The organism is Mycolicibacterium canariasense (assembly GCF_002101555.1).
Lineage (GTDB): Bacteria > Actinomycetota > Actinomycetes > Mycobacteriales > Mycobacteriaceae > Mycobacterium > Mycobacterium canariasense.
In genome coordinates this window covers 1-112753 of the sequence record NZ_LQOL01000050.1, presented here as the reverse complement: position 1 = coordinate 112753, position 112753 = coordinate 1, and the positions used below count along the sequence as shown (strand labels likewise).

At 67.7% G+C, this 112753-nt stretch carries 115 protein-coding genes, 5 tRNA genes, 1 other RNA gene and 1 pseudogene (1 of these 122 cut by a window edge); 72 read left to right on the top strand and 50 right to left on the bottom strand.

What is annotated here, in order from left to right:
* The 6 genes in view from glnT to AWB94_RS15435 are tightly spaced (at most 19 nt apart) and all read left to right on the top strand, a layout consistent with a single transcriptional unit that may run on beyond the window.
* Positions 1 to 1284, top strand: partial view of a type III glutamate--ammonia ligase gene (gene glnT, locus AWB94_RS15460; RefSeq protein WP_062660180.1) — the 3' portion only. It extends 21 nt beyond the left edge of the window; the window shows 1284 of its 1305 coding nt (coding positions 22-1305); its start codon lies off the left edge, out of view; its stop codon occupies positions 1282 to 1284.
* A 19-nt stretch (positions 1285 to 1303) separates the two neighbouring features.
* Positions 1304 to 2173, top strand: a complete 870-nt coding sequence (locus AWB94_RS15455) for a class II glutamine amidotransferase domain-containing protein (protein ID WP_062660179.1) — start codon at positions 1304 to 1306, stop codon at positions 2171 to 2173.
* On the top strand, positions 2161 to 2850 hold the full coding sequence (locus AWB94_RS15450; protein WP_062660178.1) for a GltB/FmdC/FwdC-like GXGXG domain-containing protein: 690 nt from the start codon (positions 2161 to 2163) through the stop codon (positions 2848 to 2850). Before AWB94_RS15455 ends, AWB94_RS15450 begins: the two co-directional genes overlap by 13 nt.
* Positions 2850 to 4160, top strand: coding sequence for an FMN-binding glutamate synthase family protein (locus AWB94_RS15445; protein ID WP_062660177.1), 1311 nt, complete (start codon positions 2850 to 2852; stop codon positions 4158 to 4160). Before AWB94_RS15450 ends, AWB94_RS15445 begins: the two co-directional genes overlap by 1 nt.
* Positions 4150 to 5337 carry an NAD(P)/FAD-dependent oxidoreductase gene (locus AWB94_RS15440; protein ID WP_062660176.1) on the top strand — a complete coding sequence of 396 codons (1188 nt, stop codon included), beginning with the start codon at positions 4150 to 4152 and terminating at the stop codon, positions 5335 to 5337. Before AWB94_RS15445 ends, AWB94_RS15440 begins: the two co-directional genes overlap by 11 nt.
* 18 nt (positions 5338 to 5355) lie before the next feature.
* A complete protein-coding gene (locus AWB94_RS15435; protein ID WP_062660175.1) occupies positions 5356 to 6000 on the top strand; it encodes a type II toxin-antitoxin system RelB family anti-toxin in 645 nt (214 codons plus the stop codon).
* Positions 6001 to 6039: 39 nt separating this feature from the next.
* On the opposite strand, the gene AWB94_RS15430 is transcribed toward AWB94_RS15435, so the two are convergent.
* Entirely contained in the window at positions 6040 to 6960 is a 921-nt protein-coding gene (locus tag AWB94_RS15430) for a hypothetical protein (RefSeq protein WP_131805457.1), read from the bottom strand.
* A 203-nt stretch (positions 6961 to 7163) separates the two neighbouring features.
* On the opposite strand from AWB94_RS15430, the gene leuA reads away from it, so the two are divergent.
* Complete coding sequence (leuA, locus tag AWB94_RS15425; RefSeq protein ID WP_062660173.1) at positions 7164 to 8960, top strand: 2-isopropylmalate synthase; 1797 nt, start codon at positions 7164 to 7166, stop codon at positions 8958 to 8960.
* Between the two features lie 13 nt (positions 8961 to 8973).
* Here the strand turns inward: leuA and AWB94_RS15420 are convergent, their stop codons facing one another.
* Positions 8974 to 9663, bottom strand: coding sequence for a TetR/AcrR family transcriptional regulator (locus AWB94_RS15420; RefSeq protein ID WP_062660172.1), 690 nt, complete (start codon positions 9661 to 9663; stop codon positions 8974 to 8976).
* 94 nt (positions 9664 to 9757) lie between these two features.
* Between AWB94_RS15420 and AWB94_RS15415 the strand changes: the two genes are divergently transcribed.
* From AWB94_RS15415 to AWB94_RS15405, 3 genes are all read left to right on the top strand, one after another.
* The gene (locus tag AWB94_RS15415; protein ID WP_062660171.1) at positions 9758 to 11782 is read left to right on the top strand and encodes an amidase; all 2025 of its coding nucleotides are present in this window, start codon (positions 9758 to 9760) and stop codon (positions 11780 to 11782) included.
* A 277-nt stretch (positions 11783 to 12059) separates the two neighbouring features.
* Positions 12060 to 13364 (top strand): AurF N-oxygenase family protein, encoded by a 1305-nt coding sequence (locus tag AWB94_RS15410; RefSeq protein WP_062660170.1) that lies wholly within the window; start codon positions 12060 to 12062, stop codon positions 13362 to 13364.
* A gap of 25 nt (positions 13365 to 13389) precedes the next feature.
* Positions 13390 to 14295, top strand: coding sequence for a class I SAM-dependent methyltransferase (locus AWB94_RS15405; protein ID WP_234811748.1), 906 nt, complete (start codon positions 13390 to 13392; stop codon positions 14293 to 14295).
* On the opposite strand, the gene AWB94_RS15400 is transcribed toward AWB94_RS15405, so the two are convergent.
* Positions 14292 to 15281: a DEDDh family exonuclease gene (locus tag AWB94_RS15400; RefSeq protein ID WP_062660169.1), complete on the bottom strand. Its 990-nt coding sequence runs from the start codon at positions 15279 to 15281 to the stop codon at positions 14292 to 14294. The two genes, AWB94_RS15405 and AWB94_RS15400, sit on opposite strands and share 4 nt — an antisense overlap.
* Positions 15282 to 15355: 74 nt before the next feature.
* On the opposite strand from AWB94_RS15400, the gene AWB94_RS15395 reads away from it, so the two are divergent.
* Together AWB94_RS15395 and AWB94_RS15390 are read left to right on the top strand one after the other, a co-directional pair.
* The gene (locus AWB94_RS15395; protein ID WP_062660168.1) at positions 15356 to 16582 is read left to right on the top strand and encodes a Mur ligase family protein; all 1227 of its coding nucleotides are present in this window, start codon (positions 15356 to 15358) and stop codon (positions 16580 to 16582) included.
* 19 nt (positions 16583 to 16601) lie between these two features.
* Entirely contained in the window at positions 16602 to 17318 is a 717-nt protein-coding gene (locus AWB94_RS15390; protein WP_264020994.1) for a type 1 glutamine amidotransferase, read from the top strand.
* Here AWB94_RS15390 and AWB94_RS15385 read toward each other — a convergent pair.
* Positions 17266 to 17943, bottom strand: coding sequence for a nitroreductase/quinone reductase family protein (locus tag AWB94_RS15385; RefSeq protein WP_084395545.1), 678 nt, complete (start codon positions 17941 to 17943; stop codon positions 17266 to 17268). The two genes, AWB94_RS15390 and AWB94_RS15385, sit on opposite strands and share 53 nt — an antisense overlap.
* Before the next feature lie 117 nt (positions 17944 to 18060).
* Here AWB94_RS15385 and AWB94_RS36285 point away from each other — a divergent pair, with 117 nt between their 5' ends.
* Positions 18061 to 18378, top strand: a complete 318-nt coding sequence (locus AWB94_RS36285) for a helix-turn-helix domain-containing protein (protein ID WP_409366002.1) — start codon at positions 18061 to 18063, stop codon at positions 18376 to 18378.
* Between the two features lie 5 nt (positions 18379 to 18383).
* Positions 18384 to 18944 (top strand): MmyB family transcriptional regulator, encoded by a 561-nt coding sequence (locus AWB94_RS35535; RefSeq protein ID WP_062660167.1) that lies wholly within the window; start codon positions 18384 to 18386, stop codon positions 18942 to 18944.
* Here AWB94_RS35535 and AWB94_RS15375 read toward each other — a convergent pair.
* From AWB94_RS15375 to AWB94_RS15360, 4 genes are read right to left on the bottom strand one after another with little or no spacing between them, the layout of a single operon-like run.
* Entirely contained in the window at positions 18941 to 19597 is a 657-nt protein-coding gene (locus tag AWB94_RS15375) for a GntR family transcriptional regulator (protein WP_234709544.1), read from the bottom strand. The two genes, AWB94_RS35535 and AWB94_RS15375, sit on opposite strands and share 4 nt — an antisense overlap.
* A gap of 9 nt (positions 19598 to 19606) precedes the next feature.
* On the bottom strand, positions 19607 to 20092 hold the full coding sequence (locus AWB94_RS15370; RefSeq protein WP_234811747.1) for a flavin reductase family protein: 486 nt from the start codon (positions 20090 to 20092) through the stop codon (positions 19607 to 19609).
* Positions 20089 to 20517 (bottom strand): ester cyclase, encoded by a 429-nt coding sequence (locus tag AWB94_RS15365; protein WP_062660166.1) that lies wholly within the window; start codon positions 20515 to 20517, stop codon positions 20089 to 20091. Before AWB94_RS15365 ends, AWB94_RS15370 begins: the two co-directional genes overlap by 4 nt.
* Before the next feature lie 8 nt (positions 20518 to 20525).
* Complete coding sequence (locus tag AWB94_RS15360) at positions 20526 to 22103, bottom strand: BCCT family transporter (protein WP_062660165.1); 1578 nt, start codon at positions 22101 to 22103, stop codon at positions 20526 to 20528.
* Between the two features lie 181 nt (positions 22104 to 22284).
* Here AWB94_RS15360 and AWB94_RS15355 point away from each other — a divergent pair, with 181 nt between their 5' ends.
* The 7 genes from AWB94_RS15355 to AWB94_RS15325 are packed head-to-tail and all read left to right on the top strand — an operon-like array spanning position 22285 to position 27207.
* Positions 22285 to 22887: an amino acid synthesis family protein gene (locus tag AWB94_RS15355; protein WP_062660164.1), complete on the top strand. Its 603-nt coding sequence runs from the start codon at positions 22285 to 22287 to the stop codon at positions 22885 to 22887.
* Complete coding sequence (locus tag AWB94_RS15350; RefSeq protein ID WP_062660163.1) at positions 22884 to 23435, top strand: amino acid synthesis family protein; 552 nt, start codon at positions 22884 to 22886, stop codon at positions 23433 to 23435. Before AWB94_RS15355 ends, AWB94_RS15350 begins: the two co-directional genes overlap by 4 nt.
* Positions 23432 to 24169 (top strand): alpha/beta fold hydrolase, encoded by a 738-nt coding sequence (locus AWB94_RS15345; RefSeq protein WP_062660162.1) that lies wholly within the window; start codon positions 23432 to 23434, stop codon positions 24167 to 24169. The genes AWB94_RS15350 and AWB94_RS15345 overlap by 4 nt, the downstream gene beginning before the upstream one ends.
* Positions 24162 to 25643, top strand: coding sequence for an aldehyde dehydrogenase (locus tag AWB94_RS15340; protein ID WP_062660161.1), 1482 nt, complete (start codon positions 24162 to 24164; stop codon positions 25641 to 25643). Before AWB94_RS15345 ends, AWB94_RS15340 begins: the two co-directional genes overlap by 8 nt.
* 1 nt (position 25644) lies before the next feature.
* Positions 25645 to 25848, top strand: coding sequence for a tautomerase family protein (locus AWB94_RS15335; RefSeq protein ID WP_062660160.1), 204 nt, complete (start codon positions 25645 to 25647; stop codon positions 25846 to 25848).
* Entirely contained in the window at positions 25845 to 26888 is a 1044-nt protein-coding gene (locus tag AWB94_RS15330) for an LLM class flavin-dependent oxidoreductase (protein WP_062660159.1), read from the top strand. Before AWB94_RS15335 ends, AWB94_RS15330 begins: the two co-directional genes overlap by 4 nt.
* A 10-nt stretch (positions 26889 to 26898) precedes the next feature.
* Complete coding sequence (locus tag AWB94_RS15325; RefSeq protein WP_062660158.1) at positions 26899 to 27207, top strand: hypothetical protein; 309 nt, start codon at positions 26899 to 26901, stop codon at positions 27205 to 27207.
* A gap of 7 nt (positions 27208 to 27214) precedes the next feature.
* Here the strand turns inward: AWB94_RS15325 and recR are convergent, their stop codons facing one another.
* Positions 27215 to 27826 carry a recombination mediator RecR gene (gene recR, locus AWB94_RS15320; RefSeq protein WP_024452227.1) on the bottom strand — a complete coding sequence of 204 codons (612 nt, stop codon included), beginning with the start codon at positions 27824 to 27826 and terminating at the stop codon, positions 27215 to 27217.
* 10 nt (positions 27827 to 27836) lie between these two features.
* Positions 27837 to 28169: a YbaB/EbfC family nucleoid-associated protein gene (locus tag AWB94_RS15315; RefSeq protein ID WP_024452228.1), complete on the bottom strand. Its 333-nt coding sequence runs from the start codon at positions 28167 to 28169 to the stop codon at positions 27837 to 27839.
* Between the two features lie 176 nt (positions 28170 to 28345).
* On the opposite strand from AWB94_RS15315, the gene AWB94_RS15310 reads away from it, so the two are divergent.
* Complete coding sequence (locus AWB94_RS15310; protein ID WP_062660247.1) at positions 28346 to 29041, top strand: Rv3717 family N-acetylmuramoyl-L-alanine amidase; 696 nt, start codon at positions 28346 to 28348, stop codon at positions 29039 to 29041.
* Positions 29042 to 29065: 24 nt separating this feature from the next.
* Here AWB94_RS15310 and AWB94_RS15305 read toward each other — a convergent pair whose 3' ends face one another.
* Positions 29066 to 29503 (bottom strand): SRPBCC family protein, encoded by a 438-nt coding sequence (locus tag AWB94_RS15305; RefSeq protein WP_062660157.1) that lies wholly within the window; start codon positions 29501 to 29503, stop codon positions 29066 to 29068.
* 72 nt (positions 29504 to 29575) lie between these two features.
* On the opposite strand from AWB94_RS15305, the gene AWB94_RS15300 reads away from it, so the two are divergent.
* Together AWB94_RS15300 and AWB94_RS15295 are read left to right on the top strand one after the other, a co-directional pair.
* Positions 29576 to 30955: an FAD-binding oxidoreductase gene (locus tag AWB94_RS15300; protein WP_062660156.1), complete on the top strand. Its 1380-nt coding sequence runs from the start codon at positions 29576 to 29578 to the stop codon at positions 30953 to 30955.
* Positions 30952 to 32262: a class I SAM-dependent methyltransferase gene (locus AWB94_RS15295; protein WP_062660155.1), complete on the top strand. Its 1311-nt coding sequence runs from the start codon at positions 30952 to 30954 to the stop codon at positions 32260 to 32262. Before AWB94_RS15300 ends, AWB94_RS15295 begins: the two co-directional genes overlap by 4 nt.
* Positions 32263 to 32265: 3 nt before the next feature.
* Here AWB94_RS15295 and AWB94_RS15290 read toward each other — a convergent pair whose 3' ends face one another.
* From AWB94_RS15290 to ffs, 3 genes are all read right to left on the bottom strand, one after another.
* Complete coding sequence (locus AWB94_RS15290) at positions 32266 to 34203, bottom strand: DNA polymerase III subunits gamma/tau (protein ID WP_062660154.1); 1938 nt, start codon at positions 34201 to 34203, stop codon at positions 32266 to 32268.
* A 27-nt stretch (positions 34204 to 34230) separates the two neighbouring features.
* The gene (locus AWB94_RS15285; protein ID WP_062660153.1) at positions 34231 to 35517 is read right to left on the bottom strand and encodes an aspartate aminotransferase type Ic; all 1287 of its coding nucleotides are present in this window, start codon (positions 35515 to 35517) and stop codon (positions 34231 to 34233) included.
* Positions 35518 to 35552: 35 nt separating this feature from the next.
* Positions 35553 to 35647, bottom strand: an RNA gene (ffs, locus tag AWB94_RS15280) — signal recognition particle sRNA small type.
* 103 nt (positions 35648 to 35750) lie between these two features.
* Between ffs and AWB94_RS15275 the strand changes: the two genes are divergently transcribed.
* From AWB94_RS15275 to AWB94_RS15260, 4 genes are all read left to right on the top strand, one after another.
* Positions 35751 to 35836: transfer RNA gene (locus AWB94_RS15275), tRNA-Ser, on the top strand.
* Positions 35837 to 35918: 82 nt separating this feature from the next.
* Positions 35919 to 36647 carry a lipid uptake coordinator LucA gene (gene lucA / locus AWB94_RS15270; protein ID WP_062660152.1) on the top strand — a complete coding sequence of 243 codons (729 nt, stop codon included), beginning with the start codon at positions 35919 to 35921 and terminating at the stop codon, positions 36645 to 36647.
* Between the two features lie 83 nt (positions 36648 to 36730).
* A complete protein-coding gene (locus AWB94_RS15265; protein WP_062660151.1) occupies positions 36731 to 37756 on the top strand; it encodes a S1C family serine protease in 1026 nt (341 codons plus the stop codon).
* A 924-nt stretch (positions 37757 to 38680) separates the two neighbouring features.
* Positions 38681 to 38953, top strand: a complete 273-nt coding sequence (locus tag AWB94_RS15260; protein WP_131805456.1) for a hypothetical protein — start codon at positions 38681 to 38683, stop codon at positions 38951 to 38953.
* A gap of 6 nt (positions 38954 to 38959) precedes the next feature.
* On the opposite strand, the gene ligD is transcribed toward AWB94_RS15260, so the two are convergent.
* The 7 genes from ligD to AWB94_RS15225 form a co-directional block, all read right to left on the bottom strand.
* A complete protein-coding gene (gene ligD / locus AWB94_RS15255) occupies positions 38960 to 40000 on the bottom strand; it encodes a non-homologous end-joining DNA ligase (RefSeq protein WP_062660149.1) in 1041 nt (346 codons plus the stop codon).
* A gap of 2 nt (positions 40001 to 40002) precedes the next feature.
* Entirely contained in the window at positions 40003 to 41079 is a 1077-nt protein-coding gene (locus AWB94_RS15250; RefSeq protein ID WP_062660148.1) for an ATP-dependent DNA ligase, read from the bottom strand.
* A gap of 117 nt (positions 41080 to 41196) precedes the next feature.
* On the bottom strand, positions 41197 to 42072 hold the full coding sequence (locus AWB94_RS15245) for a shikimate dehydrogenase (RefSeq protein ID WP_201029641.1): 876 nt from the start codon (positions 42070 to 42072) through the stop codon (positions 41197 to 41199).
* A complete protein-coding gene (locus AWB94_RS15240) occupies positions 42069 to 43448 on the bottom strand; it encodes an MFS transporter (RefSeq protein WP_062660147.1) in 1380 nt (459 codons plus the stop codon). The genes AWB94_RS15245 and AWB94_RS15240 overlap by 4 nt, the downstream gene beginning before the upstream one ends.
* A gap of 23 nt (positions 43449 to 43471) precedes the next feature.
* Complete coding sequence (aroQ, locus tag AWB94_RS15235; RefSeq protein ID WP_234811746.1) at positions 43472 to 43897, bottom strand: type II 3-dehydroquinate dehydratase; 426 nt, start codon at positions 43895 to 43897, stop codon at positions 43472 to 43474.
* A 48-nt stretch (positions 43898 to 43945) separates the two neighbouring features.
* Entirely contained in the window at positions 43946 to 45031 is a 1086-nt protein-coding gene (locus tag AWB94_RS15230) for a Gfo/Idh/MocA family protein (RefSeq protein ID WP_062660145.1), read from the bottom strand.
* Positions 45032 to 45218: 187 nt separating this feature from the next.
* Positions 45219 to 45986: an IclR family transcriptional regulator gene (locus AWB94_RS15225; protein ID WP_109762690.1), complete on the bottom strand. Its 768-nt coding sequence runs from the start codon at positions 45984 to 45986 to the stop codon at positions 45219 to 45221.
* A gap of 124 nt (positions 45987 to 46110) precedes the next feature.
* Here AWB94_RS15225 and AWB94_RS15220 point away from each other — a divergent pair, with 124 nt between their 5' ends.
* The 7 genes from AWB94_RS15220 to AWB94_RS15190 are packed head-to-tail and all read left to right on the top strand — an operon-like array spanning position 46111 to position 51841.
* Positions 46111 to 46908: a 2-keto-4-pentenoate hydratase gene (locus tag AWB94_RS15220; RefSeq protein ID WP_062660143.1), complete on the top strand. Its 798-nt coding sequence runs from the start codon at positions 46111 to 46113 to the stop codon at positions 46906 to 46908.
* Positions 46905 to 47807: an acetaldehyde dehydrogenase (acetylating) gene (locus AWB94_RS15215; protein ID WP_062660142.1), complete on the top strand. Its 903-nt coding sequence runs from the start codon at positions 46905 to 46907 to the stop codon at positions 47805 to 47807. Before AWB94_RS15220 ends, AWB94_RS15215 begins: the two co-directional genes overlap by 4 nt.
* The gene (dmpG, locus tag AWB94_RS15210; RefSeq protein WP_062660141.1) at positions 47807 to 48844 is read left to right on the top strand and encodes a 4-hydroxy-2-oxovalerate aldolase; all 1038 of its coding nucleotides are present in this window, start codon (positions 47807 to 47809) and stop codon (positions 48842 to 48844) included. Before AWB94_RS15215 ends, dmpG begins: the two co-directional genes overlap by 1 nt.
* Positions 48841 to 49644, top strand: coding sequence for a 2-keto-4-pentenoate hydratase (locus AWB94_RS15205; protein WP_062660140.1), 804 nt, complete (start codon positions 48841 to 48843; stop codon positions 49642 to 49644). Before dmpG ends, AWB94_RS15205 begins: the two co-directional genes overlap by 4 nt.
* A 5-nt stretch (positions 49645 to 49649) precedes the next feature.
* Positions 49650 to 50066: a carboxymuconolactone decarboxylase family protein gene (locus AWB94_RS15200; protein ID WP_062660139.1), complete on the top strand. Its 417-nt coding sequence runs from the start codon at positions 49650 to 49652 to the stop codon at positions 50064 to 50066.
* Positions 50067 to 50075: 9 nt separating this feature from the next.
* The gene (locus AWB94_RS15195) at positions 50076 to 51029 is read left to right on the top strand and encodes a catechol 2,3-dioxygenase (RefSeq protein ID WP_062660138.1); all 954 of its coding nucleotides are present in this window, start codon (positions 50076 to 50078) and stop codon (positions 51027 to 51029) included.
* Entirely contained in the window at positions 51026 to 51841 is an 816-nt protein-coding gene (locus tag AWB94_RS15190; RefSeq protein ID WP_062660137.1) for a sugar phosphate isomerase/epimerase family protein, read from the top strand. Before AWB94_RS15195 ends, AWB94_RS15190 begins: the two co-directional genes overlap by 4 nt.
* Here the strand turns inward: AWB94_RS15190 and AWB94_RS15185 are convergent.
* A complete protein-coding gene (locus AWB94_RS15185) occupies positions 51838 to 54750 on the bottom strand; it encodes an MMPL/RND family transporter (RefSeq protein ID WP_062660136.1) in 2913 nt (970 codons plus the stop codon). The two genes, AWB94_RS15190 and AWB94_RS15185, sit on opposite strands and share 4 nt — an antisense overlap.
* Positions 54747 to 55169, bottom strand: a complete 423-nt coding sequence (locus AWB94_RS15180; RefSeq protein ID WP_062660135.1) for an MmpS family transport accessory protein — start codon at positions 55167 to 55169, stop codon at positions 54747 to 54749. The genes AWB94_RS15185 and AWB94_RS15180 overlap by 4 nt, the downstream gene beginning before the upstream one ends.
* Positions 55170 to 55304: 135 nt before the next feature.
* On the opposite strand from AWB94_RS15180, the gene AWB94_RS15175 reads away from it, so the two are divergent.
* Positions 55305 to 55964, top strand: a complete 660-nt coding sequence (locus AWB94_RS15175) for a TetR/AcrR family transcriptional regulator (RefSeq protein WP_062660134.1) — start codon at positions 55305 to 55307, stop codon at positions 55962 to 55964.
* Here the strand turns inward: AWB94_RS15175 and AWB94_RS15170 are convergent.
* The gene (locus AWB94_RS15170) at positions 55961 to 57067 is read right to left on the bottom strand and encodes an ATP-dependent DNA ligase (protein WP_062660133.1); all 1107 of its coding nucleotides are present in this window, start codon (positions 57065 to 57067) and stop codon (positions 55961 to 55963) included. The two genes, AWB94_RS15175 and AWB94_RS15170, sit on opposite strands and share 4 nt — an antisense overlap.
* A 128-nt stretch (positions 57068 to 57195) precedes the next feature.
* Between AWB94_RS15170 and AWB94_RS15165 the strand changes: the two genes are divergently transcribed.
* From AWB94_RS15165 to AWB94_RS15140, 6 genes are all read left to right on the top strand, one after another.
* Complete coding sequence (locus AWB94_RS15165; protein ID WP_062660132.1) at positions 57196 to 57840, top strand: MBL fold metallo-hydrolase; 645 nt, start codon at positions 57196 to 57198, stop codon at positions 57838 to 57840.
* Between the two features lie 24 nt (positions 57841 to 57864).
* Positions 57865 to 58725, top strand: coding sequence for a tRNA glutamyl-Q(34) synthetase GluQRS (gene gluQRS, locus AWB94_RS15160; RefSeq protein WP_062660131.1), 861 nt, complete (start codon positions 57865 to 57867; stop codon positions 58723 to 58725).
* Between the two features lie 44 nt (positions 58726 to 58769).
* A complete protein-coding gene (locus AWB94_RS15155) occupies positions 58770 to 60260 on the top strand; it encodes an ABC transporter permease subunit (protein WP_234811745.1) in 1491 nt (496 codons plus the stop codon).
* 8 nt (positions 60261 to 60268) lie between these two features.
* Positions 60269 to 61024, top strand: a complete 756-nt coding sequence (locus AWB94_RS15150) for an amino acid ABC transporter ATP-binding protein (protein ID WP_062660244.1) — start codon at positions 60269 to 60271, stop codon at positions 61022 to 61024.
* 157 nt (positions 61025 to 61181) lie between these two features.
* Entirely contained in the window at positions 61182 to 61478 is a 297-nt protein-coding gene (locus AWB94_RS15145; protein ID WP_062660130.1) for a WhiB family transcriptional regulator, read from the top strand.
* 188 nt (positions 61479 to 61666) lie between these two features.
* Complete coding sequence (locus AWB94_RS15140) at positions 61667 to 61903, top strand: hypothetical protein (RefSeq protein WP_062660129.1); 237 nt, start codon at positions 61667 to 61669, stop codon at positions 61901 to 61903.
* Here AWB94_RS15140 and AWB94_RS15135 read toward each other — a convergent pair.
* Both AWB94_RS15135 and tgt read right to left on the bottom strand, forming a co-directional pair.
* The gene (locus AWB94_RS15135; RefSeq protein ID WP_062660128.1) at positions 61900 to 63138 is read right to left on the bottom strand and encodes a cytochrome P450; all 1239 of its coding nucleotides are present in this window, start codon (positions 63136 to 63138) and stop codon (positions 61900 to 61902) included. The two genes, AWB94_RS15140 and AWB94_RS15135, sit on opposite strands and share 4 nt — an antisense overlap.
* Positions 63139 to 63157: 19 nt before the next feature.
* Positions 63158 to 64396: a tRNA guanosine(34) transglycosylase Tgt gene (tgt, locus tag AWB94_RS15130; protein ID WP_062660127.1), complete on the bottom strand. Its 1239-nt coding sequence runs from the start codon at positions 64394 to 64396 to the stop codon at positions 63158 to 63160.
* 63 nt (positions 64397 to 64459) lie between these two features.
* Between tgt and AWB94_RS15125 the strand changes: the two genes are divergently transcribed.
* Positions 64460 to 64909 (top strand): lipoprotein LpqH, encoded by a 450-nt coding sequence (locus AWB94_RS15125; protein WP_062660126.1) that lies wholly within the window; start codon positions 64460 to 64462, stop codon positions 64907 to 64909.
* Positions 64910 to 65044: 135 nt separating this feature from the next.
* Positions 65045 to 65551: a lipoprotein LpqH gene (locus AWB94_RS15120; RefSeq protein WP_062660243.1), complete on the top strand. Its 507-nt coding sequence runs from the start codon at positions 65045 to 65047 to the stop codon at positions 65549 to 65551.
* A 66-nt stretch (positions 65552 to 65617) separates the two neighbouring features.
* Here the strand turns inward: AWB94_RS15120 and AWB94_RS15115 are convergent, their stop codons facing one another.
* The gene (locus AWB94_RS15115) at positions 65618 to 65977 is read right to left on the bottom strand and encodes a DUF732 domain-containing protein (RefSeq protein ID WP_062660125.1); all 360 of its coding nucleotides are present in this window, start codon (positions 65975 to 65977) and stop codon (positions 65618 to 65620) included.
* 393 nt (positions 65978 to 66370) lie between these two features.
* Here AWB94_RS15115 and AWB94_RS15110 point away from each other — a divergent pair, with 393 nt between their 5' ends.
* From AWB94_RS15110 to AWB94_RS15100, 3 genes and pseudogenes are all read left to right on the top strand, one after another.
* Positions 66371 to 67627, top strand: a complete 1257-nt coding sequence (locus AWB94_RS15110; protein ID WP_062660124.1) for a PE-PPE domain-containing protein — start codon at positions 66371 to 66373, stop codon at positions 67625 to 67627.
* Positions 67628 to 67696: 69 nt separating this feature from the next.
* Positions 67697 to 69241 (top strand): alpha/beta hydrolase family protein, encoded by a 1545-nt coding sequence (locus AWB94_RS15105; RefSeq protein ID WP_062660123.1) that lies wholly within the window; start codon positions 67697 to 67699, stop codon positions 69239 to 69241.
* Between the two features lie 75 nt (positions 69242 to 69316).
* Positions 69317 to 69781, top strand: a pseudogene (locus AWB94_RS15100) (RDD family protein); the annotation flags it as partial.
* Between the two features lie 47 nt (positions 69782 to 69828).
* Here AWB94_RS15100 and AWB94_RS15095 read toward each other — a convergent pair.
* The 3 genes from AWB94_RS15095 to AWB94_RS15085 form a co-directional block, all read right to left on the bottom strand.
* A tRNA-Ser gene (locus AWB94_RS15095) sits at positions 69829 to 69919 on the bottom strand.
* A 50-nt stretch (positions 69920 to 69969) separates the two neighbouring features.
* On the bottom strand, positions 69970 to 70470 hold the full coding sequence (locus AWB94_RS15090) for a nucleoside deaminase (RefSeq protein ID WP_062660121.1): 501 nt from the start codon (positions 70468 to 70470) through the stop codon (positions 69970 to 69972).
* A complete protein-coding gene (locus tag AWB94_RS15085) occupies positions 70467 to 70985 on the bottom strand; it encodes a tRNA adenosine deaminase-associated protein (RefSeq protein WP_062660120.1) in 519 nt (172 codons plus the stop codon). Before AWB94_RS15085 ends, AWB94_RS15090 begins: the two co-directional genes overlap by 4 nt.
* Positions 70986 to 71078: 93 nt before the next feature.
* Here AWB94_RS15085 and AWB94_RS15080 point away from each other — a divergent pair, with 93 nt between their 5' ends.
* On the top strand, positions 71079 to 72023 hold the full coding sequence (locus AWB94_RS15080) for a prephenate dehydrogenase (protein ID WP_062660242.1): 945 nt from the start codon (positions 71079 to 71081) through the stop codon (positions 72021 to 72023).
* Here AWB94_RS15080 and AWB94_RS15075 read toward each other — a convergent pair.
* Genes AWB94_RS15075 through AWB94_RS15055 form a run of 5 tightly spaced genes read right to left on the bottom strand, consistent with a single transcriptional unit; the run spans position 71986 to position 76090 of the window.
* Positions 71986 to 72597 (bottom strand): putative glycolipid-binding domain-containing protein, encoded by a 612-nt coding sequence (locus AWB94_RS15075; RefSeq protein ID WP_062660119.1) that lies wholly within the window; start codon positions 72595 to 72597, stop codon positions 71986 to 71988. The two genes, AWB94_RS15080 and AWB94_RS15075, sit on opposite strands and share 38 nt — an antisense overlap.
* Positions 72594 to 73379 (bottom strand): ABC transporter permease, encoded by a 786-nt coding sequence (locus AWB94_RS15070; RefSeq protein ID WP_062660118.1) that lies wholly within the window; start codon positions 73377 to 73379, stop codon positions 72594 to 72596. The genes AWB94_RS15075 and AWB94_RS15070 overlap by 4 nt, the downstream gene beginning before the upstream one ends.
* Positions 73376 to 74023, bottom strand: coding sequence for an ABC transporter permease (locus AWB94_RS15065; RefSeq protein ID WP_062660117.1), 648 nt, complete (start codon positions 74021 to 74023; stop codon positions 73376 to 73378). The genes AWB94_RS15070 and AWB94_RS15065 overlap by 4 nt, the downstream gene beginning before the upstream one ends.
* On the bottom strand, positions 74023 to 75132 hold the full coding sequence (locus tag AWB94_RS15060) for an ABC transporter ATP-binding protein (protein ID WP_062660116.1): 1110 nt from the start codon (positions 75130 to 75132) through the stop codon (positions 74023 to 74025). Before AWB94_RS15060 ends, AWB94_RS15065 begins: the two co-directional genes overlap by 1 nt.
* A 7-nt stretch (positions 75133 to 75139) precedes the next feature.
* Positions 75140 to 76090 carry an ABC transporter substrate-binding protein gene (locus AWB94_RS15055; RefSeq protein ID WP_062660115.1) on the bottom strand — a complete coding sequence of 317 codons (951 nt, stop codon included), beginning with the start codon at positions 76088 to 76090 and terminating at the stop codon, positions 75140 to 75142.
* A gap of 133 nt (positions 76091 to 76223) precedes the next feature.
* Between AWB94_RS15055 and AWB94_RS15050 the strand changes: the two genes are divergently transcribed.
* Positions 76224 to 76568 carry a LapA family protein gene (locus AWB94_RS15050; protein WP_062660114.1) on the top strand — a complete coding sequence of 115 codons (345 nt, stop codon included), beginning with the start codon at positions 76224 to 76226 and terminating at the stop codon, positions 76566 to 76568.
* Here the strand turns inward: AWB94_RS15050 and AWB94_RS15045 are convergent.
* The 6 genes from AWB94_RS15045 to AWB94_RS15020 all read right to left on the bottom strand — a co-directional run bounded on the left by AWB94_RS15045 (position 76565) and on the right by AWB94_RS15020 (position 80917).
* Positions 76565 to 77575 (bottom strand): phosphotransferase family protein, encoded by a 1011-nt coding sequence (locus AWB94_RS15045; RefSeq protein WP_062660113.1) that lies wholly within the window; start codon positions 77573 to 77575, stop codon positions 76565 to 76567. The two genes, AWB94_RS15050 and AWB94_RS15045, sit on opposite strands and share 4 nt — an antisense overlap.
* Positions 77576 to 77584: 9 nt before the next feature.
* Positions 77585 to 78193 (bottom strand): histidine phosphatase family protein, encoded by a 609-nt coding sequence (locus AWB94_RS15040; protein WP_062660112.1) that lies wholly within the window; start codon positions 78191 to 78193, stop codon positions 77585 to 77587.
* 51 nt (positions 78194 to 78244) lie between these two features.
* Positions 78245 to 80152 (bottom strand): alkyl/aryl-sulfatase, encoded by a 1908-nt coding sequence (locus tag AWB94_RS15035; RefSeq protein ID WP_062660111.1) that lies wholly within the window; start codon positions 80150 to 80152, stop codon positions 78245 to 78247.
* 40 nt (positions 80153 to 80192) lie between these two features.
* Entirely contained in the window at positions 80193 to 80684 is a 492-nt protein-coding gene (locus tag AWB94_RS15030; protein WP_062660110.1) for a metallophosphoesterase family protein, read from the bottom strand.
* 37 nt (positions 80685 to 80721) lie between these two features.
* Positions 80722 to 80794: transfer RNA gene (locus tag AWB94_RS15025), tRNA-Arg, on the bottom strand.
* Positions 80795 to 80828: 34 nt separating this feature from the next.
* Positions 80829 to 80917, bottom strand: a tRNA-Ser gene (locus AWB94_RS15020).
* 118 nt (positions 80918 to 81035) lie between these two features.
* Between AWB94_RS15020 and hisC the strand changes: the two genes are divergently transcribed.
* From hisC to AWB94_RS14995, 5 genes are all read left to right on the top strand, one after another.
* Positions 81036 to 82103 carry a histidinol-phosphate transaminase gene (gene hisC, locus AWB94_RS15015; protein WP_062660109.1) on the top strand — a complete coding sequence of 356 codons (1068 nt, stop codon included), beginning with the start codon at positions 81036 to 81038 and terminating at the stop codon, positions 82101 to 82103.
* Positions 82100 to 82558 (top strand): DUF4334 domain-containing protein, encoded by a 459-nt coding sequence (locus tag AWB94_RS15010; protein ID WP_062660108.1) that lies wholly within the window; start codon positions 82100 to 82102, stop codon positions 82556 to 82558. Before hisC ends, AWB94_RS15010 begins: the two co-directional genes overlap by 4 nt.
* Positions 82559 to 82561: 3 nt before the next feature.
* A complete protein-coding gene (locus AWB94_RS15005) occupies positions 82562 to 82975 on the top strand; it encodes a hypothetical protein (RefSeq protein ID WP_062660107.1) in 414 nt (137 codons plus the stop codon).
* 18 nt (positions 82976 to 82993) lie between these two features.
* Positions 82994 to 83803 carry a crotonase/enoyl-CoA hydratase family protein gene (locus AWB94_RS15000; RefSeq protein ID WP_062660106.1) on the top strand — a complete coding sequence of 270 codons (810 nt, stop codon included), beginning with the start codon at positions 82994 to 82996 and terminating at the stop codon, positions 83801 to 83803.
* 152 nt (positions 83804 to 83955) lie between these two features.
* On the top strand, positions 83956 to 85341 hold the full coding sequence (locus AWB94_RS14995; RefSeq protein WP_062660105.1) for a glycoside hydrolase family 183 protein: 1386 nt from the start codon (positions 83956 to 83958) through the stop codon (positions 85339 to 85341).
* A gap of 7 nt (positions 85342 to 85348) precedes the next feature.
* Here AWB94_RS14995 and AWB94_RS14990 read toward each other — a convergent pair whose 3' ends face one another.
* Positions 85349 to 87307, bottom strand: coding sequence for a potassium transporter Kup (locus tag AWB94_RS14990; RefSeq protein WP_084395543.1), 1959 nt, complete (start codon positions 87305 to 87307; stop codon positions 85349 to 85351).
* Positions 87308 to 87701: 394 nt separating this feature from the next.
* Positions 87702 to 88154: a MarR family winged helix-turn-helix transcriptional regulator gene (locus AWB94_RS14985; RefSeq protein WP_062660104.1), complete on the bottom strand. Its 453-nt coding sequence runs from the start codon at positions 88152 to 88154 to the stop codon at positions 87702 to 87704.
* 59 nt (positions 88155 to 88213) lie between these two features.
* Here AWB94_RS14985 and AWB94_RS14980 point away from each other — a divergent pair, with 59 nt between their 5' ends.
* Both AWB94_RS14980 and AWB94_RS14975 read left to right on the top strand, forming a co-directional pair.
* Entirely contained in the window at positions 88214 to 88582 is a 369-nt protein-coding gene (locus AWB94_RS14980) for a VOC family protein (RefSeq protein ID WP_062660103.1), read from the top strand.
* A gap of 389 nt (positions 88583 to 88971) precedes the next feature.
* Positions 88972 to 89187 carry a hypothetical protein gene (locus AWB94_RS14975; protein ID WP_131805454.1) on the top strand — a complete coding sequence of 72 codons (216 nt, stop codon included), beginning with the start codon at positions 88972 to 88974 and terminating at the stop codon, positions 89185 to 89187.
* 250 nt (positions 89188 to 89437) lie between these two features.
* Here the strand turns inward: AWB94_RS14975 and AWB94_RS14970 are convergent.
* Together AWB94_RS14970 and AWB94_RS14965 are read right to left on the bottom strand one after the other, a co-directional pair.
* Positions 89438 to 89527, bottom strand: a tRNA-Ser gene (locus tag AWB94_RS14970).
* 19 nt (positions 89528 to 89546) lie between these two features.
* On the bottom strand, positions 89547 to 90059 hold the full coding sequence (locus AWB94_RS14965; protein WP_024454039.1) for a MarR family winged helix-turn-helix transcriptional regulator: 513 nt from the start codon (positions 90057 to 90059) through the stop codon (positions 89547 to 89549).
* 41 nt (positions 90060 to 90100) lie between these two features.
* On the opposite strand from AWB94_RS14965, the gene AWB94_RS14960 reads away from it, so the two are divergent.
* A complete protein-coding gene (locus AWB94_RS14960; protein ID WP_062660101.1) occupies positions 90101 to 91072 on the top strand; it encodes an NAD(P)H-quinone oxidoreductase in 972 nt (323 codons plus the stop codon).
* A gap of 3 nt (positions 91073 to 91075) precedes the next feature.
* Here the strand turns inward: AWB94_RS14960 and AWB94_RS14955 are convergent, their stop codons facing one another.
* On the bottom strand, positions 91076 to 92272 hold the full coding sequence (locus AWB94_RS14955) for a cysteine desulfurase-like protein (protein WP_024454037.1): 1197 nt from the start codon (positions 92270 to 92272) through the stop codon (positions 91076 to 91078).
* Positions 92273 to 92383: 111 nt separating this feature from the next.
* On the opposite strand from AWB94_RS14955, the gene AWB94_RS14950 reads away from it, so the two are divergent.
* From AWB94_RS14950 to AWB94_RS14925, 6 genes are all read left to right on the top strand, one after another.
* Positions 92384 to 94351: a DUF6541 family protein gene (locus tag AWB94_RS14950; RefSeq protein WP_062660100.1), complete on the top strand. Its 1968-nt coding sequence runs from the start codon at positions 92384 to 92386 to the stop codon at positions 94349 to 94351.
* A gap of 21 nt (positions 94352 to 94372) precedes the next feature.
* Complete coding sequence (locus tag AWB94_RS14945; RefSeq protein WP_024454035.1) at positions 94373 to 94867, top strand: bacterial proteasome activator family protein; 495 nt, start codon at positions 94373 to 94375, stop codon at positions 94865 to 94867.
* A 9-nt stretch (positions 94868 to 94876) separates the two neighbouring features.
* On the top strand, positions 94877 to 95677 hold the full coding sequence (gene wzt, locus AWB94_RS14940; RefSeq protein ID WP_024454034.1) for a galactan export ABC transporter ATP-binding subunit Wzt/RfbE: 801 nt from the start codon (positions 94877 to 94879) through the stop codon (positions 95675 to 95677).
* Complete coding sequence (gene glfT1 / locus AWB94_RS14935; protein ID WP_062660099.1) at positions 95658 to 96602, top strand: galactofuranosyltransferase GlfT1; 945 nt, start codon at positions 95658 to 95660, stop codon at positions 96600 to 96602. Before wzt ends, glfT1 begins: the two co-directional genes overlap by 20 nt.
* A complete protein-coding gene (gene wzm / locus AWB94_RS14930) occupies positions 96599 to 97429 on the top strand; it encodes a galactan export ABC transporter permease subunit Wzm/RfbD (RefSeq protein ID WP_062660098.1) in 831 nt (276 codons plus the stop codon). The genes glfT1 and wzm overlap by 4 nt, the downstream gene beginning before the upstream one ends.
* Positions 97430 to 97524: 95 nt before the next feature.
* A complete protein-coding gene (locus tag AWB94_RS14925; protein ID WP_062660097.1) occupies positions 97525 to 98130 on the top strand; it encodes a hypothetical protein in 606 nt (201 codons plus the stop codon).
* Between the two features lie 42 nt (positions 98131 to 98172).
* Here the strand turns inward: AWB94_RS14925 and AWB94_RS14920 are convergent, their stop codons facing one another.
* Positions 98173 to 99000, bottom strand: a complete 828-nt coding sequence (locus tag AWB94_RS14920) for an oxidoreductase (protein WP_062660096.1) — start codon at positions 98998 to 99000, stop codon at positions 98173 to 98175.
* 143 nt (positions 99001 to 99143) lie between these two features.
* Between AWB94_RS14920 and AWB94_RS14915 the strand changes: the two genes are divergently transcribed.
* Together AWB94_RS14915 and AWB94_RS14910 are read left to right on the top strand one after the other, a co-directional pair.
* Positions 99144 to 99989 carry a helix-turn-helix transcriptional regulator gene (locus tag AWB94_RS14915; protein WP_062660240.1) on the top strand — a complete coding sequence of 282 codons (846 nt, stop codon included), beginning with the start codon at positions 99144 to 99146 and terminating at the stop codon, positions 99987 to 99989.
* Between the two features lie 84 nt (positions 99990 to 100073).
* A complete protein-coding gene (locus tag AWB94_RS14910) occupies positions 100074 to 100391 on the top strand; it encodes a TFIIB-type zinc ribbon-containing protein (RefSeq protein ID WP_062660095.1) in 318 nt (105 codons plus the stop codon).
* On the opposite strand, the gene AWB94_RS14905 is transcribed toward AWB94_RS14910, so the two are convergent.
* Together AWB94_RS14905 and AWB94_RS14900 are read right to left on the bottom strand one after the other, a co-directional pair.
* Positions 100388 to 101071 (bottom strand): phosphotransferase, encoded by a 684-nt coding sequence (locus AWB94_RS14905; RefSeq protein WP_234811744.1) that lies wholly within the window; start codon positions 101069 to 101071, stop codon positions 100388 to 100390. The genes AWB94_RS14910 and AWB94_RS14905 overlap by 4 nt on opposite strands.
* Positions 101023 to 101493: a carboxymuconolactone decarboxylase family protein gene (locus tag AWB94_RS14900; protein ID WP_062660094.1), complete on the bottom strand. Its 471-nt coding sequence runs from the start codon at positions 101491 to 101493 to the stop codon at positions 101023 to 101025. Before AWB94_RS14900 ends, AWB94_RS14905 begins: the two co-directional genes overlap by 49 nt.
* 49 nt (positions 101494 to 101542) lie before the next feature.
* Here AWB94_RS14900 and pdxR point away from each other — a divergent pair, with 49 nt between their 5' ends.
* The gene (gene pdxR / locus AWB94_RS14895; protein WP_062660093.1) at positions 101543 to 102961 is read left to right on the top strand and encodes a MocR-like pyridoxine biosynthesis transcription factor PdxR; all 1419 of its coding nucleotides are present in this window, start codon (positions 101543 to 101545) and stop codon (positions 102959 to 102961) included.
* On the opposite strand, the gene AWB94_RS14890 is transcribed toward pdxR, so the two are convergent.
* Complete coding sequence (locus AWB94_RS14890) at positions 102951 to 103583, bottom strand: HD domain-containing protein (protein WP_084395551.1); 633 nt, start codon at positions 103581 to 103583, stop codon at positions 102951 to 102953. The genes pdxR and AWB94_RS14890 overlap by 11 nt on opposite strands.
* A gap of 43 nt (positions 103584 to 103626) precedes the next feature.
* Between AWB94_RS14890 and AWB94_RS14885 the strand changes: the two genes are divergently transcribed.
* The 6 genes from AWB94_RS14885 to AWB94_RS35530 all read left to right on the top strand — a co-directional run.
* Positions 103627 to 104028 (top strand): GtrA family protein, encoded by a 402-nt coding sequence (locus AWB94_RS14885; RefSeq protein ID WP_024454025.1) that lies wholly within the window; start codon positions 103627 to 103629, stop codon positions 104026 to 104028.
* 40 nt (positions 104029 to 104068) lie between these two features.
* A complete protein-coding gene (locus AWB94_RS14880) occupies positions 104069 to 105469 on the top strand; it encodes a decaprenylphosphoryl-beta-D-ribose oxidase (protein ID WP_062660091.1) in 1401 nt (466 codons plus the stop codon).
* Positions 105470 to 105488: 19 nt separating this feature from the next.
* Positions 105489 to 106268, top strand: a complete 780-nt coding sequence (locus AWB94_RS14875; RefSeq protein ID WP_062660090.1) for a decaprenylphospho-beta-D-erythro-pentofuranosid-2-ulose 2-reductase — start codon at positions 105489 to 105491, stop codon at positions 106266 to 106268.
* Positions 106269 to 106302: 34 nt separating this feature from the next.
* Complete coding sequence (locus AWB94_RS14870; RefSeq protein WP_084395540.1) at positions 106303 to 108165, top strand: galactan 5-O-arabinofuranosyltransferase; 1863 nt, start codon at positions 106303 to 106305, stop codon at positions 108163 to 108165.
* A gap of 100 nt (positions 108166 to 108265) precedes the next feature.
* Entirely contained in the window at positions 108266 to 111439 is a 3174-nt protein-coding gene (locus AWB94_RS14865; RefSeq protein ID WP_272937616.1) for an arabinosyltransferase domain-containing protein, read from the top strand.
* 173 nt (positions 111440 to 111612) lie between these two features.
* The coding region (locus AWB94_RS35530; protein WP_085122450.1) for a DUF7159 family protein at positions 111613 to 112753 on the top strand (1141 nt) is incomplete at its 3' end.

The window sequence follows — 112753 nt, the reverse complement described above, 5'->3', positions numbered from 1 at the left end:
CAAGCCCAGCAATCCGGTACCACCTTCATCCTTGCCCTGTTCGTCGACCTGCGCGGAAAGCCGTGCGCCAAACTGGTTCCCGTCGAAGCCGTCGACCAGCTGGCCACCGAGGGGGTCGGCTTCGCCGGGTATGCCGTCGGCGCCATGGGGCAACAGCCCAAGGACCCCGACCTGATGGCCCTGCCCGACCCGGCGTCGTTCACCCCGATCCCGTTCATCAAGGAGGGATTGGCCCTGGTGCATTGCGACCCGCACGTTCAGGGCGAGCCGTGGCCGTACGCGCCGCGGATCATCCTCAAGGGGCTCATCGAGCAGGTGGCCGACGCCGGCTTCGAGCCGTGGGTGGGTGCGGAGGTCGAGTACTTCCTGCTGCGCCGCGCGGCCGACGGCACCCTGGTCACCGCCGACGCCGCCGATACCGCGGCCCAACCCTGTTACGACGCACGGGGCGTCACCCGGATGTATGACCACCTCACCGCGATCTCCACCGCGATGAACACGCTGGGCTGGTCCAACTACGCCAACGACCACGAGGACGGCAACGGACAGTTCGAGCAGAACTTCCAGTTCGCCGACGCCCTCACCACCGCCGACCGGGTGATCACGCTGCGCTACCTGTTGTCGATGATCGCCGCCGAACGCGGCATGGTCGCCACCTTCATGCCCAAACCGTTCGCCGATCGCACCGGCAACGGGCTGCATCTGCACCTGTCGCTGACCAGCGCCGGCACCCCGGTGTTCCCGGCCGAACAGGACGCCCGGGGCCTCGGATTGTCCGACACCGCATACGGATTCATCGGCGGCATCCTGGATCACGCCTGTGCGTTGCAGGCCGTCGTCGCGCCCACCGTCAACTCCTACAAGCGCACCGGCGCCACCAGCACCGCCTCGGGAGCATCCTGGGCGCCGCGCAAACCGAGCTACGGCGGCAACGACCGCACCCACTACATCCGGGTGCCGGACAATCAGCGCGTCGAACTCCGCGGCGGCGACGGCGCGGCCAATCCGTACCTGGCGATCGCGGCCGCGCTCGGGGCCGGTATCGACGGCATCAAGCGCAGCCTGGACCCCGGTGATGTCGGCGCCCAGGGGCCGTCGACGTTGCCGCCCACGTTGCTGCACGCCGTCGACGAGTTGGAGACCGACGCGGTGATCACCGGGGTGCTCGACACCGCGGGTGCGGGCGTCGCGTCGTATTTCGCCGGCATCAAACGCGAAGAGTTCTTCACCTACCACGGCACCGTCGCGCCGTGGGAGGTCGACTCCTATCTGACCGCCTTCTGAAAACAAAGGGAGACAACCTATGTGCGGGATCGTGGGGCTACACCTGCGCACACCGGAGCTCTACCCCCGGCTGGGTGAACTGCTCACCGGGATGTTGTGTGAAATGGCCGACCGCGGCTCGGATTCGGCCGGGGTGGCCGTATACGGCGACCCGGTGTGGTCGCCGCCGGGGAAGGGCTGCGTATCGGTCACCGATATCGAGATGGCCCCCGACCTGGGCCCCGATGTTGCGGTGGTACAGGCCGATTCGACGTATCTCCTGACGGCCGACACCTCCTCCGAGGATCTGCTGGCGCGGGTGCGGGCGGCCTACCCCGAGGCGTTGGTGGCCGGGTTCGGTGCCGACCTGGCGGTGCTCAAGGGCGTCGGCAACCCGCGCGCGCTGACCGACGGGTGGGGCCTGGCCAAGGCCCAGGGCTGGCAAGGTGTCGGGCACACCCGGATGGCCACCGAATCCGCGGTCACCCCGTCGGGCTGCCACCCCTACACCGTGGGGCCGCAACAATGTCTGGTGCACAACGGGTCGTTCGCCAACCACGCCACCATTCGCCGCGAACTCCGCAGGGCCGGAGTTCAATTCGACAGTGAGAACGACACCGAGGTGGGCGCGCGATTCGTGGCCGAACAGCTGGCCGCGGGCCGGGACGTGGAGAGCGCACTCAAGGAGCTGTGCGCCACGTTCGACGGCTTCTACACACTGCTGGTGTCCAACCGCGACTCCTTCGCGGTGGTGCGCGACGCCATCGCATGCAAACCGGCGGTGATCGCCGAGACGCCCAACTGGGTGGCCATGGCCAGCGAGTACCGCGCGCTGGCGGGCCTGCCGGGAGTGGAAGAAGCCAAGATCTGGGAACCCGAGCCGGAAGTGGTGTACGCATGGACCAGGTGACCCTGACGGGATTCGATCTGCACGGCATGCCGCTGCGCGAGGTCAATGCCGCACTACACAAGCCGGGTGTGACCGGTGAGTTCGTCATCACCCATCCCGACGGCGCGCACAACGTTGCCGTCGGACTCGACGCGCCGATCACGGTGACCGTCGAAGGGCATGTCGGCTACTACGCCGCAGGCATGAACCAGCACGCCCACGTCACCATCGACGGCAATGCCGGCACCGGCGTGGCCGAGAACATGATGAGCGGGTCGGTGCGGGTGAAGGGCAACGCCTCACAGTCGGCCGGGGCCACCGCCCACGGTGGGCTGCTGGTCATCGAGGGCGACGCCGCGGCGCGCTGCGGTATCTCGATGAAGGGTGTCGACATCGTGGTCGGTGGCAGCATCGGTCACATGAGTGCGTTCATGGCCCAAGCCGGGCGCCTGGTGGTACGCGGCGATGCCGGTGAAGCCCTTGGCGATTCGATCTACGAAGCACGGCTCTACGTGCGCGGCGAGGTCGCCTCCCTCGGGGCCGATTGCGTGGCCAAACCGATGCGGCCCGAACACCACGCCGAACTGGCCGAACTGCTCGCCGCGGCCGGCTATGCCGATGACACCGCCGAATACACCCGGTACGGATCGGCGCGGACCCTCTACCACTTCCACGTCGACAATGCGAGTGCCTACTGATGCGTGAATCCGCCACCTTCGACCGAAACACGATCGCCGATATCCAGCGGGCGGCCGAGACCGGTATCTACGACATCCGCGGTTGGGGCGCCAAACGCCCACTGCCGCATTTCGACGACCTGCTGTTCCTCGGCGCGTCGATGTCCCGTTATCCGCTGGAAGGGTACCGGGAGCGCTGCGGCACCGACGTGGTGCTCGGCGGACGGCACGCCAAACACCCACTGCACCTGGATATTCCGGTCACCATTGCCGGCATGAGCTTCGGCGCGCTGTCCGGCCCGGCCAAGGAGGCGTTGGGCCGCGGCGCCAGCGAAGCCGGCACGTCGACCACCACCGGTGACGGCGGTATGACCCCCGAGGAGCGCGGGCAGAGCAAGCACCTTGTGTACCAGTATCTTCCGTCGCGGTACGGGATGAATCCCGACGACCTGCGCAAGGCCGATGCCATCGAGGTGGTGCTGGGTCAGGGCGCCAAGCCCGGCGGCGGCGGAATGCTGCTGGGGCAGAAGATCTCCCCGCGGGTGGCCGGGATGCGCACCCTGCCCGAGGGCATCGACCAGCGCTCGGCATGCCGGCACCCGGACTGGACCGGCCCGGACGATCTCACCATCAAGATCAACGAGCTGCGGGAGATCACCGACTGGGAGAAGCCGATCTACGTCAAAGTCGGTGCGACTCGCACCTATTACGACGTCAAACTGGCCGTGCACGCCGGCGCCGACGTGGTGGTGGTCGACGGCATGCAGGGCGGCACCGCGGCCACCCAGGAGGTGTTCATCGAGCACGTCGGGATCCCGACGCTGGCCGCGATCCCGCAGGCCGTGCAGGCGCTGCAGGAACTCGGTGTGCACCGCGGCGGGCCGAGCGGGGTGCAGTTGATCGTCAGTGGCGGCATCCGGTCCGGCGCCGACGTCGCCAAGGCCCTGGCCCTGGGCGCGGACGCGGTGGCCATCGGCACCGCGGCGCTGATCGCGCTCGGGGACAACCACCCGCGCTACGCCGCCGAGTACGAAAAGCTCGGCAGCGCAGCGGGTTTCTACGATGATTTCCAGGACGGTCGTGACCCTGCGGGTATCACCACGCAGGACCCGGAGCTGGCCGCCCGTTTCGATTCGGTCGAAGGCGGCCGCCGGCTGGCCAACTATCTGCGGGTGCTGACCATGGAGGCCCAGACCATCGCCCGGGCGTGCGGCAAGGCGCACGTCACCCACCTGGAGCCCGAGGATCTGGTCGCGATCACCATCGAAGCCGCCGCCATGGCGCGGGTCCCGCTGGCCGGCACGAACTGGATTCCCGGTCATGAGCATTAGCGCGGATGTCGTCATCGTCGGCGGCGGGCTGGAAGGGGCGGCGGCCGCCTGGGCGTTAAGCCAGCGCGGGATCACCGATGTCCTTGTCGCCGAACGCAATACCGTCGGATCGGGGATGACGGGTAAGTCCAGCGGCATCGTGCGCTGCCACTACGGGGTCAGTTCACTGGCGGCGATGGCCACGGTGGGGCTGGAGGTGTTCGAGAAGGCGCAGGAGATCTTCGGGACCGATATCGGTTTCCGACAGACGGGCTACGTCGTCGGCGTCGGTGAGCCCAATGTCGAGAACCTGCGCAAGAGCCTGGCCGCGCAACGCGCCGTCGGGGTGCAGACCGAGGAGATCGACCGCGCCGACGTCGCCGCGCTGTGGCCGTGGGCCGATCTGGAACCGTTCGCGGCGTTCGGCTGGGAGGCCCGCGGCGGCTACGGCGACGCCTACCAGACCGCACAGGCCTTCTCGGTGTCGGCACGGGCGGCCGGCGTCCGGGTCCGGCAGGGCACCACCGTCACCGACCTGCTCATCGACGGCGGTCGCGTCACCGGGGTGCGGCTGGCCGACGGCACCGACGTGGCGGCGGGCACGGTCGTCGTCGCCACCGGAGTGTGGACCCGGCCGTTCCTGGCCCGGTACGGGCTGGACGTGCCGATCGAGGTGGTGCGCGAGCAGATCGTCACCATCGCCCCCGGCCTGGACATCGGCAAGGTGCCGGTGTTCTCCGATCTGGTCTCGCTGCAGTACGTGCGCCCCGAGCTGGGCGGCGAAATCCTGTTCGGCAACAGCGATCTGGCCCACGGCGAGACCGCGGACCCCGACGACTACCTGAACCGGGCCACCGATGCGTTCATCGACGTCACCGTCGACAAGGTCGGCACCCGGTTCCCGGGCTTCACCGACGCCGCGATCACCGGCAGCTACGCCGGGTGCTACGACGTCACCCCGGACTGGAATCCGGTGATCTCGACGACCGGTATCGACGGGCTCATCGTGGCGGCCGGGTTCAGCGGGCACGGCTTCAAGATCGCCCCCGCCGTCGGCCGGTTGATCGCCGATCTGGTGGTGGACGGGCGCAGCGCCGACCCGCGCATCCCGGAATCCGATTTCCGGTTGTCCCGGTTCGCCGAGCAAGATCTTCTCAGGAGCCCGTACCCGTACGTCGGCGCGGGCGAGATGCGCTAGAGGGGAGCGAGTCGACACATGAGCGACGTCCCGCTGCTTCGGAACTCCGGCACCGCCCGCGACCGGGACCCCCAGGTGCCGTCCGACGAGCTGGAGTTCGAGGCGGCGATCGGCCGCAACGTGCGCCAGCTGCGGCTGGCCCAGGGGTTGACCGTGGCGGAGATGGCCACCCGGGTCGGTATCTCCAAGGCGATGCTGTCCAAGATCGAGAACGCCCAGACGTCCTGCAGCCTGTCCACGCTGGCGCTGTTGGCCAAGGGCCTGGACGTGCCGGTGACCAGCCTGTTCCGCGGTGCCGACGTGGAGCGACCCGCGGCGTTCGTGCAGGCCGGCACCGGGGCGCGGATCGTGCGCAACGGCACCAAGGAGGGCCACGAATACCAGCTGCTCAGCTCGTTGCGCGGCGAGCACAAGCGGCTCGAATGCCTGCACGTGACGCTCACCGAGAAGAGCCGGACCTATCCGCTGTTCCAGCATCCGGGTACCGAGTTCATCTTCATGCTCGAGGGCGTCATGGACTACAGCCACAGCCGCTCGGTGTACCGGCTGCACCCGGGCGACTCCCTGCAGATGGACGGCGAAGGCGCGCACGGGCCGATAGATCTGGTGGAGCTGCCGATCCGTTTCCTGTCGGTGATCGCCTTCCCGGATGCGCAGGTGTGAATCAGCGATCCGGGTAGGCGACCCCCGATCAGCGGAGGCTCACCCGAACAGCTTGGCCGCCGCCACCGCGATACCGGTGACGGTGCCGCACCGCGGCGGGGTGCTCTCCACCGTCACGGCGGGCCGGATCACCACGTCGCCGGGCTGGAGATAATCGCCACCGAGCAGCTTGCGGAGCATCGGCGGACCGAGGAATACGCTCGCCGCGCACAGCTGGGTGTCGACGAACGCGACCACCCCGTCGCGGCTCTGCCGCAGCCTGTTGTCGGACTCCGGTTCGAACAATTGCGGTTGCAGGGTGAGCCGGATGGCGGTGCCGTCGGTGAGGGTCAAGGCGCACATGTGTGCCCGCGACGCGCCGATATCCCACCGCGCCGACGACAGCGTCGGCACGATCTCGCAGGGGTCGCGCTCGGCCAGCCGGACCGGATAGACCCCCACACCGTCCCGGATCGGCGGCCGATCCGCCTCCGGCAGCGGACCCGTCGAGCGGCCGACGGTGTCGGCGAAATCGCAGGGCTGGTCGGTGATGGGGGTGATCCGCAGCACCGGCTGCACGGGTCCGGGCAGTGGTGGGGCGCCGGGCAGCCGGGACAGCAGCAGCGGTGCCACGTACTGGCACGCCGCATGGTCGAGGGTGCTCAGTTCCACCGCGACGCTGATGTAGCGCCGGGCGGTGGCACCGGCCATCTTGATATCGACATCACATTCGTCGAACGCGAACATGGTTCCGACAGCGCCGATTTCACCGATCTTGGCCAGTGACTCGCGGGTCAGCAGGCCGCACGGATCGACCCGGCGCAGCGCCCGTAGATACGCCAGCCGGTTGTGCTCGGCGGGGCTCACCGGGTGTCCGTAGGTGGGCACCGAACCGGCGAAGAAGAAGCCGGAATCGGGGCCGGCGGCAAGCGGCACCGGGTCGACGACCCGAACACATCCCGCAAGGCCGAGTGCCGTCACGAGAAACAGGACCAGCACTGACCGCGGGGAGCGGGGTTTTGGCGCCACAGCTATGCGGAGTACAGTAACCCACGTGCAGCGGGTGCTCCTTCTCGGACGCCGCGACGGGGTCTGACCAGACCGGCAACCCGTCGCGGGGGTTTCGCGATGCGCCGGTCTGAAATCCACGGGATCGATTCCCAGAGACTCCGGAGCAAACCACCATGAACAGCCCAGACGCCTACACGTCCGCCCGCACCATCACCACCCCCGCCGGTCCCCGCCGCGACGGCCAGCCCGCCTGGAACACCCAGCGCGCCTCGGCGATGCCCGTCAGCCGGTACCGCTCCTTCGCCGAAGAAGTAGAGCCCATCACGCTGCCCGACCGCACCTGGCCGGACAAGGTCGTCACCCACGCCCCCGGCTGGTGTGCGGTGGACCTGCGCGACGGTAACCAGGCCCTGATCGACCCGATGAGCCCTGCCCGTAAGCGCCGGATGTTCGACCTGCTGGTACGGATGGGCTACAAGGAGATCGAGGTCGGCTTCCCGTCGGCCAGCCAGACCGATTACGACTTCGTCCGCGAGATCATCGAGCAGGGCGCCATCCCCGACGATGTCACCATCCAGGTGCTGACGCAGTGCCGGCCCGAACTGATCGAGAAGACGTTCGAGGCCTGCGCGGGCGCCCCGCGGGCCATCGTGCACTTCTACAACTCGACGTCGATCCTGCAGCGGCGGGTGGTGTTCCGCGCCGACCGGGCCGCGGTCAAGAAGATCGCCACCGACGGTGCCCGGATGTGCGTCGAAGAGGCCAAGAAGTATCCCGAGACGAAGTGGCGTTTCGAGTACTCGCCGGAGTCCTACACCGGCACCGAGCTGGAGTACGCCGTCGAGGTGTGCAACGCGGTGGCCGCGATCGTCGAGCCCACCCCGGACTGGCCGCTGATCGTCAACCTGCCCGCCACCGTGGAGATGGCCACGCCCAACGTGTACGCGGACTCGATCGAGTGGATGAACCGTCACCTGTCGCCACGGGACTCCATCATCTTGAGCCTGCACCCGCACAACGATCGCGGAACCGGTGTCGCCGCAGCCGAACTGGGCTACCAGGCCGGGGCGGACCGGATCGAGGGCTGCCTGTTCGGCAACGGCGAACGCACCGGAAACGTATGCCTGGTGACGCTGGGCCTGAACCTGTTCTCCCGCGGGGTGGACCCGCAGATCGACTTCTCCAATATCGACGAGATCCGCCGCACCGTGGAGTACTGCAACCAGCTGCCGGTGCACGAGCGGCATCCCTACGGCGGTGACCTGGTGTACACCGCGTTCTCGGGCAGCCACCAGGACGCCATCAACAAGGGCTTGGACGCGATGAAGGTATCGGCCGACGAGCAGGACGCCGATGTGGACGACATTCTGTGGCAGGTGCCGTACCTGCCGATCGACCCCAAGGACGTCGGTCGCACCTACGAGGCCGTCATCCGGGTGAACTCGCAGTCCGGCAAGGGCGGGGTGGCCTACATCATGAAGGCCGACCACGGACTGGTGCTGCCGCGACGGTTGCAGATCGAGTTCTCCAAGGCCATCCAGGAGATCACCGACGGTGAAGGCGGCGAGGTGTCGCCGAAGGCCATCTGGGATGTGTTCGCCGACGAATACCTGGCGCCGATCACCCCGCTGGAGCGCATCCGGCAGAAGGTGGAGGCCGCCGAGGTCGACGGTGGCACCGACAAGATCACCGCCACGGTGCTGGTCGACGGCGAGGAACGGGAGATCGTCGGCGCCGGCAACGGGCCACTGGCCGCCTTCTGCGACGCGCTGGGCGCCATCGGGTACCAGGTCAACGTGCTGGACTACTCCGAGCACGCCATGTCCGCGGGTGAGGAAGCACAGGCCGCCGCCTATGTGGAGGCCTCGATCGGCGGCAAGACGGTGTGGGGCGTGGGCATTGCCACCTCGATCACCACGGCCTCACTGCGCGCGGTGGTGTCCGCGGTGAACCGCGCGGCCCGGGCTTAGCCGAGCACGGCCTTCAGCTGGGGCGGGCCGAGGCGACGAGCATCGCCAGCCCCCGCTCGAAAGCCCGGGTGGCGATGGGGTCGTCGGACTCCTGGTGCTGCAGTGTCGCGTAGGCGGCGGTGAAGCGCGGGAACCGCTGCTCCTGCCCCGTCGGGTCGAACATGACGCTCGGCCCGGACATGTCCAGCACGCTGCCGAGGATGAACGACTCGAAGGCCGTCAGCAGTGGCAGCACCTCGGATCTGGCCCAACCGACGGCTTCGGCCGCAACCACGAAGTCCTCGTACCCCGCGAGCAACACCGGCGCGGACGCCCGGGTGGTCATGAGCAGCGGCACCGCCCGGGCATGGTTCGAGAAGGCCAACCGGTACGACCGGGCCCACGCGACCAGCCCTTGCTCCCATGGCAGTTCGCGCAGTGGTGTGGAGTCGATCTTCGCCGACACCAAGGCTCGGACGTCTTCGACCATCGCCGCGCGGTCGGGCACGTGGTTGTAGAGCGAGGCCGGATTGACGTTCAGCTTCTGGGCGACCCGCCGCATGCTGGCACCTTCGGCGCCGTACCGATCCACCAGGGCCAGCGCGGTGCGGGCGATCAGGTCACGGCTGAGGATGGGCCGGGATGGTCGAGCGATGACCGTTCTCCTCTCGAATGCGGACTCAGCGTACAACCGGTATGCCGAGCCTTCGGACCGCGTGCACATCTTAAACAAACGGTGTATGTTTTAGCGCGGTGTCGGACGGAAGCGGGCATGACCGGTGCGCCACTTCCCCCAACGAAGGAAACCGAGGCACGTCATGACCACCCCCTCCTTTTCCGTTGTCGAGGCCGATCTCGCCACGCTGCGTGACGCTCTCGAGGCGGGCACGATCACGAGTGTCGAGTTGGTGGCGCGCTATCTCAACCGGATCGGCCACTACGACCGCTCCGGTATCACGCTGAACGCCGTGCCCGTGCTCAATCCGGCGGCCTTCGACGAGGCCCGCGCCTCGGATCTGCGCCGAGCCCGCGGCCAGTCTTACGGCCCCTTGGACGGCATCCCGTACACGGCGAAGGCCAGTTACATGGTGCGCGGCTTGCCGGTGACGGCCGGTTCACCGGCCTTCGCCGACCTCATCGCCCATGACGACGCGTTCGCCGTGAGCCAGCTGCGCAGGGCAGGGGCCATCTGCCTGGGACTGACCAACATGCCGCCCATGGCGGCCGGCGGTATGCAGCGCGGACTTTACGGCCGCGCCGAAAGCCCTTATAACGCCGACTATCTCACTGCAGCATTCGGATCCGGCTCGTCGAACGGATCGGGCACCGCGACGGCGGCGAGCTTTGCCGCCTTCGGCCTCGCCGAGGAGACGTGGTCCTCCGGGCGCGCCCCCGCGTCCAACAACTCCCTGGTGGCCTACACCCCGTCGCGCGGGGTGATCTCGGTGCGCGGAAACTGGCCCCTGGTACCCACGATGGATGTCGTGGTCCCCCATGCCCGTTCGGTCGACGACCTGCTGCGGCTGCTCGACACCGTCGTCGGCGACGACCCGGTGCCCGACGGCGACCTGTGGCGCCTGCAGGACTGGATCGAGCTGCCCGCGGCCTCGCAGGTGCGCCCCGAGTCATACGTCGACCTGCCGCCGCTTCCACTGCGCGGCTTGCGGTTCGCGGTGCCCCGCCTCTACGTCAACGGAGATCCGGCCAGCGCCTACCCGATCCACATGCGCGACTCCGTGCTCGCCCTGTGGAAGGACATGCACGATGATCTGGTGGCCGCGGGGGCCGAAGTCGTCGAGACGGACTTCCCGGCCGTGGAGAACTACGAAGGGCTGCACCCGGACTCCCGCTCCATGGTCGACCGCGGTTTCGTCCCCGGCGAATTCCTGCACCGCGAGCTCGGGGATCTGTCGATCTGGGCATTCGACGCATTCCTGCGATCCATAGGGCAGCCCGGGCTGTCCGGCGTCGCGGAGGTCGACGGCGGACGCATCTTCCCGCACCCGACCGGGGCGTTACCCGACCGGTACGGCATTTTCCCGTTCGACGTCTCCTACGACCTCGCCGAGTATGTCGACCGGGCACGCGAGGGTGTCACGCCGTGGAACCGGATACCGTCGATCGAGGCGGGGATGCGCGGGTTGGAGCACACGCGGCGCGTCGACTTCGAGGAGTGGCTGGCGCAGAACCGGATCGACGCCGTCATCTTCCCGGCCGCGGCCGATGTCGGACCCGCCGATGCCGACGTCAATCCGGCGGCGGCCGACATCGCCTGGCGTAACGGGGTATGGGTGTCCAACGGCAACTTGGTGCCCCGCCACCTCGGCATCCCCACCGTGACCATCCCGATGGGCACGATGGACGATACCGGGATGCCGGTCGGGCTCACCCTGGCCGGTGCCGCCTATTCCGACACCACGCTGTTGCAGCTTGCCCGTTCGATCGAGGCGTTACGGGCCCGTCGGGTCGCCCCGGGACGCACCCCCCGGCTACCCGATGAGCAGGTGTTCGAGCACCCGCGTCCCGCGGGCGACGGCGATCTGGCCATCGCCATAGCCGACGTGCGTACCAGCGGCGACAACGGCGCCGCTGAGCTCAGCTTCCGCATCAACGTGATCAGGGGTGCGGCACAGGATGTCTCGGCCTTCGTCGACGGAGTGCGGGTACCCCTGACCGTGACCGCGAACTCGGCGACGGGCGCCATCACCCTTGCCGCGGGCGTCCACGAATCCCCGCACAGCGAATGGCGAGCACCGTACGGGCCACTGATCATCGCCGTGGCGCGCGGTGCCGATGGAACCATCGCCGGCGCGGTGGCCACGACCGACGGCGCGCCACTGTGAGCTGAGCTCGGTACCGAGATCCGACACTAGATGTTGGGGCGGGATACGGCCACGGCCACTGCCCATGGTGGACTGCCAGGGATAAGGCTGCACGGCAAGGACTTTCGCTGACCTATACGCGCGCGTAACGGGTCAGCGCGCAATGTGTAACGACTTGGCGCACATGCAGACGCCGCAATCACCAGGGTGCTACCAATTCCAGTAACGACGGCTGGATGGAGATCGGTATGCAATCGGGTTGTCCGCCGGCACAGTGCGTCGAGACCCGCACCGGCACATGACGGCTCCCAGCCATGCCGACGATCCGTCGGTGCCGGCCTACACCGACCGGGTTACCTCCCTCACCGAGGCGATGTCCCGGCTGAGTTTCGATCCCTATGTCGACATCGACTGGGATGCATCCGAAAATGCCTTGGACGGGACCGACCCTCGCTGGCAACTGGCTCCGGATGCGGCCCCGCTCGCGGCGACGGCATGGTACGGCGAGCAGTCGCCGCAGCGGCGAATCGACATGGGCCGCTGGATGACGGCGAACATGCTCAAGGTCACCTTGCAGTTCGAGATGATGCTGATCCGCGGTGTCGTGCACTACGCGGGCACACTGCCCAACGGCGCCCAGGTGTTCCGGTATCTGCTACACGAACTGTCCGACGAGTGCCACCACATCCAGATGTTCCAGGAGTTCGTCAATCGCACCCACGAGGACGTGCCCGGCATGCGTCGCGCATCGCGGATCTTCGGGCCGATCATCGCCTTCATCGGCGGCTACGCCAACGTCTTTCTCTTCATCGGGGTCCTGTGTGGTGAACAGCCACTGCACTTTCAGCAGACGTTGCAGCATCGCGGTGCAACACAGGTGCCACCACTGCTCAACCGGGTCACCTCGATTCACCTCGCCGAGGAGGCCCGCCACATCACGTTCGCCGACATCCACCTGGCGCAGCGAATACAGGGCGCCGGACGGGTCCGGAGAGCGTTGTACGCCATCACCTTTCCCTTCTTCCTGCGTTGGCTGATCGGCGAAATGCTCACGCCGCCACGCTCCTTCGTGCGACAGTTCGGCATCCCGCGCCGCGTGTTCAAGGCGGCCTATTGGCGAAGCGCATACTCGCGCCGACTGCTGGCCGAATCTGCCGGCGACGTGCGCCGGTTGGCCGACGACCTCGGTCTGCGGACGGCGTGGTCACGCTGGATCTGGCGCCTGCTGGGCATTGACGGGCGGCTGCCGCGCTACCGCGGCGAGCCCGATCGCAGCCCCGCGATGGGATTGGTCGACAACCGGCGCGGCGTGATCTGGGCCCGGATGGCCGCGGCCGCTTCGATGGCGAGTGTGGCCTTGTTGGCCACCCCTGATGGTGTGCGCATCATCGGCGTCGCCGCGGCCGGCGCCGGGATCTGGGCGGCGTACCACGAACTGCGCCACCGTCGTGGCGGCGTGGTGGGCAACCAACCGTTCGAGTGGCTGCGGCTTGTGGTCTGGGTGACGGTGTGCGTCAGCATGATTCCCGCCGGCGGGTTGATCGGACTCGCCTTGGTGGTGTTCACCATCCTGGCTGTCGCCGAGTGGATGCCCACCCCATGATCACGGATCAACAGGAGCGACAACGATGAACCCCTCGACCACCACCGAACCGGAGGCCCACAAAATGGAAACCCTGTCAGCCCAACACCTTTCCAAGCCCACATTGCCCTATTTCGACATACTCATGGACGAACGCCAGGGCGGCGGTGAAACGGGGCAGCTCTGGGAGAACCAGGTGCACTGGGGATATTGGGACGACCCCAAGACCGCCACGGGTACCCGGGCGGACTACACCGCCGCCATGGAAGCCATGAACGGCGTGCTGTTCGAGGCCGGACGGCTCGCCGACGGACAGCAACTGCTCGACGTGGGCTGCGGGTTCGGCGGCACGATCCAACAGATCAATGGCAGCTACTCCGGTATGGAGCTCACGGGTTTGAACATCGACCCGCGCCAGCTCGCCGCCGCCGACGCACAGATCGCGCCGACTCACGGCAACACCCTGCGCTGGGTCGAAGCCGACGCGTGCGAGCTGCCGTTCGAGGACAACTCCTTCGACCGCATCCTGGCGGTGGAGTGCATCTTCCATTTCCCGTCGCGGCAGAAGTTCCTCAGCGAGGCCGCACGGGTGCTCAAACCGGGCGGCTGCCTGGCGGTGTCCGACTTCGTCCCCACCATGATGTTCTTCGGCAAGACACCCATCTGGATGGCGATCCGGCCCCGCATCGCGAAGTCCTACGGAACACTCGGTGACGTTCCCCTGCGCGGATACAGGTCGATGGGCAAACAGGCGGGACTACAGCTGGTCGGCAATCGCAATATCCGCAAGAACACCATGCCGACCTACCCGTTCCTGCTGCGGTTCTTCCGCGAGCAGGCGTCCGCGGACGCCCAGGACACCCTTGTTGTCGGCACCCGCTGGATGAAATGGCTGTCCAAGCTCAGCCTGCTGCAGTACCAGGTCTACACGTTCGTCAAACCGGGGGTTTAGAACAGGGCGTACTGGTCGCCGTCACCGCTGGTGTCGACGAACTCCTCGACATCCCGGCCCCCGACGGCGTGGTCGATCAGGCTCAGGAATTCGGCATCGGAGAGCAGCGGGATACCCAGGTCGACGGCTTGGTAGCCCTTGCCCTGCTCGGGCGCCGCGTCGTTGCACACCACCACGGACGTGTGCTGGTCGACGTTCTCGGTATAGGCCAGGCCGGCGTAGAGGATGCGCTCGATCATCTCTTCGTGGGTCCGGGTCATCTCGGCCGACAGCGCCACCCGCATGCCCTGCACCAGCGGGCGCCCGGCCACGAACGCGCCGGGGTTCTGGTACGGGCACGGCAACCGGGCGGCCAGCGTCTTCAGCGGCCGTAATTCGTCGTGGGTGACCTGGCCGTTGGGCCATGTCCGCCGGGTCACCGATCGGATGGGCAGCCAGGCCTTGCGCTCGCGGGCGGCCACCAGCGCGGGTTTGAGGATCTGCGCCAGGACCAGGGCGTCGTCCAGCGCGTCGTGCGGGCGCATCTGGGTGACACCCCAGTGCGCGGCCAGGGTCTCCAGGCGCAGGTTCTCGGTGCCCAGCGCCAGCCGGCGGGCCAGCTCCACGGTGCACATCACCGACTCGACCGGCAGCTGCGCGCCGACCAGTTCGGCTTCGGCGGCCAGGAAGGCGTAGTCGAATGCCACGTTGTGGGCCACCAGCGTGCGTCCGCGCAACACCTCCATCAGCCGGGGCGCGATATCGGCGAAGGTCGGCTGGCCGTCCAGCATCTCGGCGGTCAGGCCGTGCACGTGGGTGGGACCGGGATCCACGCCGGGATTGAGCAGGCTGGCGACACTGTGTTCGACATTGCCGTCGTCGCCGACTGCGAGCGCGGCCACACTGACCACCCGGGCCTGCCCGGGACGGAAACCCGTGGTCTCCACGTCGACGACCGCCCAGCCGGCGCCCGGTTCGACCGCCGGTCGTCCCCAGGTCTGGCTCATGGTTCGAGGATGACACGGTGGTCCGACAACACGCCGATCGCAGCCGTGCGTGTCGGGCCCCTAAAATTCAGCGGATGGTCGTCACCACTCGGGGAAAGCTGGCACTGCGCGCCGGCGCGGCGGCGCGTTGGGCGTCGCGGGTCACCGGCCGCGGGGCCGGTGCGATGATCGGCGGCCTGGTGGCGATGACGCTGGACCGCTCGATCCTGAGGCAGCTCGGGGCCGGTCGTCGCTCGGTGGTGATCACCGGCACCAACGGCAAATCGACCACCACCCGGATGACGGCGGCGGCACTGGCCACGCTGGGACCGGTCTCGAGCAATTCCGAGGGCGCCAACATGGACGCCGGCCTGGTGGCCGCACTGGCCGGCGCCAGGCACGCCGAGCTGGCCGCGCTGGAAGTCGACGAGATGCACGTCCCGCATGTTCTGGATGCCGTCGATGCCGCGGTGGTCGTGTTGTTGAACCTGTCCCGCGATCAGCTCGACCGGGTCGGCGAGATCAATCACATCGAACGCACGCTGCGGGCCGGGCTGGCTCGTCATCCCGGCGCGGTGATCGTCGCCAATTGCGATGACGTGTTGATGACCTCGGCCGCCTACGACAGCCCGAACGTGGTGTGGGTGGCCGCCGGTGGTGGCTGGGCCCAGGACTCGGTGAGCTGCCCGCGGTCCGGCGAGGTCATCGTGCGCGACGGCGTCGACTGGTATTCGACGGGAACCCCTGCCTTCAAACGGCCCAGCCCGCAGTGGTGGTTCGACGAAACGAACATCTATGGACCGGACGGCTTTTCGCATCCGATGCGGCTGGCGTTGCCCGGTGCGGTCAATCGCGGCAACGCCACCCAGGCCGTCGCCGCGGCGGTGGCCCTCGGCGCCGATCCGGCCCGGGCGGTGGCGGCGGTGTCCACCGTCGACGAGGTCGCCGGGCGGTATCGCACGGTCCGGGTGGGGGATCACACCGCGCGGCTGCTGCTGGCCAAGAATCCGGCGGGCTGGCAGGAGGCATTGTCGATGATCGACAAAGATGCCGCCGGAGTGGTGATTTCGGTCAACGGGCAGGTGCCCGACGGGGAAGACCTGTCCTGGTTGTGGGACGTGCGGTTCGAACATTTCGAGTCGACGCAGGTGGTGGCCGCCGGGGAACGCGGCACGGATCTGGCGGTCCGGCTGGGCTACGCCGGTGTCGAGCACACCCTGGTGCATGACACCGTCGCCGCCATCGCATCGTGTCCCCCGGGTCACGTCGAGGTGATCGCCAATTACACCGCGTTCCTGCAGCTGAACCGGCGGCTGTCATGACGCGCACGCGAGGAGCAATGTGACGACGGTCCGGATCGGGTTGGTGCTGCCCGACGTGATGGGCACCTACGGCGACGGCGGCAACGCGGTGGTGCTGCGGCAGCGGCTGCGGTTGCGCGGGATCGACGCGGAGATCGTGGAGATCACGCTGGACGATCCGGTGCCCGAGTCGCTGGATCTGTACACGCTCGGCGGCGCCGAGGATTACGCGCAGCGGCTGGCCACCAAACACCTGATCCGCCATCCGGGCTTGCAGCGTGCGGTATCGCGCGGCGCCCCGGTGCTGGCCATCTGCGCCGCCATCCAGGTGCTCGGGCACTGGTATGAGACCTCGGCCGGTGAGCGGGTCGACGGGGTGGGCGTGCTGGATGTCACCACCTCCCCGCAGCAGGCCCGCACCATCGGCGAGGTGACTTCCGAGCCCCTGGTCGACGGCCTCACCGACCCTCTCACCGGTTTCGAAAACCACCGTGGTGGAACCATTTTGGGGTCGGCTGCACGACCGCTGGCCCGAGTCACCAAGGGGGCGGGCAACCGCCTGGGCGACGGTTTCGACGGTGCGGTGCAGGGCAGCATCGTGGCCACCTATCTGCACGGGCCGTGCCTGGCCCGCAATCCGCAGCTGGCCGATCACCTGCTCAGCCGGGTCGTCGGCGACCTGCCGCCGCTGGACCTACCGGAGGTCACGCGGTTGCGCACCGAACGCCTGGGTGCACCGCGGCGAGCCGCGAATTGAGACACCGCGGCGAGCCGCGAATTAGAACCGGTGGCGAGCCGCGAATCAGAACCGGTGGCGAGGCGCGAATCACTGCCGGAGTCACACCTTTCGCGGGTTCGAACACCGGGATGACCCGTTCGGGTTTGGGGTACGTGCCGATGCGGGGGCAGCGTTCGATCATCTTCGCCCAGATCGCCTCGCGCTCATCGCCGGTGATCTCGTCGGCGACGACGTCGTATGCCTGCGTGCCGACCTCGACGCGTACGGCGGAGTTCACCCGAAGATTGTGAACCCATGCCGGGTGCTGCGGCGCCCCACCTCTGGTGCCGACGATGTACATCCGGCCATCGACAGTGAAGTACTCCAAGGGCGTTCGGCGCCGCCGGCCTGACTTGGCGCCCGTCATCGTCAAGAGCAGGACATGCGAATCCGCAAAGGGGCCACCGACCCTTCCTCCATTCGACTCGAATTCCTCCACGACCGCCGCGTTGAAACGTCGCAGGATCTCCGGATTCGCCCGCGCCTCGGCGTGGGTGGGGATGCGCGGCACCCTGGAATCAGGGACGGAACTGTGGTGCGCCGTTGCTGGGGTGGCGGCTGCAGAGGACGCCGAGCCGCCGGGTATCGCGTGGTCGTTGGTCATCACACCATCGTCAGCGCGACCGCTGGGCGGTTCCAGACCCGGCGGTGCCAGGGGTGTCCCGAACCGGGGTACAACCAGACCTATGGTCACCCGCGCCCCGCGGCGTGATGATGGGGCATGCGCAATGTCGAACTGGGCGCGTTCTTGCAGGCCCGTCGGGCGGCGGTGTCGCCGACAGCGGTCGGGTTGCCGCCCAGCGGTGCGCGCCGGCGTGTTCCCGGGTTACGCAGGGAAGAGGTCGCCGCATTGGTCGGCCTGTCCACCGACTACTACATACGGCTGGAGCAGGGCCGCGCCGGCCGCCATCGGAGACGGTGCTCGAGGCCATCGCGAGGGCGCTGTTACTCGACGAGCCCCAGCGTGAACATCTTCGCGACCTCGCCCGCCCGCGTCACGATCGGCCCCGCGCAACTCGTGAACAACTCAGCGCTCTGACGCGGATGTTCCTCGGCACCCTGACGGTGCCCGCGCTGGTCATGACCGCCAACACGGATGTCATCGGATGGAACGCTCTCGCCGGTATCGTGTTCACCGATTTCACGGCTCGACCGATCCGCGAGCGGAACACCGCTTGGCTGCTGTTCCGTGACGCCGAACTAGCCGCCCGGCACCGCAACTGGGAGGCGTCGGCACGCGATACCGTCGGCATGCTGCGGATGGCGGCAGGCCGGAACCCGGACGATGCCGGACTGACCGCGCTGGTCGGCGAGTTGTCCACGCACAGCCCGGCGTTTCGTCGGTACTGGAGCAACCACCATGTCTACGCCAAGTCGACCGGCGTGATGCAGCTGCGGCATCCCGATATCGGCGACATCGACCTCACCTTCATCGCCTGGAGCACCCCGGCGTCACCGAATCAGACCCTCGTCACCTACACGCCCGAACCGGGATCACCGTCGGCCCGGGCGATCGACCTTCTCGGCTCGAACCGTCCCGGCCGGGGGCAGGCGCGGGCTCAGGGCCCCTGTCCGGCTGGGGGTGACGGTCGAGCGGTCGGTTAGATCGAGTCGCCGAGACCGGCCAGCAGCGCCTGCCGGCTGGCCCGCACATGCTCACGCATCACCCGTTCGGCGCTGTCACCGTCCTTGGCCAGGATGAGATCCAGCACCACATGGTGTTCCCGGTCGGACTGCAGGGGCCGACCCGGCTGGCTCAGGGAGGTGTGCACCAGGCGTGCATAGGCCAGCTGGTTCATCAGCATGCGGTAGTGCGCTTCGAGCTTGCGGTTGTCGGCACCGATGATCAGCAGGTCGTGGAATTCCTCGACGAGTTCGGCATACCGCGCGCGGTCATCATGCGCGACGGCGTCATCGGCCCGTCGGAGGTTGTCCTCCAGCTTGTCCACCTCCGGCACGCGCCCCCGCTGGGCCAGCAGCCTGGCCGCCGCGCCCTCCAGGAGTTCCTTCATCTCGAACAGTTCGGTGATCTCCCGGCGCGACGGGGTGGTGACGAATGTGCCGACCCGGGGCCGGATCTCGATGAGTCCTTCGGTCTGCAGCTGTTTGAACGTCTCGCGTACCGGAGTGCGGGAGACGCCGAACTCCTCGGCGATGGCCAGTTCGGAGATGTTGACGCCGGGCGCGATCTCGCCGGCGATGATCCGGCGCCGGATCTCCTCGATCAACCGGCCTTGGATCGAACCGTTCGAGCTCACCGCCACTCCCTACGACAGTGCGGCCAGGTTGCCGCCGTCGAAGAACTTACCGGCGCTGTACACCATCGGGTGCAGGTCGGCCACCTCGGCGTGGACCACCCGGCACATGAACACGGTGTGCGTGCTGGCCTGCAGTCGTTCCAGGATGCGGACCTCCATCGCGGCGGCACTGCGGCCCAGAAGTGGGCTGCCGTGCGGTCCGGGCCGCCAGTCCAGACCCGCGAATTTGTCATCCGATTTGGTGGCGAACCGGGTGACGACGTCGAGCTGGTCGGTGGACAGGATGTTGATGGCCAGATGTTCTGCGCGAAACAGGCATTCATGCGTCGACGAGGTGTGCTGCACGGCGACCATGACCGTCGGTGGATCAAGCGAGATACTGGCGAACGCGTTGACCGCGAGCCCGCGCGGCAGCTCACCGTCGCGTGCGGTCACGGCGGTCACCCCGGTGACGAATCGACGGTTCACCTGTTTCATCAGGTCGGCATCGGTCACCGGTCTTGTCCCACCGCGATGATGCCGAGTGCGGTCAGCAGGGTCCGCGGGTCCCAGGTGACGTGCTCTTCCACGATGTGCTCGCCGTCGAACCGGGCGAAGGTGGCACCGCTGACCCGCACCGTGCGCTTGGTGGCGGGCACCCCGAGGAAGGAGTGCTCATGGCTGCCGGTGCTGTGCCAGCGCACGGCGGCCCGGTCGCCCTCGACGACGATGTCGTCGATGACGGTGAGCAGGTCGGGGAACGCGGTGCGCGTCGCGGTGATCGACGCCTTGAATTCTTCCCGGCCGAGGCCGGTGCCGTTGGCACCGATGCGCCGGTACCGGTCGGCCAACAGCTCGTCGATGGCGTCCACCTCGCCGCGATCCCACGCGGCCGCCCAGGCGGCCCGGATGCGGTTGCGCCGGGATTCGTTGTCGGGCATGGAGTCTCCTAGTCGTCGATGAGATCAGCGATGGGCGTCTCGGGTGCGGTGTGCTTGCGGTCGGCGATGAGGTCCTTCCAGAACGACACCGCCAGGCACGCGATGATGATCAGGAACGGCAGCGAAGCGACGATCACGGTGTTCTGCAAGGCGTTGAGGCCGCCGGCGAACATCAGCACCACGGCGGTGATCCCGGTCAGCACACCCCACAGGATCAGGACGCCGCGCCGTGGCGTCAGTGTGCCGTCACTGGTCATCATGCCCAGCACGTAGGTGTTGGCGTCCGCGCCGGAGATGAAGAAGATCAGCACCAACAGGATGGCCACCACCGATGTCACCGAGGCGAGCGGGAAGTGGGCCAGCGTCGCGAAGAACGCGCTGTTGATGTCGGCGGCGGTCTGTTTGGCGATATCGCCGCCCTCGAACATGTCGATGTGGATGGCGGCTCCACCGAACACGGTGAACCAGGTGAAGAACACCACGCTCGGGACCACCAGCACACCGACGATGAACCCACGGACGGTGCGGCCCTTGGAAATCCGGGCCAGGAACACCCCGACGAAGGCGCCCCACGACACCCACCACGCCAGCATGAAATAGGTCCACCACTGCATCCATTCCAGATCACCGAAGGCGGTGCCCTGCAGGCTCATCCGGAAGAAGTCGGTGGCCCAGGTGCCCAGTGACTCGATGTACAGGTTGGCGATGAAGACGGTCGGTCCGACGACGAGCATGAACACGAACAGCGCAACCGCCATCACCGTGCTGCCCTGGCTGAGGAACTTGATGCCCTTGCTGACGCCGGTCACCGCGGACATGGTGAACACGGCCGTCACGGCGGCGATGATGATGACCTGGGCGACGTTGTTGACCGGGATACCGAACAGGGTGAACAGACCGTTGTTGACCTGGAGCGCGCCCAGTCCGAGCGAGGTGGTGGTGCCGAACAGCGTTGCGAACACCGCGAGCACGTCGATCACCTTGCCGATGGGCCCGTTCGCCCGGTTGCCGATCAGCGGCACGAACAGCTGGCTGACCAGGGTGCGCCGGCCCATCCGATAGGTGGAGTAGGCGATGGCCAGCCCGAACACCGCGAAGATGGCCCAGGCGTGCAGACCCCAGTCGAAGTAGGAGTACTGCATGGCACGCACCGCGGCCTGTGGGCTGCCGGGTTCGGCCAGACCGTGCGGTGGCGCGGCCAGATGCGAGATCGGCTCGGCGACACCGTAGGACACCAGTCCGATGCCCATCACCGCGCTCAGGATCATCGCCAGCCAGGTGAGGGTGCTGAACTCGGGGCGGTCGCTGTCCTTGCCGAGCCGGACGTCGCCGTACGGGCTGAACGCGAGGAAGACCAGGAACACCAGCAGCCCGAGCGTGACCACCAGGTAGAGCCAGCCGAAGCTGCCGGTCACCCAGTTCAGCGAGGCGGTGGTGACCTTGTTGAGGTTGTCGGTGAACACCACGGCCCACGCCACGAAGACGGCGGAGATGCCGGCGGAGGTCCAGAAGACGGATCCGAGCCGGCCCGTCCGTCGCGGTGCCGGTACTTCCGTGGTCGGCTCGGTGCCGAGGTCAGCTGTCATGAGGAACTCCTGCCGGGGCGACTTGTATGCAACAAAATGTAAGTGGAGTCACAGTGGCTGTCAACGCGAACCATCGCCACGACCCCGCCGATGCCCCGTATCCTTGATCTATATGCGCGTTTTGCAGACTTCGGCCACCACTTCTTGACCGTCGACAACTTGGCCAACTATCGTCTGTGGCATGCAACAGATGGGCTTGCGCAAGGTCGTCTCATACCGGGAGACGATCGTCACCGAAGCCGGGGTGCACCCGGCGCACCCCGCCGTACAGGCCAGCGTCGCGGCCGTCATCACCAACCCGTGGGTGGGTACCGACCCCGGACGTGACCTGTCCCCCGAGGCCACCAGGATCGCTCCCCTGCTCGCGCGGCTGCTCACCGACCGGCTGGCCGAGGCCCTCGGCGGGGCCGAGGCGGTCGAGGCGTTCGGCAAGGCGGCCCTCGTCGGTACCGCAGGCGAGATCGAACACGGTGGCGCGCTCATCCACACCCCCTACTTCGGCAACCTGATGCGCGAGTTCCTCGGTGGCGAATCGATCATCTGCTTCGCCGACGCCCGCGCGGAAGCCGGTGAGCCGCTGGTGATCCCGCTGTGGCACAAGACGCAGGCCGCGACCCGCAGCCACTATCAGACGGTGAGCACCCGGATCCCGGACGGCCCGCGCGCCGACGAACTGGTCATCGTCGCCGCCGGATCCACCGGCCCCCGTCCACATCCCCGGATCGGGGACCGCACCACCGACCCCGCCGTCACCGTCAAGAGTCTGGAGAGTGTCCTGCCATGAAGCTGCGCAAGATCGTCACCGTCGTCGAAGAGATCCGCACCGAGGGCGGCCGTGCGGTCAACCCGCCGGCTCGTGTCGCCGTTGTCGCCGCGGTGATCGAAAACCCCTGGGCTGGACAGGGATTCGTGGAGAACCTGAACCCGGGCATCGACACGACCGCATCCGACCTCGGCGCGCTGCTGGCACCGCTGGTGCTCGAAGCCCTCGACGCCCCCGCCGAGGCCTACGGCAAGGCCGCGATCGTCGGGCTCGACGGCGAGATCGAACACGGCTCCGGGTTGATCCACACGCTGAAGTTCGGCGACCACTTCCGCAAGGCGGCCAACGCCACCACGTTGCTGCCCGCGGTGGAGAAGCGCGGGCCGGCCGGTGTGCTGTTCGACATCCCGCTCAAACACATCACCGACGCCACCATCCGCTCGCACCACCAGACCGTCGAGGTCCGGGTCGCCGACGCCCCGCACGCCGACGAGATCGTCATCGCGCTGGCCGCGTCCGCGCAGGGCCGCCCGCAGCAGCGGCTGGCCCCGTTGAGCTCCGAGCAGTGACCGCCGTCGTCCTGCTGCACGGGGTGGGGCTCGACCACACCGTGTGGGAGCCGGTCACCGCGCTGCTGGACGACCGGTTCACCGTCATCACACCGGACCTGCCCGGCCACGGCGCGCGGCCACCGGCGCCGGCCGGGGTGACCCTGGCCGACCTGGCCGACGGGGTGGCCGCCGACATCCCGCCCGGTGCACACCTGGTCGGGTTCTCGCTCGGCGCGCTGGTGGCCCAACACCTGGCGGTGCACCGGCCCGAACTGGTGGCCTCGCTGGTCTCGGTGGCCTCGGTGTGCCAGCGCACCCCGCAGGAACGGGCCGCGGTGCTGGCCCGGTTGGACGTCGCGGCCGCCGACATGTCGGCCAGTTCGGCTGCATCGGTGCACCGTTGGTACGACGGCACCGATGTCGGTCCCGAACAGGTGGCCGCCACCACCGCGATGCTGGCGGCCAACGACCGCGACAGCTTCCTGCACTGCTACCGGGTGTTCGCCACCGCGGACGCCGAGATCGGCCCGCAGCTGGGCCGGATCCGGGTGCCCGCCTTGGCGGTCACCGGGTCCGACGATCCCGGCTCCACCCCGGAGATGACGCGGCGGCTGGCCGAGGCCATCCCCGGTTGTGCGGCGGTGGTCATCCCCGGCGCGCGACACATGCTGCCCGTCCAGAAGCCGGCCGAACTGGCCGCCTGCCTCACGTCCTTCCACACCCGCGTCCTCGGAGGTCACACCCGTGTCTGAAACCCTGCAGCACTTCATCGGCGGCGCACCGACCCCACCCAACTCCGGCGAGTACTTCGAGAGCACCAACCCGGCCACCCGCGAGGTGCTGTACCGGGCCGCACGCGGCAACGCCGCCGATATCGACGCCGCCGTGGCCGCGGCGACAGAGGCGTTCCACGACCCCCGGTGGCGCGACCTGTCCCAGACCAAACGCGGTCACCTGCTGCGCCGGCTCGGCGACCTCATCGGTGAGCACGCCGAGGAACTGGCCCGCTCGGAGTCGTTGGACAACGGCAAGCTGCTGCGGGAGATGCGCGGCCAGCTGGCCACGCTGCCCGAGTATTACTACTACTACGGGGGTTTGGCCGACAAGGTCCACGGTGAGGTGATCCCCACCTCGGATCGCCAGGTGCTCAACTACACGATGCGCGAGCCGCTGGGGGTGGTCGGGGCGATCACCCCGTGGAATTCCCCGCTGACGCTGACCACAAGCAAGCTGGCGCCCGCGTTGTGCGTCGGCAACACCGTGGTGATCAAACCGTCGGAGTACACGTCGGCGACGGTGCTGAAACTGGCCGAACTCGCGATCGAGGCCGGCTTCCCGCCCGGTGCGGTCAACGTCGTCACCGGCTTCGGCGCCGAAGCCGGCCAGCCGCTGGTGGATCATCGCGGGCTGGCCAAGATCTCGTTCACCGGAAGCACCGCCACCGGTTCGCGCATCGCGGCGGCGGCGGCCGGCCGGTTCATCGGTTCGACGCTGGAGCTGGGCGGCAAGTCCCCGAACATCGTCTTCGACGACGCCGACATCGCCAACGCCGCCACCGGTGTGGTGGCGGGCATCTTCGCCGCGGCCGGGCAGACGTGCATCGCGGGCAGCCGGGTGTTCGCCCACCGCGCGATCTACGACGAACTGCTGGACCGCGTCGCCGAGCGGGCCCGCAGCATCCGGATGGGCAACCCGCTCGACGACGACACCGAACTCGGCCCGCTGGCATTCGAGGATCAACGCGACAAGGTCGCCTCTTACGTCGACCTCGGCCGCAGTGAGGGCGCCCGGGTGCTCACCGGCGGCCGGGCCACCGACGGCGGTCTCGGCGGATTCTTCTACGAGCCAACGGTTCTGGTCGACGTGACCAACGAGATGCGGGTGGTCCGCGAGGAGATCTTCGGGCCGGTCGCGGCGGTCATGCCCTTCGACACCGAAGACGAAGTGATCGCGCTGGCCAATGACACCGACTATGGCCTGGCCGCCGGGATCTGGACGTCGAATCTGGCCCGCGCACACCGGATGGCGGCACGGCTGGACGCCGGCACCATCTGGGTGAACACCTACCGGGCGATGTCACCGATGTCCCCCCGGCAGGGATTCAAGAGCAGCGGTGTCGGCGTCGAGCACGGCACCGAGACCATCAAGGAGTACACCCGGCTCAAGAGCGTGTGGATCAACACCGACGAGGGCCCGGTGCCCGACCCGTTCGTGATGCGGAGCTGACATGCCACTCGTCGAGGTCACCATCGCCGAGGGCCGGTCGGCCGCGCAGATCCGCGCCATGATGCACGAGGTGCACGAGGCGGTGTTGCGCACCGTGGACACCCGTGCCGAGCACATCCGCGTCATCGTCCGGGAGGTTCCCCGGACCCATTGGGCCACAGGCGATCTGACCATCGCCGAGATGAGAGCAAAGGAGCAGTCATGAGATTCTCGCTGTTCGTACACATGGAGCGCTGGGACGAATCGGTCAGCCACCGTGAGCTTTTCGAGAACCTGACCGAGCTGACACTGCTGGCCGAGGCCGGCGGCTTCACCACGTTGTGGATCGGCGAACACCACGCCATGGAGTACACGATCTCGCCGAGCCCGATGCCGCTGCTGGCCTACCTGGCCGGCCAGACCAGCACCATTCGGCTGGGTGCCGGAACCATCATCGCACCGTTCTGGAACCCCATCCGGGTGGCCGGTGAATGCGCCCTGCTCGACGTGATCAGCAACGGCCGTATGGAAGTCGGGCTGGCCCGCGGCGCCTACCAGATCGAGTTCGACCGGATGATGCCGGGGCTGGCCGCCTCCGACGGCGGAAAATACCTGCGCGAACTGGTGCCCGCGGTGCGCAACCTGTGGCAGGGCGATTATGCGCACAACGGACAGATCTGGCAGTTCCCGACGTCGACGAGCGTACCCAAGCCGGTGCAGCAGCCGACCCCGCCGATGTGGATCGCCGCCCGCGACCCCGACTCCCATGATTTCGCGGTGGCCCATGGTTGCAACGTGATGGTCACGCCGCTGATGAAGGGTGACGAGGAGGTGGTGGCGCTGCGGGACAAGTTCGAGGCGGCCGTCGCCAACCATCCCGAGGTGCCGCGCCCGCAGCTGATGGTGTTGCGCCACACCCACATTCACTCACCGGCCGATCCCGAGGGCTGGCGCCCGGCGGCCGCGGCCATCTCGCGGTTCTACCGCACCTTCGACGCCTGGTTCGGGAACTCGACCACACCGGTCAACGGCTTCCTGGACCCCAGCCCGGAATCGAAGTTCGCCGCGCGCCCGGAGTTCGAACTGGAATCGCTGCACCGCACCGCCATGATCGGCACCCCCGACGAGGTCATCGAGCGGTTGCACACCTACCGCGATCTCGGTGTCGACGAGTACAGCTTCTGGATCGACAACAGCATGAGCCACGACGAGAAGCGCACATCCCTGGAACTGTTCATCAAGGAAGTCGTTCCCGCTTTCCAGTAAGGAGCCGGCCATGGACGGTGTGCGTATCGCCGCCACAGATCTGCAGGACGCCCAGCGCCGCGCGGCGAAGGTCCGCGCGGCGGGCAAGCCGGTGCTGCTCGACATCGAGGTACTGATCGACCGTGACAGCCGCGCGGCATTCCGGGCATTGGAGCGGGTGCCCGCCAGTGGCGCGCTGCGCTACGTCGGCACGCCACGCGGCCTGGCCGGGTTGATCGCCGATGTGCAGCGCCTCGGTGTCGCCGACTACGTCGTACTCAAACCGCTTGCGGACAGCCCGGTGGCGGACCTGATGCTGGAGGAACTGCTCGCGGGCTGAGCCCGGGCTAGACCATGGCGCGGCGGCCGGCCAGGGCCCGGCCCAGGGTCAATTCGTCGGCGAACTCCAGGTCCCCGCCCATCGGCAGGCCGGAGGCGATCCGGGTCACCGTCAGACCCGGGATGTCGCGCAACATGCGCATCAGATAGGTGGCGGTCGCTTCACCCTCGGTGTTCGGGTCGGTGGCGATGATCACCTCGGCGACGTCGACACCGTCGACCCGCTCGCCGATCCGGTTGAGCAGTTCGCGGATCCGCAGCTGGTCCGGGCCGACCCCGGACAGCGGGTCCAGCGCACCGCCCAGCACGTGGTAGCGGCCACGGAACTCACGGGTGCGTTCCACCGCCTGGATGTCCTTGGGTTCCTCGACCACACACACCAGCGAGGCATCGCGGCGCGGATCGTTGCAGATCCGGCAGCGCTGTTCGTCGGAGACGTTGCCGCACACCGCGCAGAACGTCACACCGTCACGGATCCGGCCCAGCACCGCGGTCAGCCGGTCGATATCCGGAGGTTCGACGGACAACAGGTGAAAGGCGATGCGCTGCGCGCTTTTCGGTCCGATACCGGGCAGCTTGCCGAGCTCGTCGATCAGATCCTGGACGGGGCCCTCGAACACTCGGGTTCCTCTACAGTCCGGGTAACCCGAGGCCACCCAGCCCGCCGGCCAGCGGGCCCAGCCGCGACTGCGCCAGGATGGTGACCTGCTTGGCGGCGTCGGCCAACGCACCGACGATGAGGTCCTGCAGCGTCTCCGGATCCTGCGGGTCGATCACCTTGGGATCGATGGCCACCGCCACCACCTCACCGCTGCCCTTCATGGTGACCTGCACCAGGCCGCCACCGCCCTGCCCGTGCACCTCCGCGTTGGCCAGCGCCTCCTGCGCCTCCATCAGCTGCTGCTGCACCTGCTGGGCCTGCGCGAGCAGCGCGGACATATCGGGCGGGCTGCCGGGTTGCATGTGGTCCCCTTGCGTCTTGGCTTGGTTGCATACCGGTCTCGACTTGGTTTCACTCGCGAGCCGACGGCGGTTTGTCCTTCAAGACTAGTCGCCGCCGCCGCTACGGTGGCGCCGTGCACGTCTCCACCAGTTTGCGTGTCTTCGCCACGGCCCTGCTCGTCGCCGGCACGGCCACCATGACATCCCCGACCGTGCCGCCCGCCGCTGCCGCCCCGGCGAGCATCGCCGGCATGATCGTGTTCCTCGACCCCGGCCACAACGGCGCCAACGACGCCTCCATCAGCCGTCAGGTGCCCACCGGCCGGGGCGGCACGAAGGACTGTCAGGCCAGCGGCACCAGCACCAACTCGGGTTACCCGGAACACACCTTCAACTGGGACACCACGCTGCGGGTGCGGGCCGCACTCACCCAGCTCGGGGTGCGCACCGCGATGTCGCGGGGTAACGACGACGCCCTCGGCCCGTGCGTCGACGAGCGGGCCGCGATGGCCAACGCCATCCGCCCCAACGCCATCGTGAGCATCCACGCCGACGGCGGCCCGGCCAACGGCCGCGGGTTCCACGTGCTGTACTCGTCGCCGCCGCTGAACACCGCCCAGGCCGGGCCCGCGATCCAGTTCGCCCAGGTGATGCGCGACCAGATGCAAGGCTCGGGCATCCCGCCCGCGAACTACATCGGGTCCGGCGGGCTGGACGCACGCGCCGACATCGCCGGCCTGAACCTGGCGCAGTACCCGTCGATCCTGGTGGAGTGCGGCAACATGAAGAACCCGGCCGACTCGGCGCTGATGGAGTCCGACACGGGCCGCCAGAAGTACGCCGACGCCATCGTCCGCGGCATCGTCACCTATCTGGCGGCCGGGGCGCGCTGACGGGTCCCCACTACACCGCCGCGGCTACCCCTCGAGTTCCTTCTTCAGGTTCGCCAGCACCGCGTCCTGGATCTTGCGCAGGCCCAGGGGTGCGAAGGTCTTCTCGAAGAAGCCCTTGACACCGCCGGCGCCCTGCCACGAGGTCTTGAGCGTCACCGTGGATCCGGTACCCGCCGGCGCCACAGTCCAATTGCTCACCAGGGTGGAGTTGGCGTCCTTCTCGATGACGGTCTTGCCCGCGACGTCCACGGTGGCCTTGATATCGCGCACTCGCGACTCGGTGGCCTGCAGTTTCCAGGACGCCACGGTGCCCGCGCCCTGCCCGCCCTCGAGCACCTGGTAGTTGCTGTAGTGCGAGGACAAGATCTTCGGCCGCACCGTCTGGTAATCGGAGACCGCCGCGAGGACGGCGTCAGGGTCCGCGTTGATCAAGACGGTGTTGGATGCGCTGACCTGTCCCATTACCGCAAAACTCCTGTCGTCTCACCAGCATGTGCGGTCGCATCGTGGGCGACCGAGGACTAGCGTATATGTGTGTCTGTTGCCGCGACCGACGCACAGGGGGCTCACGCCGCAGGGGTGCAGCGGCTGCTGGACAGTTACCGCGCCATCCCTGCGACCGCCACGGTGCGCCTGAACAAGCCCACGTCCAACCTCTTCCGTGCTCGCGCGAAGAGCACCGCCAAGGGTTTGGACACCTCCGGACTGACCGGTGTGATCGGTGTCGACGCCGACGCGCGCACCGCCGACGTGGCCGGGATGTGCACGTACGAGGACCTGGTGGCGGCGACGTTGCCCTACGGGTTGGCGCCACTGGTGGTGCCCCAGCTCAAAACCATCACCCTCGGCGGGGCCGTCACGGGCCTGGGCATCGAGTCGACGTCGTTCCGCAACGGTCTGCCGCATGAGTCGGTGCTCGAGCTCGACATCCTCACCGGCGCCGGAGATATCGTCACGGCGAGCCGAACCGACCATGCAGACCTGTTCCACGCCTTCCCCAATTCTTATGGCACGCTGGGCTACTCGGTGCGGCTCAAGATCGAGTTGGAATCGGTGAAACCGTTCGTGAGCCTGCGCCACCTGCGCTTCCACGCGATCGAGGATCTGGTCGCCGCGATGGACCGGATCATCGAAACCGGTGGTCACGACGGCATGCCGGTCGACTATCTGGACGGCGTCGTCTTCAGCGCGGATGAGAGCTACCTGTGCCTGGGTGTGCAGACGGCCACCCCCGGCCCGGTCAGCGACTACACCGGTCAGCAGATCTACTACCGCTCCATCCAGCATCCCGACGGGGAGAAGCACGACCGGCTGACCATCCACGACTACCTGTGGCGCTGGGATACCGACTGGTTCTGGTGTTCAAGGGCTTTCGGGGCGCAGCACCCCGTCGTGCGCCGGCTGTGGCCGCGCCGGCTCCGGCGCAGCAGTTTCTACTGGAAGCTGGTCGGCTACGACCAGCGGTTCGACATCGCCGACCGCATCGAGAAACGGAACGGCCGGCCACCGCGCGAGCGGGTGGTGCAGGATGTCGAGGTACCCATCGAACGGTGCGCCGAGTATCTGCACTGGTTCCTGACGAACGTTCCCATCGAACCGATCTGGTTGTGCCCGCTGCGGTTACGCGGTGATACCGAATGGCCGTTGTATCCGATCCGGCCGCACCACACCTACGTCAACGTCGGTTTCTGGTCGTCGGTCCCGGCGGGTCCCGAGGAAGGGCACACCAATAAGCTGATCGAACGCAAGGTCAGTGAACTCGACGGACACAAATCGTTGTATTCGGACTCGTTCTACTCCGCCGCGGAGTTCGACGAACTCTACGGCGGCGAGGCTTACCGGACCGTGAAGAAGAACTACGATCCCGATTCCCGGCTGCTCGATCTGTATGCGAAGGCGGTGCAAAGACGATGACCACATTCAAAGAACGCGCGACGGCGCCCACCGGCCGGCTGACGCTCGCCGAAATTCTGGAAATCTTTGCCGGGGGTGATCTTCCACTCAAGTTCACCGCCTATGACGGCAGCACCGCCGGGCCCGCGGACGCGCCCGTCGGCCTGGACCTCAAGAACCCCCGGGGAACCACCTACCTGGCCACCTCCCCCGGCGAACTGGGGCTGGTGCGGGCCTACGTGTCCGGCGACCTGGAGCCCAAGGGGGTGCATCCGGGAGATCCGTACGACGTGATCCGGGCGCTGTCGGACAAGATGGATTTCAAGCGGCCCCCGGCGCGGGTGTTGGCCAACATCATCGCGTCCATCGGGGTCGAACATCTGCTGCCCATCGCGCCGCCGCCGCAGGAGGCGTTGCCGCGGTGGCGGCGGCTGGCAGAGGGCCTGCGGCACAGCAAAACCCGCGACGCCGAGGCCATCCACCACCACTACGACGTGTCGAACACCTTTTACGAGTGGGTGCTCGGCCCGTCGATGACCTACACCTGTGCGTGCTACCCGGACGCGGGCGCCACCCTGGAAGAGGCCCAGGACAACAAGTACCGGTTGGTGTTCGACAAACTGCGGCTACAGCCGGGCGACCGGTTGCTCGACGTCGGTTGCGGCTGGGGCGGCATGGTCCGTTACGCCGCCGCGCGCGGGGTCAAGGCCCTTGGCGTGACGTTGTCGGCGGAGCAGGCCAGCTGGGCCCAGCGCGCCATCCGGGAGCAGGGCCTGTCCGAGTTCGCGGAGGTCCGGCACGGTGATTACCGCGATGTGCACGAAGCGAACTTCGACGCGGTGTCCTCGATCGGGTTGACCGAACACATCGGGGTGGCCAACTACCAGTCGTACTTCCGGTTCCTGCGGTCCAAGATGCGCCCGGGCGCGCTGCTGCTGAACCACTGCATCACCCGGCCGGACAACCGCAGCGGTGCGAATGCGGGAGGTTTCATCGACCGGTACGTCTTCCCCGACGGCGAACTCACCGGCTCCGGGCGCATCATCACCGAGATCCAGGATGTGGGCATGGAGGTGCTGCACGAGGAGAACCTGCGTCAGCACTACGCGATGACACTGCGCGACTGGTGCCGCAACCTTGTCGAGCACTGGGATGAGGCGGTGGCCGAGGTCGGGCTGGCGACCGCCAAGGTGTGGGGTCTGTACATGGCCGGATCGCGGTGGGGCTTCGAGTCCAACGTTGTTCAGCTACACCAGGTTCTGGCGGTCAAACTCGACGAACGCGGCGGCAACGGCGGACTGCCGCTGCGGCCGTGGTGGGCTCCGTAACCGCTAGTTCTTGTCGATTCGGCGCGCGCCGAGTTCGGTCTGCAGCAACTCGATGGCCACTTCCTCGGGGTCACGGCGCACCACCTCGGAGGTGTCGCTGCTGGCCTCGGCGAGCATGCGTTCCTCTTCGGCGGCGGGATCGGGTTGCGCCGCGGCCGGGCCGGTTCCTGCCGTCACCGTCTCACCGGTATCCGGCACACACCGGATCTGCCAGTCCACGCCCAGCGCGTCCTTGAGCGACTCGCGGATGATGTCGGCGTTCTTGGTCTCACCGAGACGTTTCACCAGCGTCGGCGCCGGGTGGCTGAGCACCAGGGTGCCGCCCTCGACGGCCCGCACGATGGCATCGGCGAGCATGGCGTTGAGCGCCTTGCTGCGGCCGTTCACCTTCTCCCGCACGGTATTCCACATGCTCCGGACGGCTGCCGCGTCGGGCTCACCGACCGCGGCCGCAGCGGGCGTGACCGGCGGCGCGGACACCGGTTCGGGCGACGCCGGTGCCGGCGGCGGCGGTGCCGCGCGCTCGGGTTCGGGTTGGGGCCGGGACGCAACGACCGGCTCCGGCTCGCGTGCCGGCGGTGCAACGGGCGCAGGTGCCGGCGGTGCAACGGGCGCGGGGGCAGGCGGCGCTGCGGGCGCGGGTGGAGTCACCGACGCGGGCGCGGGTTCCGGCGTGGGTTCTGAGGCGGGCTCGGGCTCCGGTGCCGGCTCGGCACGGCTGGGCCGGACGAACTGCCGGGTCACCGGTGTGGCCGGGGCCGGGGCCAGCTCATTGGTCGGGACCGAGACCTCCAGCCTGGTCTCGATGCGCTCGATCCGTTGCAGCAGGGCCGATTCGGTATCGCTGGCCGACGGCAGCAGCAACCGGGCGCACACCACCTCCAGCAGCAGCCGCGGCGCGGTGGCCCCGCGCATCTCGCCGAGCCCGGCGTGCACCACCTCCGCATAGCGGGCCAATGTGGCCGACCCCAACCGGGCGGCCTGCTCGCGCATCCGTTCCAGCACATCGTCGGGCGCGTCGACCACCCCGCGATCGGCGGCGTCGGGCACCGCCTGCAGCACGATCAGATCGCGGAATCGCTCGAGCAGATCGGTGGCGAAGCGGCGCGGATCGTGCCCCGCGTCGATCACCGACTCGACCGCGCCGAACAGGGCCGTGGCATCACCGGCGGTCAGGGCGTCGACTGCGTCGTCGATCAACGCGACGTCGGTGGCACCCAGCAGCGCCAGCGCCCGTTGATACACCACCCGATTGCCCTCGGCGCCGGCCACCAGCTGGTCCAGCACCGACAGACTGTCGCGGGGTGAGCCGCCGCCGGCGCGGATCACCAGCGGGTAGACGGCATCGTCGACCTCGACACCCTCCTGGGTGCAGATCCGTTCCAGCAGGCCGCGCATGGTCTTGGGCGCCAGCAGCCGGAACGGGTAGTGGTGGGTGCGGGACCGGATGGTCGGTAGCACCTTGTCCGGTTCGGTGGTGGCGAACACGAAGATCAGGTGATCCGGCGGCTCCTCGACGATCTTGAGCAGCGCGTTGAATCCGGCGGTGGTCACCATGTGCGCTTCGTCGACGATGAAGATGCGGTAGCGCGACTGAGCCGGGGCGTAGAACGCGCGGTCACGCAGCTCTCGGGTGTCGTCCACACCACCGTGGCTGGCCGCGTCCAACTCGACGACGTCGACGTTGCCCGGCCCGTTGGGGGCCAGCGCCACGCACGAATCGCACACGCCGCACGGTGTCGGGGTGGGGCCCTGCTCGCAGTTCAGGGAGCGGGCCAGGATGCGCGCCGACGATGTCTTGCCGCAGCCGCGCGGCCCGGAGAACAGGTAGGCGTGGTTGATGCGTCCCGCCGACAGTGCCGTCGACAGGGGCGCGGTGACATGCTCCTGGCCGACGACCTCGGCGAAGCTTGCGGGTCGGTACTTACGGTAGAGCGCCACGATCAGCAGGCTACCGAGCGGGTGCGACTAATCACGAGCCAGCAGCGACTCGGTGGCCGCGAGCAGCGCGCAGGTCGAAAGGCCGTCGATGGCCTCGCGCAGATCGGGTTCCGACGGGAAGCTGGGCGCGATCCGAATGTTCTTGTCCTCGGGGTCTTTCCCGTACGGGAACGCCGCGCCCGCCGCGGTCACGGCGATCCCGGCGTCCTTGGCCAGCGCAATGGTGCGCTTGGCGGTGCCCGGCAGCACATCGAGGCTGACGAAGTAGCCGCCCTTGGGGTCGGTCCAGGAGGCGATCTTCGAGTCCCCGAGCCGGTCCTCCAGGATCTGGGCGACCAACGCGAACTTGGGCGCCAGCAACGCCTGATGCCGCCGCATGTGCAGACGCACCCCGTCGGCGTCGCCGAAGAACTTCAGGTGGCGCAGCTGGTTGACCTTGTCCGGACCGATCGACTTCTTCCCCGCATGCTGCAGGTACCAGGCGATGTTGCCCAGCGAGCCACCGAAGAAGCTGACCCCGGCACCGGCGAAGGTGATCTTGGACGTGGAGGCGAAGACCAACGGGCGGTTCGGATTACCCGCGGCTTCGGCCAACCCGAGCACGTCGACCTGCTTCACGAAATCGTGGGTGATGGTGTGCACGGCGTAGGCGTTGTCCCAGAACAGCCGGAAATCCGGCGCCGCGGTGCGCATCTGAACCAGCCTGCGGACGTTCTCCCAGGAGTAGGTGACCCCGGTCGGATTGGAGTACACCGGCACGCACCACATGCCCTTGATCGTCGCGTCGCCGGCGACCAGTTCCTCGATCAGGTCGACATCGGGGCCGTCCTCACGCATCGGCACGGGCACCATCTGGATGCCATAGCTCTCGGTGATGGCGAAATGCCGGTCGTACCCCGGGCTCGGGCAGAGGAACTTCAGCCCCGGTCCCTGGGTTTCGGCGATCCACGGCCGAGGCGAGTCCACGCCCCCGTGCAGCAGCGAGAACACCACCGCGTCGTGCATGAACTCCAGGCTGGCGTTGTTGCCGGCGATCAGGTTGGGCACCGGGATGCCGAGCAGCTCGCCGAAGATGGCCCGCAGCTCGGGCAGCCCGTGCAGACCGCCGTAGTTGCGGGTGTCGGTGCCGTCGGCGTCCCGGTACGTCGCACCCGGCAGGCTCAGCAGCGCATTGGACAGATCCAGCTGCTCCGGGGACGGCTTACCGCGGGTGAGGTCGAGGGCCAGCCCTTTGGCCCGCAAGGTGGCGTAGTTCTGCTGCTGCTGGTCGTGATGGGCGACCAGTTCGTCACGGCTGAGGGACTCAAACGACACGGCGCGCCTTTCAAGAGAAGCCGTGAACCAAAATCATGAGGGGACCCCGCGCACCCGCCAGAGCCCATTGACCCTTGCTGCCTTCCGGCCCTGGGGGAGTTCACAGGATGGACGCCGCGCGGGGTCCGGACAGTGAGTGTAGTCCTTCGACGCGGGCGGCAGCGGAGCGACCGGGGGTCGGTGAGACGGGCGGTTGGTTCGGCGGCTCCGGACGGTCGGCTACCATGGCCGACGGAGGATTCGCCTAGTGGCCTATGGCGCTCGCCTGGAACGCGGGTTGGGTTAACAGCCCTCAGGGGTTCAAATCCCCTATCCTCCGCCGTCGGGTCCGGGGCGCGACCGGCGATCGTCGTCAGGCGATGGCCGCCGTCGCGCTCCGGCCCACCGACCCGAGGAGGACGATGCGGCGCGGTATCGCGGTGCTGTGGCATGCAGCGTCCCTCGTGCTTGCGGTCGCCTTGTACTTCTTCTTCGTCCTGCCGCGCTGGTACGAACTGACCGGGCAGTGGCCCCACACCCTGGGCACGGTGCTGCGCATCGTGTGTGGTGCCGTGGTGGCGCTGACGGCGCTGCCGGTCTTCTTCACCTGGTCGCGTACCCGTAAGCCCGAGCTCGGCACGCCCACCCTGGCGCTGTCGTTGCGGGTGTGGTCGATGGTGGCGCACGTGCTGGCCGGCCTGCTGATCGCGGGCGCCGGCATCAGTGAGATCTGGCTGAGCCTCGATAACGCCGGCCAGTGGCTGTTCGGCGTGTACGGTGCCGCCGCGGCCATCGCGCTGCTCGGCGCGTTCTCGTTCTATCTCGCCTTCGTGGCCGAACTGCCCCCGCCGCCGCCGAAACCGCTCAAGACCAAGGCGGAGAAGAAGGGGCGCCGCGGCCGCCGTACGAGCGCCGACGACGAGATTTCGGACACATCCGAGTCTGACGGCGCGCCGGCGGACGACGAACCCGTCGACGGTTCCGCAGCCGACGAGGCCACCGCGACCGATACGGATTCCGTCGCCGGTAACGCGGCCGTCGACGATACCGATACCGAAACCGAGGCCGGTGGGAGCAAACTGCGTAACCGCCGTCCTGCCGGGAAGGCACGACGCGGTCGCACACGCGGCGGGGTAGCCCTCGAGGACTGACCGTCAGTGTGTCGATGCGTCGACAGTTTCCGGTCGCACCGTCAATATTGAGGGAACACCTCTGGCGCTCCGGAAGGCGGCGAATGGGCACGTTCCACTTTCGAAGGTGGCTTGCGGCCCTGATCGCCATGTTGGCCGCCGTACTGGTGGTCGCCCCGGTCGCTCCCGCCGTCGCCGCACCCGCCGACCTGTCCGGGGCGATCGCCGCGGTGGAACCATCCGTGGTGCGTATCGACACCACCGTGGACTACCAGCACGTGATGGGCACGGGTACCGGCATCGTGCTCGACCCGAACGGCCAGGTGCTGACCAACTACCACGTGATCCAGGGCGCCGACACGATCAACGCGATGGTGGGCGGCCGGTCATTCGCCGCCGATATCGTCGGCTTCGACCGCGGCAGGGATATCGCGGTGCTGCAACTGCGCGGCGCGGGTGGACTGCCCGTGACGCCGCTGGGCGATTCCGCGCAGCTGGCCATCGGGGATCCCGTCGTCGCCCTCGGCAATGCCCGCGGTTCCGGCGCCCCGCTGACCCAGGAGACCGGAACCATCAGCGCCTTCGGCCGCACCATCAGCGCCGAGGACGAGCTGACCGGGTCCTCGAATCAGATGACCGGACTGTTCGAGATCGCCGCGCCCGTGCGGGCCGGGGACTCGGGCGGACCGGTGGTCAACAGCGCCGGCCAGGTGGTCGGTATCACCACCGCCGCCTCGGTCAACTTCCGCATGGGCCCCGGCGGCGAGGGCTTCGCCATCCCGATCAACGATGCGCTGCCGATCGCCAACCAGATTCGCGCCGGTACGCCGTCGGAGACCGTGCACATCGGTCCCCCGACGCTGCTGGGCGTCGGTGTCAGCACCGCCGAGCAACACGAGGCGTTTCCCGGGGTGATCGTGCACGAGGTGATGCGTGGCGGACCCGCCGACCTGGCCGGACTGGCCGACGGCGACGTGCTGCTGACCCTCGACGGGACCCCGCTGGACTCCGCCACGGAGCTGACCGCGGTGCTCGATCGGCACTATCCCGGCGATGTCATCGCCCTGACGTGGATCGATCGGGCCGGTCAGCACCGGGTCGGGAAGGCCACCCTGAACGCGGGCGACTGAGCGCCCCGACATCCGCGGCGCGCCGCGAAATGGCGTAGCCACGCCGCGCCACCCAAAAAACTTTTCAAAATTTTCGTCCGCGTTATTTGAGTGGGCTCGGCGTTGCTCGCGCAAGCATCGGCGACAAAATGTGACGTACTCGTCAAAATTGCCATAGTTGACGTTCGGCGTCGAATTCGTGTGGCACTGTCGATCCGTCCACCCCGAACCCGGTCTCCGGGAAAACCCGTGCCGGCGGCACCGGCGGGTGACGTCGCTCGCCGCTGCCGAGCGGTCCGACCACGCGCCCCCGCGCACCCGTCGATTCACTCCGTGCCCGGTGCCACCCCGAGGCGAGCGGATCCCCGCGTCCTCGCTTGTCATCGCCGTCGCCGACGGCAGACATGCGGCCAACCTCGTTTGATCTTGAAAATGGCACTCTCTCAGCGCCTTTCACTGCATCTGCGAACGCCGCGGGAACCGGCCGCCGACGCACCGCGATATCCGGGCGCCGCCGTCGGCAGCGCCCGACGGCGGTCGGCAGTGCGCGGCAGCCCGAGGCGCCAGCCCCGTACGGGCGTTCGCCGGGCACGTCGGGCGATGCCGACGGCGTCCCCGCCCGGCACCGGAGCGCCCGGCATCCGCACCCACACCCGTCTCGCGGCGGCCGCCTTCCCCGGCCATTTGCCACCGCCGCCGCGACCGCCACCGCCTGCCCAGAACGTTGCACCGCCCATCGATATCGCAACCGGTCGTGGCGCGGGCAACCGCCCAACGCGTTGCTGGAGGTTTTCTGAGTGCCGTTGACCTGCTGGTTTTGCATCGCAGCGGCGTCGCACAGGACTTTCCCGGCCCGCATCACGGCGTTACATTTGGCTTAACTACCCGCGGCGGGCTGCTGTGCACGAGGCAACAGCCGGCTCGCATGGCAAGGGGGAAGACAACGTGGTCCAAACCGTCATAGCGGCCTACCTCATCGGCTGGGCACTCAGTGCAGTGGTCATCTACGCGGCCAGTCGGCGCATGGGTGCTGAGCACGATCCGGTGCCGTATCAGTTCGCGCTCAGCGCCGCCGCCGGGGCATTGTGGCCCCTGTTGCTGCTGGGTGCCGTCGAATTCAGCTCGGTGGCGGCGGCGTCCAGCGCGGCCTCGCATCTGGAGTCGCTGGAGAGCAGCCAGCCGATTCTGGTCAGCACCGGAGTCGTCCCGCTGCGTTGAGCAGCCTCAGGTGATCGGGTTGCCGTCGGCGTCCCAGTGGGCGGCCACCTTCTTGCTGGGTTGCACCCGCGGCGGTTCGCCGGGCATTTTCGGGTAGCTCGGCGGATAGGGCAGGTCACCCAGCCCGCGTTCGTCGTCGGCGCGCATCATCTCCAGCAGCGGCTCCAATGAGTGCGCCGTCTCGTCGATACCGGCCCACGGGTCGTCGCGCTTGGCCACCAGGTCCGGCGCCGTGGCGATGGTGTAGTCGTCGGGATCCGCGTCGGCCAGGCCGTCCCAGCACAGCGGCATCGACACCGTCGCGATCGGCGTCTTGCGCACCGAATAGGCCGAGGCGAATGTGCGATCCCTGGCGTTCTGGTTGTAGTCGATGAACAGCCGGGCGCCCCGTTCTTCCTTCCACCACGAGGTGGTGACGGCATCGGGTGCCCGGCGCTCGACCTCGCGGGCCAAGGCGATACCGGCCCGGCGGACGGCGATGAAATCCCACTCGGGCTTGATCCGGATGAACACGTGCACACCACGGCCGCCCGAGGTCTTGGGATATCCGACGTAACCGAGTTCGTCGAGGATGGGCTTGAGCACCTCGACGGCGATCCGCCGGGCGTCGGCGAAGTCGGTGCCGGGCTGTGGGTCCAGGTCCACCCGCAGCTCGTCGGGATGTTCGGTGTCCGGGCAGCGCACCTGCCACGGGTGCAGCGTGATGGTGCCCATCTGCGCGGCCCAGATGACGGCCGACGGATGCGTGATCTTCAGCGCATCCGCGGTCCGGCCGGACGGGAACGTCACCGTGCAGGTCCGCAGATAGTCGGGGTGTTTCTGCGGCACCCGCTTCTGGTAGATCTCCTCGCCCTCGATACCGTCCGGGAAGCGCTGTAGATGGGTGGGCCGGTCCATGAGCAGCGCGACCATCCGGTCGGCGACGGACCGGTAGTAGTCGACGACATTGCGCTTGGTGTATCCCGACTGAGGGAAGTACACCTTGTCCGGGTTGGTCAGGCGGACCGCGACACCGTCGATGTCGAGTTCTTCGGCGGGCGTGGCCATGGTCAGTTCCCCTCCAGGACGTCGGTCAGGTCGTAGCGCAGGGGCACGTCGAGCTGGGCGAACGTGCAACTGGCGGGTTCCCGGTCCGGTCGCCAACGCAGGAATTTCACCGCGTGCCGGAAGCGTTGCTGTCCCACCCCGGTGTGCCCCTCCATCTGGTCATAGGCCACCTCGCACACCCGTTCCGGGCGCACCGGGATCCAGCGCTTGTCGGCCGCCGAGTTCCACCGGCTGGGATCACCCTCGCGGACCTCGTCACCCACGCGCAGCGGCTCCAGATCGGCCAGCAGTGTCAGCCGATCCTTCGCCGTGAACGAGGCGGCACCGCCGACCATCTGCAGCTCACCGTCGTCGCTGTAGAGGCCCAGCAGGATCGAACCGACACCCGCACCGCTCTTGTGGATGCGGTAACCGATGGCGACGCAATCGGCGTCGCGATGATGCTTGACCTTCACCATCTCGCGCTTACCCGGTAGATAGGGGCCGTCCAGCCGCTTGGCGATGACGCCGTCCAGCCCGGCCCCCTCGAAGGTGTGCAGCCATTCGGCTCCCAGCGCGGGGTCTTCGGTGGTGCGCGTGACATGACACCAGGTCTTCTCGTTGACGGCGTCGACCAGCGCCGCGCGCCGGACCCGGAACGGTTCGGCGAGCAATGAGCGGTCGCCCACCGCCAGCGCGTCGAAACCGATGAAGTGGGCCGGGGTCTGCTCGGCGAGCAACGTGACCCGGCTGGCCGCCGGGTGGATGCGCTGGCTCAGCGACTCCCAGTCCAGCCGGACCCTGCCCTTGCCGATATCGTCGGCGGCCACCTCGCGGGGCACCACCACTTCCCCGTCCAGCACGCAGCGGTCGGCGAGCTCGTCACGCAGCGCCTCGATCAACTCCGGGAAGTACCGGCCCAGTTCCTTACCGCTGCGCGACTGCAGCACCACATCGTCGCCATCCCGAAAGGCCAGGGCCCGAAAGCCGTCCCACTTCGGCTCGTAGGACCACACCCCTGGGTCATCGGGCACCTCGGCCACGGCCTTGGCCAGCATCGGCTCCAATGGTGGCAATACGGGGAGCTGCACGCTCTTCATACTCACGTAGACCGCCGACACCAAGCAATGTCATCGCACAACAGGCCTGCTCGGTTGATCCGCTGTCGCGGCCACCCTCAGGGGAAACGACGGGAGCCGGAGTGTCCGAGCCACCTCCTAGGCGTCGGCCGACGCAAGACGCCCCGCGACTTCACGCTGGATCTGGGCGAGCATCCGTTGACTGTCGGGCCGTTCACCGGTGAACAGCTCGAATGCCTTTGCCGCTTGGTAGGCAGTCATCGCATGCCCCCCGACGACATGGGCCCCGGCAGCTTCGGCCTCGACCATCAGTTGAGTGCGCAGGGGCATATAGACGATATCGATGACCCAGTGGTGTGCGGCGATGACGCCGGCGGGCAGGGGGCTGCCGGGGTGAGCCGCCATGCCCATCGGGGTGGCGTTGACGAATCCATCGGCCTGGGCCACCAAGGCGGCAACATCACCGGTGGGCGCCCAACCGATCCGGTGTGCCCCGAAGCGCTCGGCGAGCTTGTCGGCAAGAACGCGGGCCCGGTCGGTATCGATGTCGACGATGTCGAGGCGTCCCGGGAAGCCGTCGAGGTGTCCGTACGCGACGGCCGAGCCGGCGCCACCAGCGCCGAACTGGACGACTCTGCCGGTTCGACGGCCTACGAGGCTGCCCAGCGCGAGCTGTTGGTAACCGTAGGAGTCGGTGTTGTATCCGGTTGCGTGCGAGCCGTCGAACACCACCGTGTTGACGGCACCGATTTCGGCTGCCTCGTCGGAGATCTGGTCGAGGTGACCGATCACGGCTTGTTTGAAGGGATGGGTGACGTTGACACCGGAGAACCCGAGTGTCCTTGCGGCCGTGAGGATATCGCCCAGCTGGCTCGGGGCGGGCAAGTTGTCGACGTCGAGCTTGACATACCGGTAGTCGAGTCCGAGGGTATGGGCTTCGGTTTCGTGCAGGATTGGCGACAGCGACATCTGGATGCCGCTGCCGACCAATCCGACGAGGTATTCGTTGCTCAAAGTGCGCCTTGGACGACCAGCGGGTCGGGGGTCGTGTTGCTGGCCAGTTGGTTGGTCCGGCGCGGTGAACCGAGTTGGTCGAGTGTGACGTGGGCAGTTTCGCGGCCGATGAGGGCGGCGATGCCAGAGATGACACACAGCACGCTGACCAGGATCGCCACCGGGAGCCAACCGAGCGTTCCGGTTCCCACGATGGCCGCGGCAATTGCGGGGATGAAACCCTGTGCGACGTTGGCGAATTGGGTGGACACCGCCATGCCGGTGTAGCGGACTCGGGCGTCGAACATCTCCGGGTACATCGACGGCCAGATGCCGTTGGCGGCGGAGTAGACGACACCGGACATCAGTACCGACGCCGCACCGACGAAGACGACGTTACCGGTGGTGATCGCATAGAAGTAGAGGTAGACAGCCGCAGCGCAGCCGAAGGCACCGAAGGCGAAGATGGGGCGACGGCCGACCCGGTCGGAAAGGGTGGCCCACAGCGGAATGGCGATCAGGGCAACAGTATTGGTGATCACGATTGTCCACAGCATGTCGGCCCGAGGGATTTCCCAGGTCTTGGTGGCGTACGCCAGGCCGAACACCGTCATCATCGTGGAGATCACGCCGTAGAAGTGGCACAGCACGATACGGATGAATGCCGGCCAGTAGTAACGGACGAAGGGCACCAGGGGGAACCGGACAACCTCGTCTTGCTTTTGGATCTCTTCGAACACCGGCGGCTCCTGCAGCCGTGACCGCACGATCATCGCAACGACGACGACAATTGAACTGGCCCAGAAAGGAACTCGCCAACCCCAGGAGTACAGGATGTCTTCGGGCAGGGCAGCTACCGGGATGAACGCGAGGGTGGCAACGACAAGACCGGCCTGCGTACCGGCGAGTGTGAAGCTCGTGAAGAAGCCCCGCCTACCCTCCGGCGAGTGTTCGAGGGTCATGGAGCTGGCGCCGCTCTGTTCTCCGGCCGCCGAAAGGCCCTGCAAGATACGGAAGAGCACCAACAGGGCCGGTGCCCAAGCACCGATGGCGTCGTGGCTCGGAATGCAGCCGATGCCGAACGTGGCAATACCCATCAGGAGCAGGGTGAACACCAGAACACGCTTGCGGCCGATCTTGTCACCGAAGTGTCCGAGGAAGAAGGCGCCGATGGGACGCGCCACGTAGGCAACGCCGAACGTGGCCAGCGAGCTGAGGGTGCCGACCATGGGGTCGGTGTTCGGGAAGAACACCTGGCCGAAGACGAGCGCCGCCGCGGAGCCGTAGATGAAGAAGTCGTAGTACTCGACCATGCTGCCCAGGAAACTGGCGATGGCCGCTCGGCGCGGCGTCTGGGTCGGCGCACGGCCGTTGGTGGATGTCGATGCGATGCCCATGTTTCTCCTCATGCCTGGGTGGGTTAGAGCGAAGCGAGATGTTCGATGGCGAAGCGGTAGCCGTTGATGCCCGCACCCACGAAGATCGCCGTGGCTATCGGCGAGATATAGGAGTGGTGGCGGAACTCTTCACGGGCGTGGACGTTGCTGATGTGGACCTCGACGATGGGGATTTCGGGGATCACCAGCGCGTCACGCAGTGCGACCGAGGTGTGCGTCCATCCGCCGGCGTTGATGACGATGCCCGCTGCGTTCCCACGAGCTTGGTGGATGCGGTCGATCATCATTCCTTCGTCGTTGGATTGAAAGAACATGACCCGCACCCCGAGTTCGGCGGCCGCTTTCTGGCAGAGGTCCTCGACGTCGGCAAGCGTGTGGTGTCCGTAGTGCTGGGGCTGGCGGATACCGAGCATGTTGAGGTTGGGGCCGTTGAGCACCAGAACGGGCATATCCCGAGACGTATTGTGCGACATGGTTTTCCTGTCTGTTGATCGGATTCAGGCCGGTACGGGCTCGGCGCCGGTGGCCAACGTCACCCGCGTGCCCGTGCGGGAGGATTCGTAGATCGCCAAGACGACCTCCAGGGCTTGGCAGGCTTGCGCGCCAGTGACCAGGGGCTCACGATCTTCGATCACGGCGTGCACGAAGTCAGCGATCTGCAGGGCGTGAAACGGGGTGAGATTCTGGTGAATCTGCGCCAGGGGCGGGTCGGCGTCGACATCGGTGGACAGCGGCGGTAGGTATGCCTCTTGGCCGGAGAGTGTCCAGATGTCGCTGATCCCCGCTGTTCCTTCGGGGTATTCGGTGACCGACACGGTGGCACCCGTCGACCCACTGACCAGGACCTGGTTGCCCAGACCGGGTACGAAAGTCGTTCCTGCGCTGATGGTTCCGAGTGCACCGTTGGCGAATCGCACGGTGGCGACGGCGGTGTCCTCGACGTCGATGTAGTCGCCGTGCACCAGTGTGGAGATGGTTCCGCCGACCTCGACGATGGGTGAGCCGACGAACCACTGCATGAGGTCGATGTAGTGGATGGCCTGGTTGATCAGGACTCCGCCACCTTCGGCGGACCAGGTGCCGCGCCAGGGATCGGCGTCGAAGTAGGCGCGGTCGCGCCCGAGGCGAACGGTGGCGCTGGCGAAGACCGGGGTCCCGATCCCTCCACCCGCGACCGCCTCCTTGAGCCGCTGGGCGGCCGGCCAGAAGCGGCGCTGGAACAGCACCCCGAACTTCACTCCGGCCTGCTCGGTCGCCTCGATCATCCGACCGGCTTCAGCCATGGTGATCGCGATCGGTTTCTCACACAGCACGTGCACACCGCGTTGCGCGGCGGCCACCACGACGGCTTCATGGCTGGGATGTGGCGTGCACACGGTGACGATGTCCACGCCGCTGTCCAGTAGCTCCGACAGTGTTGCGAAGGCTTGGCCGATCTCGAACTGGTCGGCAAAGCTGCGGGCGCGACCGAGGTCGACGTCTGAGCATGCCGAGATCTCGACGACGTCGATCGCGGCGAGGGCGCGCGCGTGATTCTGCGCGATCTTGCCGCATCCGACGATGCCGACCCTTGTTCTGGGCACAGGTAGATTCCTCAGGTTCGTTGTGAGACTGTGCCTTTCGTTGCCGAAAGACGCACCGTGCGTGCGGTGACCCGTGTCAGGGCCAAGCGGCGGAGTGATCCGCGTCACTCACGGCAACGTAGCAGCGGGTGATCCAGGACACCTACAGCGCCGGCCCGCAGAGTGGAACACCCCCCTCGAGGGCGAATCAGGGATAACGGGTGGACAGTGCCCGTGAAATGGTCAAAGCCGCCGTATGGACGGCTGGTCCGACCCGTCGGATATCGACCTTGCCGGCCCAGCCGGAGGCCGAAATCGCAGCGACGGGAGCGCCATGGTTGCGGATCACGCTGGCCACACAGACTGCGCCGGGGCCGGATTCTTCGTGCTCATAGGCGATCCCGGAGGCAACCACGCGTTTCAGCTGCTGACGCAGCAGATCAGCGGTGTGGATCGTGCGGGGGCCGACCGGAGGCAGTCCGGTGGCGATGACACGGTCGACGACATCGGCCGGCGCCGCGGCGAGCAGCGCTTTTCCGACGCCCGTGGCGTGCGCGGGCAGCCGACCACCGACCCGCGACGGCAGCCGAGGAGCATTGTGGCTGCGCAAGATCTCGACGTAGAGGACCTCGGTGCCCTCCAGGATCGCCAAGTGGATGGTCTGGTGGGTGGCTTCGCGCAGGTCGGCCATGTACGGCAGCGCCACCTCGCGCATCGACCGGCGCCGCGAAGCGCGTTCGCCCCACTCGAACATCTTCAGACTGAGGCCCAACTGTCCGTCGTGACGCTCCAGAAAACCATTGGCCTGCATTTCGGTGGCCAGCCGTGACACGGTCGAACGTGGCAGCCCGGTGCGACGGGCCAGTTCGTTGACGCCCACGTAGGTATCGCGTGGCCCGAATGCGTCGAGCAGCATCGCCATGCGGCGCACCACCGACGTCGCGGGCTCGGGGGTGTTTCGTTCTACGGGACACACAGCTTGGAGTATGGCTGTGATCTGGTGCACTGTTCAAGGGCGTACCCGCATCGGCGACTGTTCCATTCACCGGCACATCGTGTGCCTGTCTACGCTTCCGACCGGTTAACCAAGGACTGTGACCATGACCGACCATGACCTGAGTCAGATCGCAAAGACACTGCTCAGCGCGTACGAGCAACGATCCGCGGTACCGCCGCTGACCCAGACCTATCCGGGCCTGACTCTCGCTGACGCGTATGAGATCCAGGTCCGCCAGGTGCAACAGTGGGTGAGCGAAGGACGCGTCGTCCGCGGTCACAAAGTCGGACTGACCTCGGCGGTGATGCAGCGACAGCTCGGTGTCGACCAGCCCGATTACGGCCATCTCCTGGCTGACATGTTCTACCTGGAGTCACTGCCCGTGGACACCGGCCGGTTCATCGCCCCCCGGGTGGAACCGGAGGTGGCGTTCGTCCTCAAAGACACGCTGGCCGGGCCGGGTGTGACGGCGACAGATGCGATTGCCGCAGTCGACTATGTGCTGCCTGCATTGGAGATCATCGATTCGCGCATCGCCGACTGGAAGATCGGCCTGATCGATACCGTCGCCGACAACGCGTCGTCAGGAGCGGTGGTGCTCGGGTCACGCCCCGTACCACTGGCAGGACTGGACCTGCGATTGACCGGCTGCAACCTCTACCAAGGCGGGCAAGCCGTCGGTACCGGTGCCGGCGGCGCGGCACTGGGCTCGCCGCTCAACGCCCTGGTGTGGCTGGCCAACACGCTCGGCGCGCTCGGTACCGTCCTGGAAGCGGGCTCGGTCGTCCTACCCGGATCGCTGACGGCGGCGGTCCCCGTCGCGGCGGGGCGCTCCGTCACCGCAGTCTTTGGCGGAATTGGTTCAGTCACAGCACATTTCACATCCACGGAGAACTCATGACGGTTGCGGCCATCGTTGGTCCAGGCAATATCGGCACCGATCTGCTCGTCAAGCTACAGCGACTGGACGGTATCGACGTGCGTTACATGGTGGGCGTCGACCCCGCGTCGGACGGCTTGGCGCGGGCGGCGAAGCTGGGCGTGGAAGCATCGGACGGCGGAGTCGACTGGCTGCTGTCGCGGACCGAGCTTCCCGAAATCGTCTTCGAGGCCACGTCCGCCAAGGCCCACGCGGCCAACGCCCCGCGGTACGCCGAGGCCGGTATCACCGCGATCGATCTGACTCCCGCCGCACTGGGCCCATTCGTCTGTCCCGCGGTCAATCTCGGCCAGAACCTCACGGCGACCAACATCAACATGATCACCTGCGGCGGGCAGGCCACCATCCCCATCGTCCATGCGGTTTCCCGGATCACCGACGTCTCCTATGCCGAGATCGTCGCATCGATCGCATCGCGGTCGGCCGGACCGGGAACACGTGCCAACATCGACGAGTTCACCGAGACCACGTCGCACGCGATCACGACAGTTGGCGGCGCTGCGCACGGCAAGGCGATCATCATCCTCAATCCCGCCGATCCACCGATGATCATGCGCGACACGGTGTTCTGCGCCGTTCCCGCCGACGCCGACCGCGACGCGATCAGCGCGTCGATCCACCGCATCGTCAGTGACGTGCAGGCCTATGTCCCCGGTTACCGCCTGGTCGCCGAACCGCAGTTCGACGATCCGCAGCAGGGGTGGAACGGTCGCGGCCGGGTCTCGGTGTTCCTGGAGGTACGCGGAAACGGCGACTATCTGCCGCCGTGGGCCGGCAACCTCGACATCATGACCGCAGCCGCCGCGCGGGTGGGCGAGAAGATAGCTGCCGCGCACACCGAATTGAAGGTGTCCAACTGATGAATGCGCCTGTCCGACTGACTGATACCACGCTGCGCGACGGCAGCCATGCGGTGCGCCACCAATTCACCACCGACCAGGTCCGTGCCACGGTCGCGGCACTGGATGCCGCCGGCGTCGAGGTCATCGAAGTGACCCATGGTGACGGGCTGGCCGGCTCGTCGTTCAGCTACGGCTTCTCCGGCACCGACGAACTGCAGCTGGTGCGCACGGCCGTCGAAACCGCGACACGAGCCCGGATCGCCGTCTTGTTGCTTCCCGGAGTCGGCCGGGTCGCCGACCTGCGTGCGGCGCGCGACGCCGGCGCTGCGGTGGCGCGCATCGCCACCCACTGCACGGAAGCCGACGTCTCGATCCAACACTTCGGTGCCGCACGCGAACTGGGCATGGAAACGGTCGGCTTTCTCATGCTTTCGCACCGAACCACCCCCGAGGCGCTGGCCGGGCAGGCCCGCATCATGGTCGACGCCGGGTGCCAATGCGTCTACGTCGTCGACTCGGCGGGGGCGCTGCTGCCCGACGGGGTCGCCGCCCGGGTGGAGGCCTTGGTTGCCGAACTCGGCGACGACGTTCAGGTGGGTGTGCACGCCCACCAGAACTTGTCGTTGGGGGTGGCCAATTCGATGGCCGGCTACGCTGCGGGCGCCCGCCAGATCGACGGAACCCTGTGTGCGCTCGGTGCGGGCGCCGGCAACTCGCCCACCGAGCTGCTGGTGACCGTGTTCGACCGGATGGGGGTACCCACCGGCGTGGACACCGACAAGATCCTGGCCGCGGCAGAAGAGGTGGTAAAGCCGATGCTGACCCGCCTGCCCGTCGCCGACCGCAACTCGATCATCCAAGGCCGCTACGGCGTCTACAACTCGTTCCTGTTCCACGCCGAACGCGCTGCCGAACGCTACGGGGTTGCCGCACACGAGATCCTGACGCGTGTCGGCCAGGCCGGCTACGTCGGTGGGCAGGAAGACATGATCATCGACGTGGCACTCGCCCTCCGCGCCGAACAGGCCGGACACCTTCAGGAGGTAAGTGCATGACCAGCGACACGACGACCTGGAGCATCGACACCGCAGCACAGGTGCTGCTGGATGCCGAAACCAGCCGCACCGACCGGCACCCGGTCAGCGACGACTGGCCCGATCTGGACCTGGCCACCGCATACCGGGTGCAGGACAAGCTCATCGCGCTCAAAGAAGCGGCCGGCGAGACAGTGGTCGGAGTGAAGCTCGGTCTGACCTCGCGGGCCAAGCAGCAGCGGATGGGCATCGACTCGCCGCTGACAGCGTGGCTGACCGACGCGATGATTCTGCCGGCCGGCGAGCCGGTCCCCATGGACGACCTCATCCATCCACGCATCGAGCCGGAGATCGTGTTCGTCCTCGCGCGTGACCTCACCGGTCCCGGAGTGACCGCCGCCCATGCGCTCGACGCGGTCGAATCAGTCTATGCCGGAATGGAAGTCATCGACAGCCGCTACATCGACTTCAAATTCACCCTTCCCGATGTCGTCGCGGATAACGCCTCATCGGCGAAGTTCATCGTCGGTGGCCGCCGCTTCGACCCCGCCGACCTCGACCTCGCACTGGAAGCGTGCGTGCTGCAGGTCGACGGCCAGGTCGTCGCAACAGCCACCGGTGCCGCCGTGCAGGGTCATCCCGCTGAAGCACTGGCGTTGGCGGCCAACTCGTTGGCCCGGCGCGGGATAACGCTGCGGGCCGGCTGGATCGTGCTCACCGGTGGCCTGACCGACGCCGTGTTCGTGGAACCGGGAACGCAGATCACCGCCGAATTCACCAATCTCGGAACCATCGCAGTCGCCGGATCGCAGAAGGGTTGATCACCATGGGACAGGGCAAGGCCACCGACGAACAGCTGGCCAAGATCGAGGAGTACCGAAACAGCTATGTCGACATGGTGGGCTTCGTCCCGCCGCGCATCGCATCACGCATCGCACGGCTGACCGAGCTGAACCCCGACTTCCTGATCGCCCAAGAGGAGGTGCGGCGGCAAGCCGTCTACACCGACGCACTCGATCAGAAGACCGTGCAGCTCATCCTGTTCGCGGTCCTGGCGGTCAACGTGCGCGACGCGGCAAAGCTGCACGGACTGGCCGCGCTTCGCGCGGGTGCCACCTGGGAGGAACTACAAGCCACACTGAACCTGGCCTTCCTGTTCGGCGGGCTGTCGGTGTCCAACCGCAACGCGACGATCCTCGACGAGATCGCTGAACTCGAAGAGTCCCAACAGAACAGCCAGTAGGAACGCACCATGAAACCAGAACCGATCTACGACATCGCCCACCTCGGACACGTCGAACTGTTCACCCCAACCCCGGACGAAAGCCTGGACTTCTTCACCACCACTTACGGAATGTACGAGGTCGCACGCAACGGCGAGTCGGTGTACCTACGGGCATGGGAAGACCACGACCTGACCACCCTCAAACTCACCGCATCCAACCAAGCCGGACTCGGTCACGTCGCCTGGCGTGCCAGCAGCGAGCAAGCCCTGCACCGGCGCGTGCTGGCCCTCAAGGAGCACGGTGTGGAGGGGCAGTGGATCGACGGCGACATCGGCCATGGGGCCGCGTATCAGTTCGTCACGCCCAGTGGGCACCGCACCGAGGTGTACTACGAAGCCGAGAAGTTCGTTCCGAGTGGCGCGCAGATACCGGCGCTGCCCAACCAGCCGCAGAAATTTGCTCCGCACGGCGCCGCGGTCGCCCGCATCGACCACCTCAATCTACTGGCCCCCGACGTTCCCCGGATGCGCGAATTCATGGCGGACACACTCGGATTCAAGCTGCGTGAACGCCTCGTCCCGGGCGGAGACGGCGACGAGGTCGGGGCGTGGATGAGTGTCATGACCAAAGCCCACGATCTCGCACTGACCCGCGAGCCCGCCGACACCAGCGGCCGGCTGCACCATGTCGCTTACCAGGTCCAGAACCGCGAGGACGTGCTCCGAGCGGCCGACATCTTCGTCGAGAACGATGTGTTCATCGAGTTCGGCCCCGCCAAACACTCACGCACGCAGGGCTTCTTCCTCTACGTGTACGAACCCGGTGGCAATCGCATGGAGATCTTCTCCGGTGGCATCCACATCTTCGCACCGGACTGGGAGCCCGTCACCTGGGACACCGAGACCGGCGGCCGGTCGACGGCGTGGGGGCTCAGCGTGCCGCCCAGCTTCCATTCCCACGCCACCCCGGTGCTGCCGTGACCGAGCCCGGCCTGGTCGCCAGCTACATCACCCTCGCGGGCAGCGGATTCACCGAACCACCGCGATACACGTTCCGCGAGCGTTGCGAGGCCGCGTCCGCGGCCGGTTTCACCGGCATCGGTATCCACGTGACCGATCTGGATGTCCTGACACCACTCGATGTCGAGCAGATCCTCGCCGATACCGGGTTGGTGCTACGCGAGATCGAATTCCTCGCCGGTTGGATCAATCCCGACGATGGCGCGAACGCACAAGCGACGATGCAGCGGGTGGCCGCGCTCGCCGAGCGCGTCGGAGGCGACCACGTATCGGCGGGCGATTTCAGCGGTGCGGCACTGGACATGAAAGCGGCAGCGCAGCGGCTCATCCAGCTGGCCAACACCGCACACGGTGTCGGATTGCGCATTGCATTGGAGGCCTTCGCCTGGTCGGCAGTCAACACCGTCGAGAAGGCTGACGCCCTTCTCTGCCAAGCAGATACACCCGCCGTGGGGCACCTGCTGGACGTGTGGCACTTCTTCAACACGGGCGCGGACCTCGGCACGCTGCAACACCTTCCCGCGCAACGCATTGCCGCCGTCCAACTCAACGACGGCCCGCGCGTGTACAACGACTTCCTGTGGAACGCCCGTAACACCCGCTATCTGCCCGGGGACGGCGAACTCGAGGTGCGCGGTTTCCTCGACACCCTCGCCGGCATCGGCTACACCGGCCCGTACTGCGTTGAAGTGAACTATCCCGAGTTCCGCACCTACAGCGTGGCCGACGCCGCGAAACGCGCGTACGACGCCACGGCGAGCTACTTCACCTAGGCCGGCGCCGGCGGGCTCGGCGCGGGATCGGCCGCGGTCTCCCGCGGTTTCGGCCAGGGCTGCGGCACCGGGCGCGGCCGAACCCGCAGCGGCCACCAGAACCACCGTCCGAGCAGCGTCGCCAACGACGGGGTCATCAGCGAGCGCACCACCAGGGTGTCGAACAGCAGGCCCAATCCGATGGTGGTGCCCACCTGGCCGATCACGATCAGCTTGCTGACCGACATCGAGATCATGGTGAAGGCGAACACCAGACCGGCAGCGGTGACCACCGAGCCGGTCCCCGCCATCGACCGGATGGTGCCCGTGCGTAGACCGGCGTGGATCTCTTCCTTCATCCGGGACACCAACAGCAGGTTGTAGTCCGCGCCGACGGCCAGCAACACGATCACCGACATCGGCAGCACCATCCAGTGCAGTGGGATGCCGACGAGATGTTGCCAGATGAGCACCGAAAGGCCAAAGGACGCACCGAGACTCAGCACGACGGTGCCGACGATCACGGTGGCGGCGGCCACCGCCCTGGTGAGCACCACCATGATCAGGAAGATCAGGATCAGCGAGGCCACCGCCGCGATGAGCAGGTCGTAGTCCGCGCCGGTCTGCATGTCCTTGTACATCGCCGCCGTGCCGCCGACGTACACCGTCGAGCCTTCCAGTGGCGTGCCCTTGATCGCATCGGCCGCGGCGATCTTGAGCGGTTCGATGTGGGAGGTGCCTTCCTCACTGAGGGGGTCGCCCTGATGGAAGACGGTGAACCGCACCGCATGTCCGTCCGGGGACATGAACAGCTTGATGCCCCGCTTGAAGTCCGCGGTCTGGAACGCCTCCGGCGGCAGGTAGAAGTTGTCGTCGTTGCGGGCCGCGTCGAACGCCTGCCCCATCGCCGTCTGGTTGTTCTGGTTGGCGATGTTCTGGTCCTGCTGGGCCTTCTGCGCCTGGTACTGGTTGAGCAGGTACTGCTTCTGGTTCTTCATCGTCTGGATCATCGCGGGCATCACGGCCGCCATTTGCGGCGTCAGCTCTGCCATCCGATTCAGATCCGGGACGATGTCCTGGAAGTCGTCGGACATCTTGTTGATGCCGTCCAGCGCATCGAAGATCGATCGCACCGACCAGCACATCGGGATGTCGTAGCAGTGCGGTTCCCAGTAGAGGTAGTTGCGGATCGGCCGGAAGAAATCGTCGAAGTCGGCCAGGTGATCACGGACATCGTTGATGTCGGTCGAGGTGTTGGCCATCTTGTCGGCCATCCTGCGCGTGACATCGGCCAATTGCAGGGTGATGTTGTACAGCTTCTCCTGCGAGTCGATGGTGGTCTGCAGTTCGTTGGCTTGCTTGAGCGTGTTTTCCAGCACGGTCTGCTGATAGTCGTTGTTCATCAGCGTGCCGGTTCCGCTTTGGCTCATCGAGTAGGCCAGCGAGGCATGTTCGATCGGCTTGCCGTCGGGCCGCGTGATGGTCTGCACCTGGGCGATACCGTGCACCCGCACCATCGCCTTGGCGATCTTGTCGATGATCAGGAAGTCGGCCGGGTTGCGCAGGTCGTGGTCGGCCTCGACCATCACCAGTTCCGGGTTCATCTTGGCTTCGGAGAAGTGCCTATTGGCCGCCGCCATACCGACATTCGACGGAATATCGGTCGGCAGGAAGATCCGGTCGTTGTAGGTGGTGTGGTACCCGGGCAGGGTCAACAGACCGACCAGGGCCAGCACGACGGCCACCACCAGCACCGCGCCCGGCCACCGCACGATGGTCGCGCCGATGCGACGCCAGCCGCGTGCGCGGTCCATCCGCTTGGGGTCGAGGATCTTGCCGAAGCGGGTGACGATCGAGATGAGCGCCGGCCCCATGGTGAGCGCCGCGGCGACCACGATGGTCATGCCGATGGACAGCGGGATGCCCATGGTCTGGAAGTACGGCAGCCGGGTGAAGTGCAGGCACAAGGTGGCGCCGGCGATGGTCAGACCCGACGCGAGCACGACATGGGCCGTGCCGTGGAACATGGTGTAGTAGGCCGATTCCTTGTCCTCACCGGCCCTGCGCGCCTCCTGATATCGGCCGATCAGGAAGATCGCGTAGTCGGTGGCCGCGGCGATCGCCAGGGTGACCACCATGTTGGTGGCGAAGGTGGTGAGCCCGAAAACGTCGTGGTAGCCCAGGAAGGCGATGATGCCTCGAGCCGAGGACAGCCCGACCACCACCATGAACAGGGTGATCGCCACGGTGATGATCGACCGGTAGACGATCAGCAGCATCACGGTGATGACGGCGAAGGTCAGCCCTTCGATCATCTTCATGCTGGCGTCGCCGACTTCGTTCTGGTCGTTCGTCGTCGCGGCGGGTCCGGTCACATAGGCCTTGACGCCCGGTGGCGCCTTGGTGGTCTCGACGATGTGCCGGACGGCTTCGACCGACTCGTTCGCCAGCGTCTCACCCTGGTCACCGGCGATGTACACCTGGACGTAGCTCGCCTTGCCGTCGATGCTCTGGGCACCGGCCGCGGTGAGGGTGTCGCCCCAGAAATCCTGGACGTGCTGAATGTGTTTGGTGTCCGCCCGCAGGGTCCGGACCATCTCGTCGTAGAACGCGTGCGCGTCCGCACCGAGCTTGTCCTGGCCTTCGAGGACGATCATCACCGAGCTGCTGGTGTTGTACTCGTCGAACACATGGCCGACCCGTTTGGTGGCGATGAGGGCAGGCGCGTCGTTCGGGCTCATCGACACCGCGCGCATCTTGCCGACTTCTTCGAGCTGCGGCACAACGGTATTGAGCAACCCGACGATGACCAGCCAGCCAAGCACGATCGGGATGGAGAACGTGCGGATGAAACGTGGCAGCCAGGGCCGGGGGGAGTGGCCGGCGGGCGGCAGCGCCTCGGTCGGGGTGTCGTCGCTCAGAATGGTCATGCTGCCTTCACCAGGCAATACGTCGCGGCGTTCACGCCGGTCGCCGTCCTCTCGTCTTTGACCTCGTCGTCGACGGTGACGCGGCAGCCGATCGACTGGCCGTCACCCTGCGCGAGGAGATTGGGCTGGACGGACGGGATGGTCGTCTCCAGCCGCAGGGTCCAGGGCAGCGCGGCTTTGGTGCGCTGCGGGAGACCCTGGAGGTCCATGTAGTTGATGGTCGCGGTGGTCCCGGTGCCGAAGACTTCGTAGACGACGACCTTCGGGTTGAACTTGTCCGCGGTGTCCGAGCCGACCGGGGTCACCACCGCGCCGTCGGAACCGAACACCGACCGCAGGTACGAGACGCTCACCGCACCGATCGCCACGGCCACCACCATGAGGATGGGCAGCCAGACGCGTTTCAGTACCGCAATCAAGGTCGAGCCTTTCCAGAATGTGACAGCCGCAGGTCAGGCAACGGCGAGAGACCTAGGTAGGCAATCTAAGAGGATAAGTGGATAGAGTCAATCCACTTATTGGCATACGTAAGGCACGTCACTAATGTGGGTCGCGTGATTGACAAGCGATGCCGCGGGCTGCGCAAGGACGCCGAGCGTAATCGGCAGCGCGTGCTCGAGGCCGCCCGCGAGCTGTTCGCGGTGAAAGGCATGGAGGCGACGCTCAACGACGTGGCCCACCACGCCAATGTCGGCGTAGGAACGGTGTACCGCCGCTTCGCAACGAAAGAGGATCTCGTCGACGCGATCTTCGAAGACGCTATCGAAGAGGTCGTCGCACTGGCCGAACAAGCGCTGCTGCACGAGGATTCATGGGAGGGCTTCGTCTGGTTCGTGCAGCACATGTGCGAACTGACCGCGACCGATCGCGGGTTGCGGGAGATGGTGTACAGCAGGGCGCACGGCGGATACGGCGTCGACTGCGCACGCGACCGGCTGGCACCGTTCGTATCCGCATTGGTCGAACGGGCCCGCGACGACGGACACCTGCGACCCGATATCGAACACACCGACATGCCGGTGATGGGCCTGCTGGCCGGTACGGTCAGCGAATGGGCCGGGCACGTGCAGCCGGACCTGTGGCGGCGCTACGTGGCACTCCTGTTGGAGGGCATGCGCAACCGGGCCGACCGCCAGTCGCTGGAAGTCGATCCGCTCGACGAGGACCAGACCGATACGGCCATGCAGGGCTCGGCACCGGTGGGCAACGCCTAAGCCAAGCCGGGAATGATGCGCTGTAGGTCGATGCGTGCGGGCCGTTCCAGCTGAGCAAAGGTGCAGGAGCCCGGCTCGCGGTCGGGCCGCCAGCGGTTGAATTGCGCGGTGTGGCGGAACCTTTCACCCTCCATGTAGTCATAGCGCACCTCCACCACCCGCTCCGGACGCAACGGGACGAATGACAGGTCCTTGCCTCTGTCTTCTCCCCGTCGCTTCGCTCGCCCCGCGTTCCACCGGGAGCCGCCCCCGTAGCGGCGCGCCAGCTCGGGGTCCGCAGCCACCTGTGCCGCCCAGTTCCACGGGTGCTGCTCGAATTCGGTTACCAGGGGCTGCAATTCGTCGATCAGCTGGCGTCGGGTGGCCATCGGGAAGGCACCGATCACACCCACCGAGGCCAGGCTGCCGTCCGCCTTGTACAGCCCCAACAGCAACGAGCCCACGGCGTCGGGACCTGATTTGTGCGGCCGATAACCGGCCACCACGCAATCGGCGGTGCGTTGATGTTTGACCTTGAACATCACGCGTTTGTCGGGCTGATAGCCCAGGGACGCCGGCTTGGCGATGATCCCGTCCAGGCCGGCGCCCTCGAACTCGGCGAACCAACGTCGTGCCGTGTCCAGGTCGGTGGTCGCGGGCGTGAGATGAAACCGGGTGCCCGCCCGCTGCAGCACTTCGGCGAGCCGTGCTCGCCGAAGGTCGAACGGCTGCCGCATCAGGTCCTCGTCCCCGACGGCCAGCAGGTCGAAGGCGATGAACGAGGCCCTGGTCTTGACCGCGAGCATCTGCACGCGACTGTCTGCCGGGTGCAGACGTTGTTGCAGCGCTTCGAAATCGAGCCCGGTCGCGGTGGTCACGACGATCTCGCCGTCGACGACGCAGCGCTCGGGAAGCTCGGCCCTGGCGGCCTCGACGAGTTCGGGAAAGTACCGGGTCAGGGGTCGCTCGTTGCGACTGCCCAACACGATGTCGTCCCCGTCGCGGAAGCAAATCGACCGGAACCCATCCCACTTCGGCTCGTAGATCGCGTCCGGCGGAATCGCGGCGACGGCCTTGGCGAGCATCGGCTTGATCGGCGGAACGACCGGGGGTGGGGTGCGCATATCTCTTTCTAGCCGCGCCACCGCGGTATTGGGGTGCCGGCATCGGGCGCGGCGCCCGCCAAATTAATCGCTTGACCTCAACCGCGGTTGATGTTGAAGGCTGTAGCCATTCCAGTGAGGAGGTACTCATGCGACAGATCCGCGCCGACCTGTGGGAAACCAGCGTCGATCGGCCGTTCCCCGGACTCACCACCCACGCGTACCTGTGGACGGGCGGCGAATCCGGCAATGTCCTGTTCTACAGCACCCAGACCGACCGTGATTTCGCCGAGTTCGAGAGCCTCGGCGGCGTCACGCACCAATACCTGTCGCACCGCGACGAGGCGGGGCCGATGCTTCGGTCCATTCGCGAACGGTTCGGCACGACTCTGCACGCGCCGGCGACCGAGCTGCTCGAGATCGGGATGCACGCCCATGTCGACGTCCCGCTCGGCAGCAGGCACGTCGACCGCAACGGTATCGAGGTGATCCCCACACCCGGTCACTCCCCGGGCAGCACCTGCTATCTGGTGCCCGGGGTCAACGGGCAGACCTATCTGTTCACCGGTGACACCATCGTGCTGGACGCCGACGGAACCTGGGTCGCCGGCTACATCCCGGCGTTCAGTGACGCCCAGCCGTTGGCGCAAAGCCTGCAGGTGCTGGCCGGCCTGCATCCGGATCTGGTGATCACCAGCGCCTTTCCCGGCAAGTCCGGGGTGCATGTGCCCGGCGCGCAACGCTGGGCCGAGTGCGTCGAGCAGGCCAGGGAGCGACTGGCGCTGGTGGCGTGATCGCGCCGGGCTAACCTGGCGAGCATGACAGCAGCCGGCCGGTTCGCACCCAGCCCGTCGGCCGACCTGCACATCGGCAACCTCCGGACGGCGCTGCTTGCCTGGCTTTTCGCCAGATCCACCTCGCGCAGATTCCTGCTGCGCGTGGAAGACCTCGACGATCGGACGTTCGCTGACGTCGCCGCGCGTCAGATCGCCGACCTGGCGGCGATCGGACTGACCTGGGACGACCCGCCGGAATACCAACGCAGCCACCGGCATCGCTACGACGCGGTGATCGCCGGGCTGACGGAGCGCGGGCTGGTGTACGAATGCTATTGCAGCAGAAAGGACATCCTTTCGGCGCCACGCGCACCACACGCTCCGGAGGGCGCATATCCGGGGACCTGCCGGGACCTGTCCCCGCGCGCGGCCCGGGGGGACCGGCCACCGGCGCTGCGGTTGCGCAGCGATGTCACCGAGTACACGGTCACCGATCTGCTGCACGGCCAGTACACCGGCGTGGTGGACGATTTCGTGTTGCGCCGCGGGGACGGTGTCGTTGCCTACAACCTGGCGGTGGTGGTCGACGACGCCGCCCAGGGCGTCGATCAGGTGGTGCGCGGCGACGACCTGTTGTCCTCGTCACCGCGGCAGGCGTACCTGGCACGGTTGCTCGGCCACCCGGTTCCGGTGTACGCGCACGTGCCGCTGGTGCTCAATGCCGAAGGCAAGCGGCTGGCCAAGCGCGATGGGGCGGTCACCCTCGCCGAGATCGGGGTGCGGCACGCACTCGGCCAGATCGCTGCGTCGCTGGGTTTGTCGGGTGCCACACCGACCGAGATGCTCGCCGGTTTCGATCCCGCCGCGCTGCCCACCGAGCCTTGGATATATCAGCCGGGTTGATCGAAACCGTTGGGTTATTCGCAGCGAGTTGCTAGGTTGCGCCGGTGACCCTCCCTCTTCGACGACCCGCCAGGCTGCGTGCGGCGCTGCTGGTGATCGCCCTGCTCGGCACGGTGCTGGCCGGATGCGGCACCGAGAAGGTCGGTGACAACCCGATCAAGTCGGCCGGCGTGCTGCGGGTGGGCACGGAGGGCACCTACTCACCGTTCAGCTACCACGACCAGGCGACCGGTCAGCTCACCGGCTATGACGTGGACGTGGCCAAGGCAGTCGGCGAGAAGCTCGGCGTGGAGGTCGAATTCGTCGAAACGCCGTGGGACTCGATCTTCGCCGGGCTGGAGGCCAAGCGGTTCGACGTGGTGGCCAACGAGGTCACCATCAACCCGGAACGCCAAGCCAAATACGATCTGTCCCAGCCATATTCGGTGGGCGAAGGGGTGATCGTCACCCGCGCCGACGACGACTCCATCACATCGCTGGCCGACCTGAAGGGCAAGACCACCGCACAGTCGAGCACCAGCAACTGGGCCAAGGTGGCCCGCGACGCCGGCGCGGACGTGGAAGCGGTGGAGGGCTTCGCGCAGGCCATCACCCTGCTCAATCAGGGCCGCATCGACGCGACGGTGAACGACAGCATCGCCGTCTACGCCTACCTGGCCGAGACCGGCGACAAGTCGGTGAAGATCGCGGCCCAGACGGGTGAGAAGAGCGAGCAGGGTTTGGCCGCCCGCAAGAACAGCGGCTACCTGCCCGAACTCAACCGCGCACTCGACGACCTGCGCGCCGACGGCACGCTGGCCGAGATCTCGCAGCGCTACCTCAAGGCCGACGCGACCGGTGCGGCCGGCCAGGAGGCGCCGGCACCCGCCGTTCGGTCCGGACTACAGCTGGTGCTGGACAACCTGTGGCCCCTGGCCAAGGCCGCCATCACGGCGACCATCCCGCTGACCATCATCAGCTTCGTGGTCGGGCTTGTCATCGCGCTGGCGGTGGCGTTGGCCCGGATATCCTCGAATGTGGTGCTGAGCAATATCGCTCGGTTCTACATCTCGATCATCCGCGGCACCCCGCTGCTGGTGCAGTTGGTTATCGTCTTCTACGGTCTGCCGAAGTTCGGGGTCACGCTGCCGGCGTTCACCGCTGCCGTCATCGCCTTCAGCCTCAACGTGGGTGGGTATGCCGCCGAGATCATCCGTTCGGCCATCCTGAGCATCCCGAAGGGGCAATGGGAGGCAGCCGAAACCATCGGCCTGAGCTACGCCGGATCCCTGCGCCGGATCATCCTCCCCCAGGCCGCCCGGGTGGCGGTGCCACCGCTGTCCAACACGTTGATCTCACTGGTCAAGGACACCTCGCTGGCGTCGGTGATCCTGGTGACCGAACTGTTCCGCAAGGCTCAGGAGATCGGCGCGCCCACCTTCGACTTCTTCTCGACCTACACCGCGGCCGCCGTGTACTACTGGGCAATCTGCCTGGTGTTGTCGTTCGGCCAGAGTCGCTTGGAACGCCGGCTGGAAAGGTATGTGGCGCGATGACCGAGGACGTGACCGATTACCGCGTGCAAGCCGATGGTGTCGAAAAGGCCTTCGGCGACAACAAGGTTCTCAAGGGTGTCTCGTTCACGGTGGCACGCGGGACCGCCACCACCATCATCGGACCGTCGGGGTCGGGTAAGACGACACTGCTGCGGGCGCTGGCCGCCCTCGACCTCCCCGACGCCGGTGTCATCAAGGTCGGGGAAGAGCGGATCGATTTCGCCGAACCGGTCGCCAAGGATCGGTTGCGCCGGTACCGGGCGCAGAGCGGTTTCGTCTTCCAGGGCCACAATCTGTTCCCACACAAGACGGTGCTGCAGAACATCACCGAGGGCCCGGTGATCGTGCAGAAGCGGCCGAAGGCCGAGGCCGAAGCCGAAGCCCTGGAATTGCTCGACACGGTCGGGTTGGCCGACAAGCGCGACCAGTACCCGTTCCAGCTGTCCGGTGGCCAGCAGCAGCGGGTCGGCATCGCCCGGGCGCTTGCGCTCAAGCCCAAGGTGGTCCTGTTCGACGAACCCACCTCCGCACTGGATCCCGAACTGGTCGGCGAGGTGCTCTCGGTGATCAGGGATCTGGCCGTCGAGGGCTGGACGCTGGTGATCGTCACCCACGAAATCCAGTTCGCCAAACAGGTTTCCGATCAGGTGCTGTTCACCGACCAGGGCATCATCCTGGAGCAGGGACCACCCTCCGAGGTGATCGGAAACCCGCGCGAGGACCGCACCAAACAGTTCCTCGACCGCATCCTGAACCCGCTGTGACACCGGGCTGGTGACAAACCCGATGGTATGTCACCGATGGTTGCCATACCCACATGTTTGTTTGTCTAGACATGGCAGAGGGGTGCCGTTACCGTCATGCCGGACGGTGACCACGGTCACTTTTCGGTAGCCAGGTCAACAGCTAGGAATCGCAACAATGGGCGCAGTCACAGCACCTGAGACGCCATCGGTACGGCGACGTCAGGACCGGGAATGGCAATTGCGTGCCCGGTGCCGCTATGAGGACCCCAGCCTGTTCTTCCATCCCGACGGCGAGCGGGGCTGGGCCCGCAAGAACCGGCAGCAACGAGCCAGGGCGATCTGCGCGGCCTGCCCGGTGGCGCGTGAATGCGGCGAATACTCGATCTCGTGCCAGGAGGCGTTCGGCACCTGGGGCGGGCTGTCCGAGGACGAGCGCAAACGGTATCTGCACGACCGCACCACCCGCCTGTAACCCCCGGTGCCCAGATCGCCACGGCGACAAGGCTATCGACGCAGACTGCCGCACCAACGCACTCCGTCGACGGCGGGACCGGCGGCGCCGCACCAGGGATAACCCCCGCAAAAGTGTCGGGCCAGCACCGCTGTCCCGGGAGGACGAAACAGCCACGCTGAATTCATCCCTCCCGAAAGGACAGTCTCATGCGCACCATCCCGTCCCTCGTCACCGCCGCAGTGGCCGCCGCGGCCGTGGCAGCCTCGATCGCCGGCGCCGCGCCGGCCGCGGCCGCGCCTTCGGGCCCACCCTGTGAACCTCTGGGCGCCGGTGCCACCATCTGCCAGACGGCCGGTCACATCCTGGTCAGTGCCACACCGACGGTCAAGGCTCCACAAGCCCCGCAGTTCAACGGCTGGGTGGGCATGGTGCACCACCCCTAGCCGAGCGGCAGCGACGCCAACCCCCGCAGGGTCACGTTCGGCTTGTACACCGACTCGCCCAGCAGGTGAGCCTCCGGCCACCGCCGAGCCAACTCGGCCAGCGCGATACGGGCCTCCAGCCGGGCCAGCGGCGCCCCCAGGCAGAAATGCAGCCCCTTGCCGAAAGCCAAGTGCCGCAGGTCTTCCCGATCTGGATCGAAGATATCCGGTCGGTCGAATACGTCCGGGTCGCGATGCGCGGCGGCCAGCAGCAACAGCATGCTGTCACCCCGGCGGACCCCGACCGGGGCGCGGTCACCGATCGTCATGTCCGCGCCGGCGATCCGCATCACCAGTTGCACCGGCGGGTCGTACCGCAACGTCTCCTCGACGATCGCGTTGGCCCGTTGCGGGTCGCCCGCCAGCGCGCGCCACTGTTCGGGTTGACGCAGCATCGCCTGCACCGCGTTGCCGATCAGGTTGACCGTCGTCTCGTGACCGGCGATGAGCAGCAGATTGCAGGTCGCAACGATCTCATCGGCACCGAGCTGGTCGCCGTCCTCCTCGGCCGCGATCAGCGCGGAGATCATGTCCTCGCGCGGCGCCGCACGGCGTTGCTCGACCAGATCGGCGAGATACCCACGCATCCACTCACCGGCCTGCAGCCGTTCGTCGGCGTCCTCGGAGGCGTGTCCGGTCAGCGTCATGACCGGATCCAGGCCCTGCGCCAGCAGGGCGGCCGCCCGGCTGAACTGCGGTTCGTCCTCCAGCGGAACGCCCAGCAGACGACATATCACCGCGACCGGCAGCGGGTAGGCCAGATCGGTCACCACGTCGAGTTCACCCGAGGCGGGCACCTTGTCGAGCAGTTCGTCGACCAACGCGACGATCTCGGGCTCCAGCTGCCGGACCACCTTGGGTGAGAAGGCTTGTTGCGCGAGCTTGCGCAGCCGGGTGTGGTCGGGTGGATCCAGGAACAGGAATCCCGGCGTGGCGGTGCGCGGCGGGATGATGCCCTCGGCGATCTGGCGTTGCACCACCGCGGATTTCATCCCGTCGCTGCACGACGCCGGATGGCGCAGCACCTCGTCGCACTGCGCGAATCCCGAGAACACCACCATGTTCATCTCCGGCAGCACCATCGGTCCGAGCTCGCGGATGCGCGCGAAGAGCGGGTAGGGATCGGCCCGGATCTCCGGGTCGAGCATCTGGACCAGCAGCGTCTGCGCTTCCACGGTTCTGGCGCCCGTCGTCATTTTCTTATTGTGCACGCGTCTAAGAAGAACGCTGGTCCGTCCCGTAGTACCGCCCCAGGACGTGCTCACGCAGTTCGTCGAACTCCCCGGCGAGGATGGCCGCGCGGATCTGGTCGACCAGCCGGATGGTGAAGCGTTCGTTGTGGATGGTGCACAACGTGGCCGCCAGCATCTCCTTGGCCTTGAACAGGTGATGGATATAGGCGCGGGTGTAGTGCGCGCAGGTATAGCAGTCGCATTCGGCGTCGATCGGGGTGAAGTCCCTGCGGTAGCGCGCGCCGGTGATGTTGTACCGCCCGCGTGCCGAGTACACCGCGGCGTTGCGGGCCACCCGGGACGGCGACACGCAGTCGAAGGTGTCCGCGCCCGCGGCGACGGCGGCGAACAGGTCGTCGGGTTCACTGATGCCCAGCAGGTGCCGGGGTTTGTCGTCGGGTAGTTCGCTGGTGACCCAGCCGACGATGGTGGCCAGGTTCTGCTTCTCCAGCGCGCCACCGATGCCATACCCGTCGAACCCGCGGCCGTCCTCATCCAGAATGGAAACCAGCCCGCGCGTCGCCTGCCGGCGCAGATCCTCGTACTGCGCGCCCTGCACCACCCCGAACAACGCCTGCGGCGGTTTGTCCGGACGGGCGACGGTGAGCTTGCGATGTTCGGCCAGGCAGCGCACCGCCCAATCATGGGTGCGGCGTACCGACTGCTCCTGATAGCCGCGGGTGTTCACCAGGGTGGTCAGCTCGTCGAACGCGAAGATGATGTCGGCGCCGAGCTGATGCTGGATCCCGATCGACACCTCGGGGGTGAAGCGGTGTGACGAGCCGTCGATATGCGACCGGAAGGTGACCCCGTCCTCGTCGACGTGCGCCAGCCGCTCCTTGCCCTCGGCGATGATGTCGTCGTTCTGCAGGCGCGTCGCGTCCATGGCGAGCACCTTCTTGAACCCGACGCCCAACGAGAGCACCTGGAAGCCACCGCTGTCGGTGAAGGTGGGGCCGGGCCAGTTCATGAACGCACCCAGCCCGCCGGCCTCGTCCACGATATCGGGCCCGGGCTGCAGATAGAGGTGGTAGGCGTTGGCCAGAACAGCCTGTGCGCCAATCTCTTTCATCGTCTCGGGCAGCACGGCCTTGACGGTGGCCTGGGTACCGACGGCGATGAACGCCGGCGTCTGGATGTCGCCGTGTGGCGTGTGGATGACCCCGGCCCGGCCCTTGCGCCCGGGCAGCTGCGCCCGCACCTCGAAATACTGCTCGCTCACCCCGACATTCAATCAACAGCGAAGTCCGCGTGTTCGGGCCGTGTCGGTCGTAGATTTCACTACATGAGGACGCGATCGGTGATCGGCACCGTGATAGTCGCCGCCGTCACGGCGGGCGCCACCGCATGCTCGTCGTCCCCGCCGCAGGCCGCCACCCCGCCGGGTGCGCTCAGCCCGGGAACCGCCCAGATCACCATCGACGGCCGCGACGCGGGGACCACCCACGCGGTCCGCTGCTCCCCCGCCGGGTTCCTCACCACCATCAGCACCGGCGACGACACCTCCGGGATCAGCGCGATGGTATCCAACGAGGACGAACTCACCGCGGAGTCGGTGACCTTCCGCGACGTGGGCGGATTCACCGGCAGCTACAACGCGGGCCTCGGCGAACCCGCCGCCACGGTCAGCATGACCGGGCGCACCTACGACATCTCCGGCACCGCCCGGGGGTTCCGGACCGACAACGCCAGCTTCAGCACCCAGAGCCGGTTCACCGTGAAGGTAGCCTGCTGAGCTGGGCATTACCCGTCGGAGACCCGCAGTCAAGTATTTCGCGCATAACCGTGTCTGTGTGTCCGCTGAGCACCATACTGCTCTGGGATCATCAGGCGATCTTGAAACGGATCGCACAACAGAAGGAGATCAGTGGTGAAGCGTGAACTCGTGGTCGCCCTGGGCGGTGCGGCGATAGTCATCGCCGGGCTGTCCGGCTGTTCCTCGGATGACAAGAAGTCCTCCAGCTCCGCCAGCTCGGAGAAGGCCACCACCTCGGAGGCCGCCACCGCGACGGACTCGCCCACCGCAACGGCGGGCTCGGGCGCCACCAAGGTCACCATCGACGGCGCCGACCAGACCGTGAACGGCTCGGTCGTGTGCGCCACCATGGGCGGCAACGTCAACATCGCGATCGGCGAGGCCGCCACCGGCATCGCCGCCGTCCTCAGCGAGGGCGACGCCCCGACCGTGACCTCCGTCGGCCTGGGCAACGTCAACGGCGTGACCCTCGGCTACCAGGCCGGCGCCGGCCAGGGTGAAGCCAAGGCCGAAAAGGACGGCAAGACCTACAAGATCAGCGGCACCGCGACCGGGATCGACATGGCCAACCCCATGACCCCGGTGAACAAGCCGTTCACCATCGAGGTCACCTGCCCCTGACCGGATTTCCCCAAGAGACAATGACGGCGGCGTTCCCATCAGGGGCGCCGCCGTTGTCGTCGGCGCTCAGGCCGGGACGGTGTAGCCGCCGGCTGACTGGCGCAGCTGCCAGATCTGCGCCGGGCACAACTCGTTGACCGCCTGGTTGATCAGATAGGCGCCCTGGTAGTAGTCCGCGGTGTTGAAATCCGCCTTCACCTGCTCGACGAGCTGGCCATAGGGCATCAGGCCCGCCACCCGGTCGCAGATGGTTTGGCCATACGCGATGGCAGCGTCGGGACCAGCGAAGTTGTAGCCGGGCCGCACCGTGACGTTCACCAGATACGCGACGACATCCGCGTGCGCGGAGGGGGCGGGCAGGGTTGCGGCCCCGACCAATCCGGTGGCCACCGCACCGGCCAGCACCGCTACTCGAAATGCGCGCATGGCTGAACTCTAGCGCGCAGGCACCGGCGCCGAACCCGATCAGGGACGCCCAGCGACCGGTGCCGGCGCCGGATGCCGGCGCTGATGCCGCCGTAAACGCGCCAGCAACACGCGCCGGTGCACCTCGAAGGACAACGACAACGGGTCACGCCACATCGCCGGCCTCTTGCTGGAGTTCGCCATGATGACCCCACTGTGACACAGGTCTGCCGCCAATTCTTCTGCCGCGCCGGATCTTTGACCAATCTCACGAAGAAGTCGAATCTGCGGTGAACGGACCCCGACGACGCGCACACCGCCACGTGGCGCGGATGTGTCAAAGCCCACACAGCAACTTCACCGCGGAGTAACCTGCGGTTCAGGTGCCCTACGGCAGTGCACCGAGGGGGAATCATGGCGACCCACACGTCGACCCGAGAACTGCCCGCACTGTTCGCAGCGCTGGGAATGGCGATTGCGCTGGCCATGGCTCAGATCCCCGCAACGCCCCTGCAGAATCTCCTGCCCAGGCTGTTGAACACCGTCATCGGGATCGGCGGGCGTGACGACCCGGCGGCGGCCAACATTCCGCACAAACTGCGCGGCCAGGTCATTCCCGACGGTTACGAATACGTCCCGCTGGTCTACCCGGCATCGCTGGACATGATCGGCAGCGTCCGCGCCGGGATGCCGCCGCTGCACCAGCTGGTGACGACCACGCCGGGCAAGGTCGTCGTCGTCTCCTACTCGGAGGGTTCCCTGCTGGCCGAGCAGGAGAAGCGCAACCTGCGCGGTGGCGCCGGCGGGCCCGAACCCCAGGACCTCAGCTTCCTCGAGATCGCCGCACCGTTCATCCCGAACGGGGGCATCTTCGCCCGGTTTCCCGGTATCGGGATCCCGCTGATGATCCCGGGGATGGGCCCGGCACAACCCTCGGCATACGACACCACCTACGTGACCAACGAGTACGACACCTACGCCGACTTCCCGGCCTACTTCAATCCGCTCGCGCTGCTCAATTCGCTGGCGGCGGCCGCCTACGCGCACCCCGACGCGTATTACGACAGCGGCGACATCACCAGCCCGGACAACTACGTCAAGGTGGTCAAGAACCCGGCGGGCGGCACCGACACCTACGTGCTGATCCCGAATGAGCGTCTGCCGCTGCTCGCGCCGGTACGGCAGGTGGCTGCCGCACTGCGGCTCACCGAACCGACCGAGCGCCTGCTCGGCGCGGTGGAGCCGGTGCTGAAGGTGATGGTCGACATGGCCTACACCGATCGCCAGAACCTCAACCCCGAAGTCCACCAGCCTTTCTCGGTGGTGACGCCGCCGCACAAGATCGCCGAGGCGCTGGCCAACACACCGCGCGCGCTGCGCCAGGGATTGGACAACCTGCTAGGCCGAAACCCCAAGCCGACGGCGGTCACGACCACCACGACGACGACCACCGCGGGGTCGGCCCGTGGCCCCACCGATATGACCGACGGTAACAAGGTGTCGCCGACGACGTTCGCCGGGAAGAAGCCGGCGGATCCCGACCCGGAGAAAACCCCGCCGACCGCCGACGGCCCACCCGACCCGACGGGCACCGCACCGGCCGCCGCCGAGCAGGCCCAGCCGGAACCGGACAAGCCGGCCGACGCCGAGACGGGTGCGGCCGCGGCCTGAGCCATTCCGGCCCCACAACTGCCGACACCTGTCAAGATCGGGGCGGGTTCGCGTGAGAAGGGGTCCGCTGTGCAGCGCTTGTCGGTGTGGGTGAGTGCCGGTCTGCTCGCCGCGGGATTATCGGCCGCGCTGCTGACCGGGGCCGGCCTCGCCGCGGCGGATACCGGCTCGCCGTCCACCGACGCGACGTCGGCTGAGTCGCCGTCGAAGCCGTCGTCGGGACCAGCCACCGGCGCCACCGAAACGGAGTCATCCGACACCAAGCCGGTCGAGCCCGCCCCACCCATGAAGAAAAAGAAGAAGAAACCCGCCGCCGGTGTCGCTGCCTCGTCCGAGGCCGGCTCCAAGACCGGATCCGGTACCGAGTCCGCCGCACCCAAGACCGAGCCGAAAACCGAGCCCAAGTCCGAGTCGAAGACCGCGCCGGCCGGCACCGCCGCGGCGCCGAAGACCGCCCCGGCCATTACGGTCAAGCCCACGACGTTACGGTTGGCCCAGGATCCGATCACGCCCAAAGCCGTAGCCGCGCCGCCCAATCCGATCAAGGTGGTGGCCAGGGCCGTCACCGATCTGATCACCACCATCGGATCCGCGGCCATCAACGCGCTGCAGGCGCTGGAGAAGTTCGTCACCGGCCCGCCGGTGCTGCCCGCCAAGAGCACCGTGACGGTCCGCTCGTCGACGATCCTGCTCGGCAACGGCCAACGTGTGCAAGCCAATTGGTACTACCCCGAGCCCTCGGATACCGGCGCACCGCCGGAGCAGATGATCCTTTTGCAGCACGGATTCTTCGCGCTGGGACCGATGTACAGCTTCACCGCCGCGAACCTGGCCGAACGCACCAACAGCGTCGTCGTGACCCCCACCCTCCCGTCGAACTTCTTCGCCGCCGACGACCGGTGGCTGGGCGGCTCCGGGATGGCGACCAACATCGCCGACCTGTTCCGCGGGGACCGGGCGGCCCTGACCGAGAGCGCGGTGGCCGCCGGGTACGCCACCCGGTACGGCCTGGATCCGGCGACGGCGGCGCTGCCCCAGAAGTTCGCGCTGGCAGGGCATTCCGCCGGCGGCGGCTTGGTGTCCGGGGCGGCGGGCTCCCTTGCCGCGAGCGACGACGCCGCCGATCTGGTGGGCGTCATCCTGCTCGACGCGGTACCCACCGGCAACACTCTCAAGGACGCGCTGGCCGAGTTGGACGCTTATGAGGCTCGCGGCGGTCAGTACATCCCGGTTCGCGAGATCGGGGCCCCACCCAACGCCTTCAACTTCATCAGCACGGTCAACCAGACGCTGTCGGCGGCACGACCCGACCGGTTCAACGGGGTGGTGCTCGCCGGCGGCGTGCACATGGACTCGATGCAGGGCGGCAACTCGTTGATCCAGTTCGCCGCGCAGCTGCTGGCCGGTGTTCCGCAGGCGCAGAATCCGCCCGCGGTCACCGATCTCGCGGTGGCCTGGCTCACGGACTGGTTCGCCGGCGACACCGCCAAGGGTGACGATTTGGTGCCGGGCAGCATCATCGACATCCCCACCCCGAAGGGCACGGCGCACGGCCGGGTGATCGGCACGGCGCCGGCCGTCCTGATACCTGCCGCCGCGACGACGGCGGCCTGAGCGCGCGTCCTTCCAAGGATCTTCCAACCGCGGATCCCTAGCTTCCTCGTGATCGCATCACACACCACTTGACGAGGAAGGTATCCACCGATGACCGAACAACCACTGCCGCAGAGCGCAGTGACCGCGAATCCCGCGTACACGCCATGGCTGACGCGTGTGCTGGCATTCCTGATCGACTACATCCCATACGGGATCATCCTGGGGATCGGCTACGCCGTCCAGGCGACCGGGAACGCCACGATCGGCGCGGCGGTACTCATGCTCTCGACGGTGATCGGTCTGGCCTACCTGCTGTGGAACTACGGCTACAAGCAGGGCACCACGGGGTCCAGCATCGGCAAGTCGGTCATGAAGTTCAAGGTGGTCAGCGAAGCGACCGGCCAGCCCATCGGTTTCGGCATGTCCGTGGTGCGCCAGCTCGCGCACATCCTCGACGGCATCATCTGCTATCTCGGCTTCCTGCTGCCGCTGATCGACGCCAAGCGGCAGACCATCGCCGACAAGGTCATCAAGACCGTCTGCGTGCCGGTGTCCTGAATACGAGAAACCCCCCCGCCGGACTCGGTTCGGCGGGGGGTTTCTGCTGGCGGTGGCGGAGGGATTTGAACCCTCGGACGGGGGTTACCCGTCACACGCTTTCGAGGCGTGCTCCTTAGGCCGCTCGGACACGCCACCGGGAGGCAGCTTACCGGGCCGGCCCGGCTGGCCATAATCGGCCGCCGAGGCTACGGATGTTGGCGCTGATCGGCGGAATCAGCGCCAACAACCGTCGGGTCAGCGCGATGAGCCGCGAAGAACTTCTCCAGCGGCGCGGCGCACTCGGCGGCCAGCACCCCGCCGCGCACCTGCGGCCGGTAGGTCAGCCGTCGATCGCGCACCACGTCCCACAGCGATCCGACCGCCCCGGTCTTGGGCTCCCACGCCCCGAACACCAGCAGGCCCACCCGCGCCATCACGATCGCGCCCGCGCACATGGTGCAGGGTTCGACCGTCACCGCCAACGTGCAGCCCTCCAGCCGCCAGCCGTCGCCCAGCCGAGCCGCGGCCGCGCGCATCGCCAGGATCTCGGCGTGCGCGGTCGGATCGCCGCGTTCCTCGCGTGCGTTGGCGGCACGGGCCAACTCGGTGCCGTCGGGGCCGAACACCACCGCGCCGATCGGCACGTCCCGCGGACCGGCCAGCCGGGCGGCCTCCAACGCCTGCCGGATCAGCTGCTCCTCGGTCACCGACCGATCTTGTCGAGCACCGCGGACAGCTCCGACTCGAAACCCATCCGCTGCGCGATCGCGGCGATCTGCTCCTCGATCTCCATATCGATATCGGAGACGATCACCCCGAGCACCCCCTCGGGCAGCCCGATGTCCGAAAGCACCCCGAGATCACCCTCCTCGAACGGATCCGACTCCTCGAGGTCCTCGTCGTCGAGGTCGGCGTCCAGCTTGTCCAGGGCCTCGGCAGCAATGTCGTAGTCCAGCGCCGCGGTGGCATCCGAGAGCAGCAGCCGGGTGCCCGCCGGGGCGGGCCGCACGATCAGGAAGAACTCGTCGTCGACGTCGATCAGCCCGAAAACGGCACCGGCGCTGCGCAACTCACGCAACTCGGTCTCGGCGGCGGTCAGGCTGGTCAGCGCGCCTCGACGCATCTGCGAGCACCGCCACTTCCCGTCCTCGCGGACGACCGCGACACCGAAACCCTCCGGCTGGTCCGCAGCTTCCTGCGCCGGCGCACGCTGTGCTCCCATGGCGCTAACGCTAGTCGCAGACCAGGGGCTTTGACCACCTAATGACCGGCTGTGCGCACCGTATGCCAACCTTGAACGGTGACCGACACACCGGTGTGCGTGCTGGGGCTGGGACTGATCGGCGGCTCCTTGATGCGCGCCGCTGCAGAGGCAGGCCGCCAGGTCTTCGGCTACAACCGATCCGTCGACGGCGTCGCGGCCGCCCGCCTCGACGGTTTCGACGCCACCGCGGCCCTGGACGAGGTGCTGGCCCGGGCCGCCGACACCGATGCGCTGATCGTGCTGGCCGTCCCGATGCCCGCCCTGTCGGGGATGCTCGACCATATCGGCCGCATCGCCCCGAACTGTGCGCTGACCGACGTGATCAGCGTGAAGGGCGCGGTCCTGCGGGAGGTGCAGGAACACGGGCTGGTGTCCCGGTTCGTCGGCGGGCACCCGATGACGGGCACCGCGCACTCCGGCTGGGCCGCCGGCAACAAGGAGCTGTTCGCCGGCACCCCGTGGGTGGTCAGCGTCGATGACCACGTCGACGCGCAGGTGTGGGCTGCGGTGATGAACCTGGCGCTGGACTGCCGCGCGTTCGTGGTCCCGGCCCGCTCCGATGAGCACGACGCCGCCGCAGCCGCGATCTCGCACCTGCCGCATCTGCTGGCCGAGGCGCTGGCCGTCACCGCCGGCGATGTGCCGCTGGCGTTCGCGCTGGCCGCGGGATCGTTCCGGGACGGCACCCGGGTCGCGGCGACCGCCCCCGACCTGGTGCGGGCCATGTGCGAAGCCAACGCCGAGGAGCTGCTGGCCCAGCTGGACCGCACGCTCGAGCTGCTCACCCAGGCCAGGGAGCACCTGGCGACGCAAACCTCGGTGGCCGACCTGGTGGACGCCGGCCACGCCGCCCGCGTCCGGTATGACAGCTTCAGCCGGCCCGACATCCTGCACGTGACGATCGGCGCGGAGAACTGGCGCGACGAACTGGCCGCCGCCGGCCGGGCCGGCGGGGTGATCAGATCCGCTCTGCCAGTCCTGGATAGTCCAGGATGAAGCCGTCGGAGTCGACGGTGATGGTGGTCTCGGCGACCGGTGATTTCAGGCTGATGCCGACGCCCTCGCCGGTGCTGCTGTAGCTGATGGTCTCCAGGTCGACGGTGAGTTCCGGCAGCCGCACGTAGACCACCGGCAGGCTGAGCGCGTCGGCCCGCTGGTGCAGCCCGGTGCGCCGGATGGGCAGCGCGTTGAAGAACGGGCTGAACACCACGTCCACGTCGAGCGCGCCCTCGAAGGCGGCCCGCCTGGTCTGGTTCTGGTGGTCCTGCACCAGCCACATGTTCTCTTCGTCGCGAGCGATGGACAGCTGACGTTCCCGCTCGGCCAGCGTCATGGTCAGCGACAGCCGTTTGGTGGCACCGGCCTCGTCGGTGACCAGGTCATACGAGGCGCTGAAGGCGGGATGTGACTCGGTGGCCGCGGCCACGATACGGCCATAGGCCTTGATCCGGTTCCCGGACAGCTGGACCCGTACCGACTCCATCCGCGGCTGCTCATGGGCGCGCCAGGTCAGGATCGCCGGCCAAGCGCCGTCGGACTCAGTGCCTGATTGAGGGGCTGCGTCAGTCACCTCTCTACCGTAGGCGACGCGCCCCGGGCTTCGTAGCCGCGTTCCGAACTCCGCCCCCGCACGGCCCCCGATCGTGATTCGAGCGCGACCTCGTCGTCGATCAACGGCTGCGGTAGGCGCCGCCAGCGGCCCACTCCCGGCTGGGACAGCCACACCGCGAAGGCCAGGGCGGCGTCCAGGATCAGCGCCAGCGCGGTCACCATCAGGGCACCCACCAGCGCGATGTGGAACTGCCTGATCTTGATGCCGTCGATGAGGTAGCGCCCCAGCCCGCCCAGGCTGGCATAGGCGGCGACGGTGGCGGTCGCCACAATCTGCAGGGTCGCAGTGCGCAGCCCACCCAGGATCAGCGGCAGGGCGTTGGGCACCTCGACCCGGGACAGCACCTGGCGTTCGGTCATGCCCATGGACCGCGCGGCGTCGACGACGGCGGCGTCGACGTTGGCGATGCCGGCATACGTCCCGGCCAGCAGCGGCGGGATACCCAGCAGCATCAGCGCGACGGTGGGTGGTATCAGTCCCAGCCCCCACAGCAGCACCCCGAGCAGCAGGACCCCCAGCGTCGGCAGGGCACGTAACGCGTTGACGCCGGTGACCACCAGGAAGGTGCCGCGGCCGGTATGCCCGATGAGCAGGCCGACCGGGATCGCGACCAACGCCGAGAACAGCACCGCGATCGCGGTGTACTGCAGGTGTTCGGCGATCCGGATGCCCAGCCCGGCCGGGCCGGACCAGTGCTCCGCGGTGAAGATGTAGGACAGGGCCTGCTGCAGGAAGTTCATCGCGCCCCCGCCGTGGCTCGGGTCCAAGGGGTGATCGCCTTGCCCGCCAACAGGATCAGCGCGTCGATCACCACGGCCAGCACGAAGATCGCGATGATGCCGGCGATGATCTGGCCGCTCTTGTTGGCCTGATAGCCCTCGGTGAACCAGGTCCCCAGGCCGCCGATGCCGATCACCGACCCCACCGACACCATCGAGATATTGGTCACCGCGACCACCCGGAGGCTGGCGATGAGCACCGGAACCGCCAGGGGCAGTTCGACTTTGACAATACGGGTGAAGGGCCGGTATCCGACGGCGGTGGCCGCGTCCAACACGTCGGCGGGCACCGCGTCCAGCGCCTCGGGTACGGCGCGCACCAGCAGCGCGGTGGTGTACAGCGTGAGCGCGACGATGACGTTGGTCTCGTCGAGGATGCGGGTCGGGATGATCAGCGGCAGCGCCACGAACAGCGCCAGCGACGGGATGGTGAACACGATGCTCGCGAGCACCGTGATGGTGCGGCGCGGCACGGTGGTGCGCTGCACGGCCGCGCCCAGCGGTATCGCGATGAGCAGCCCGAGCACGATCGGCACCAGCGACAGGCGCAGGTGGATCAGCGTCAGCGCCCACGCCTTGTCCAGATGGGTCAGCAGATACGTCACTACCCGACCTTCGGCACCCGGCGTTGTCGTTGCAGTGCTGCCAGCACGTCGTCGGCCCGGATACCGCCCAGCAGCCGCCCGCCGTCGTCGACGGCCACACCCAGCCCCGACGGTGAGGACAGCGCGGCGTCCAGCGCCTGGCGCAGCGAGCCGTCCGGCGGGAAGAATGAGCCGCCGCCGATCGTGCTGTCGTACAACGTGCTTCCCTTGCGGTGGACGTCGACGCCCTCGGCGTTGATCCACGCCACCGGCTTCCCGTCGGACCGGATCACCAGCAACCATTCCCCAGGATCGAGCTGCTGGGCGTCGATCTCGGACTCGGCCACCTGCGGGATGTCGTGCAGCGGCAGCCCGTTGCCCTCGAAGAACTGCAGCCCGCGGTAGCCGCGGTCGGCCCCGACGAAACCGGACACCAGTTCGTTGGCCGGATTGGACAATACGAACGCCGGATCGGCGTACTGCTGCAGCACCCCGCCCCGGCCGAATACGGCCACCTTGTCCCCGAGTTTGACCGCCTCGTCGATATCATGCGTGACGAACACGATGGTCTTGCGCAATTCGCTTTGCAGCCGCAGGATCTCGGTCTGCAACTCCTCCCGCACCACCGGATCGACGGCACTGAACGGTTCATCCATCAACAGGATGGGCGGGTCGGCCGCCAGCGCCCTGGCCACTCCGACGCGCTGCTGCTGGCCACCGGACAGTTGCGCCGGATAGCGGTTGGCCAGTTTGGGGTCCAGGCCCACCCGCTCCAACACACCCAGCGCGGCTTTGCGTGCAGCGCGGCGTGTTTCGCCCTTGAGCACCGGTACGGTGGCGACGTTGTCGACGACCCGCTGATGCGGCATCAGCCCGGCGCTCTGGATGACGTAACCGATGCCCAGCCGCAGCTTGACCGGGTCGACCTCGGTCACGTCGTTGCCGTCGACGGTGAGCGTGCCCGAGGTCGGCTCGATCATCCGGTTGATCATCCGCATGGAGGTGGTCTTGCCGCAGCCCGAGGGCCCGACGAATGCCGCCAGCGTGCCCTCCGGGATGTCGAGGGTGAGATCGTCGACCGCGACGGTGCCGTCCGGGTAGGTCTTGGTGACGTTGGTGAAGGTGATCATCGCAAACTCACTTACCGGGAAGGGGTTTGTCGAAACCGTTGTCCGCGATCCACTTTCCGGCCGCCTCGTCGGGGTCGACCCCCTTGTTGCCCTCGACCGAGGTGTTGAGGTCGATCAGCGCCGCGGTGGACAGTTTCGCGCTGACGGCGTCGAGCACGGATTTCAGATCGGTGGACAGCTTCTGCGAGGCCACCAGGGGCACCACGTTGGCGGCGAGGAACACGCTCTTGGGGTCCTCCAGCACCACCAGCTTGTCCTGCACGATGGCCGGTGAGGTGCTGAAGACGTTGGCCGCGGTGATGGCGCCGCTGGTGAGTGCCTGCACGGTGGCCGGCCCACCACCGTCACTGATGGCGACGAAGTTGGCCGGGGAGATGGTCAGCCCGTATTGGTCCTTGAGACCCACCAGTCCGGTCCGCCGGGTCTGAAACTCCGACGGGCCGCCCACTTTCACCTCCGCCGAGTGGGCGGCCAGGTCGGCGATGGACTTCAATTTCCACCGCTGTGCGGTGGCCGCCGACACCGCGAGGGTGTCCTTGTCCTCGGCCGGGGACGGGTAGGTGATCGACAGGTCCCCCGGTAGCGCCTTGAGCAGTGCCAGCAGCACCGCATCGGAGGTGGTGGCCGTGCTGGCGGCATCGAAGTACTGCAGCAGGTTTCCGGTGTATTCCGGAATGAGGTCGATAGAATGGTCCTGGACGGCGGGGATGTAGGTTTCGCGGCTGCCGATACCGAATTGCCGCTTGATGGTGAAACCGTTGGCCTCCAGCGCCTGGGCGTAGATCTCGGCGATGATCTTCGATTCGGTGAAGTCGGCCGAGCCGACGGTGATCGCCTTCAGATCACCGGAGACCGTGCCACCGCCGAGCGGGTCGGCACTGCCGCACCCCGCGCTCAGCACGGCGAGCAACGTCACGATGACGAGCCCGATCGCCGATGTTCCCCGTCTGCAGCGCATACCATCCCCTCGGCCATGCCGACTGTGATACGTGGCAATTCCCCCGACAGTAACGGGCCGCGACGCGACATGCCGAGCTTTGATTCACCGTGAAGTGGTTTGCTTCGGGCGCCGAAAGGGCAAGGATGGGGGCATGAGCAACGATCCGATCGCGCCGGACCCGGTCCCGGAACCGCCGGCCGACCTGCCCCCGGCGGCCCCACCGGAAGATGCGGTCAAGTTCACCAGGGCGGCCGCACTGTGGTCATCGCTGATCGTCGGCTTCCTCATCCTGATCGTGCTGCTGATCTTCATCGCGCAGAACACCGATTCCGGCACGTTCCACTTCCTGGGCTGGAACTGGTCGCTGCCGCTCGGGGTGGCGCTGCTGCTGGCCGCGGTGTGCGGCGGATTGCTGGCGGTGCTCGTCGGCGCCGCCCGAATCGTGCAGCTGCGCATCGCGGCCCGCAAGAATCTGAAAGCCGCCCGGCGACTCTAGACCAGCCGCAGACCCTCGGCGATCAACGGCGCCACGGTGGCACCCACGACCGACTCGGCGCCGCCCTCCCTGGCGCGGAAGTCGATGCCGGCCGCGATGATGGCCAGTTTGAAATAGGCCAGGGCCATGTAGAAGTCCCAGTTGCGCAGTTCCTGGCCGCTGGCCACCGCATACCGCTGGGCCAGGCCGTCGGCCGACGGCAGCAGCGGTGACGTCCACGCCGCCTGCATGCCCAGCACCTCGTCGAAGTTCGGGTTGCGGTATACGCACATCAGGGCCGCGTCGGACAGCGGGTCACCGAGGGTGGACAGTTCCCAGTCCAGCACCGCGCGCACGATGGTCGGGTCCGAGCCATCCAGGATGGTGTTGTCGATGCGGTAGTCCCCGTGCACGATGGAGGCCCGCGAACTCGCCGGGATGCCTTGCGCCAGAGCGGAATGCAGCCGCTTCACATCGTCGTCGCGGGGGTCGTCGGGCAGCCGCACCAGATCCCATTGCGACCCCCAGCGCCGCACCTGGCGCTCCAGGTAGCCCTGCGCCTTCCCGAAGTCACCCAGCCCGACGGCCTGCGGGTCGACGGCATGCAGATCGGCCAGCACCGTGATCAGCGCGTCGACACACCCCTCGATGACCGTCGCGTCGCCGAGGGCCTGCAGTTCGTCGGCGCTGCGCACCACCTGGCCCTCGACGTTCTCGACCATCTGGAAGGGGGCGCCCAGCACGGAATCGTCGTTGCGCATGGTCACCGCGCGGGCCACCGGCACCGGGGTGCCGGCCAGCGCGGCCACCACCTTGTACTCGCGCGCCATATCGTGCGCCGACGGGGTCAGCCCGTGCAGCGGCGGCCGGCGCAGCACCCAGGCCGACGTGTCGTCGAACACCCGGAAGGTCAGGTTGGACCGGCCACCGGAGATCAGTTCGGCACGCAGCTCACCGGAGCGGGGAATCCCTTCGGCGCGCAGGTGGCGGTCCAGGGCGTCGAGGTCGAGTCCATCCAGAGAGGTCACCGGAACTGTCTACCACCGCACATTTCGCGGCAGCAGATCCCATACGTGTTCGGTGCCGTTCACCGCGGCCACGGACAGCTTGCCGCTGCGCGAGGCCAGCAGCCGGGTCACCGAGGCGTAGTCGACGTGGAACGACAGCAGCCGCTCGGTACCCAGGATGTGATGCAGCAGGACGTTGATGACGCCGCCGTGGCTGAACAGCACCACGGTGTCGTCGTGGTTGGCCGTGGCGATCAGGTCGTCGACGGCGGTCACCACCCGGGCCAGGAACGCCACCTCGTCGACACCGCTGGGCAGCTGCCCGGCGGCCAGCCGGGCCAGTTCCTCGGGGTTTTCCTGCGCGATCTGTTCGATCGGTACGTAGTGCGACATGTCGCGGTCGTATTCGGCGAGCCGTTCGTCGACGTCGACGGTCAGGCCGAGCTTGTCGGCGAGCGGGCCCGCGGTCTGCACGGCGCGCCGCTGCGGGCTGCTGACCAGCCGGCCGACCGGGAACCGGGACAGCGCGTCGGGCAGGCGCGCCGCCTGCGCGATGCCCTGCTCGGACAGCTCGGGATCGGAGCCCTGGCCGGGCTCGCTGCGCAGTGGAAGCGCATGACGGACCAGAAGCAGCTGCATCCTGACACCCTATGGCCGCATACAGGGGAGGTCCGGGGATGGTTGCCTTGGCTAGGGCGTGATGATGGCGAAGCCCGGATCCGGCCGGTCCAGGGCGCCCAGCAGCTGGGTCAACGCTTCGGGGTCACCGGTGAACTCCACCCCCGGTGAATCGCGGTCACCGGCGGCGAACGTCAACAGCCGGCCCTTGGTGGCGAAGGTGACGGTGGCAGTGGCGGTGGCCGGATCCGCTGATGCGCGGCGGTGCACCAGCACCCCGTTGCGCAGCGTCAGCCGATAATCGGCCGCCAGGTCGACGAAGGTGACGTCAATGGTCAGGTCCAGGTCCCAGGCCCGCGGCCCGTTGACGTTGATGGCGAAGGTGTCGAACATCTGCTCCGGGGTCAGCTGGGCGAGCACCGTCGGCGACGTGGTCTGGGTGGGCGTGCCGAAGTTGCCGTCGCGCAGTTCGGTCGCCCCGGACAGGAAGAAGTTGCGCCAGACCGCGTTCTCGGCGCCGTAGGCCAGTTGTTCCAGGGTGTCGGCGTACAGTTCCCGGGCGCCGGCATGGTTCTCGTCGGTGAAGATGGCGTGATCGAGCAGTGTTGCCGCCCAACGGAAGTCGCCGTCGTCGAAGGCCTGTTGCGCCAGCTCGACAACGCGGTCCAGGCCCCCCATCGCCTGCACATACCGCGGTCCGATGGCCTCCGGCGGGTGCGGCCAGAGCCGGCCGGGATTGCCGTCGAACCAGCCCATGTAGCGCTGGTACACCGCCTTGACGTTGTGGCTGACCGAGCCGTAGTAGCCGTGGGTGTGCCAGGCCTTCTCCAGCGCCGGCGGCAGCTGGAAGTTCTCGGCGATCTCGATACCGGTGAACCCCTGGTTGAGCTGGCGCAGGGTCTGGTCGTGCAGGTAGGCGTACAGGTCGCGCTGCACCGAGAGGTATTCGACGATGTTGTCCCGGCCCCAGGTCGGCCAGTGGTGCGAGGCGAACACCACGTCGGTGCGGTCGGCGAAGGTGTCGATGGCCTCGGTGAGGTAGCCGGCCCAGCCGTGCGGATCCCGCACCAGCGCACCGCGCAGGGTCAGCAGATTGTGCAGGTTGTGGGTGGCGTTCTCGGCCATGCACAACGCCTTGAATTTCGGGAAGTAGAAGTGCATCTCGGCCGGCGCCTCGGTGCCGGGAGCCATCTGGAATTCGATCTCGACGCCGTCGACGGTGTGCTTCTCGCCGGTGGTGCGCACGTCGATGGTGGGGACGATGAGCGCCACCTCGCCCAGCGACGGGGCCTGCCCGAGCCCGCAGCCGACCTGACCTTGCGGCCCGCGCGCCAGCACCGCGCCGTACATGTAGGCGGCGCGCCGCGTCATCGCCGTGCCGGCGTAGACGTTCTCCTGGACTGCGTGGTCGGTGAAGCCCTCCGGCGCGATGACGGCCACCGCGCCGGCGTCCACCTCGTCCTGCGAGGTCACCCCCAGCACTCCACCGAAATGGTCGACATGGCTGTGGGTGTAGATCACGGCTTTGACGGGCCGATCCCCGCGGTGCTCGCGGTACAGCGCCAGGGCGGCGGCCGCGGTCTCGGTGGAGACCAGCGGGTCGATGACGATGATGCCGGTGTCGCCTTCGACGAAGCTGATGTTCGACAGATCCAGGCCACGCACCTGGTAGATGCCCGGCGCGTCGTCTCCCGTCGCTCCGCTCGCCCTGGTGACCTCATACAGCCCCTGCTTGGTGCACAGCTGGGACTGCCGCCACAGACTCGGATGCACCGAATCCGGTGTCTCCCCCGCCAGGAAACCGTAGGAGTCGTTGTCCCAAACCACCTTTCCGCCGGCCCCGGTCACCACGCATGGCTCCAGGGCCCCGATGAACCCGCGGTCGGCGTCGGCGAAGTCGCGGGTGTCGTCGAACGGCAGGCCGGCGCGGTGCCCGCGGTTGGCGGCGGCGATGGCGGCGGTGGGCGGCTTCTGCTCCATGCAGACGACGATGCCACGTAAAGCGGCTCTGCGCGCCGGATTACAACCGGTGCAGCGTGATTTCGGTGAGCACGCCGGCGGCCAGCGTCGCGGTCATGTACGTGCAGTGCGGCTGACGCCGCCGGTCGGTCGGCGAGCCCGGATTCAGCAACCGCAGACCGGTGGACGCGGTCGCGTCCCACGGGATGTGACTGTGCCCGAAAACCAGCACGTCGGTATCCGGGTAGAGCCGCGCCATCCGCTCGTCGCGGCCGGCAGCCGCCCCGGTTTCGTGCACAACGGTGAAGCGCAGCCCCTGCAGGGTGGCGTCGGCGCGCTCGGGCAGCCGGGTGCGAAGTTCGTCACCGTCGTTGTTGCCCCAGCAGGCCAGCAGCCGACTCGAGCGCGACTCCAGTTCATCGAGTAGGTCCAGGGACACCCAGTCGCCGGCGTGGATCACCACATCGGCGGTATCGACGGCCGCCCAGACCGCGGCGGGCAGATCCCGCGCCCGTTTGGGTACGTGGGTGTCCGCGATGAGGAGCAGGCGCACGGCATCACCGTAACGCGGTGCCGGAATGCGAGATGAGTGCGCCCGAAGGGATTCGAACCCCTAACCTTCTGATCCGTAGTCAGATGCTCTATCCGTTGAGCTACGGGCGCCTGGTAAATCTGGTCGAACTATTCAGTTGTCCGGCGGAGGCGAGAGGATTTGAACCTCCGGTCCCCTGTAAGGGGGACAACTCATTAGCAGTGAGTCCCATTCGGCCGCTCTGGCACGCCTCCTGAACGATCTGAGGGTACCGGACCCCCGGAACCGCCGAGCGCACAGATTACACAGGCCGGACGGCGGAAGGCAAAGCGCGACCTCGGACGGCCGCGACGGCACCCCTAGAATGGCCGGGTGACCGCCCGCCTGCGCCCCGAGATGGCCGACCTCCCGGCTTACACCCCCGGCCGTACGGTGCCCGGCGCCATCAAGATCGCCAGCAACGAGACCGTGGACGGCCCGCTGCCCAGCGTGCGCGAGGCCGTCGCCGCCGCCATGGAGACCATCAACCGGTATCCGGACAACGGCTACCAGGATCTGCGTGAGCGGCTGGCCAAGCACGTGGACTTCGCCCCCGAGCACATCTCGGTGGGCTGCGGCTCCGTCAGCCTGTGCCAGCAGCTCATCCAGATCACCGCCTCGGTGGGTGACGAGGTGATGTTCGGCTGGCGCAGCTTCGAGATCTACCCGCTGCAGGTGCGCACCGCCGGTGCCACCCCGGTGCCCGTGCCGCTGACCGACCACATCCACGACCTGGACGCCATGCTGGCCGCGATCACCGACCGCACCCGGCTGATCTTCGTGTGCAATCCGAACAACCCGACCTCCACCGTGGTGGATCCGGCCAAGCTGGAGGCGTTCGTGGCGGCGGTGCCGTCGGACATCCTGGTGGTCATCGACGAGGCGTACGTCGAGTACATCCGGGACGGACTGCTGCCGGACAGCCTGGCGCTGGTGCGCAACCACCCGAATGTCGTTGTGCTGCGGACCTTCTCCAAGGCGTACGGGCTGGCCGGCCTGCGCGTCGGATACGCCGTCGCCGATCCGGAGATCGTCACCGCACTGGGCAAGGTCTACGTGCCGTTCACCGCGACGACGGTGTCACAGGCCGCCGCCATCGCCAGCCTGGATGCCGCCGACGAGTTGCTGGCCCGCACCGACACGGTGGTGGCCGAACGCAACCGGGTCAGCGCCGCGCTGCGGGAAGCCGGCTACGAGTTGCCGGAGTCCCAGGCCAACTTCGTCTGGTTGCCGCTGCCCGGCCGCACCGACGAGTTCGTCAACGCCGCCGCAGAAAGCCGCATCGTGGTGCGCCCATACGGCCAGGACGGCGTGCGGGTGACCGTCGCCGCGCCCCACGAGAACGACGCGTTCCTGGCCTTCGCCCGCGAGTGGATCGCCTCGCGAGCAGGACAGAAATGAGCCCTCGCAACGTCTTCGAAGACCTCAAGCGGCGCGGCGGCCAGATCGCCGACGCCGAACTCGACGAATTCTGGGCGACGCTGCCGCCGGCCGATATCGAGTTCATGCTCGGTGAGTGGCAGGGCGGCGAATTCCAGACCGGCCACAAGGCCAACGGATTCATGAGGCGGCTCAACTGGTTCGGCAAGACGTTCAACTCGGCCGCCGATGCCCAACCGCTGGTGTGCCTGGACGCCGACGGCAACAAGTTCTCCAACACCGAGGCGATGAACGGCGAGGCCAGTCTGTGGCTGGAGGAGTTCCGCGGTGAGTCGACGGCCACCATGGTGTACGACGGCAAGCCCGTGCACGACCATTTCAAGGTGATCGACGACAACGCGGTGCTGGGCATCATGAACGGCAAGGGCGCCGTGGTGGACGGGAAGTACCTCTACTTCTATCTGGAACGCGTGTAGACCGTGCGGCGGGCACTGGCGGCAACTTTCCTGGTGACGGTGACACTGCTCGCCGGCTGTGCCCGCACCACCGAGGGTTCGGTGGCGATGACCACCGAGCCGGGCCCCGCCCTGACCACACGCCCGACGGCGCCGGCCACGTCGTCGATACCCACCACCACCAGCCGCGCCCCGCGTGGCGGCTCGACGGTGCCCGATGTGCCCGCGCCCCCGAATGCGCTGACGATGAAGTGCTCGGACTACACCCAGCTGGACGAGGCCACCCAAAAGGCCGTCGTCAACGCGATCCTGGAGCAGGAGCAGTCGATACTGACGCCGGATAACATCGACGTCGCCAAGACGCTGGCCGACGCGGTGTGCCAGTTCCTGGTGGGCAGCACGGTCAGCGAGGTGCTGCTCGGAGGGCCGGTCCCGTAGCGCGTTAGCCTTCACGACATGGCTTATGAATCCGTCACCGTCGACATCGCCGACCACGTCGCACGGGTCACGCTGATCGGGCCGGGCAAGGGCAATGCCATGGGCCCGGCGTTCTGGGACGAGATGCCTGACGTGTTCGGCACGCTGGACGCCGACCCCGAGGTCCGCGCGATCGTGCTGACCGGGTCCGGCAAGAATTTCAGCTACGGGCTGGATCTGCCCGCGATGGGGGCGACGCTGCCGGGCCTGGACGCCGGCGCGAAGGCTCGCGCCGAGTTCCACACCAAGCTGCAGCGGATGCAGGCGGCCATCTCCGCCGTGGCCGATGCCCGCACACCGACCGTCGCCTCGATCCACGGCTGGTGCATCGGCGGCGGCGTCGACCTGATCAGCGCCGCCGATATCCGGTACGCCAGCGCGGATGCCAAGTTCTCGGTGCGCGAGACCAAGCTGGCGATCGTGGCCGACGTGGGCTCGCTGGCCCGGCTGCCGCTCATCCTGTCCGACGGTCACCTGCGCGAACTGGTGTTGACGGGCAAGGACATCGATGCTGCGCGAGCCGAGAAGATCGGTCTGGTCAACGACGTCCACCCGGACCCCGAGTCCTCGCTGGCCGCCGCGCACGCCACCGCCGCCGAGATCGCCGCCAACCCGCCGCTGACCGTGGCCGGGGTGAAGGACGTGCTCGACCAGCAGCGCATCGCCCGGGTATCGGAGAGTCTTCGCTATGTGGCGGCCTGGAATTCGGCGTTCCTGCCGTCGAAGGATCTGGCCGAGGCGGTGACCGCGATGTTCCAGAAGCGGCCACCCCAGTTCACCGGCGAATAAGCGTTCCACAAATTACACCGACGTGAGTCGCGACACGGTCACGGATGGGTATCCATCGATGCACCGCTAGCCACATCGGCCTCACCGGACACTAGCGTCACAGCTGTACAAGTGCAGGCGTCGTTCCGGCGTCCGCCCCTGAAAGGTGTGACATGTCGCGGCGTCGTCGAATTGCCCCGCTGCCGGTGGTCGTGGTGACCACCGCCGGACTGTGCGCGGCGATCGGCACCACACCGACGGCGCTGGCCGAACCGTGCACCGGTGCGGCGGCGGCCGCGCAGCCGCCCGCGGGCACCGGCGCCATCCCGGAAGCGCCCATCAACGGTGGACCACCCTTGGGCCACAAGCCATCCGGCGCCAACGACAATGCGCCGCTGCCGCGGCTCGGGCAGTTGACCCGGTCGATCATCAGCGCGTTGACCCCGCAGCAGGTTCAGCAGCAGGCGGCGGTGGCGCCCGCACCGAAACCCACCAAGACCGCGGCCCCCGCCCCGCCACCGGCGCCCGCATCGGCCCCCATGCCGGCTCCGGGTACCGCACTGATCGGCTGGGTCACCGGCCCGGAGAGCTCGAACAACACCATCGCCAAGTACTCGATCACCGGTACCGACCTCGGGATCATGTGGGACAACGGCAATCCCGGGAACCATCAGGTGCTGATGGCCTTCGGTGACACCTATGGGTACTGCAGCACCCCACAGAAGCAATGGCGTTACAACGTGCTGATGCGCAGCCAGGACACCGCTCTGACCAATTCGGTGGGCGCCTCCAGTGCGCCGTCCTGGCGGCCCGGGCTGGCCAAGCAGATCATCAACAGCATCGGCTGGGCGCCCGTCGAGAAGGGCATCATCCCGACCGCCGGAATATCGGTGGGCGGCAACCAGTACGTCAACTTCATGTCGATCAAGAACTGGGATGCCGACGGGCGATGGTCGACCAACTTCTCGGCCCTGGCCGTCTCGCCGGACAACGGCGAGCACTGGGGTGTCTACCCGAACACCGTGCGCACGCCGTCCCCGGACAGCATCGATCGCGTCGGATATACACCCGGCAACGAGAATTTCCAGATGGGCGCCTTCATGAAACCGGGCCCCGGCGACAACTACCTGTACTCGTTCGGTACCCCGCCGGGCCGCGGCGGTTCGGCGTATGTGGCGCGGGTGCTGCCGGCCTTCCTGCCCGACCTGAGCAAGTACGAGTACTGGAATTCCGATAACAACGCGTGGGTGCCGGGCAATCCCGGTGCCGCGACGGCGGTCATCCCCGGCCCGCTCGGTGAAATGTCCGCGCAGTACAACACGTACCTGAAGCAGTACGTGGTGCTCTACTGCAACGGACTCAACGATGTGGTGATGCGCACCGCGCCTGCCCCGCAGGGACCGTGGGGGCCGGAGGCCATGCTGGTGTCGCATTCGGAGTTCCCCGGCGGGATCTACGCCCCGTTCCTGCACCCGTGGTCGACGGGAAAGGTGTTGTACTACAACCTTTCCCTGTGGTCGGACTACAACGTGATGTTGATGCGCACGGTGTTGCCGTAACCTGCCGTCACACCTCGATGCGTGAGCCGATGATGACGGTGCGGTCCAGCGGCAGCGCGAAATGCCCGGCCGCGTCCGCGGTGATGTACGACGTGGCGATGAAGAGCCTTTTCCGCCAGGGCGCCATCGTGTTCGCGGGGCCCGGGGTCAGTTCGAGTTTGGACAGGTAGTAAGTCGCGTCATCGGCCGACAGCGGCCGATCGGCGAACGGCAGCGGGCCCAGAAGCCGCAGGGCCGCAGGCACATCCGGCTGCTCCATATAGCCGTACTTGGCCCTGACGAAGATGATGCCGTCGTCGGTGTAGCCGAGATTGTCGATGGTGATCCGGTCCTCATCGGCGATGCGCGGCACCGGCTGCACCTCCAGCGACATGATGATGGCCTGTTCCTGCAGCACCCGGTTGTGTTCCACGTTGGAACGCATGGCCAGTGGCGCCGTCTCGCCGCCCCGGTTGAGGAACACCGCGGTGCCCGGGATCCGGATCGGTACGGTGCGGTCGGCCGCCAGCTTGTCGACGAACGCCTGCAGCGGGCCTTCGGCCTTCTCCCGCGCCGCGGTCACCACCTCGCGGCCACGCTGCCAGGTGAGCATCACGGTGAACGCGGTGACGGCGATGAGCAGCGGCAGCCACGCCCCGTGCACCAGTTTGGTGAGGTTGGCCGCGAAGAACATCAGATCCACCACCAGCAGCGCTCCGCCACCGCCGATCAGCAGCCACAGCGGCGTGCCCCACCGGGCCCGGGCCTGATAGAGGAACAGCAGGGTGGTGATGGTGATGGTGCCGGTGACCGCCATGCCGAAGGCGTAGGCCAGGGCCGCCGAGCTGCGGAAGGCGAACACCAGCGTCAGCACCGCCACCATCAGCACGCCGTTGATCCACGGCACGTAGATCTGGCCGATGGACGACTCCGAGGTGTGCGCGATCCGTAGCCGGGGCAGATAGCCCAGCTGCGCGGCCTGGGCGGCCACCGAGAACGCGCCGGTGATGACAGCCTGGGACGCGATGACCGTCGCGGCGGTGGCGAGCACCACCATCGGGATGCGCGCCCACTCCGGGGTGAGCAGGAAAAAGGGTGCGCTGACGGCGCTTTCGTCGGCCAGCAGCAACGCGCCCTGCCCCAGGTAGCTGAGCACGCAGGCCGGCAACACCAGCCCCAGCCATGCAGTGACGATGGCGGGTCTGCCGAAATGACCCATATCGGCATACAGCGCCTCGGCGCCGGTCACGGCCAGCACCACCGCGGCCAGCGCGAAGAACGCGATATGCAGATGACCGGCCATGAATCCCAGCGCGTAGGTCGGTGAGAGCGCGCGCAGGATGTCGGGATGCGCGACGATCCCGGTGATCCCGCAGGCGCCGATCGCGACGAACCAGGCGATCATCACCGGGCCGAAGAACCGGCCGATGGTGGCGGTGCCGCGCCGCTGTACCGAGAACAGCCCCACGATGATGGTCACCGTCAGCGGGATGACCCAGCGGTCCAGTCCCGGCTCGACCACCTTCAGGCCCTCGACGGAGGACAGCACCGAGATGGCCGGGGTGATCATGCTGTCACCGAAAAACAATGCAGCGCCGAACAGCCCGAGGCCCGACAGTACGGCGGCCGTCCGTTCGTGACCGGCCGGGCAACACCGGCGCACCAGCGTGATCAGCGCCATGACCCCGCCCTCGCCGTCATTGTCGGCGCGCATCACCAGCGTGACGTAGGTGAGGGTGACGATGAGCATCACCGACCAGAAGATCAGCGACACCACACCGTAGACGTGCGGTGTGCTGAGCGGGACCGGATGCGGGTCGCCGGGGTTGAACACCGTCTGGATGGTGTAGATGGGGCTGGTGCCGATATCGCCGAAGACCACGCCGAGCGCGGCGATGACCAGCGGCGGCCGCAGTGACTGCGCATGACTGTGCACGGAACGTATTGTGCCTTGCAGGAAGGATGCTGTGACCGAACGTGTGAACATCGAGTTCTACAGTGCCGGTGAGCGTTGTGATGCATGGCTTTACCGTTCGGATCGGCAACGAAGTGTGCCGACACCCGTCATCGTCATGGCCATCGCCTCGGCGGCACCCAGGCCATGCATCTGGATGCCTATGCGCAGCGTTTCGGCTCGGCGGGATACGCGGGCTCGAAGGCGCCGGGCCGACCGGTTCTAAACTTGGTGCGTGCCACGTTCTTCGATCGACACCCACTGCGCGCGGTGCTTGCGGACAGCACCACCGGATGGTGACCCCGAGCAAGCCTCGTGGACACCGCTGATCCTGAATTCGCGCTGGTCGTTCGTGATCGAATGTCCCAACTGCGCACCGGGTTCGACGACGCGCCGGCGACGGTCCCGCTGATCTTCGCCGGCCGGTCTAGGCGTTGTCGCCAACCTCGCGCAGGGAGTGGATCATGCTCTGCAGGATCCGGAAGGCGCTCGCCTGCTCGGCCTCGCTCAGACCGGCGAGCATCCTGACCTCGACGGACCGGACGGCCGCGCTCGCCCTCTCCAGGCTGCGCCGGCCGCGGGGAGTGAGCCGCGTGGGTAGGGCCTTGCCGACGGGCGCCTCCGTCGGCCTGGTCACATAACCGTCGCGTTCCAGGGTCTGGAGCAACACGTTCATCGACTGGCGGGTGACGAATGCGCCGCGGGCGAGTTCGGAGTTGGACAGGCCGGGGCGTTGCGCCAGCAGTTCCAGGCAGGAGTAGTGCGTGATACTCATGCCGAGCGGCCGCAGCACCTCCTCCATGGCTGCGCGCAGGACGCTCGAAGCCTCCTTCAGCAGGTATCCCAGCGACGTCTGAAGGTCCACCTGGTCTTGCGCCATGTCAGTATTCTGACATACGGTTGTTGTGTCAGATTACTGACACGAAATGAAGGAGCATCATGCCCGCAACCGGTCCCGATTTCATCTCGCTGCAGGCCCGCGACCTGCCCACCTCGCAGGCGTTCTACGAGCGGTACCTCGGCCTGGTCCGCTCGCCGGCCGGACCGCCGCACGCCGTCGTCTTCGAGACCAAACCGATCGCCTTCGCACTCCGCGACGTCATTTCCGGTACCGACCTCGACTCGGCCCCTCGACCGGGCGTCGGTGCCGCGATCTGGTTGCACGCCACCGATGTCCAGGAGATTCACGATGCCCTGGCCGCCGACGGGCACACCATCGTCACCGCGCCGGTCGACGGGCCGTTCGGGCGGACGTTCACTTTCGCGGATCCGGACGGCTACCACGTCACGCTGCACGACCGCGCCTGAGCTGCCTGCCATCAGTCGCTCGGGGGGTTGAAGACTGGGGTCAGCTGGTGCGGGCAACCGACCTCTGCACCAACGCTGGAGTCAACGTCGCTATACGCAAAACTCAATCCGTCTCGAGGTCGAATTCAGTCCATCCGAACGGACTTCATTGCATGCGCAATAAGAACCCGACATTTCAGCCGGGGACCCCCTGATCGGCAGGTGAAAGCGGTCCGGCCTGGTGATCGACGTGTGGTGGCACAGGGCTCACGGGGAATGATCAAAATACGCTTGCGACCCCAAACCGGTGTTGGTAATACTGCTTGAAGGGGAGCGCTTCGTGATTCTGGGGATGTCACGCGAAGCAACAAATGGGGGTACTGAATATGAATTGCCGTAAAGGTGATGCTGTGATCGCACGCCGCCGAATCGATGGGATGGACGTTCCGGTGGTGCCGGCCGGCTCGAACGGGGTCGTGGTGGCAACTACGTGGCTCGGCCGACCCAAGCGTGTCGAGTTCATCGTGAATGATGGTTGGAGCACAAAGCAGTTCCAGGTCGATGTCGCACCCGGTGACATCGCATCGGCGGCCAACGACGAGCTGGCGCCGCAACAATCGCGGTAGCCAGGCTCGGGTTCGATGAGGTGGCCATCGCCCGCACGATGTTCGCGAATATCACTGAGCCACAAACGATTCGGCGCCTCAGCTGTGAAGTCCGGATCAACGCGCACCGGTTCTGGGTACACCATCCGACAGGGCGGTGCGCTCAGCCATCGGCAGACCGCCTCGGCCGGTTAGCTGTGGCCGGACTCAAGGTCGTCGGCGTTGGCGCGAAGCCAAGCCCCGCCGACACCGGGTTCGAACATCGACCCATTGGCGGTGGCGGAGGGATTTGAACCCCCGGACGGTGTTAGCCGTCTCTCGCTTTCAAGGCGAGTGCATTAGGCCGCTCTGCCACGCCACCGCCGATAAGCGTAAGCGGTCTACACCCGGCCGAGTCTGGCGGGCGGGGCATCGGCCATCAGTCCCGCGCTGATCCGGCGGCAGTTCTCCCCTACCGCCGCCATCTGCGGCCGGGACAGTCGGCCCAGATAGTGCGCGCGCACGCCGTCCCCGTAGGTTTCCAGCGCCTCCTTGAGAAGCGCCCGCCCGTCCTCGGTGATGGTGGCGAGCACACCGCGCCCGTCCTCCGGGCTGGCGACCCGCTTGACCAGGTTGAGCTTCTCCAAGCGGTGGATCTGCCGGGTCACCCGGCTGGGCAGGGACATCAGGTTGTCCGCGAGGTCGCCCATCCGGGCCGACCCCGTCATCGAACGGTCCAGGATGTCGAGTAGACGCACATCATTGAGCGTCAGCCGATGCGCTTCCACCAGTGAGCGGTTCAGCGTTGCATAAAGCCGTAGCGCGGCGTCCAGGAAATTTTGCCAGGACCTCTGCTCGGCGATATCGAGACCGGGCATCGTGCTGGCGGTTCGCCCGGCGATAGTGCCTTCCATCGCGCCATCGTAAGGCGCTACCACCGGGTAGCGTTCACTGAATGCGCGCCATTCTTGCAGAGTCAACCGAACGTATGACAATTCAAGTAGTTCCCGACGTCGCAGCTCACACCCGTCAAGTTGTGATCCGCGTGGCGGCCGCCGGCGTCAACCGAGCCGATCTGCTGCAGGCCGCCGGCAATTACCCGCCGCCGCCGGGTGCGAGCGACATTCTCGGGCTCGAGGTGTCGGGCACCATCGCCGAGGTGGGCAGCGAGGTCACCGGTTGGTCCGTGGGGCAACCGGTATGCGCTTTGCTGGCCGGTGGTGGCTACGCCGAGTACGTGGCGGTTCCCGCCGACCAGGTGATGCCCGTTCCCGACGGGGTCGGCTTGCACGAGGCGGCGGCCCTCCCGGAAGTGGCGTGCACGGTCTGGTCCAACCTGATGATGACCGCGCACCTGGACCCCGGCCGGCTGCTGTTGGTGCACGGTGGCGCCAGCGGTATCGGCACTCACGCCATCCAGGTAGCCCTCGCGCTGGACAGCCACGTCGCCGTCACCGCCGGCTCCGCCGAGAAGCTCGCGGTGTGTGCGGACCTGGGTGCCGATATCACCATCAACTACCGGGAAGAGGATTTCGTCGAGCGGGTGCGCGCCGCCGGTGGCGCCGAGGTGATCCTCGACATCATGGGCGCGAAGTACCTGGACCGGAACATCGACGCCCTCGCCGACGGGGGCCGGCTCGTCATCATCGGTATGCAGGGCGGGATCACGGCCGAACTCAACATCGCCAAGTTGCTTGGCAAGCGGGCCGGTGTCATCGCGACGGCTCTGCGGTCGCGCCCGGTCGACGGGCCCGACGGCAAGGGCGCCATCGTCGCGGAAGTGGTGGCCAACGTGTGGCCGCTGATCGCGGCGGGCAAGGTCAAGCCGATCGTCGGCGCCGAGCTGCCGCTGGAGGAGGCGGCGCGGGCGCACGCGCTGCTGGCCGCCGGCGACGTGCACGGCAAGGTGCTGCTGCGGGTGAGTTAGCCGTCAGCCGAGCGAGGCCAGCGCGCGCACCAACTGATCGACCTCGGCCGTCGTGGTGTAGGGCGCCAGGCCGACGGTCACGGCACCGCCGATATCGCTGACACCGATCAGGTCGAGCACCCGCGAGGTGGGGTCGGTGCTGGCCAGGATGCCGTTGTCGGCCAGCCGCTGCAGCACCCGCGCGGCGGGCACACCCTGCACCGCGAAGCTGAGCACCGGGATGCGCTCGGCCGGGCTGCCCAGCACCATCACCAGCGGCAGTGATCGCAGCGAAGCCAATAGGTAGGCGAACAGCCGGTCCATGTAGGCGGCCGCGGAATCCATTGACACGCCGAGTCTTTCGCGCCGCGTGCCCTGCGCCGACTCGTCCAGGGAAGCCAGGTATTCGATGCTGGCCACCACGCCCGCGAGCAGCCCGTACTGATGGGCGCCCATCTCCAGGCGCGCCGGGCCCGTCGCGTGCGGATCCAGCGAGACCGAGCCGAACATGTCGATGACCGCCGGATCGCGGAACACCAGCGCACCGATCGGCGGCCCACCCCACGCCACCGCGTTGAGCGCGACGACGTCGGCGTCGATGTCGTCGATGTCGATCAGCCGGTACGGCGCGGCCGCCGAGTGGTCCACGATGACAAGCCCACTGTTGGCGTGCACCAGCTTGGTCACCGGTTCCAGATCGGTGAGCGTGCCCAGCGTCGACGACGCCGACGTGATGGCGACCAGCCGGGTCGGCTTGGTGATCAGGTTCTCCCACTGCCAGCCCGGCAACTCGCCGGTCTCGACGTCGACCTCGGCCCATTTCACCTTGGCGCCGTACCGATTCGCCGCCCGCAGCCACGGCAGGATGTTCGCCTCGTCGTCGAGGCGGGTCAGCACCACCTCGTAACCGAGGCCCACCCGGGACGAGGCGGCATCCGACAGCGAGGTGAGCAGCACGGCGCGGTCGGCGCCCAGCACCACGCCCTCCGGGCGCGCCCCTACCAGATCGGCGATGGCCTGCCGGGCCGCCGCGAGCACCGCGGCGCTGCGCCGGGCCGACGGGTGCGGTCCCGACGCCGAGGGCATGGACCCGCGGAAGGCCGTCGACACCGTGGTCGACACGGAGTCGGGCAGCAGCATCCCGTTCGGGGCGTCGAAGTGCACCCAGCCGTCGCCAAGTGACGGGTGCAATCCGCGCACCCGGGCGACGTCATAAGCCATGCAAGCCACCTTAGAACGTCTGCGATTGAGCCAGACGGACACAGTTCAGGTAAGTGCCCGGCCGCGCCACACGGTCCCGGCCCGGATCACTTCGGCAGCCATACTAGTGCAGTGGGCTTGTCGTTCGGGGTGCTAATTGCCCTGCTGTTGCTGGTGTGCCCGGGAGCAATCGTCGCGCGGACGGCGGGCCTGACCTGGCCGACCGCGGTCGCGGTGAGCCCGGCGGTCACGTACGGCGTTGTGGCACTGGCAATCGTGCCGTTGGGCGCCGTCGGCATCCCGTGGAACGGCTGGACCGCCCTGGCGACCCTGATTGTTGTGACCGCCGTCACGTTCGGTTTGCGAAAACTGCTCGCCCGGTTCGGCGACGCGGAGGCCGAGTCCCTGGCCGCCGGTCGCGGGCCCGCGCTGGTGGTGGCCGCCGGAGTGCTCCTGGGCGCCGCCCTGATCTTGCTGGCCGCGGTCAAGGGCTTACCGAATTGGCAGTCGATTCCCAGCAACTGGGACTCCGTGTGGCACGCCAACACCATCCGCTGGATCCTCGACACCGGCCAGGCGTCGCCCACCCACATGGGCGAACTGCGCAATGTCGAGACCCACGACGCCCTGTACTACCCGTCCACCTTCCACGCCCTGGCGGCGGTGTTCAGCCAGGTCAGCGGGTCCGCGGCAACCACGGCGTACACCATCAACTCAGTCGTGGCGGCCATCTGGCTGTTCCCCGTCAGCGCCGCCGTGCTGACCTGGCTGATGCTCCGCAAATCGACCACGCAATGGCGCACCGCGGGCTGCGCGGCCACCGCGGCCGCGCTGGCCGCGAGCTTCACCGCGGTGCCCTACGTCGAGTTCGACACCGCGTCGATGCCCAATCTGGCGGCCTACGGGGTGGCGGTGCCCGCCGCGGCGCTGACCATCTCGGCGCTGCGCCACCGGGACCGGATCCCGTTGGCGGTGGTCGCCGTCGTCGGGGTGTTCTCCGTGCACATCACCGGAGGCGTGGTGACGGTGTTGTTCGTCGCGGCGTGGTGGCTGGTCGACGGGCTCTGGCGGCCGGTCCGCAGCCGGGTGGCGGACTTCATCACCCTGCTGACCGTCGGGGTACCGACCCTGGTGCTGCTGCTGCCCCAGTTCGTCGGGGTGTTGCAGCAGGCCGAGATCATCGTCGGGCACGCCTTCGTCACCCATGAGGGCAAGAAGCGCGGCTTGATCGACGCGATGGTCCAGCACACCCGCCATCTCAACGACTTCCCGATCCAGTGGTTCCTGATCGTGGTGGCCGCCGCCGGTGCGGTGGTGCTGGTGTACCGCCGGGTCTGGTGGCCGCTGGCGATCTGGCTGCTGCTGGTGGTGTCGATCGTGCATTCGTCAGCGCCCTTCGGCGGCATCATCGGCACGCTCACCGGCCGCTTCAGCGACCTGTTCTACAGCGATCCGCGCCGGCTGTCGGCGGTGGTGACGATGCTGCTGACCGCCGCCGCCGGGATCGGGCTGTACACCGTGGTGGCACTGGCCTTCGGTCGATTGCGCCGGCTGGCCGACCGCGGCACGCCACGCCTGTGGTACGGCGCGACCGCCGCGGTGGTGGTGGCCGTCGCCGTGGTCAGCGCCTTGCATTACTTCCCGCGGCACCGCTACCTGATCGGCGAGAAGTACGACCAGGTGATGATCGACAACAAGGACCTGGAGGCGTTCGCCTACCTGGCCACCCTGCCCGGCGCCCGCGACACCATGATCGGCGACGCCAACACCGACGGCACCGCGTGGATGTACGCGGTGGCCGGGCTGCATCCGTTGTGGACGCATTACGACTATCCGCAGCAGCAGGGGCCCGGCTACCACCGGTTCATCTTCTGGGCCTACGCCGACGACGCCGACCACGATCCCCGGGTGGCCGAGGCCGTGCACGCGCTCAACATCCGCTACGTGCTGACCAGCACCCCGGTGGTGCGCGGGTTCGTGATGCCGGACGGACTAGTGTCACTGGACAAGTCGAAGTCGTGGGCCAAGATCTACGACAACGGAGAGACGCGCATCTACGAATGGCGCGGCGACGCTGCTTCGACACCGACGAACGGCTGAGGACGGGGTACTAGGAAGGCCATGACGATCAATCCCGACGACGAGAACATCGAGATCCTGGCGGGCGAACCGGGCGGATCCAGCGGCGACGACGACAAGTCGCTGACCGACCTGATCGAGCAGCCGGCCAAGGTCATGCGGATCGGCACCATGATCAAGCAGCTGCTCGAAGAGGTGCGTGCCGCACCGCTGGACGACGCGAGCCGCAGCAAGCTGCTGCAGATACACCGCAGCAGCATCAGCGAACTCGAGGACGGCCTCGCCCCGGAACTCCGCGAAGAGCTGGAGCGGCTCACGCTGCCGTTCACCGATGACGCGGTGCCCTCGGACGCCGAGCTGCGCATCGCGCAGGCCCAGCTGGTCGGTTGGCTGGAGGGCCTGTTCCACGGCATCCAGACCGCGCTGTTCGCCCAGCAGATGGCCGCGCGGGCCCAGCTGGAGCAGATGCGCCAGCTGCCGCCGGGCATGGTCCAGCAGCGTGGCCCCGGCCACCCCGGCACCGGGCAGTACCTGTAGCCGATTTGCATGAGTAGACCGCACATCGAGACCCGCAATGCGTGGGTGGAGTTCCCTATCTTCGACGCCAAGTCGCGCTCGCTGAAGAAAGCGTTTCTCGGCAAGGCCGGCGGCGCGATCGGGCGCAACGAGTCCAACGTGGTGGTGATCGAGGCGCTACGGGACATCACCATGTCGCTGGAGATGGGCGACCGGGTGGGCCTGGTCGGGCACAACGGGGCAGGCAAGTCGACGCTGCTGCGGCTGCTGTCGGGCATCTACGAACCGACCCGCGGTTCGGCGACGGTGCGCGGACGGGTGGCCCCGGTGTTCGACCTGGGCGTCGGGATGGACCCGGAGATCTCCGGATTCGAGAACATCATCATCCGTGGGTTGTTCCTCGGGCAGACGCGCAAGCAGATGCTGGCCAAGGTCGACGAGATCGCCGAGTTCACCGAGTTGGGCGATTACCTCTCGATGCCGCTGCGCACCTACTCCACCGGCATGCGGGTGCGGCTGGCCATGGGCGTGGTCACCAGCATCGACCCCGAGATCCTGCTACTGGACGAGGGCATCGGCGCCGTCGACGCGGAGTTCATGCACAAGGCCCGCCGGCGGCTGCAGGATTTGGTGGCCCGCTCCGGAATTCTGGTGTTCGCAAGCCATTCCAACGAGTTCCTGGCCCAGCTGTGCAACACCGCGATGTGGGTGGACCACGGCACCATCAAGATGACCGGCGGCATCGAGGAGGTGGTCGGCGCCTACGAGGGTCCCGACGCCGCCCGGCATGTGCGCGAGGTGCTCGAGGAAAATGCCCGCACCGACCAGTGACACCGTCGTGGCTGTCGTCGTCACGCACCGCCGCGTCGACACGCTGGCCGCCTCGCTGGCAGCGGTGTGCGGCCAGGAGCGCGCCCCAGACCACCTGATCGTCGTCGACAACGACGCCGACGATCGGGTACGCACCCTGGTCGAGGGCCAGCCGGTACCGTCGACCTATCTGGGTTCACACCGAAACCTCGGTGGCGCAGGCGGTTTCGCGCTGGGGATGTTGCATGCGCTGACCCTCGGCGCGGACTGGATCTGGCTGGCCGACGACGACGGCCGGCCCGCCGACGCCACCGTCCTCGGAACGTTGTTGCGTTGCGCTGCAGGGCATTCCCTGGCCGAGGTGTCGCCGGTGGTGTGCGATATGGACCAGCCGGACCGATTGGCGTTCCCGCTGCGCCGCGGGCTGGTGTGGCGCCGGTGGGCGGCCGAGCTGCGTGAGGGCGGCAGCGATCTGCTCCCGGGCATCGCCTCGTTGTTCAACGGGGCGTTGTTCTCCGCGGCGGCCGTGGAAGCCGTTGGTGTTCCGGACCTTCGGCTGTTCATCCGCGGCGACGAGGTGGACCTGCACCGCCGGCTGGTGTTGTCGGGGGTAGCCTTCGGCACCTGCCTGGAGGCGGTGTACCTGCACCCCTACGGGTCCGACGAGTTCAAACCGATCCTCGGTGGGCGGATGCACACCCAGTACCCGGACAACGACGTCAAGCGCTACTACACCTACCGCAACCGGGGCTATGTGCAAGCCCAGCGCGGTCAACGCCGACTGGTCCCGCAGGAGTGGCTGCGCTTCGGCTGGTACTTCCTGATCACCCGCCGCGACCCGGCGGGGCTGCGCGAGTGGTTGCGGCTGCGGAAGCTGGGGCGGCAGGAGAGATTCGAGAGGTACGAGGGCCAGGGCGAGCGGAGCGACGGGAGGATAACCAAGTGACGTTCACCGATGCGGCAGCACAATCGAAGACCTTCACCCGCGCCTGGGGTGACCTGGTTTCCGGTTTCGGCAAGCGGGAGCTGTGGCTGCACCTGGGGTGGCAGGACATCAAGCAGCGGTACCGGCGCAGCGTGCTGGGCCCGTTCTGGATCACCATCGCCACCGGCACCATGGCCGTGGCACTCGGCGGGTTGTACTCGCAGTTGTTCCACCTCAAGCTGGCCGAGCATCTGCCCTACGTCACCCTCGGGCTGATCATCTGGAACATGATCAATGCGGCCATCATCGAGGGCGCCGAGGTGTTCATCGCCAACGAGGGCTTGATCAAACAGCTCCCCACGCCGCTGAGCGTGCACGTCTACCGGCTGGTGTGGCGCCAGGTCCTGCTGTTCGCGCACAACATCATCATCTTCGTCATCATCGCGATCATCTTCCCGCAGCCGTGGAAGTGGACCGACCTGATGTTCATCCCCGCCCTGGCCCTGATCGTGGCCAATTGTGTCTGGGTGGCACTGTGTTTCGGCATCCTGGCCACCCGCTACCGCGACATCAGCCCGCTGTTGTTCAGCCTGGTGCAGCTGCTGTTCTACATGACGCCGATCATCTGGAACGACCAGACGCTGCGCGACCAGGGCGCCGGCGGGTGGGCCAGAATCATCGAGTTCAACCCGCTGCTGCACTACGTCGACATCGTCCGAGCACCGCTGCTGGGCGCGGATCAGGAGCTGCGGCACTGGATCGTGGTGCTGGTGTTCACCGTGCTGGGCTGGCTGATGGCGGCGCTGGCCATGCGTCAGTACCGCGCCCGGGTGCCGTACTGGGTGTAGTTCGGCCGTTCACCTCGACGCCATCGCAGATTCGGCTCCGGCGCGTTGAATGGCGCTCAGCGCACACCTGACGTCCCAGATTCCCAGGAGCAGCCATGACCGATGTCATCAACGGCGAAACCACCACCCCCGCCCCGGAGAACGTCATCGAGGCCGAACTCATGCCGATGGACGGCGAGGCCGACACGCAACGCCCGGTGCTGGCGATTCGGGAGGTGCTGGGCCGCCAGCTCGCGGCCGGGCACAGGCTGTCCGGCCAACTCGTCACCGTCGCCACCGGCACCGCCGCGGCCCTGGTGGAAGCACCCGCGAAGGTGATCGCCGCGATCCGCGACGGCGCCACCCTGCCGACCGCGTTCGGTGAGACGGGCGACGCCGTGCAGGTGGCCGTCGGCGATGCCGGGGCGCGGTTGCGCCACGCCGTCGGCGAGTACGTCGGCCAGCAGGCCACGCTGCCCAACGCCGTCCTCACCGGTGCCGCCGAGGTGGCGGGCTCGCTGGTGCGGGCCCAGGGGTCGCTGGCCGCCTCGGCCGTGGACGGCGTCTTCGGCGTCGCGACCGTCGCCAGCAGGGGCGGTGACGTCCGCGATGCCCTCGACCAGGAGTGGAGCGAGCTCAACGCCACCGCGGTGGCCGCGCGCGACGCCGTGCAGGCGCGGGTGTCGGCCGCCGGCCAGGGCATCCGGGACGCGATCGCCTGACCCCACAGCGACCTCTGGGCGTGGGCGTTGCGCCCGCGCAGATCAGAAGTCGGCGGACAGCGCGACCTCGCGCCATTGTTCCAGGTCTCGTGATGTCCGGGCGAGCTTGTCGGCGATGTCATGAACAGCATTGGCGCCGAGCTGGATTCGCTCCGGAAGCCGGTCCTCGGACGCGAGGCCGACGATGATCGCGGCGGCTTTCTCCGGATCTCCGGCCTGCCCGGCGTTGTTGTCGACGGCCCAGGTACGCGCCGCACCGCCGGTCGAGGCGTAGTCGGCGATCTCGGTGGCCGCGATGTGCAGGCTGCTGCCGTCGAGGAAGTCCGTCCGGAACGGGCCCGGCTCGATCGCGGTCACCTTGATACCCAGCGGCTCCAGCTCATGTTTCATAGCGTCCGACAGACCCTCGACGGCAAACTTGGTCGCGCAGTAAACCCCCCAGCCCGGCCAGGCGACGAAACCGCCGACCGAGGACAGGTTGATGACGAGGCCCGATCCCTGGGCACGCATCTCGGGCAGCACCGCCCGCGTCACGGCGAGCAGGCCGAAGACGTTTACGTCGAACACCGCACGTGCCTCCGCGTCCGAGGTCTCCTCGACGGCGCCCACCAGACCACGACCGGCGTTGTTCACCAGGGCGTCGATCCGGCCGAATGCCGCCACTGCGGCGTTGACCGCCGCCACGATCTGCTCGGGTCGATGCACATCGAGTTCGACGGTGAGCAGGCGTTCGTCGTCTTCCGGGAGCACCTCGGCGAGGGCCTGCAGGTTACGCGCGGTGGCCACGACGCTGTCGCCGCGGCCGAGAGCCGCTCTCGCGATTGCCAGGCCGAATCCACGAGATGCCCCCGTGATGAACCAGACGGTCATGATGTTCCCTTCGTGTTGTTGCTTACCTGGAAATCAACACAGCGGGGACGGCTATGCGACAGCGGATTTCCCGCCCTGTTGTTCCTAGGTCTGCCAGACCTGGTTTCGGCTGCGCGCACGGCCGCTCGCCGATAATGGGAACCATGACGCAACCCAATGAGCTCGGCGAGTTCCTCCGCTCGCGCCGGTCCAGGCTGTCGCCCGCCGAGGTGGGCCTGCACGGCAGCACCGCGCGCCGCGTCACCGGTCTGCGCCGGGAAGAATTGGCGGTACTCGCCGGTGTCAGCGCCGACTACTACGCGCGCCTGGAACAGGGCCGGGCCCGCAACATCTCCGATTCGGTGCTGTCGGCGGTAGCCGACGCGTTGCGCCTCGATGATCTCGAGCGGCGTCACCTCACCGAGTTGGTGCGGCCGGCACGGCCTGTGTCTTCGACAACCAGCAAGCCGCTGCGGGTACGTGCCGCCCTTCGGGCGATGATCCACGCGCTGGATCCGACACCCGCTGTGCTGCACGGCCCGCGGATGGAGGTTCTCGCCATCAATCGCGCGGGTGCGGCGCTGCTCGACGACTTCGAGGCGATGCCACCCGCTGAACGCAACATGGTGCACTGGATGTTCCTCAACCCGAAGGCCAGGGCCGTATATCCGGACTGGTCCGATATCGCCGCGCAGCTGGTGGCGATTCTGCGGTTGGCCGCCGGCCGGGACGCCGGCGACCAGCGACTGGCAGCTCTCATCGACGAAATCACCGCGCAGTCAGACGAGTTCGCCAGCTATTGGTCCGACCACCGCGTGTCCCAGCACACGCACGGCCCCAAGAGATTCGAGATCGAGTCCGTCGGTGCGTTGACACTGAACTACGAAGCACTGATCCCACCCAGTGATCCCGAGCTACGGGTGATCATCTACACCGCCGATGTGGGATCGCCGTCGGAAGAGAGACTCCGCGAGCTGCTGAAGTCCAGGCCCATCGACATACGAACGTGAGCCCGTGCCGCGATTTCGGCCGATTCGTCGCACACGAGTTCACATTCACAGGCACTTCCCAGCCTGTTCGTGCGTTGACGACTCATGAGCATTCCGCCATATGAGCCGCCGCCGTCTCCCGGAGCACCCAATGTGGGCAACACGCTGCTGTGCCCGAAATGTGCCGGGGTGATGAAGACCTACGAACGCAACGGCGTGCACCTGGAACAGTGCGACACCTGCCGGGGCATCTTCCTGGACTTCGGCGAACTGGAGGCGCTGACCCAGATGGAGAACCGGTTCGTCGCCGCGCCGCCGCCCCCGCCGCAACAGCAGGGTTATGGGTATGGCCCGCAGTGGGGACATCGGGGCAACAAGCACTACCGCAAGCAGGGCTTCGGGCGACTGTTCTTCTCCAGCTAGCCCATCCGGGCGCAGGCCGCGGCCAGCAGCGGGTCCTCGGGATGCCGGGCGGCCGCCGCCAGCACCGCGGCGCGCGCGAACGGTTCCAGCACCGGCCACGGGTCACCCAGCGGGATCGCCGGGCCCGCCCCGGCGCGATAACCGTCGACGAAGCGGTACCAGTCGGCGTCCGGAATCATGCCGACCGCCCAGAATCCGGCCGGCCGCGCCAGATCCCACGCCGGGTCGCCGACGGCGACGTCGTCGATGTCGATCAGCACCCACCGGCCGGCCGTGCGCCCGAGCTGGCCAAGGTGAAAGTCACCGTGTACCAACGTCGGTCGTGTCGGCCGGGCGCCGGGCGGGCCGGCCAGGGTTGGCAACTCGCCGGCGGGCTCGTGGTGCAGCCGGGCCAGTAGCCGCCCCGCCTGATACCAGGGCAGGTCCACCGGTCGTTGGGCCACCACCTCGACGCGCGGCCACCGGGTCAGCCAGCGGTCGTCGGCCGGCTCGGGGTCGACGCTCAGCGGTGTCAGCAGCTCGGGGCAACGCGCGGCGACCCGCAGGCGTTGACGCAACGCCCGCGGGTCGGTGCCCGGCGCATGCAGCTTCGTCACCACGTCACCGTCGACGGTGACGACGGCGCGGCCACTCAGCGGCGCGGCGCCTTCATCCGAGTGGCGACGTTGAACCGGTTCCACGCGTTGATGGTGACAGCCATCGCGATCACCTGCGCCAGCTCCTTCTCGCTGAACACCGCGGCGGCCTTGGCGTACACCTCGTCGGAGACGTGGCCGTGGTGCAACTCGGTGATCGCCTCGGTCAGTTCCAGGGCGGCACGCTCGCGTTCGGTGAACAGGTTGCCGGCCTCCTCCCAGGCCGCCACGAGGGCCAGCCGCTGCTCCGTCTCGCCATGTTTGCGGGCATCCGCGACGTGCATGTCGAGGCAGAACGCGCAGTGGTTGATCTGGCTGGCACGGATCTTGACGAGCTCGCCGATGGTCGGGTCGACGTCCTGGGCCGCGGCGCCGGACAGCTTCATCATGGCGTCGTACAACTCGGGTGAGAGCTTGTAGATCTGCACGCGGTCGAGGGCGGTGGGGTGTTCGAGTGTCTGTGTCATGCCTGCAACGCTAGCCACGAAAGACCCATCTACATGGTTCAATTCGGTGGTGACTTCATGGGCCAATTTTGGGCCGGCCAATTCTGGTGCGCGGGACCTACACCTCGACCTGCGCGAGGTCATCACGCCCGGCGCCCGCGGTGCCCGGGAAGTGTTGCTACACGCCCTGCGCGAGGCCGTGCGGTCCGGGCGGCTGTCGGCGGGCACCATGCTTCCGCCGTCACGCACCCTGGCCGCCGACCTCGGGCTGTCCCGCAACACCGTCGCCGACGCCTACGCCGAACTGGTCGCCGAGGGCTGGTTGGCGTCGCGCCAGGGCGCCGGCACCTGGGTGGTGAACGCCGGCGCCACCCCGCTGCCCGCCCGGCCACGCGGCACCCCGGGCGCCCCACGGCACAACCTGATGCCGGGCTCCCCCGACGTCGCGGCCTTCCCCCGCACGGCCTGGCTGGCCGCCACCCGCCGCATGCTGGCCACCGCACCGAATGACGCTCTGCGCATGGGTGACCCGCGCGGTCGCATCGAATTGCGCACGGCGCTGGCCGAATATCTGGCCCGGGTGCGCGGGGTCCGCGCCACTCCCGACGAGATCGTCATCTGCGCGGGTACCCGGCACGCCGTCGAGATCCTCGGCCGGGCGCTGGGCGGACCGTTCGCGGTGGAGGCCTACGGCCTCTTCCTGTTCCGCAACGCCCTTGCCGCCCAAGGTGTCTCGACCATACCCATCGATGTCGACGACCGAGGCGCCGTCGTCGAAGAGTTGTCCGACGGTGTCCGTGCCGCGTTGCTGACCCCGGCACACCACTTCCCGCACGGCGTGCCGCTGCACCCGGCCCGGCGCACCGCCGCGTGCGAGTGGGCGCATCGCACCGGGGCATACCTCATCGAGGACGACTACGACGGCGAGTTCCGCTACGACCGCCAGCCCATCGGGGCGGTGCAGGGCCTGGATCCGGACCGGGTGGTGTACTGCGGCTCGGCCAGCAAGAGCATGTCACCGGTGCTGCGGCTGGGCTGGATGGTGGTGCCCGGCGACCTGCTCGACCCGGTGCTCGCGGCGATGGGAGGTGATCAGTTCTACGTGAGCGGGCTGGCCGCCCTGACCATGGCCGACTTCATTGCACATGGCAGCTACGACAAGCACATCCGGCGCATGCGGCTGGCCTACCGACGCCGGCGCGACCGCCTGGTCGCGGCGCTGGAACCTTTGGGCGTGGGGGTGAGTGGACTGTCGGCCGGGCTGCATCTGCTGCTCACCCTGCCCGAGGGCACCGAGGCCGAGGTGGTGCGCCGGGCCGGGGACGCCGGGATCGCGTTGTCCGGCCTGGCCATGCTGCGCCATCCGGACGCCGGCCCCGGCACGCCGGTCCGCGACGGTGTGGTGGTGAGCTTCGGCACGCCGGCCGAGCATGCGTTCGGCCCCGCGGTGGACGCGTTGTGCGCAGTGCTGGCCGGGATCAATCGGTGAGCGAGCGCAGCTCGGCGGACAGATTGGCCCGCGCGGCGGCCTCCCACAGCCGCCTGCCCCGCTCGGTGCGATACAGCGACGGACCGGCCAGCAGCGCCCTGATGACCCGCGCCCGCCCGGCCCGGAAATCCGCATCGGCAACGTGCCCGTATTCGGCCCGCACCTTGGCGGTGTTGGTCCGGTACTCCTGCGGCGGCAGCCCGAGGACGGCCAGGTCGGCGTCGGAGAGGACCTGACCGTTGCGGTCGTCTTCGGCTGGGTCGTGCTCGACCGTCAGCCGGACCAACCGGGCCACCTCGGCCACCAATGCCGGGGCCACCCCGAGCGCGGTGAGATCCGACTCGGCCAGCAGGGCGCTGTTCTCCTCGTCGTCGGGCCGGCCCGCGTACACGGCGTCGTGATACCAGGCGGCCAGTCGGACCGCGTCGACGTCGTCGGCGGCATCAGCATCCTCGGCCAACTGATCCACCGCCTGCAGCACCCCGCGCAGGTGCGAAAGGTCGTGGTAGCGGCGATGCGGTTCGGTCCACCTGGCCAGCAGCGCAGCACCCGTGGCGTCGATGGCCGGCGCCGCGCTGTGGCGCGTCAGCAACCGCCGCCACGCCTCGAGCAGATCGGTCACGCGCACATTGTCGCAGCAGCGCGCGCGGTTAAGCTTCGCGGCGATGACTGAGTCAGCACCTCTGAGCCTGCGCACCCAGGCGTGGCGTTTCCTGGTCACCGGCGGCCTGTCCGCCTGTGTGGACTTCGGGCTGTACGTGCTGTTGCTGACGGTGGGGCTGCAGGTCAACGTGGCCAAGACGCTGAGCTTCATCGCGGGCACCACCACCGCCTACCTGATCAACCGGCGGTGGACCTTCCAGGCGCCGCCCAGCACGGCCCGTTTCATCGCAGTCGTCGCGCTGTACGCGCTGACCTACGCGGTGCAGGTCGGCATCAACTATGTGTTCTATCTCAAATTCGCGGGCCAACCCTGGCAGGTGCCGGTGGCCTTCGTGATCGCCCAGGGCACCGCCACCGTCATCAACTTCGTGGTGCAACGCGCGGTGATATTCCGGTTGCGCTGAATCCGCCCCGGTAGCCGGACCGGTATCGTCTGGCACTGATATGTCTACCGACCTTCCCCTTACGCCCCGATCCCTGACCGGGTTCGGCCGGACCGCGCCCAGCGTCGCGCAGGTGCTGTCCACCCCCGACGTCGAGGTGATCGCGGCGGCCGTCCGGCAGGTGGCCGACGCCGACGCCGCCAGTCCGTCCTACCTGCAGCGCGGCATCGTGGCCCGCGGACTCGGCCGCTCCTACGGCGACCACGCCTGCAACGGGGGCGGCATCGTCGTCGACATGACGCGCCTGAACCGGATCCATTCGCTGTCGTCCGAGACGGCGATCGCCGACGTGGACGCCGGGGTGAGCCTGGACCAGCTGATGAAGGCCGCGTTGCCGTTCGGGTTGTGGGTTCCGGTGCTGCCCGGCACCCGGCAGGTGACGGTCGGCGGCGCCATCGGCTCCGACATCCACGGCAAGAACCACCACAGCGCGGGCAGCTTCGGCAATCACGTGCTGTCGCTGGACTTGCTGATGGCCGACGGTGAGGTGCGCACGCTGACCCCCGAGGGGTCCACGAGTGAGTTGTTCTGGGCCACCATCGGCGGAAACGGCTTGACCGGCATCGTGATCCGGGCCCGCATCGCCATGACCCGGACCGAAACCGCGTACTTCATCGCCGATGGTGTCGCGACGGCCGACCTGGACGAGACCATCGCCGTGCACCTGGACGGCAGCGAGGACAAGTACACCTACTCCAGCGCCTGGTTCGACCTGATCAGCCCGCCGCCGAAACTGGGGCGCGCCGCCGTCAGCCGGGGCAGCCTGGCCAGGCTCGATCAACTGCCCAAGAAACTGGCCAAGAATCCGCTGAAATTCGATGCGCCACAGCTTCTCACGGTGCCCGACATCTTCCCCATCAGCGCCATGAACAAGCTGTCGTTCACCGCGATCGGCGAGGTGTACTACCGGCTCGGCGGCACCTATCAGGGCAAGATCCTGAACCTGTCGCAGTTCTACCACATGCTCGACCTGGTCAGCGGCTGGAACAACGCTTACGGCCCAGCCGGTTTCGCGCAACACCAGTTCCTGGTACCGCCCGATGCGCTCGACGAGTTCAAGGACATCATCCGGTGGATCCAGACCAGCGGGCACTACTCGGCACTCAACGTCTTCAAACTGTTCGGCCCCGGTAACAAGGCGCCGCTGAGCTTCCCGATGGCCGGCTGGAACGTCGCCATGGATTTCCCGATGAAACCCGGCGTCAACGAATTCCTCAACGAATTGGACGACCGCGCAATGGAATTCGGTGGCCGCGTGTACACCGCGAAGGACTCTCGGGTCAGTGCCGAGAAGTTCCACAAGATGTACCCGCGCATCGACGAATGGATTGCCGTGCGCCGCAAGGCCGATCCGAACGGCGTGTTCGCCTCCGATATGGCCCGCCGTCTAGAACTGCTGTAGAAAGGCACCCCGCGTAACCATGATCGACGCCACCGGCAACCCACAGACCATCCTGCTGCTGGGCGGAACATCCGAGATCGCGCTGGCCATCGCCGAGCGGTACCTGCGCAACGCGAAGGCACGGGTCATCCTGGCCGACCTCCCCAACGCACCCAAACGCGAAGCCGCCATCGCCCAGCTCGAATCCGCCGGCGCGAAGTCGGTGCAGTACCTGGATTTCGACGCCCTGGACACCGCCTCACACCCGAAGGTGATCGAAGCCGCCTGGGCCGACGGTGACGTCGACGTCGCGGTGGTCGCCTTCGGCGTGCTCGGGGACGCCGAGGAGTTGTGGCAGAACCAGGCCAAGGCGGTGGCGACCGCCCAGATCAACTACGTCGCCGCGGTATCGGTGGGCGTGCTGGTCGGCGAGAAGATGCGCGCCCAGGGTTTCGGGCAGATCATCGCGATGTCCTCGGTGGCCGGTGAGCGGGTCCGCCGCTCCAATTTCGTGTACGGCTCCACCAAGGCCGGTCTGGACGGTTTCTACCTGGGGCTGGGAGAAGCGTTGCGCGAGTTCGGGGTTCACGTGCTGGTGATCCGGCCCGGTCAGGTACGCACCACCACCACGCTGGAACACTGGAAGGCCACCGGCGCCAAGGAAGCCCCGTTCACGGTGGACAAGGAACAGGTGGCCGAGCTGGCGGTCACCGCGGCGGCCAAGGGCAAGGACCTGGTCTGGGCGCCCGGGCAGGTGCGGGTGCTGATGTCGGTGCTGCGGCACATCCCGCGCCCTGTCTTCCGCAAGCTACCCATCTGATGTTGCCCGAGGCGGGAGCGGAGCGACCCGGGAAATGAGGCACACTCTGCCGGCCTCCCCGGCTCGGGTCCTGAGCCAGATGGTGGTCGCGGTCATCCTGTCGGCCACCGTCTCCGCCGTGGCGCTGATCGCGATCGACCGCGTCGAATGGCCGGCGTACAACTCGTCGAACCAGTTGCACGCGTTGACCACCGTCGGCCAGGTCGCCGCCCTGGCCGGGATCTTCGCCGCCGGGTGGCTGTGGCGGCGCGGCCGGCGGGTGCTGGCCAGGGTCACGGCGGTGGCCATGCTGTCGGCCCTGTCGGTGGTCACCCTGGCGATGCCGCTCGGCGCCACCAAGCTGTACCTGTTCGGCATCTCGGTCGACCAGCAGTTCCGCACCGAATACCTGACCCGGCTGGCCGACAGCCCGGCCCTGCACGACATGACCTACCAGGGCCTGCCGCCGTACTACCCGCCCGGCTGGTTCTGGATCGGCGGCCGGCTGGCCGCCCTGACCGGCACCCCGGCCTGGGAGATGTACAAGCCGTGGGCCATCGTCTCGATCACCGCCGCCTGCGCCGTCGCCTTCGTGCTGTGGAAGGCGATGATCCGGTTCGAGGTCGCCCTCGTGGTCACCACCGCGACCGCCGTCGTCACCCTGGCCTACACCTCCACCGAGCCGTACGCGGCCGTCATCACCGTGCTGCTGCCGCCGGTGTTCGTGCTGGCCTGGTCGGGACTGGGCGGGAAGGCCAGAAACGTTGGCTGGGGCGCGGTGCTCGGGGTCGCCATCTTCCTGGGCGCCGCGGCGCTCACCTACACGCTGCTGTTGGCTTACGCGGCCTTCACCATCGCCCTGATGGCGCTGGTGCTGACGGTGTCCCGGCGCAGCTTGGATCCGCTGCTGCGGCTGGTGGTCGTCGGAGTCCTCTCGGGTGCCATCGCACTGATCGGCTGGGGGCCGTGGCTGCTGGCCGCCGCCAAGGGCACCCCCGCCGACACCGGTACCGCCCAGCACTATCTGCCCGACGACGCGGCGGTGCTCACCTTCCCGATGTTCCAGACCACCCTGCTGGGGGCCCTCTGCCTGCTCGGCACCGTATGGCTGGTGATGTACGCGCGGTCGTCCACCCGGGCCGGCGCGCTGACGGTCGGCGTGGTGGCCGTCTACCTGTGGTCGCTGCTGTCCATGCTCACCACCCTGGCGGGCACCACGCTGCTGTCGTTCCGGCTGCAGCCGACCCTGACCGTGCTGCTCGCCGCCGCCGGCGCCTTCGGCTTCATCGCGGTGACGCAGGCCGTCGCGGCGCGCTACCAGCACCCGGGCCGGCACCTGGTCGCCGTCGCCGCCACCGTCGGGGCCATCGGCGCCGTCACCTTCACCCAGGACGTGCCCGACGTGCTGCGCTCGGACATCACCGTCGCCTACACCGACACCGACGGCTACGGGCTGCGCGCCGACCGCCGCCCGCCCGGGTCCGAGCAGTACTACCGGGAGATCGACGCCCGCATCCAGCAGGTGACCGGCCGGCCCCGGCACGACACCGTCGTGATGACCGCCGACTACAGCTTCCTGTCCTATTACCCGTACTACGGCTTCCAGGGCCTCACCTCGCACTACGCCAATCCGCTTGCCCAGTTCAAGGAGCGCTCCGCGGCCATCGAGAGCTGGGCGCTGTTCAGCAAACCCGACCAGCTCATCGGCGCGCTGGACTCGTTGCCGTGGGCCCCGCCCACTGTGTTCCTGATGCGTCGGGGCGGGCCGGACAGCTACACGTTGCGGCTGGCGGCCGACGTCTATCCCAACCAGCCCAACGTCAAGCGCTACCAGGTGGAACTCAACGCGGCGATCTTCGACGACCCGCGCTGGGACGTCTCGACGGCCGGTCCGTTCACGCTGGCGATCCGGCGGTGATCGACGCCGTGAACCTGCCGTTAGCATCACAAGCCGTGAGCGACGCCTGCGGAGCGAACCGACAGATGACACGCGGCTGCCGAACCTGCGAGGCCGCCGCGTGACCAACCACCGAACTGCGCGGCTGGTGGCCATCGTCGCGGGCCTGCTGGGCACCGTGCTCGCCGTGGCAACCCCGCTGCTGCCCGTCACCCAGACCACCGCGCAGCTCAACTGGCCCCAGAACGGGACACTGACCAGTGTCGACGCCCCGCTGATCGGCTACGTCGCCACCGACCTGAACATCTCGATCCCGTGCAGCGCCGCTGCCGGCCTCGCGGGGCCGCGCAACGTCCTGCTGTCCACCGTGCCCAAGCAGGCGCCGAAAGCCGTGGACCGCGGGCTGCTCATCGAGCGGGTGGGCGACAACCTGCTGGTGATCGTGCGCAACACCCCGGTGGTCAGCGCGCCGCTGAGCCAGGTGCTCAGCCCGGCCTGCCAGAAGCTCACCTTCACCGCCCATGCCGACAAGGTCACCGGCGAGTTCGTCGGGCTGGTCAAGGATCCGGATAGCGACGCCCCAGGCCAGCCACTGCGCGGCGAACGCGGTGGCTATGACTTCCGCCCGCAGATCGTCGGCGTCTACACCGACCTGGCCGGCCCCGCCCCGCCCGGCCTGACCTTCTCGGCCACCATCGACTCGCGCTACAGCAGCTCGCCCACCTGGATCAAGATGCTGGCAATGATCCTCGGGGTGGCCGCCACCGCCATCTCGCTGCTCGCCCTGCACCGCCTCGACGTGGCCGACGGCATGCGGACCCGCCGCGTCCTGCCACCGCGCTGGTGGTCGGTGACCCCGCTGGACGGCGTCGTCACCGCGATCCTGGTGTGGTGGCATTTCGTCGGCGCCAACACCTCCGACGACGGCTACATCCTCACCATGGCCCGGGTATCCGAACACGCCGGGTACATGGCCAACTACTACCGCTGGTTCGGCACACCCGAGGCCCCGTTCGGCTGGTACTACGACCTGCTCGCGCTGTGGACGCACGTGTCCACCGCCAGTGTCTGGGTCCGGCTGCCCACCCTGGTGATGGCGCTGGCCTGCTGGTGGGTGATCAGCCGGGAGGTGATCCCCCGCCTGGGCCGGGCCGTGAAACGCAGCCGCGCGGCGGCGTGGACGGCGGCGGCGATGTTCCTGGCGTTCTGGCTGCCGCTGAACAACGGGCTGCGCCCGGAGCCGATCATCGCCCTGGGCATCCTGCTGACATGGTGCTCGGTGGAACGCGGGGTGGCCACCAGCCGACTGCTGCCGGTCGCCATCGCCACCATCATCGGCGCGCTGACCCTGTTCTCCGGCCCCACCGGGATCGCCGCGGTCGGTGCCCTGCTGGTGGCCGTCGGACCGCTGCGCACCATCGTGGCCGCGCACACCTCACGCTTCGGGCGCCTTGCCCTGCTGGCGCCGATCGCGGCGGCCGCGACGGTGACGATCATCCTGATCTTCCGCGATCAGACGCTGGTCGGTGAGATCGAGGCCAGCAGCTTCAAATCGCTGATCGGGCCGAGCCTGAGTTGGTTCGACGAGCACATCCGCTACGAGCGGTTGTTCACCACCAGCCCGGACGGCTCCGTGGCCCGCCGTTTTGCCGTGCTCACCCTGCTTCTGGCGCTTGCCATTTCGGTGGCGGTGTCGCTGCGCAAGGGCCGTATCCCCGGCACCGCGGCGGGTCCGGCGCGGCGGATCATCGGCATCACCATCATCTCGTTCTTGGCGATGATGTTCACCCCCACCAAGTGGACGCACCACTTCGGCGTGTTCGCCGGGCTGGCCGGTTCGCTCGGCGCGTTGGCCGCGGTCGCGGTGACCGCGGCGGCCATGCACTCCAAACGCAACCGAACCATCTTCACCGCGGCGGTGCTGTTCATGATGGCGCTGTCGTTCGCCACCGTGAACGGGTGGTGGTACGTGTCGAATTTCGGTGTGCCGTGGTCGAATCAGTTCCCCGAGTGGCATTTCGGCTTCACCACCATGCTGCTCGGGCTTTCCGTGCTCGCCTTGTTGGTGGCCGCGTGGCTGCATTTCTCCGGCCAGGACCGACCCCGGCCGTGGTCCCGGTTCACCCACGCCCCGTTGGCCGTGGCGGCCTGGGTGGTGGTGATCTTCGAGGTGCTGTCACTGACCCTCGGGGTCACCGAGCAGTACCCGGCGTGGTCGGTCGGCCGGTCCAACCTGGACGCGCTGACCGGCAAGACCTGCGGCCTGGCCGACGACGTGATGGTGGAACAGGACCCCAACCTCGGCATGCTGCTGCCGGTCGACAAGCCGATCGGCGAGGCGCTCGGGGGTACCACCGCTGCGAACTTCGGGCCGAACGGGATTCCCGCGGACGTGTCGGCCGACCCGGTGATGGAGCAACCGGGCGGCACCAACTTCGCCGATACCGACTCCGGCCCGGTCACCGCGAGCGAACCCGGCACCGAGGGCGGCACCACCGCCGTGGCCGGCGTCAACGGTTCCAAGGCGCGGCTGCCGTACAACTTGAACCCGGCCCGCACCCCGGTGATGGGCAGCTGGCGCCCCGGTGCCCAGCAGCCCGCCTCGCTGCGCTCGGCGTGGTATCGCCTGCCACCGCGCGGCGAACGCGGCCCGCTGCTGGTGGTCGCCGCCGCCGGCCGGTTCGATCCCGGTGAGGTGGTGGTGCAGTGGGCCACCGACGAGCAGGCCGCCAAGAACACCCCGGGCGGGGGCCTGGGCTTCGCCGATGTCGGGGCCGCGCCCGCATGGCGCAATCTGCGCGCGCCCATGTCGGCGATCCCCGAGGATGCCACCCAGGTCCGGCTGGTGGCCACCGACGACGACCTGGCGCCCCAGCACTGGATCGCGGTCACCCCGCCACGGATCCCGCACCTGCGCACACTGCAGGACGTCGTCGGGTCGACGGATCCGGTGCTGCTGGACTGGCTGGTGGGCCTGGCGTTCCCGTGCCAGCGTCCGTTCGGCCACCAGTACGGTGTCACCGAGGTACCCAAGTGGCGGATCCTGCCGGACCGGTTCGGCGCCGAGGCAAACTCACCGGTGATGGACTACCTGGGCGGCGGCCCACTGGGGATCACCGAGTTGCTGCTGCGTGCCACGCCGGTGCCGACGTATCTGAAGGACGATTGGTTCCGCGACTGGGGATCACTGCAGCAACTCACCCAGTTCTATCCCAACGCCGTCCCGGCACGCATCGATCTGGGCACCGCGACCCGCAGCGGATGGTGGAGCCCGGCACCGCTTCGACCTTCCTGAAAATCCTTGACAGTGTTCTGATCTCGCTCTAAGCGGGGATTAAGGAAACGGCCGCACTTCGGCGCGCCCGCTATCGTGGAGCCGGGACTGCACAACTGGTGAGTCGTGATTGTTTGCTGACAACGATGTCACGCACCACGATCGAGAACAGACAAGACAGGGATTGCGTGGTAATGGACGTCGTGCTCGGGATAGCGCTGACGGTCGACAGCGTTCGGTTGGTGCTGGTCGACGGATCCGACGGTGATCTGATCGATCAGGACACTTTCGACATCGACCGCACGGGCGGTGTCGAAAGTGCCACTGTCACAGAGCATGTCGTCAACGCGGTGCTGGGGACGTACGGGGTGGCCGCCGCCAACGGGCACACGGTGGTGCGCATCGCGGTCACCTGGACCGACGACGCGGCAGAGGACGCCGGGTTGCTGGTGGAGGCGCTCGGCGAGGTCGGGATGCCGAATGTCGTTGCCGTGACGGGCTGCGACGCGGCCGAGACGTTCGTCGAGCAGATGGCCGAGGCGGCCGGTGAGACCTGCGCGGCCGCCCGCCTGATCGAAGGCAGCCAGGCGCCGGTGGCGTATATCGCCGTCATGCACGCCAGCGCCGCCGGCGTGCGGCGGATGCGCAGCCGGGTGGTGGACGCGACCGATCACCGGCAGTTGGCCCTCTCGGTGCGCGGTGCCTGCGCGGAATGCGTCGCGGACGCCGATCGGGTGGCGGTGTTCGCCGCCGGATCCGCGTCAGGGCTCACGGGATTGCTTGCCGGGGAACTCAATTCGATCCTGTCGACGCAGGTGGTCATCCCGCAGAACGCGACGCTGGCCTTTGCCCACGGCGCCGCGCTCACCAATGCCGGCACATACCGTCGACTCCACGTGGTCGGTGCGCGGGCCGCGATCGCCTCCGGAGGCGGCACGGTCCCACCCGCGGTGTTCGTGCCGCGCACCGCCAAACTGATGGCCATCCCGGGGCTCACCGACGTTCCGGAGCCGCCCGTCCCGGCCGCCCCGGACAGCACGCGTCAGGTCCGGACGCTGCAGGCCGTCGTCGGCGGCGGCGTACTGGCCTTCGTCGCCGCGCTGTCCATGTACGTCGGCAGCCAGATCCGCGACACCGGAGAACAGACCGCGCAGGCCAAATCCCGCCCGGCAGAGGTCACTCCGGCAGCAGCCATCGAGCCGGCACCGCCGGCAGCGGCCATCGAGCCGGCACCGCCGGCGGCGCCACCGCCTCCGGCAGAGCCACCGGCCGCACCCGCGCCGGCGCCCGTCGCGCCGGCCCCGGTGGTGATCCCCGCCGCGGTCACCGCCACCC

Excerpts from the sequence above, each read along its gene's own strand:
- AWB94_RS15455 (WP_062660179.1), top strand. The coding sequence starts at position 1,304 with ATGTGCGGGATCGTGGGGCTACACCTGCGCACACCGGAGCTCTACCCC.
- AWB94_RS15450 (WP_062660178.1), top strand. The coding sequence starts at position 2,161 with ATGGACCAGGTGACCCTGACGGGATTCGATCTGCACGGCATGCCGCTG.
- AWB94_RS15445 (WP_062660177.1), top strand. The coding sequence starts at position 2,850 with ATGCGTGAATCCGCCACCTTCGACCGAAACACGATCGCCGATATCCAG.
- AWB94_RS15440 (WP_062660176.1), top strand. The coding sequence starts at position 4,150 with ATGAGCATTAGCGCGGATGTCGTCATCGTCGGCGGCGGGCTGGAAGGG.
- AWB94_RS15435 (WP_062660175.1), top strand. The coding sequence starts at position 5,356 with ATGAGCGACGTCCCGCTGCTTCGGAACTCCGGCACCGCCCGCGACCGG.
- leuA (WP_062660173.1), top strand. The coding sequence starts at position 7,164 with ATGAACAGCCCAGACGCCTACACGTCCGCCCGCACCATCACCACCCCC.
- AWB94_RS15420 (WP_062660172.1), bottom strand. The coding sequence starts at position 9,663 with ATGTGCACGCGGTCCGAAGGCTCGGCATACCGGTTGTACGCTGAGTCC.
- AWB94_RS15415 (WP_062660171.1), top strand. The coding sequence starts at position 9,758 with ATGACCACCCCCTCCTTTTCCGTTGTCGAGGCCGATCTCGCCACGCTG.
- AWB94_RS15410 (WP_062660170.1), top strand. The coding sequence starts at position 12,060 with ATGACGGCTCCCAGCCATGCCGACGATCCGTCGGTGCCGGCCTACACC.
- AWB94_RS15405 (WP_234811748.1), top strand. The coding sequence starts at position 13,390 with ATGAACCCCTCGACCACCACCGAACCGGAGGCCCACAAAATGGAAACC.
- AWB94_RS15400 (WP_062660169.1), bottom strand. The coding sequence starts at position 15,281 with ATGAGCCAGACCTGGGGACGACCGGCGGTCGAACCGGGCGCCGGCTGG.
- AWB94_RS15395 (WP_062660168.1), top strand. The coding sequence starts at position 15,356 with ATGGTCGTCACCACTCGGGGAAAGCTGGCACTGCGCGCCGGCGCGGCG.
- AWB94_RS15385 (WP_084395545.1), bottom strand. The coding sequence starts at position 17,943 with ATGACCAACGACCACGCGATACCCGGCGGCTCGGCGTCCTCTGCAGCC.
- AWB94_RS36285 (WP_409366002.1), top strand. The coding sequence starts at position 18,061 with ATGCGCAATGTCGAACTGGGCGCGTTCTTGCAGGCCCGTCGGGCGGCG.
- AWB94_RS35535 (WP_062660167.1), top strand. The coding sequence starts at position 18,384 with ATGTTCCTCGGCACCCTGACGGTGCCCGCGCTGGTCATGACCGCCAAC.
- AWB94_RS15365 (WP_062660166.1), bottom strand. The coding sequence starts at position 20,517 with ATGCCCGACAACGAATCCCGGCGCAACCGCATCCGGGCCGCCTGGGCG.
- AWB94_RS15360 (WP_062660165.1), bottom strand. The coding sequence starts at position 22,103 with ATGACAGCTGACCTCGGCACCGAGCCGACCACGGAAGTACCGGCACCG.
- AWB94_RS15355 (WP_062660164.1), top strand. The coding sequence starts at position 22,285 with ATGCAACAGATGGGCTTGCGCAAGGTCGTCTCATACCGGGAGACGATC.
- AWB94_RS15350 (WP_062660163.1), top strand. The coding sequence starts at position 22,884 with ATGAAGCTGCGCAAGATCGTCACCGTCGTCGAAGAGATCCGCACCGAG.
- AWB94_RS15335 (WP_062660160.1), top strand. The coding sequence starts at position 25,645 with ATGCCACTCGTCGAGGTCACCATCGCCGAGGGCCGGTCGGCCGCGCAG.
- AWB94_RS15330 (WP_062660159.1), top strand. The coding sequence starts at position 25,845 with ATGAGATTCTCGCTGTTCGTACACATGGAGCGCTGGGACGAATCGGTC.
- AWB94_RS15325 (WP_062660158.1), top strand. The coding sequence starts at position 26,899 with ATGGACGGTGTGCGTATCGCCGCCACAGATCTGCAGGACGCCCAGCGC.
- AWB94_RS15315 (WP_024452228.1), bottom strand. The coding sequence starts at position 28,169 with ATGCAACCCGGCAGCCCGCCCGATATGTCCGCGCTGCTCGCGCAGGCC.
- AWB94_RS15310 (WP_062660247.1), top strand. The coding sequence starts at position 28,346 with ATGACATCCCCGACCGTGCCGCCCGCCGCTGCCGCCCCGGCGAGCATC.
- AWB94_RS15305 (WP_062660157.1), bottom strand. The coding sequence starts at position 29,503 with ATGGGACAGGTCAGCGCATCCAACACCGTCTTGATCAACGCGGACCCT.
- AWB94_RS15295 (WP_062660155.1), top strand. The coding sequence starts at position 30,952 with ATGACCACATTCAAAGAACGCGCGACGGCGCCCACCGGCCGGCTGACG.
- lucA (WP_062660152.1), top strand. The coding sequence starts at position 35,919 with ATGCGGCGCGGTATCGCGGTGCTGTGGCATGCAGCGTCCCTCGTGCTT.
- AWB94_RS15265 (WP_062660151.1), top strand. The coding sequence starts at position 36,731 with ATGGGCACGTTCCACTTTCGAAGGTGGCTTGCGGCCCTGATCGCCATG.
- ligD (WP_062660149.1), bottom strand. The coding sequence starts at position 40,000 with ATGGCCACGCCCGCCGAAGAACTCGACATCGACGGTGTCGCGGTCCGC.
- AWB94_RS15250 (WP_062660148.1), bottom strand. The coding sequence starts at position 41,079 with ATGAAGAGCGTGCAGCTCCCCGTATTGCCACCATTGGAGCCGATGCTG.
- AWB94_RS15240 (WP_062660147.1), bottom strand. The coding sequence starts at position 43,448 with ATGGGCATCGCATCGACATCCACCAACGGCCGTGCGCCGACCCAGACG.
- aroQ (WP_234811746.1), bottom strand. The coding sequence starts at position 43,897 with ATGCCCGTTCTGGTGCTCAACGGCCCCAACCTCAACATGCTCGGTATC.
- AWB94_RS15220 (WP_062660143.1), top strand. The coding sequence starts at position 46,111 with ATGACCGACCATGACCTGAGTCAGATCGCAAAGACACTGCTCAGCGCG.
- AWB94_RS15215 (WP_062660142.1), top strand. The coding sequence starts at position 46,905 with ATGACGGTTGCGGCCATCGTTGGTCCAGGCAATATCGGCACCGATCTG.
- dmpG (WP_062660141.1), top strand. The coding sequence starts at position 47,807 with ATGAATGCGCCTGTCCGACTGACTGATACCACGCTGCGCGACGGCAGC.
- AWB94_RS15205 (WP_062660140.1), top strand. The coding sequence starts at position 48,841 with ATGACCAGCGACACGACGACCTGGAGCATCGACACCGCAGCACAGGTG.
- AWB94_RS15200 (WP_062660139.1), top strand. The coding sequence starts at position 49,650 with ATGGGACAGGGCAAGGCCACCGACGAACAGCTGGCCAAGATCGAGGAG.
- AWB94_RS15195 (WP_062660138.1), top strand. The coding sequence starts at position 50,076 with ATGAAACCAGAACCGATCTACGACATCGCCCACCTCGGACACGTCGAA.
- AWB94_RS15185 (WP_062660136.1), bottom strand. The coding sequence starts at position 54,750 with ATGACCATTCTGAGCGACGACACCCCGACCGAGGCGCTGCCGCCCGCC.
- AWB94_RS15170 (WP_062660133.1), bottom strand. The coding sequence starts at position 57,067 with ATGCGCACCCCACCCCCGGTCGTTCCGCCGATCAAGCCGATGCTCGCC.
- AWB94_RS15165 (WP_062660132.1), top strand. The coding sequence starts at position 57,196 with ATGCGACAGATCCGCGCCGACCTGTGGGAAACCAGCGTCGATCGGCCG.
- gluQRS (WP_062660131.1), top strand. The coding sequence starts at position 57,865 with ATGACAGCAGCCGGCCGGTTCGCACCCAGCCCGTCGGCCGACCTGCAC.
- AWB94_RS15145 (WP_062660130.1), top strand. The coding sequence starts at position 61,182 with ATGGGCGCAGTCACAGCACCTGAGACGCCATCGGTACGGCGACGTCAG.
- AWB94_RS15140 (WP_062660129.1), top strand. The coding sequence starts at position 61,667 with ATGCGCACCATCCCGTCCCTCGTCACCGCCGCAGTGGCCGCCGCGGCC.
- AWB94_RS15135 (WP_062660128.1), bottom strand. The coding sequence starts at position 63,138 with ATGACGACGGGCGCCAGAACCGTGGAAGCGCAGACGCTGCTGGTCCAG.
- AWB94_RS15125 (WP_062660126.1), top strand. The coding sequence starts at position 64,460 with ATGAGGACGCGATCGGTGATCGGCACCGTGATAGTCGCCGCCGTCACG.
- AWB94_RS15115 (WP_062660125.1), bottom strand. The coding sequence starts at position 65,977 with ATGCGCGCATTTCGAGTAGCGGTGCTGGCCGGTGCGGTGGCCACCGGA.
- AWB94_RS15110 (WP_062660124.1), top strand. The coding sequence starts at position 66,371 with ATGGCGACCCACACGTCGACCCGAGAACTGCCCGCACTGTTCGCAGCG.
- AWB94_RS15085 (WP_062660120.1), bottom strand. The coding sequence starts at position 70,985 with ATGGGAGCACAGCGTGCGCCGGCGCAGGAAGCTGCGGACCAGCCGGAG.
- AWB94_RS15070 (WP_062660118.1), bottom strand. The coding sequence starts at position 73,379 with ATGAACTTCCTGCAGCAGGCCCTGTCCTACATCTTCACCGCGGAGCAC.
- AWB94_RS15060 (WP_062660116.1), bottom strand. The coding sequence starts at position 75,132 with ATGATCACCTTCACCAACGTCACCAAGACCTACCCGGACGGCACCGTC.
- AWB94_RS15055 (WP_062660115.1), bottom strand. The coding sequence starts at position 76,090 with ATGCGCTGCAGACGGGGAACATCGGCGATCGGGCTCGTCATCGTGACG.
- AWB94_RS15050 (WP_062660114.1), top strand. The coding sequence starts at position 76,224 with ATGAGCAACGATCCGATCGCGCCGGACCCGGTCCCGGAACCGCCGGCC.
- AWB94_RS15040 (WP_062660112.1), bottom strand. The coding sequence starts at position 78,193 with ATGCAGCTGCTTCTGGTCCGTCATGCGCTTCCACTGCGCAGCGAGCCC.
- AWB94_RS15035 (WP_062660111.1), bottom strand. The coding sequence starts at position 80,152 with ATGGAGCAGAAGCCGCCCACCGCCGCCATCGCCGCCGCCAACCGCGGG.
- AWB94_RS15010 (WP_062660108.1), top strand. The coding sequence starts at position 82,100 with ATGAGCCCTCGCAACGTCTTCGAAGACCTCAAGCGGCGCGGCGGCCAG.
- AWB94_RS15000 (WP_062660106.1), top strand. The coding sequence starts at position 82,994 with ATGGCTTATGAATCCGTCACCGTCGACATCGCCGACCACGTCGCACGG.
- AWB94_RS14995 (WP_062660105.1), top strand. The coding sequence starts at position 83,956 with ATGTCGCGGCGTCGTCGAATTGCCCCGCTGCCGGTGGTCGTGGTGACC.
- AWB94_RS14990 (WP_084395543.1), bottom strand. The coding sequence starts at position 87,307 with ATGTTCACACGTTCGGTCACAGCATCCTTCCTGCAAGGCACAATACGT.
- AWB94_RS14985 (WP_062660104.1), bottom strand. The coding sequence starts at position 88,154 with ATGGCGCAAGACCAGGTGGACCTTCAGACGTCGCTGGGATACCTGCTG.
- AWB94_RS14980 (WP_062660103.1), top strand. The coding sequence starts at position 88,214 with ATGCCCGCAACCGGTCCCGATTTCATCTCGCTGCAGGCCCGCGACCTG.
- AWB94_RS14965 (WP_024454039.1), bottom strand. The coding sequence starts at position 90,059 with ATGGAAGGCACTATCGCCGGGCGAACCGCCAGCACGATGCCCGGTCTC.
- AWB94_RS14960 (WP_062660101.1), top strand. The coding sequence starts at position 90,101 with ATGCGCGCCATTCTTGCAGAGTCAACCGAACGTATGACAATTCAAGTA.
- AWB94_RS14955 (WP_024454037.1), bottom strand. The coding sequence starts at position 92,272 with ATGGCTTATGACGTCGCCCGGGTGCGCGGATTGCACCCGTCACTTGGC.
- AWB94_RS14945 (WP_024454035.1), top strand. The coding sequence starts at position 94,373 with ATGACGATCAATCCCGACGACGAGAACATCGAGATCCTGGCGGGCGAA.
- wzt (WP_024454034.1), top strand. The coding sequence starts at position 94,877 with ATGAGTAGACCGCACATCGAGACCCGCAATGCGTGGGTGGAGTTCCCT.
- glfT1 (WP_062660099.1), top strand. The coding sequence starts at position 95,658 with ATGCCCGCACCGACCAGTGACACCGTCGTGGCTGTCGTCGTCACGCAC.
- AWB94_RS14925 (WP_062660097.1), top strand. The coding sequence starts at position 97,525 with ATGACCGATGTCATCAACGGCGAAACCACCACCCCCGCCCCGGAGAAC.
- AWB94_RS14920 (WP_062660096.1), bottom strand. The coding sequence starts at position 99,000 with ATGACCGTCTGGTTCATCACGGGGGCATCTCGTGGATTCGGCCTGGCA.
- AWB94_RS14915 (WP_062660240.1), top strand. The coding sequence starts at position 99,144 with ATGACGCAACCCAATGAGCTCGGCGAGTTCCTCCGCTCGCGCCGGTCC.
- AWB94_RS14910 (WP_062660095.1), top strand. The coding sequence starts at position 100,074 with ATGAGCATTCCGCCATATGAGCCGCCGCCGTCTCCCGGAGCACCCAAT.
- AWB94_RS14900 (WP_062660094.1), bottom strand. The coding sequence starts at position 101,493 with ATGACACAGACACTCGAACACCCCACCGCCCTCGACCGCGTGCAGATC.
- AWB94_RS14885 (WP_024454025.1), top strand. The coding sequence starts at position 103,627 with ATGACTGAGTCAGCACCTCTGAGCCTGCGCACCCAGGCGTGGCGTTTC.
- AWB94_RS14880 (WP_062660091.1), top strand. The coding sequence starts at position 104,069 with ATGTCTACCGACCTTCCCCTTACGCCCCGATCCCTGACCGGGTTCGGC.
- AWB94_RS14875 (WP_062660090.1), top strand. The coding sequence starts at position 105,489 with ATGATCGACGCCACCGGCAACCCACAGACCATCCTGCTGCTGGGCGGA.
- AWB94_RS14870 (WP_084395540.1), top strand. The coding sequence starts at position 106,303 with ATGAGGCACACTCTGCCGGCCTCCCCGGCTCGGGTCCTGAGCCAGATG.